The sequence below is a fragment of the Cecembia calidifontis genome, from assembly GCF_004216715.1.
Taxonomy (GTDB): domain Bacteria; phylum Bacteroidota; class Bacteroidia; order Cytophagales; family Cyclobacteriaceae; genus Cecembia_A; species Cecembia_A calidifontis.
Genome location: NZ_SGXG01000001.1, coordinates 1,671,615 through 1,786,957, shown reverse-complemented (window position 1 = coordinate 1,786,957; position 115,343 = coordinate 1,671,615). Strand labels below are relative to the sequence as shown.

Here is a 115,343-nt window from a genome sequence, read left to right as displayed (position 1 = left end):
TACCCTGTTCTACATCATAAAAGTCCAGAGAAAAGTTAATGTAATTCAGGTTGGCCAATAATTCTTTACCATGAACCGAAACAATTTTTGCATTATAAAATTCAAATGTAGAAAACTCATCTAAAGCAAAAGTTATTTCCCCAACCCTCTCCAAAAAACCTTCTGTTTCGTTTTTAAAGTCATCAGATAGATTTTTGCATGAAAACATGAAGGAAAATATAATCAGCAAAATCGAAAAGGTAATTTTTTGATATTCCATCTTGAATAGAATTAAAATAAATCGGAGAGATGAAAAGTTTAATCATTTCATCTACCCTCTAAAATTACTCATAACTACAAATTCTGAGAAAACAATCTACTCCACTACCCATACATGCAGTCGGGTTTCGATCAACAATTTTAAATTGAAACTCCATGCAATCAGCTTTTCCTTCAATGCCTGATCCTAAGAAGAAAGCTCCAACAAAATAAAGCAAATAACTTTTTCATTTTTTTATTATTTAAAGATTTAACATATTTTTAATCAGGACAATAATAATAATAATATAAGTCAAGCTTAGTTGAAAGAAACCTCAGGTCTGGTATTGATTAATTAAACAACAAATTCAATATATTCTTTACATCCAACCCCCTGTAGTCCTCTATGTAAAGGTCACATACAGGTAATTCCTTCTTGGTATGGGAAGAAAGTACGCCTATCACTTTCATTCCTGCATTTTTAGCTGCTGTTACTCCAGAAAACGAATCCTCAAAAACCACACAGCACTCTGGGAACATCTCCAGGTTTTTGGCAGACTTTAAGTATATTTCAGGATCGGGTTTATGCTTTTTCACATCCTCACTGGCCAAGGTGGATTCCATTTTTTCTACAATCCCAAGCTTGCCGATAATCAATTCCAAATTTGCCCTAGGTGCAGAAGTGGCTACTCCTGTAAGTAATCCATTTTCTTTTAGGGATTCAAAAAACTCCAAAAACCCATTGATGGGATTAACTTTATCTTGATAAATCTCTCTGAACAAGCTTTCCTTTTCATCTTCCAGTTCCAACAATTCCTGTCCTTCAATTTTCCTTCCCAGAAAATGACTCATGATATAGGAGTTGCTTTTCCCATACATGTGCAAGGAAAACTCCTCTTCGGTAGGGTAAAGTCCCCTTTTAGCAAAAAATTCCTGAAAAGCTACAGAGTGAAATGGATTGGTGTGACAGATAACACCGTCCATGTCGAAAATAATGGCTTTTTTCATTGGTTTAATAGGCATTTTGGTTTGGTAAAGCTAACGATAAAAGAAAACAAGACTTATAGTACAGAGAGTTATAGTTCTTCCATAATATGCATATTAAAATGCTGTTTACTTATTATGGAAATCCCTCCAAGATCTTAAATATCCTGGAGGGATCCTTTTTCAGAAATATTTACATTTCAATCTTAGAAAGTATCCATGAATATGCGATATCCTTAAATATCTGTTAATAATATTTCAACTTTATTTCAATCGTATTTCCACGATATTTCATGATTTCACCTCTCAAATTCCTTCACCACCTTCTCGATGATATCACAGCAATCATGCAGTTGCTCTTCAGTCATGACCAAAGGAGGAGCAAATCGGATGATATTACCGTGTGTGGGTTTTGCAAGAAGGCCATGCTCAGCCAATTTTATACACATATCCCAGGCGGTACTGCTCTGAGGTGAATCATTGACAACCACAGCATTGAGCAAACCCTTACCTCTCACCAATTTTAAAATACTGTATTTGTCCACTAATACCTGCATACGCTCACGGAAAACCTTACCCAATTTCCTGGCATTTTGGGCCAGTTTTTCGTCCCTCACAACTTCCAAGGCTGTCATGGCGACTTTTGCGCCCAAGGGATTGCCGCCAAAAGTGGATCCATGGGTGCCCGGCTTGATCACTTCCATGACCGCTTCATCTGCCAAAACAGCCGAAACGGGATAGAATCCTCCGGAAATGGCCTTGCCCAAAATCAGGATGTCCGGCTTGGTATAGGTACTTTGCCTTTCGCAATGCCCTTCGCAGGTACAGTTGCCGCAAACAGCCAAAAGAGAACCCGTCCTTGCAATTCCCGTCTGAATTTCATCAGCTATAAGGAGCACGTTCTTTGCCTTACAGATCGCCGCACAATTACGGATATAATCCTCAGCGGGCGTGTACACCCCTGCCTCTCCCTGAATCGGTTCGACTAAGAATCCCACTACCGTTTCATCTTCCAGGGCTGCCTTGAGGGCATCTATATCATTGTAAGGTATGCGGATAAAGCCTGGCATGTAGGGGCCAAAGTTTTTCCTGGCATTGGCATCTGACGAAAATGAAATGATGGTAGAGGTCCTGCCGTGAAAATTATTTTCTGCCACTACAATTTTAGCCTGTCCTTCAGCCACTCCCTTTTTCTCATAGCCCCATTTCCTCGCAATTTTGATGGCTGTCTCCACTCCTTCTGCTCCTGTATTCATGGGCAGCACTTTATCAAAACCAAAATATTCGGTAATGTATTTCTCAAAGGGACCCAAAACATCATTGTAAAACGCCCTTGAAGTCAGTGTCAAGGTTCCGGCTTGCTCAATCAATGCCCCCTTGATCCTGGGATGACAGTGTCCTTGGTTGACCGCAGAATAGGCAGATAAAAAATCATAGTATTTTTTCCCTTCCACATCCCAGAGAAAAACCCCCTCACCTTTGGACAATACCACCGGCAAAGGATGGTAATTATGGGCTCCATACTTATCTTCCAATGCAATGGCCTGCTTACTTGAGTTTATTGTTTCCATCATAAAATTTGTAGTTTTGTACCCTGAAGGGGAAATTTCACCAATTGTTCCTTTTGGACAAATATAAGAAAAGGCGGTAGGATAAAGAATGAATTCCAAAAAGAAGCCAACTTCTCCAATGGAGTTGAGGCCAGGTGATTATTATTTTAACGAACAGGGACTGATGGTCTTTACAGCACAGTACCATTTGAGAAGAGGCTATTGTTGTGGAAGCGGATGCAGGCATTGTCCCTATAAGGAGAAGGGAGTTGAGTGAAGGGTGATTAGTGATTAATTATTAGTTGTTTAGTGATTGGTTGATTGGTTAGTTAAACTGTGAATAGGGACTATGACACAAACTGTGTAAGTTGGTTTCACTACTTACGAAGTTAAAGTTAAACCTCGAAATTCTCTGTGTGATTTAGAAGAAATCGCACAGGGAATTTGAGGAACCCGCGGTAGGCGCCCCCCGGTCTGTGTGTGGACAATTTCTTACCTTTATAACACACAGATTACAAAAATGAAAAAAGAAGATCTCCTAAATGATGACTTCCTCAAGCAGTTCAGGACTGCCGGGGAGCTTAATTCCTTCCTTCAACAGCTTCAGAAAAGAGCCGTTGAGAAAATGCTTGAAGGCGAGCTGGATGCCCATCTTGGCTATGAAAAGCATCAGAATTCCGATAATCCCAATTCAAGGAACGGCTATTCCACCAAAACAATAAAAAACACATTTGGGGAAGCTGAAATCAAAGTTCCAAGAGACAGGGAGGGTAGCTTTGAGCCTGCTCTCGTGCCCAAACGCAGAAGCATGGCGGAGGGCGTTGAAAACGTGATCATATCCATGTATGCCAAGGGAATGTCAAACCAGGACATCGAAGAGCAGATCCGCGAGCTTTATGACATCAATGTATCCACTTCCACCATCTCAAGGGTTACCGGTGCCGTAGCGGAGGATATTGTTGCATGGAGAAACAGGCCGCTTGACCCTGTATACCTGATCGTTTGGATGGACGGTATATCCTTCAAAGTCAGGGAGAACTCCAAAGTGGTCAACAAGACCGTTTACATTGCCGTTGGCCTCAGAACTAACGGCCTTAAAGAGATCCTAGGCCTTTGGCTTGGCAAGAATGAATCTTCGGCTTTCTGGATGGGGGTACTTACTGATCTGAAAGCCAGAGGGGTTGAAGATATTCTCATAACGGCAACTGACAACCTGAACGGGTTTACTGATACGATAAAAGCTTCATTCCCCCAATCAGTCACTCAGATATGTGTCGTCCACCAGATCAGAAACGCATGTAGATATGTCGCATGGAAAGACCGCAGGGCGTTTACAAGGGATATGAAGGAAATTTATACCGCCCCTACAAAAGATGCTGCTTGGGCTGCCCTGAACGATTTTGCCAAAAAATGGGAATCCAAATACGCTTATGCCATCAAAAGCTGGAGGGACAACTGGGATGAACTCACCGTTTTCTTCGATTACCCGGCTGAAATCCGTAAAATCATCTATACCACCAACCTGATTGAAAATCTCAATGGAAAGATCAGAAAATACACCAAAAACAAGCTCTCTTTCCCGACAGATGATGCCGTAATGAAGTCTGTTTTTCTCGCTGCAAGAGAAGCATCGAAAAAATGGACTATGCCTATCAGAGACTGGGGAGCTATTCTTAACAGTTTCCTGCTTATATTTGGTGATAGGGTCAGGCTTCTTGATACCTGACAATAAAATCATAATTTAAAGTTTACACACTTATCGGGATAGTGTCTGTGAATAGTTCATTATTTCCCTAACCTAGGTCTTATGTCTAAAATCTTGAGTCTTTTGTCTCTTACTCAATCCCGCACATTTTTAAAACTTTACAGAATATTTTTGAAACCTGCTTTTGGTAATTCGGCTAAAAGTCCGATATTTGCAGACTCAATTGAAAAAACGTCTCTAATCATACGATAATATATCATGGCAAAAGTTTGTGACATCACCGGTAAAAGACCTCGAGTAGGTAATAATGTATCGCACGCGAACAACAAGACCAAGCGTAAGTTCTATCCAAACTTGCACAAAAAAAACTTCTACATCCCTGAAGAAGATGCTTGGATCACGTTGAAAGTTTGTACTAAAGCCTTGAGAACCATCAATAAGAAAGGTGTAAGCGCTGTATTGAAGGAAGCTCAGGACAAAGGTATGATCATCATTAAATAATATAGATCAGGTTTTATCCATTTAAAAATATAGAGCGATGGCTAAGAAAGGTAATAGAGTTCAGGTAGTGTTGGAATGTACTGAGCACAAAAACTCAGGTGTTCCAGGAACATCCAGGTACATCACCACCAAAAACCGTAAAAACACCACTGAAAGATTGGAGTTGAAAAAATACAACCCTATCTTGAAGAAAGTGACGGTTCACAAAGAAATTAAATAATTTAGGATCATTGTTGCACCAAGCGGCATTAAACCCTCAAAGATATGGCTAAGAAAGTAGTAGCAACCCTGAAAAAAGAAGGTGGTATCACTTACGCTAAGGTAATCAAGGCTGTGAAGTCAGAAAAAACCGGTGCTTATACCTTCAAAGAAGAAATGGTTCCTACCCCTATGGTACAGGACGTTTTGAAAAAATAATTTGCCTTACATCGTAATGCAGTAAAAGTCCCTTCAGGCAAAAGCTATGAAGGGACTTTTTTTCATTATATTCGGACTCTAAATTCAAAAAACATGGGAATTTTCGGTTTCTTTTCGAAGGAAAAAAAAGAAAGTCTGGATCAGGGACTTCAAAAATCCAGCGAGAATATTTTTTCAAAACTCAGTAAAGCAGTAGTCGGCAAATCCAAGGTCGATGATGAGATATTGGATGAACTGGAAGAAATCCTCATCACCTCTGATGTAGGGGTAGATACTACTATCAAGATCATCCGAAGGATAGAAGAACGGGTAGCCAAAGACAAATACCTGAACACTTCTGAGCTGGACCAAATTCTAAGAGAAGAAATCATGGGGCTTTTGGAAGAAAACCAAAGCCAGGACCTTTCAGATTTTGACCTTCATGCTGACAAAAAACCTTATGTGATTATGGTCGTGGGTGTGAATGGCGTGGGAAAAACCACTACCATCGGCAAATTGGCCCATCAGTTCAAGCAAGCAGGAAAGTCCGTGGTTTTGGGTGCTGCAGACACCTTTAGAGCTGCCGCAGTAGATCAGCTCATCCTCTGGGGAGAAAGGGTTGGAGTTCCGGTAGTTTCTCATGGCATGAATACAGATCCCGCTTCTGTTGCTTTTGATGCGGTAAAACAAGGGGTAGAGACCAATTCCGATGTAGTGATTGTAGATACAGCAGGCCGTCTGCACACCAAAGTCAACCTCATGAATGAACTGACCAAAATCAAAAGGGTCATGCAGAAATTCATCGAAGATGCTCCCCATGAGATCCTCTTGGTATTGGATGGCTCAACCGGCCAAAACGCCTTTATACAGGCCAAGGAATTTACTAAAGCCACAGAAGTAACCGCGCTCGCTATCACCAAACTGGATGGTACAGCCAAAGGGGGAGTAGTGATCGGTATTTCCGATCAGTTCAAAATCCCCGTGAAATATATCGGTGTGGGCGAAAAAATGACAGATTTGCAGGTTTTTAACAGAAAAGAATTTGTGGATTCGCTTTTCAAAAAGAAATAAGAAAAACTTATTCAGTTCGCCCGATTTTTTATCGGGCATTTTTTTTCAAATATTGCCAGCTGTTTTAAGATCAGTATATTGATTTTCATTTACAATTGGACCTGTATGAAATGGATGTTTTCCCTAGCTATACATATTGATAGGAGAAAAACCGAATATTTGAAAGCTTTGCTTAAGATTCATTCTTAAAAACGCACTTTATATTTTACTAAAATCGGATCTTCCTGATCCACCAATTTCTCCATTGCATTTTCCAAATCAACTGTAAATTTTCCAAAGAAACCACTTTCGAGGTAGGCCATAAAATATTCAGCATAAAGCCACTCATAAAAATAGTCGTCTTTAGCGAAGCCTTTTCCACCGAAATTGCCAAACGCCCGCGACACTTTGACTTCGGTATTGGGATAGTTGACATAGACATCATATATGGGAAAACTACCTACATTATCGGGATCAAAATCCTGCACTTTTTTTAACCCAAAAACAGATATCCTGATAGTGTTTCCCGCTGCAAGGATTGCCCCTGTATTGAAATTATACCGCTGCTCCATTAAAAGATTCTCAATAGTTTCTTCAGGCTGGTGTTTATAATTTTCAGGAAGGTTATTGTTATCAAGATTGAGCTTGACCCAAGGCATGACCTTCCCATTTTTGAATCTAAACAATGTATCGGAGGCTCCAAAATTCAGAAGGTATGATTCCCCTTCTATTTTGGCAATCATCCCTTCGGTAAGCTCACTCGTCAATGCAGGAGCTTTAATGGATAAGGGCTGCACACTATTGGTAGCAAAATCATAAAGATGGAATACAGGATAATATCCTTCTTGGTCCAAATCTTCAATATCATATACCAAAATCCATTTATTATCGTCCAATTTTTGATAATCGGGTATATACTTCCTTTCTGAAACCTTACTTGTCTTGACAAAAGAGAAATCCTCTAAACCATATTGGTAAAAAGTTCCAAATCCATCCCAAACCACCAAGTCATCGCCCCATACCTCTAAAGCGGATAGTTCCTTGTATTCTCCTGGGCCTCCTCCTTGTTTGTTAAAACTTCTTTGATATTGACCATCAAGATCAAAAACATGTACAGAAGCATCATTATAATCACCTGTAGAAAAATAAATCTTATCACTGATGAACAAAACAGGATCAAATGGAAGCAACTTCAATGGTGATTCTTTCGGGATAATCATAGGAATAAATTCCACTTCCGAAGCAATTTGGTCGAAAGTAAGGATATCTTTTGGAGTGATTTTCAGTTCAGGCAGCTGTTGGGTAGCTGTATTTTCACCGCATGAGTTTAAGCCTAAAAAGCAAGTGCCCACAGCTGTAATCAAAATTAACTTTTTGAAATTCATAAACAGTCAGATTCGATTTGGATAACTAAAAATAAACGCATCACAACATAACTCCAACTAAAATTTAATTTAAAAAAATTATGGCATTGATAAATTCATCCTATGGTAAGACTCAAAAATTCAAACCCACCTTGATATAAGCTTCACTGTCATCTGAATCCGGGTTGAGTAGCTTGAAAAAATACCCGTTCGGAGTTGCAAATCCTGAGGGCGCGATCTGTCGGTTGTCAAAAAACAATTCGCCAATTGTTTCAAAATCAAGATTATGCAAGATAAAACTGCTTCTGTTGACAATTTCCCCTTCCTCAAGAACCTTGGTTTGAATGTCCACATACCGAAATAGTAATTGGGAATTTGGTTCCAAAAAAGTCCATTTGTACCTGCTCGTCTCCATGCTGGGTGAAAAAACCATGTATTCACCCTGCTGAATGGTTGTTCCTTTTTGAAAGATCAATGGTGTTGCACTTTTAGAACCTACCCATTTGGCACTTTTCCTGTCAATTACCAATAAGGAATCCGTCACAGGAAAGCTGACCACATGGAGATTTTTGAAATCAAGGAATGTGTGGGAATAGATCCCCAGTTCGGGATCGTCATAATGCTGCCTATATATTTCCGGGTATTTGAAAGGGATAGGTTCTGCACTTCTTTTACCCAAGTCATACCTCCAAACCCAATTTTCATAGCCCATATTCGGCTCTTTCAGCACAAAAGGAACATCAGCCAAAATCAACTGCTTCTTTTCCTTATCATAGCTCATCTTATTTCCATTGACCGCACTGAAGTTGACTGCTAATCTTTCCTCAGGAACCTCAGGCAATGGATATCTTCCCAAGACTTTCCCATCAAAACCAGTGTGAACGATATGTTTTTGGTCGGAAATAAAAAATATCCCGTCCTCAGTTATCAGACTCCCCGAAACAAAGGACCCAATCCCATCAGGCCCTTCCCTGTCAAAATAAACAGTTTTTAGCAATTTTCCTGTGGTGTACTCATACTGGTATAACCTTAATCGGGAGTAGCCGAACAAATACCTTTTACCGTTTTGTTCCAAGTAGGTAAACTCATCGGGAAGACTTCTGGTGAGGGTATCCTTTTCCAGATATAAAGTATCTACGATGAAATCGGCCAGATCCCTTTCAATAAAAGTGGCTGCCTTCTTGGAATCTGTACAAGAGAACAAAAGGATTAATCCCAATAAAAATGTGCTTGTAATTTTTATGATTTTAAAATAGTAAGGTAAAATATTCATCCTTGTAAAATTAAAGCGAGACTTTAAAATTGCAAGGTTGGATAGCTGAATTTAGATCCGATCACCTGAAAAAAAAAGACCTTCAGGGTTTTTGTAACCCCGAAGGCCCAACCGACAAACTTGCCAGCATATCAGATATTTTTGTCTTTATAGGTAAGACTTAAGACTCAAGACAAGAGAAGCAATACTTTAAACAAAAGAGCAGTTTAATCTCTTGACCTATACTGCCCCATAAAGTCCCACGGCCAAACGGGTCTTACCTCTTGATTCCTGCTTCTTGGCTCTTGATTCTTGATTCTTGTCTCTATTAAAGAAATCTCCCTTCTAAGAAGAATCAAGTCTAATCTCTCGCTTCTCGACTCTTTATACTTAGTACATTGTATTTGGTACCTGGTTCAATGAATACGCTCAATCTTTCCCCAAAAACGGATACCTGTAATCCAATGGGGACACAAAGGTTTCTTTGATCGTCCTTGGAGATACCCAACGGAGCAGGTTGATCATAGAACCGGCCTTGTCATTGGTACCTGAAGCTCTGGCTCCACCAAAAGGCTGCTGACCTACAACCGCACCGGTGGGCTTGTCATTGATGTAGAAATTACCTGCTGCATTTCTCAATTTTTTGGTAGCCAACTCTATGGCATAACGGTCTGTTGAGAACACAGCACCTGTCAAGGCATAGGGAGAAGTCTGATCCACCAGCTCAAGCGCTTCCTCAAAATGGTTCTCGTGGTACACATAAATGGTCAAGACCGGACCAAAAATCTCTTCACACATGGTCGTGTACATCGGATCTTTAGTCACTATTACTGTTGGCTCGATAAAATAGCCTTTGGATTTGTCATAATTACCTCCAGCAATGATTTCAACCCCTTCTGCTTTCTTGGCATTGTCAATGTACCTGGAGATTTTATCGAATGCCTTCTCATCGATTACGGCATTGATGAAATTGGTGAAATCTTCGGTCCCGCCCATCTTCATGGAAGCAAGATCTTCCAAAAGGTATTTCTTCACATCCTCCCAAAGGTTGCTTGGGATGTAAGCTCGGGAAGCAGCTGAACATTTTTGGCCCTGGTATTCGAAAGCTCCTCTCGAAAGTCCAACGGCTACAGCTTTAGGATTGGCCGACTTGTGGGCAATTACAAAGTCCTTGCCTCCTGTTTCCCCTACAATTCTTGGATAGGACTTGTACTTGTAAATATTTTCTCCAATAGTTTTCCAAATATGTTGGAACACCCCCGTGGACCCTGTGAAATGGATTCCGGCAAAATCAGGATGATTGAAAATGATATTTCCTGCAGTTGGTCCATCTACATAGACCAAGTTGATCACGCCATCCGGCACCCCGGCTTCTTTAAATATCTCCATCAGGACATTCGCAGAATAGATTTGGGTGTAGGCGGGCTTCCATACTACCGTGTTGCCCATCATCGCAGCAGAAGTAGGCAAGTTACCGGCTATGGCTGTAAAATTGAAGGGTGTCAAAGCAAAAACAAAACCTTCCAAAGGTCTTTGTTCGACCCTGTTCCAGACACCATTACCTGATACAGGTGGCTGCTGCTGGTAAATTTCTGTCATGTACTTCACATTGAAGCGAAGGAAATCTATGATTTCACAGGCAGAATCAATCTCGGCCTGAAAAGCATTTTTTGACTGCCCCAGCATGGTGGCGGCATTTAATTTCGCCCTGTACGGACCGGCAATCAGGTCAGCAGCTTTCAGGAAAATGGCAGCCCTTTGTTCCCACTCCATATTTTCCCAGGCATGCTTGGCTCCTAATGCGGCATTGATGGCCTGCTCGACATGGGAGGCGTCTCCCTCATGAAAATAGCCAAGGATATGTTGGTGGTCATGCGGAGGGGACATGGGCTTTTTATTGCCTGTCCTTACCTCTTCCGAACCGATATACATAGGCACATCTATCTGCTGTGCTCTGAGCTCTTGAATTTTGGCCTGCAACTCTTTCCTTTCCGGTGAGCCGGGCGCATAACTTTTTACGGGTTCATTGTGCGGGGTAGGCACATTGAAAAATCCTTTCAACATAAGTATTTGAGTTTATTTGGTTCTGACAAACAAATATAAGGACTATGGTTTGGAAATGCAGAGACTTGGATTGATTCCCTAACCGCCTATTTTCATAACTTGATTTTTGCTTACAATAGTCCCTCCAATTCTTTCAGATGTCTGATGGTATAAGTGGGTTGATGTTCTATCCCTTTCTGATGGGGGTCAAAATAGACATTATCAATATTGGCCCTGATAGCACCCAGAATGTCTGAATTGGGATTATCCCCTATCATGATCGTCTCTGTGTTTTTTATTCCCAACTTGTCCAGGGCATATTGGAAAATTCTCGGATCAGGCTTTTTATGCCCCGTAGTCTCCGAGGTAATGACCAGATCAAAATAAGGAGTAAGACCTGAAGCCTCCATTTTTTTGGCCTGACTTTCATTGAAACCATTGGAAATGATATGTAAGCCATAATTGGGCCGGAGATACTCCAAAATTTCAAATGTATAGGGCAATACATGTGGCTTGGAAGAAGTCCGGTGCATAAAATCCTCTTCCATAAGCTTGGGAACTAAATCGGGGTCCGCTCCGGCATTTTCAAAAACCAGCTTGAACCTTTTCTCTCTGAGGGAATCCTTGTCTATTTTACCAATATCGTATAAAGCCCAAAGTTTAAAATTGACATTATAAAAAGACTCGATAAATTTTTCTGGACTGTCAATCCCTCTGTTCACCAATTGATAAACATCATGTAACTCTGTGAGGGATTCCTGTACGTTCCTGTCATAATCCCACAAGGTATGGTCCAGGTCAAAGAAAAGGTGTTGGTAAGTTTTCAAAGGTAATTTATTTGCGATAAGGATTGTTCTCTATTTTATTTTTTGCCAATTCCCTGTTGGAATGCAATATATTGTAAACCTCTTGGTCGCGAATGAGGTTCACATCTTTTTGGATAAACTTAAAAATCTGCTGTATTATCTCCTGTGCCTCATCGAGGATATAATAAAAAATCCACTGGTCCACTCTCCTGCTGCCCACCAAACCGGCATTTTTCAGATAACCCAAATGCCGGCTTGTCTTGGTCTGGGTAAAATCCAAGATATGCTCCAGGTCTGAGATAGAAAGCTCCTTATTTTGTAACAAAAGATGTAAAATGCGGACTCTTGGCTCTTCTGACAAGGCCTTGAAGATGCGCATCCCATAACTTAAGCTTATATTTTTGAGCCTCATTTAGTAATTTTAACGAATAAAAACGGCTTGAAATTAAGCAAATCACAGCAAAATAGGCTAATATTATAGCGAAATTAGAAAGACTAATTCCAAGGGCTGAAAGCCATACCCGTGACTTATAATTCGATTGCTTTGAAATTAAGATTACCTTATATACTCCTTTTGCTTATTGCTTTTTTCCTTTTCATGGGGAAACAGGAAGTTTTTGCCCAGGATAAAGAAAGAAAAGTAATCCAACTCTCCGGAATCATCCTCAATGCAGATAGCACCGATGCTGTCCCTGGTGTAAACATCTATGTTCCGAAAAAGGGAAGGGGAACTACCTCTGGAAGGTATGGATATTTTTCTATGCCTGTCCTTGAGGGTGATTCCGTCGTATTCAGTTTTATCGGTCTCAAAAGACAGACTTTTAAAGTTCCGGATAACACCACGGGCGACATCAGCCTTATTGTGACCATGCAGTTGGATGAAATTGCCCTGTCTGAAATCGAAGTCATGCCTTTCCCTTCAGAAGAAGAGTTAAAAAGACAGTTACTGGCGATGAACTATGAAGCTCCCATGGCCATCGATACAAGAGGCAACCTAAGTCCTGAGACCTTATTGCGCTATGCGGAAGCCATGCCCGCCTCAGGTAATGAAAACTGGCGCTATTTCCAGCAAGGCAGGGTAATGCAAATCCAGGACCGATATGGCCCAAGACCATTCACCCTTCTTGACCCATTTGCCTGGTCCAGATTTATCCAATCCATTAAGCGGGGAGACCTGAAGAAAAAAGATTAACTAAAAAGAGGCTGTCTGCATTGATGAGACAGCCTCTTTTTCTTTGAAAATTTTCAGGATAATGGCTCCCAAATCAATCCAAACCCAACTTTTGAAGAATCCCTTCCTCTTTCATCACTGTTTCAATTTCCTCTACAGTCTTGGGGACAAAAGCACTCAGATTTTCATGACCAGCTTCTGTAATTAAAATATTATCCTCAATCCGGACTCCAATGCCCCACCACTTGGAATCAACAGGACTTCCTTCGGGAATATAAATTCCGGGCTCTACGGTCAGGACCATTCCGGGCTCCAATTTTCCATATCCCCCTCTATCATGAACATCCAGGCCCAAATGATGCCCAATACCATGTGGAAAGTAGGGATGCCGCTCCCCAGGCTTGACCAAACCAAGCTCAACCAAACCTTCATCTATTACTTTGCGGGATGCCGCATTAACTTTTTGAAAATCAGACCCCGGCTGACAGGCAGCAATTCCTGCTTCCAAAGCTTCCAGAACAATTTCATAAATAGCCTTTTCTTCTGGTGAAAACTTTCCTTTCACAGGCACTGTCCTTGTAATATCGCCGGAGTAGCCTCTGAATTCAGCCCCAACGTCCATCAGAATCAAACCATCCTGAAGACCGGTCCTATAATTGTCCACATAATGAAGAATGGTAGAGTTGTTCCTCGCGCCTACAATTGAACTGTAGCCCACACTTTCAGCACCCAACGCTTTGTGAACAAACTCATGCACTCCTTGTATAGCTCTTTCTGAAACTCCAGGTTGCACAGATTTGAATGCCTCTATATGTGCCTTACCCGAAATTTCCACTGCCCTCCTCAATACGACCAACTCCTCCGCGGTCTTTTTTACCCGGAGTTGATTCATCAGCTGGTCAAGGCTAGGGGAACTTGGGGCTTCTTTATTTAAACTGAAGGCTCTTAAGCTGGCAACCATCTCCTTCAAAGGAGCATTGTAAGCGCCGCCTTCTATCTCACCCAGATTGAAAGAAAGCAGAGGATGGACTTTGGACCAGTCAACTCCCGGCTTCTTCAAAAAGTCTGAATTTAGAAAAACCATTTCAAAACCCAACTTCTCTTTTACCCCTTCAATACCCAACCTTTCTCCGTCCCATTGTTCTTTCCTGGGATCTCTGGGCTGTACGTAGATAATTTCATTGACCTGTTTACCCTCCACAAGCTGTGGATTTTTAAAAATAATCAAGGCAGCATTAGGCTCCCTGAAACCTGTAAGGTAGTAAAAGTCAGAGTTGGGCCTATATTGAAATTCGGTATCATTTGACCTGTTTTTCATCGGGTTGTTGAAAAATACAGCCGCACTGTTTTCAGGCATAGTTTTTCTCAGGGCTTCCCTTCTATCTTTGTGAAAATCCGCACTTAATCCGTCTGCAAAATAAGATTGAGCATGAATAACAAGGCTTAGGGGAAGAAGAAATAAAATCAATAATAACTGAACACAATTTCTCATAGGATTTAATTTTCGACGATGAAATATACTATCTGCAGGGGAAAAACATGCACCAAACAAATAATTGTAAGTCAGGTAATGTACGGATTAACGACATTTATCCCATAAATGGCCATAGAGGCTTACCGTTTCTCTATATTTGTAAGATTTCGATTTTAAAAAGTCATGATAAAACACATCTCCATCATTTTCCTCTTATTTATTTCTCTGCCTTCTATAGCTCAAAATCCTCCTGCCAAAAAACCAAAATTGGTGGTGGGTATTGTGGTAGACCAAATGAGACAGGAATATTTTTACAAATTTGAAGAAAGATATTCCGATGGAGGCTTCAAGAGACTCATGAAAGAAGGTTTCATGATGAAAAACGCCCATTACAATTACATTCCAACCTATACTGGTCCAGGTCATGCCTCTGTGTACACAGGAACTACACCTGCAACACATGGCATCATTGCCAACAACTGGTATGTCCGCAATCTGGGAAGAATGATCTACTGTGCAGAGGACAGTACTGTGCAGGCTGTGGGAGGCTCGGAAGAAAATGGGAAAATTTCTCCACGGAACATGTATTCCACGACCATTTCAGACGAACTGAGATTCTCCAGCAATAAAAGATCTAAAGTCGTTGGAATTGCCATAAAAGACAGAGGAGCTTCTTTACCTGCAGGCCATATGGGTGATGCCTATTGGTTTGACAGCAAAACCGGGGAATTTATGACCTCAACCTATTATTACCAAGAACTTCCACAATGGGTAAAGGATTTCAACAAAAGAAATTTAGCCAAAAAATACCTTTCGGGTAAATGGGAAACGCTCTTCCCCATAGAAACTTATGTGCAAAGTATAGCAGATGACAATGATTTTGAAGGGCCGTTTATTGGTATGGAAACCACTACGTTCCCTTATGACCTTCCTTCCTTAATGGAAAACAATGACAATTTTGGATTAATTGCCTCAACCCCTTTTGGCAATTCCCTCACTTTGGACATGGCCTACGCAGCCATTGAAGGAGAAAAATTGGGGAAAAGAGGGGAAACAGACCTACTTGCCATCAGTTTTTCCTCACCTGATTATATTGGCCACCGTTTTGGACCTACCTCTGTCGAATTGGAAGATAACTACCTGAGGCTGGACCGGGAACTGGAGCAATTTTTCAATTATCTGGACAAAGAATATGGAAAAGGAGAGTATCTCATTTTTCTGACTGCCGATCATGCCGTAGCAGATATTGTGGAATATATGCTGAGCGAAAATGTACCGGCGGGCAACTTCAATTCCCGCTTTATCCTTACCCAAATGAGGGGCTTCTGTGTGTTGAATTATGGAGAGGGAAACTGGATCAGCAATTTCTCCAATGAGCAGGTTTTCATCAATCATGAGCTTGCAAAAGAAAAAGGCATCAGCATAGAAAAAATCCAAAGGGAATTGGCAGACTTTCTACTCCGTTTTGATGGCATTAAAGAGGTCTATACTGCTACGGATATGAGGAGAATGGATTACCAAACAGGTAAGAAGCACCTCTTACAAATGGGATACAACCATAAGGCTTCGGGAGACCTACTTTTAATTTTGGAACCGGCCTGGTTGACAAGCTCCTGGAGGGGAACTACCCACGGCACGGGCTATACTTACGACACCCATGTCCCCATTATTTTTATGGGCTGGCATATTCCAAAGGGAGAAAGTTCAAGATATGTAACCATCACAGATATAGCACCTACCTTATCCATGTTGCTGAATATTCGCCTTCCTAATGGCGCAACTGGTCAACCGATATTGGAAGTGCTCCAATAAAAATACCCCAAATTGAATCCTTCAATCGTATCGAAATTAAAGGATTCTTTTTTTGGTATAATATTTCAAACTTGTTTTTTGCGTAGCTTGAATTTTATGATTCGAAATTTTCAAATAACCTAGCGATGAATTTTCAGAAAATATTTTTTATTTCTATTTTTAAGCAGATGATTTACGGAAATGAAACACTCACATTCTGAAATATGGATGCATTTGGTCTTAAGCACCAAAAACCAAATTCCTATATTTGGTAATCCTGAAGCCAAATGCATAGGTGAAGCCATAGAAGAATTTGCAAGTGAGCACAGTAATAACGCTGTCAGCTTTGCCGTATTACCAGAGCATATCCATATACTTTTAAAACTACCTGAAGACATGTCACTTAATGGATTGGTATCACACCTTCAGACTTTTATCCAATCGAAAATGAGAAAAAATGAGCTGGTCAACAGTAACTTTCAATGGGAAAAAGACTATCATGCCCATTCTGTCAGTATCAATAGACTGACTACAGAAAGATCTGTTATCCAAAGACAAAACCTGAAACATAAGGAAATGAGCTTTAAAGAAGAATTGAAGTTTTTAGGCCTTTGACTTCAATTGATGCAAGGAAAAAACCTGATATCCCATCTTAAAAAAATAAGCCTTTGGAATCCAGTACCCAATTCCAAGAATCTTTACACCGTACTCCAAAGACCTACCCATAACATCTTTAAAGTTGAAATTATTCCTTCCAGCTCATCGGATAATCCGGATCGACAAAATCCAATCCTTGGGTGGTTACATATAGCGGCCGGAAGGTATCAAGCATCACTGCCAATTCATGTGTTTCCTTTGCCCCTATGGATTTCTCAACAGTTCCTGGGTGTGGTCCATGCGGAAGCCCTCCCATATGGATGGTAAATGACCCCCTATCAATTCCTTTTCTGGACATAAATTCTCCCTCAGCATAATAAAGGACCTCATCGGAATCGATATTGCTGTGGTTATAAGGCGCAGGTATGGCCAATGGATGGTAGTCAAACAACCTCGGAACAAAGGAACAAATGACAAATCCCCAGGCCTGGAAAGTCTGATGTACCGGAGGTGGCTGATGAATACGTCCTGTGATTGGTTCAAAATCATGGATGGACAAAGCATAAGGATAAAGAAAACCATCCCAACCTACGATATCCAAAGGACTGTGGCCATAAATATAAGGATGTAGCATACCTCCCTTTTTAATCTGAACGAGGTATTCTCCTTTTTCAGCCTCTGTCACCAATTCCCCTGGAGGACGGATGTCACGTTCGCAGTAAGGAGAATGCTCCAATAACTGCCCCAATTCATTTCTATACCTTTTTACAGTTTCAATAGGTCCATGGGATTCTATGATCAACAACCTCAAAGGGCCTTCCTCTTTCCACTCAAAACGGTAAATGGTAGTCCTCGGAATGACGATATAATCTCCCTGTCGCACTTCCAATTTGCCAAATTGGGAATACATTACGCCCTCACCATCATGCACATAGATCAGTTCGTCACCATCAGCATTCTTAAAATAATAATCCATCTTCCGCTGCTCAGGGGAACAAATGCCCATCATGACATCATTGTTCATCATCAGCATTTTTCTGGCGCTGAGGTAGTCTTTCCCGGTGGTGGTAACTCCAGCTGTTTTTAAATGGGTCTGTTTTAATCCATGTTCTTTGGCAGGCTCCCAATGATATGGTGTTGGTTTGCCTATCGACAATACATTATTTGGATTATGAATATGGTAGAGGTTGGAATAGATGCCGGAGAATCCCTTTGAACTCACCAACTCCTCCTTATAAAGGCTACCATCCGGTTGACGGAATTGGATATGCCTTTTCGGTGGGATATTTCCTAATCTGAAATAATAAGCCATGCTTTAATTATTTGGGTTTATATCCACAAATGTAATCAATTGTGCCTTTCTTTTGAACCAACTGGATAAATACATACAATTTAGCTCTGTTAAAGCTCTAAGATCCAACTCTCCAAAGGATTCAGATCCACCCTCACTTTAGCTTTTCCCCCAGCAACCTGGAGTATGGGCTGTTTATATCCGTAAAGTTTTTCCAAAAGCCTGAATTCACCCTCTGACAGTCCCCATATTTTCACCAGTTCGGCTGGCAATTCCAGATCGAAGCCAAAACTCTGCTGACTATCAAAATTAGTAACGATCAAAAGCCGCTGTCCATCAGACCAACGGACAAATGAGAATACTTTATCATTGTACCACTCGGTATGCAGACGGTTGTAATGATGGATTTCTTGGTACTTCCCTGCCAAAGCTGGACTGGTTTTGGCCAAATTAAGGAGCCTTTTGTAAAAGTCCCTCAATTCCTTCTCTTCGGCAGTAAGTTGCCCTCCATCAAATTTCCCCCCGTTCATCCAGCGTTGGTGGTGCGGAACCCCGACATAATCGAAAATGGAAGTTCGGGATGGCTTGCCAAAACCGGCATCCTCAGCCCCAGGTTCTCCTACTTCCTGCCCAAAGTAAATCATCATAGGCCCAGAATCTATGGTAGCTGACAGGACTGCTGCAGGCTTTGCCTTCTCTGCTTTACCTGCAAACTCAGGACTCGCGATTCTTTGTTCATCATGATTTTCCAAAAAATGCAACATGTGCTTACCGATATCTGCCAAACCTATTTGAATAGGGGCAATATGGTCAGTGGACCCTTTGCCCTGTATGATATTTTTCAGGGTATCATAAAGTTCCACTTTGTCATAGAGGTAATCCATTTTGCCTAAGTGGATATAATCCCGGTAGGCTTTTGGATTGTATATTTCTGCCAACAAGAAAGCTTCGGGGTTCTTCATCTTTATGGAAGAGTTCATGTAGGACCAAAACTCCACAGGCACCATCTCAGCCATATCATACCTGAATCCATCCACTCCCTTTCCGATCCAAAAAAGGGCTATATCTTTGAACTTTTTCCAAGAATTGGGAACATCCTTATCCTTCCAAAAATCAAAATGGGCTTGGTAACCCTTTTTATCAAAACCTTCCGGTAATTCTGGAAAATCCTTACTTCCATCCGGCCTTACACCATAATTTACTTTTACGGTTTCGTACCAATCGTAAAAATGAGGTTGTGGGTTGCGGCTACCATTTCCTGTCCATTTTGCAGGAAATTCTTCAAACTTACCATCAGAAAGGGGATGTTGCTCACCTCCTAGAGGCCTGTATCCGTCCAAGGGGGTAGGCACTTTGAAAGGCTCCCCTGGTATGTAGTAAAAATTATTGTCCCTATGGTACTCAATTGTCGCATCATCATCGGCCCCAAAATCCCTTACCCCAACCGGATTATTGAGCCCCTCATACCTTCTTGCCACATGGTTGGGGACAATATCAATGATGACTTTCAGCCCATGCCGATGGGTCCTTGCAATCAAGGCTTCGAATTCTTCCAACCTCTTTGCCGGGTTCACTGCCAGATCTGGATTGACCTGATAATAATCCTTAACCGCATACGGAGAACCAGCCCTACCTTTTACCACATCCGGATCATCATTGCTTATTCCGTATTCAGTATAATCCCGGATGACAGCATGATGGGGAACACCGGTATACCAGATATGCGTAACTCCCAAATCCCTGATCTCCTGTAGCGCCTTGTCGGAAAAATCATTGAATTTGCCTACTCCGTTTTCTTCCAAGGTACCCCAAGGTTTATTTGTGGTGTTTGTATTGCCAAAAAGTCGGGTGAAAACTTGGTAAACTACTATTTTCTGAGATGGTGACATGGTTTCTGTTGCTGTTTTTCCTACTTTTTCTTCATTGCATGCGGCTACTATGAAGATCATAGCCAATAGACAAACTGCATGAATCAAATTCTTTTTCATAAGCCTAAAATAATCAAATACTGATTAGCCAAGTAAAATCCCAGCTTGCTCTACAATTGCAGTGACTTGTTTACATATTTAACAAGCGGTAAACAAAAAGCGTACTCCTCTTGATCAGGTCAGGATACTCCTTCATATTGATAGTTTCTGCAGGTGAATGAGCCCCTGTCCCTGATGCACCCAAACCATCAATACAATCAAGGTAATCAGCCACATAAGAAATATCTCCCGCCCCCCTGGATCCAGGATCTCCGGCTTTTACTTCCCCAAAACCCATATCCATGCTGACTTTGTTAAGGATATCCACCAGGGCATGGTTACCAGAGGTTGGAGGCATGGAAGGAATCCCGTCCTCAAATTCAATCTCAGCTGCTGTACCGTGGAGATTTTGGGAAACGATCTTTCTCATCCTTTCCCTTGCTGATTCTTTTTGTGCCTCTCCCAAAAACCTCAAATCCCCTGTAACGAAAGTTTCTCTTGCTACTATGTTGGTTTTTCCCAATGCTTTCCCCTCACCACTTATCTCATCATACTCAATATCCGACCCACCAATGATCTGCCCTGGATTGAAGGTCAGGTATTGTTCTCCCGCCAATTCTTCTCTAAAAGCGTTAAGAATTCTGGCGGCCTCATAAATTGCCCCATAGCCGACAGATTCCCTAAATACACCCGAAGAATGCAACTGCCTACCTGTTGTTTTTAAAGTCCAGCCACTTGCTCCCCTACGGGCTACAGTTGCTATATTAAAACCCTGTGCCGTTTCATACCCCAACGCATAATCATGCTGCTTGGCCCTTTCTACAAAATCCAATCTGCTGACCCAGCTTGGATTTCCGGCATTCTCCTCATCACCTGTGAAATAGACAGTGATTGTTTTGTCTTCCAAAAGACCCAGTTCATGAAGTGCCTTCAACGTAGCAAAAATCATCACATTACCGCCTTTCATATCATTTACGCCTTGTCCTTTCGCTGTATTGTCATCTATCATGGTGAAAGGATAAAATGGCATATCCTTTTCAAACACTGTATCCAAGTGTCCAATAAAAAATAGTTTTTTACCGCTTTTCCCTTTTCTGGTGGCCACGAAGTGCCCCGCTCTCCTCAATGAATCAGGCAAGATTATCCATTCAGTCTGGAATCCAATTTTTGCAAATTCCCTCTCAAACACCTTACCCACTTCCCGGACTCCTTCCAGGTTAAAAGTTCCTGAATTGATATTGACAGTTTCTTCTAATAAAGCTACCGTTTCCTGATAATTCTTATCAATAGTTTCCAACAAGCGCTTTTCAGTTTTACTTAATTGTTGGGCAAACAAGCTGTGGGCAAGCAAAATGAAGAAAGCAATAAAACTATTTCTCTTGATCATAAATTCTTTTTATTTTCATTTTAAACTTTTTGAATATTTTTTTGCAATCCAATTGCTCAAGAACAATTCTTGGAAGTTTGCTTCTTTTTGGGAAAATTCCAAAAAAGATTTCACCCCAAAAACAAAAGATAATTGTTGCCTTGATTCCAAAAAGGTCCCACTTGGCCTCCAATAATTTGAAACTTGGAAGCTGTAAACCGAACATATAGTTTCTGAGTTAAACTTAATGAAAGCGTCTAATCAATGACCAAGTGCTTGTGTCCCAAAATGGCATCAATGAATCCTCAAACTTATTATTAACGTACCTTAAATCAACAAACAGATTATGAAATATAGTATACCAACTTATTTAATTGCCTTTTTTACCGCTTTTTGGCTGGTTTCCTGTTCCGGAGAAACTGAAACTATCCGTGTAGCATCCCCGGAACTTTACTTGACGGCAGAAGGTCCCCTTTTTGAGGGTGCCAATACAGCGACCGCTTCTTGGGAATTCAATCTGAATGATATCCTAGGAAAGGGAGCTGATGAAAAAGTCAGCCTGAAAAACGCAAAAATCACCAAAGTGGAATTTTTATTGGAAGAAGCTGATGAATTGCCTGAGTTGGAAAATATGGTCTTTGAAGTGACCTCCAAAAATACCTCCATGACCAGAATTGGACTGTACGAAGGGAAAATTGAGGCAGGTACCCCTTTTCAGCTTTCCCTTGCCGCCAAACAGGAAAATTTATCCTCTGCCTTTGAGGATGGGAAAATCACTTTTGTCGGAGATTTTGATCTGAAAGAAGAGGAATTTTGGGAAGATTTGAATTTCAGCTTAAATATCGTGTTTGAATTAGAAGTCAAAAAATAAACCTAAATCAAAATATCTATGAAAAAGTTGATCTTAATCTTAAGTTTATCGTTTCTGGGGACTTATGCTTGGGCACAAAATGCGGACGACATCGTGGGTGTTTGGGAGCCTGGACATGGCAAAGCCAGGGTGAAAATCGATAATATTGACGGGAAATATTATGGCAGGATTGTATGGTTGAAAGAACCCAATGATCCCGAAACTGGAAAACCAAAAACAGATGTCAACAACCCGGATGCAAGCATGAAAAATGTTCCTTTGAGAGGGTACAGGATTTTAAAAGATTTTGAATACAAAGGTAAAGGTGAATGGGCTGATGGCACCATTTATGATCCTGAAACAGGCAACACTTACAGCTCAGTCATTACATGGAAGGATGAGAATACCTTGGATATCCGTGGCTACGTAGGTGTAAAAACTTTTGGAAGGTCTGATACTTGGAGAAGACTCAAAGTTAAATAATGGTTCTCGATAAAAAGATGAAGCATATTTATTGGTTACTGTTCCTAGCTGTTTTGGCATCTCCACAATGGGCCATTGCCCAGGATGAGGATGATGAGGAGGATTGGAGTATGTATGAAGAGCTTGAACTCGTGGATGACAGCAATGTAAAACGGTATGCAAAACCCACTATTGTGGGATTAAGCCCAACCCGTTTTCTGAGTGTCTCTTGGGACATGCAAATGCCTTATGATATGAGCCTTTCTGCAGCCAGGTTTCCTGCAAGTCAGGGGACAGGCTGGGGTGTGGATGAATCCGCCCCTATAAGCGAAACAGGCACGGTAAATTTTACAGGTGGCTTCCGTTTCAATTCCAGTATCCCGATTATTTCAAAAAGTAATATTGTCTGGCAAAGTGGACTGAATTACATGAGGGTAGGATATAACATCAGTGATATCCAGGCTGATGGCAATGCTTCCGGTTTGGCAAGTATTCTTAACGAGACTGGCCTGAATAACCTCAATTGGACCAATACTTTCTATGTTCCGATGACCGAGGAAAATTTCTTTATTTTCCAGGGTTTACTGGATATGAGTGGTAATTATGGTTTTTCTTTACAGCCTTTCAATACCATTCGATGGAGTTTGGCAGCTGTGTATGGAAAGCGGGTCAACGAAAGAAAAAGATGGGGCTTAGGTCTGGCCAGGACCTATCGTGTGGGAAACCTGAATTATGTCCCTGTAGTCATGTATGACGTAACCAGTGCTGATAGAAAATGGGGGACTGAAATCCTCTTCCCCGCTAGAGCTCATGGGCGTTACAACTTCAACAAAAACTCACTTCTGTTATTTGGCTATGAACTGGAAGGACAAAGCTATAGGATTGATGAGTTTTCTTTTGGAAACAACAGTTTTGAAATCAGGAGAGGGGAACTACGCCCAAGATTAGAGTTTCAGAAGCAAATCCCAGGACCTTTTTGGGCCCACTTCCAGGCGGGCTATAGAATAGATTGGACATTCAATGCCGATGAATTATCCGGAAGCAGGGAATTTTTCCGTGGCTTCTTTGGAACACAAGACTTTGGGATGATCAATAGTCTTGGTAATGCGGCTTACTTTAATGTAGGTATCAGCTTTGTAACCTTCTAAAAGGCTAAAAAGCACTAAAAAGCCCTTGCAGTTCAAGTATTGCAAGGGCTTTTTTTAACCTCAATCTACCTGAATATCTGTAAACCAGATAAAGCGTTTTCCCTCTGCATTTTTATGCTCAGTTGCAAATTTCACTCCCTTGAATTCTTTTTCATTTTCCCATGTAAATGCCCTGCCCTCAGGACCGTTACCTCTTCTAAACACCCATTCTTTGATAAAAAACTGATCATCCAAGTATAAATCATAGGCATCTCCTGGGGTATAACCGTCTTCATTGTTATACACCACAACCATTTTGGTACTTGGATTCCCTGAAATGGGTGCAGGAATATTTTCTTCCACTTCGTAGGTATACCCTGAATCCCATACCAATTGGAAGGGATACATGAGCCAATATTTATCATTGATAAATCCCTTGTCAGCCTGAGGCTTTTGGTCTTGGGGAAGATCAAGGCTGTAGGTGTAGCTGGTATCTGCATCTGCATAATATACTGTCCTTTCTCTGATATTCCATTTCCAATCCCTGGTAACAATCCTAACGGAATCTACCTGAACATTCCAAGTATAGGCAATGGTATGGAGCTTTGAAAAATTATCAAAGCCGTAGGCTTTTGCCACTTTCATTGGGAGCGTTGCTTCCTCTGTCTTGCTGCTACAGGCCGCTAATAGAACTAAAGTAAGGAATAATACTACAAATGATATTTTCATCTTGGATTGGGGTTTAGTGGGTTTGATGCATTCTCAATTTCAAATCTACCAAATAACATTTATTTGTTGGGAGAACCCATCCATTTTTGGAATTTCCTGCTTTCCAAAAACTGATATATGGGTCTGATAAAAGGGAAAATCCTATTGACCAAAAGAACCGTCCGAAAAATAAAAGAAGGATAAATTCTCCTTTTCCCTTTTTGAGCACCTCTGATCATAGCTATTGCCACGCTTTCAGCTTTCTGAACAGGAATTGCCTTCGGAATGTTTTTGCCGGCTTTTGAGAAAAAGGCGGTATCTGTTGAAGCAGGATAAACCAGAGTCAGCCAATCGGCTTTTTCTTCTGCCCTTATGGCCTCCGCCAATTGATGCATGGCGGCTTTGCTGGCAGAGTAGGCACTGTAACCAGGAATAGCCCAATAAGCCACTGCTGAAGCAGTGACCACCAGCCTAAATGGTTTTCTCTGGGATTTTTTTAAGATTTGGGCGGTCTCCAAGGGTATCCATGTATTGATCCGAAAAATGGATTCAACCGTATTTTGATCTTGGTCTTTCCAGCTCCCGTATTTTGCAAATCCTGCATTGGCAAAATAATAATCAATGCCTTCCCAAACTGTATAAACATGGTCAAAAACCTGTTGGACAGCTCCGTTGGTAAGCAAATCCACCTGAAAAACTTCGATTCCGGGCAATTCATCTTTGAGTGCTTTTAATCCAGATTCGTCAATATCCACAGCAAGAACATTGTTTTTACCATAAAGCAAGCGAACCAGTTCTCTGCCAATACCGGAGGCTGCACCTGTAATGACGATTTTTTTACCTGTCAACATCCTTTATGACAGACTCAGGGAAATGCATGCGGAAAGAATTGACTTTGAAACACAAGAGGGGTTTCTGCCCACTGAAGTCCGGAAACCATGCACCATCCACTTTTAAGGTTTCAATTTTTGCCAATTTGCCCCAGCCCGAACCTTGGGGATTGGTCAGAAAAATTTTGCCTCCCAATTCCTGAAATAGTTTGATGGGGACCAATTTGGTGGTGGCTGGAAATGGTAATCCATAAGATTTTAGCCTGCAAAAAAGGATAGGGTCATCCTCTTTTCCTATTCCTATGGTATCTACACCATTTTCTGACAGCCAGATCATAGGTGTAGTTTCCTTGGGAATACCCCAGTTGTATCTTCCATTTTCTGTACTTAATTCAGAATCCACAAAAATTCTGGCAATAGATTGGCGCTTATGGGGCCTGAATTTCCCGGGAATAATCAAAAGTTCTTTGTATGGGCCTACCGGTGAATCATGGTAATTGACCAGCATGACATATCCAAGCCCTCCCATAAAGTTACTTTTTTGCTCCTCGCTCAAAAAAGCACTGTTCAAAACCCAATTCTTTTTAAAATTGAAGACCATGATGATACCCTCCCCCTTTAGGTTCCAGGGAGCAGGGTAATGTATGTCCGGCTTTTCTACCTGCATTAAAAATTATTTCCTTTTCCAATAAATATAATCTGTGGACTCGACCTCTATGCCATCCTCTTTCATTTGAGCGATCACTTGTCCTCTATGGTAAGTACTGTGATTGACCATATGAAAAAGGATCTCCTGGAAAGTATTGGTATAGGGATTCCCTTTGGTATCGTGATAGCTGATGACCTGTGAAAGAGGGATTTTTTGGAGCAGCACCAAAGTCTGTTGATACAACTCTTTGTTCATCTCACCCATATTCTCTACCTGCAAAAGATCCCAAAGTCCTAAATTATTGGATTTACCCTCCAATCTTCGGTTCCACAATTGCTGGGCAATCAAGATATGGCTTGCTGTATTCAAAGCTTTTGTAGAAACTTTCTTTTCGTTTTTTTCCAGCAGAAGAATCATGGTATGGTTACTTCTGTAGGTATATTCCAAAATATCTTCAAAAAAAGCCTTCATAGTGGTTTTAAATTGGGTTGACTGTTGATTGAATGATACATTTCCCAAAACCTCAATAGGGTGATGGACTTATACTGGTCCAGCCCCCGTCAATGATCAGGTTTTGACCTGTAATATGTCTTGCTTCATCCGAAACAAGAAATATGGCTGCATGGGCTACATCCTTTACTGAAGCAGGTCTACCCATAGGCGTAATTCTGGACCATGTTTTTTCATAATCTTTATCCATGGCTGTGCGGTTGGTCAGTGTGGCCCCTGGCGCAATTGAATTTACATTGATGCCGTACTCCGAAAGTTCAATGACAAGATTTTTGGCCAACATTTCAATCCCTGCCTTGCTCATGGCATAGGCTGCCAGGTTTTTATGTGCTTGATGGGCGGTCACCGAAGAAGTAAAAAGCAGAGAACCGCCTTCTTTCTGCTTTTTCATCATCTGGGCGGCAGCTTGGGCAAGGAAGAAAGTCCCGGCCATATTGACCCGCATGACTTCCATAAAATCCTCAAAAGAATATTCCAGAAAATCTCCGTATAGCGTAACTCCGGCATTGGCAATAGCTATGTCCAAATTGCCAAATTCACTGGCCGCCACTCCAGTCATTTCAAAAATGGTATCCGGGTTTCCTGAATCGCCGGATACCCCAATAACTTTTCCTTGAGCAGTTTTCAACAAATCCGCCACAGCTTCATCTGTCAGGCTTTTTTCAATATCATTGATTATGACATGATGGGAATTTGAAGAGAGCTGTCTGGCTATTTCCAGGCCGATCCCCTGTCCGGCTCCGGTAATCAATGCAACTTTCCGATGATTTTTCATATTGATCAGTGAGAATCTCTTTTCACTTCTGGACCAGAGGACCCTTTGAGAAAATCAAAATCAACTCCTTCATGGGCCTGTGTCACATTTTGGATAAACAAATTCACATAACCTCTATCATACCCTAAGTCCAAGGGTTTGAAAGAAGCCCTTCTCTTTTCCAATTCTTCATAGGAAACTTCAAGTGTCAAAGTCCTGTTGGGCACATCCAAGGTAATCCAATCTCCGTCTTTGACAAGTGCCAGATTGCCACCCACCGCAGATTCAGGAGAGACATGGAGTACAACGGTACCAAAGCCCGTACCACTCATCCTGCCATCTGAAATCCTTACCATATCGGAAACACCCTGGGCCAGGATTTTAGCAGGCAGGGCCATATTTCCTACCTCTGGCATACCCGGATAGCCTTTTGGTCCAACATTTTTAAGGACCAAAACAGAGTCCGGGGTCACATCAAGATCCGGGTCATCTACCCTTTTCTTGTAATCGTCGATATCTTCAAAAACCACTGCCTTGCCCCTGTGCTGCAACAAGGACGGAGTAGCTGCAGAAGGCTTCAACACAGCCCCATGGGGACAAAGATTCCCCTTAAGTACTGCAATGCCGGATTCAGGTTTAAAAGGCTTCTCCATGGTCCCAATAAGGTCACGGTTATAGCATTCCGCATTGGCTATATTTTCACCTATAGTCTTACCATTGACAGTTATCAAATCGGTATGCAAAATGCTCTGAATTTCCTTCATGACCGCAGGCATACCCCCGGCGTAGAAAAGGTCCTCCACAAAATGCTCCCCGGAAGGTTGTATGTTGGCAATCAAAGGAATATTGGCAGAGAATTTATCAAAATCCTCAATATCCAATTCTACTCCTATCCTACCTGCTATTGCCAGGAGATGGAGAATAAAGTTAGTCGATCCCCCAATAGCTGCATTGACCATGATGGCATTTTCAAAGGCCTTTCTGGTAAGAATGTCAGTCATTTTGAGGTCTTCCTTTACCATTTCCACTATCCTCATCCCTGCCATATGGGCAAGGACTTTTCTCCTGGAATCAGCGGCAGGTATGGTTGCATTGTCAGGCAAAGCAAGGCCCAAAGCCTCTACCATAGCTGCCATAGAAGAGGCTGTGCCCATGGGTGCACAGTGTCCTCTCGAGCGGGACATGGCGGCCTCAGCAGCGACAAATTCTTCTTCAGATAGTTCCCCTTTTTTATATTGCTCGGCAAACCTCCAAACATCTGAGGTGCCGATTTTCTTGCCTTTGAACCAACCTGCCAGCATAGGGCCTCCGGAAACCACCAAAGTAGGCAGGTTAACACTTGCCGCCCCCATGACCAGGGAAGGGGTTGTTTTATCGCAGCCACAAAGCAAAATCACCCCGTCCATTGGATTGGCACGGATACTTTCCTCCACATCCATACTGGCGAGATTTCTAAATAACATGGCTGTTGGCTTGATGGAACACTCTCCCAATGACATCACGGGAAACTCTAATGGAAAACCACCAGCCTCCCAGACACCCCTTTTGACTGCATCTGCCAATTCTCTGAAATGCGCGTTGCAGGGAGTAAGTTCTGAATAGGTGTTGCAGATGCCTATTACGGGTTTTTTACCTTCAAACAAATGATGGGGCAGTCCCTGGTTTTTCATCCAAGATCTATAAATAAAACCATCTTTGCCTTTACGGCCGTACCATTCCTGGCTTCTCAATTTTTTATTTTTCATGTCAATAGGTTTGTCCGGGATTAAAATTTGATGAGAATTTAGTAAATCTTTCGGAGATTAGTCAAGCCTCAAAAGTAAAATATCAACAGATGCTAAATTTCTATCAACAATCGATGTTAAAAGACCATTTCAGTATTGTCAATTGAAATAAAAAAAGAGAAATTCTGGCCTGGCTAATACAGGATGACAAAAAACCTTCGAAATTATTCTCATTATAAAAGCATTTTATTTCCTACCTTTAGGTCCTGTTTCAAATGGAATTTGCCTCAAATTCCGGATTTGAAATAATGGACAGAAAAGCAATTGGCCATGTTTGTTTTATCAAAAGATAACAGTATCGCACTTCAATTCCTGTCGGAGGTCCGTGACATGCATTTACAGCATGACCGGTGGAGATTCAGAAAAAATCTTGAACGCTTAGGCGAAATCATGGCTTATGAAATCTCCAAGGACCTGGATTATGAGGAAATCCACATCAAAACCCCTCTGGCGGAGACCCAGGTCAAAAAACTGAAAGAGAAACCTGTCCTCATCAGTGTTCTCCGTGCCGCCATCCCCTTTTATCAGGGATTCCTAAACTATTTTGACCAGGCCGACAGTGGTTTTGTGGGAGCATACCGCAAACCTGAAAAAGAGGGAGATAAAGAAGTTGAAATTGAGTTTCTTTACCAAGCAGCTCCCAACCTGGAAGGAAGGGAGGTAATCTTGGTGGACCCCATGCTGGCAACGGGAAAATCCTTCGTGAAAACAATTCAAAACCTACTTCATAACGGAACCCCAAAAATCATCCATATTGCCTGTTTGATTGCTGCACCGGAAGGGGTTGCATACCTCCAAAACAACATCAATGTCCCTTACAAGCTTTGGTTGGGGGCCCTGGATGAAAAATTGAACGATAAGTTTTATATCGTGCCCGGATTAGGTGATGCCGGAGATCTTTGTTTTGGAGATAAAATTTAATCGGATATGGTTTATGTGATGTTGTTGGTCGGCCTGGCCATCCTTCTTGCTGGAGGTAAATATTTGGTAGACGGCGCTTCTGCACTTGCCAGCAAATTTGGTATCAGTGCCGGACTTATAGGACTTACGGTGGTAGCCTTCGGAACCTCGGCCCCAGAGTTATTGGTAAGCGTCAATGCAGCACTTAAGGGCAACAGTGACATTGCCATGGGTAATGTTATCGGTTCCAATATCTCCAATATTTCCTTGGTGTTGGGAATTTCCGCACTTATATATCCCATTCATATCATCCGGTCATTGCTCAAACTGGATTACCTGGCGACACTGCTCAGTGCCATTTTATTTTATGTCTTATCACTGAATGGCTTGATCTCCAGAATAGAAGGAATATGCTTATTTATTCTGCTAATCGCTTTCAATTGGTATTTTTTTAGAAAACTGGGCAAAGTAGATGAAGAAATTTCTGAAAATGGTGAAGACCAAAAGGATTCCCCCTTATGGAAGTCCCTATTATTATTAGTAATTGGCGTGTTTGGTCTTTATTATGGATCTGACCTTTTGGTGGATAATGCAGTCAAGATATCAAAAGTTTTCGGAGTAAGTGAAAGGGTAATCGGAGTCACAATAATAGCCATAGGCACTAGCTTACCGGAATTGGTCACCTCCATAATAGCGGGAATTAAGAAAGAAACTGACATCGCGATCGGCAATATTCTCGGAAGCAACATCATGAATATCCTGGCTATCATAGGAATTACATCAATTATTAAACCAATACCTGTGTCAGATGCTTTTTTAGGACAGGACTTTTTATGGATGCTCGGCTTGACCTTGGTGCTATACCCTATTCTGAGAACAAGACTTAGAATTTCAAGAATGGAAGGTTTCTTCCTTTTGGCTATTTATGGCGCTTATCTCTACAGTATTTTATGATACCCTATATCCTGAAATTCTTAGCGATTTGGTTTGCCAGCCTATTTAAATTTATTGCGGGACCTGTTTTGGGTGCGGCAGCAAACTATTCCCTGCTTGAAATCATCGCAGTCACTGTCTCGGGCATGATGACCTCTGTGCTTTTGGTGACATTTTTGGGGGAATGGTTTAAATCCCATTGGAATTTCAGGTTGACATCCAAAAGATTCAGCAAAAAAAGCAGAGCAATAGTCAAAACCTGGAAAAAATTTGGCCCCATTGGAATAGCATCCATCACCCCCCTCTTACTGACACCTATTGGAGGCACTATTATCCTGACGGCATTCAATGTTGCTAAGCGTAAGATTTTCACTTATATGTTGGTAAGCGCCCTCATCTGGTCTACCATCCTGGGCGCTTCCATACATTGGTTTTTATCTATTCCATTTTTTGAATTCTTACTCCGGTAAAATTTCATCGGGAAGGATTTCAATATCCTGTATGAGCACCCTTTTTGAGATTTCCTGACCTGTCAAAGTAGCAGCCAGTCCTCCCATGGCTGTTTCTTTGTACCTGGACTCCATACTGGCCCCAATTTCGCCCATGGCTTCTACACATTCATCCACAGGGATGACTGCGCTTACATTTGCAAGGGCAATCTGTGCCGAACTGTTGGCAATAGCAGCTGCACTGGCATTCCTTACTACACAAGGTACTTCCACCAGGCCTGCAACAGGATCACATACCAATCCAAGCATACACTGTATAGTAATCGCAACAGCATTGAAAATCTGGTCTACACTTCCTCCCAAACAATGGACTATGGCTCCTGCCGCCATAGCGGCTGCAGAACCTGTTTCAGCCTGACAGCCACCTACTGCACCGGCCAAACTGGCCTTTTCCTCTATGATCAAAGCAATTCCTGCACCGACCAATAGACCTTCCAAAATTTTCCTGTCTGGAAATCCATGAATTTCCTGCAGTGTATATAAGGTGCCTGGAAGAATACCGGATGCGCCGGCGGTAGGGGCTGCAACTACCCTCCCCATACAGGAATTAACTTCCTTGGCAGCCAATGCTCTGGAAATCAATTTTTGAAACTCCGGAGACAAAACGGCAACAGGATGATGGAAAACTTTTTTAGCACCATTGTTGATCATGCCGGAGCGGGAACTCATTTCTTCTGTCAGGCCCGTTTCCACTGCCTCCTTCATGACGGTATAGGCCTTTAAAAGGCCATCCCAAATGCGCTCTTCCGTATTTCCTTTTTGTACAACCTCATACTCTATCACAGAGTCAAAAAGACTCATTTTCTTTTCTTCACAATAGGCTTTCCAGCCACTGAAACTTTCAAAAAGATAACTCATGGCAAAATTTGGGTTTAATTCTTGTGCAATTTGCTTAAAACCTGATGTGAAAACAAAAAAATCAATCGCTCCCCAAGAAAAAAGCCTCCCTGTTAGTCAGAAGAGGCTTTTTTCCGGAAAAATTATCACCTGATGTCTACAATCTTCGCCTTTAGGTAAACCGGCTCAAATGGCCTGGCAACCTGGGGAATTAAATTTCTTTGGAAAAGATCCCTTCTGATCTGAAAAGGAATGACTTGGGTGGTTTTCCCAAAAGCCAAATGGGAAGGTGAAAACACTTCTATTTCAGCATTCAGCCTCAAGCCCCGAAAAGCCAGATTTAAAAATTGTAGGTTGGAAGCATTTCCCAAAGAAATCTGGATAGGATTCATGGAATTGGAGTTTTCAGCCAAAGCCTGACTTTCTCCCATTTGGAACAAACCATAAGTAAACCCAATAATATTTCCTGTAGCGGTAACCGATCCGGTTGTATTTCCTTCCGAAACAATTTTGAGGTAAAGGCCTTCCGGTGTTTTTTGAAAGCCTTCCATGGCATTATCAGCAATATAATTCTGTATGGCCAGGTCTTCCAAAGCTTTAATTTCAGCTTCGGAGTAGATTTTTGCATATTTTACCCTTATCTGCAAATTAGAATGAGGAAGTATCAATTGCTGGAAAAAATAATCCTGATAAGCCATATAGGAAGGAACATACAACATTAACGTTTCCCCTTCTTTGGCCAATCCGGCTGCGAAATTTATTGCCCTAGGGACAAGGCCACCTTCTGAATGTGCAAAAATTCTGGGAGGTTTGGCCTCATCAAAATAATTTTCAATCAATTGCCCATCAAGAGTCCTTATTTCATAGTAAATGCCGACGATATCGTTATTCACAATCTGATTTCCTGTAGCCGCATTGACTTCTCTCACATAATAATACCCGAGCGGGGTTTCTACGGCATTAATATTATTCCTTTGTAAAAATTCCTTAATCAGCCTGTCATCCCTCTCGATGATTCTATCAAGATCAGATTCTAAATCCTTGACACAACTGCTCAGCACAAGAATTGCCCCGAGCATCAATACGCTTAATCGCATCCACATAAATTTTTATCGCTATTTTTTCAGTTGAAAGTTCATTCTTAGGTTCAATCCCCCAATGGAAAGCTGTTGCCCCAAAAAAGTCTGGCCTCCCAACGAGGTCTTGTAAAAAGGCTCTACGGAGATAAAGGTTCCATTGTTCAGGCTATGCTCATAACCAAATCCAAAATTAATCAACTGCCCTACATTACCACTGTCAGATCCCGGTTCGGGTCTTAAGGTTTGGGTAAAGGTCTGCACCGAATGCTGCCCTATGGCGAGCCCTGCAGTATTCATATTGACAGCACTGAAGGTAGAAACAGTCCTTTGATTCAGGAAAAACATATTGGACAGACCGGAAATAACATAAAGTCCGGCAGATTTCTTGTCCATAATCATATATTTCAGATTGAGCGGGATTTCCAATTGACCAAATCTTAATTCTGTTGTAGCGTTTACCACATTAGTATTTAATGCTGACAACCTGGAGCCATCATCCTGAACGGAAGACTGCATCATCAAGCTGTTGAAGTTTGAGTTGCTGGGATTCAGATTCTGACTCGCATATACCATCCCAACATCCAATTTGAGTCTCTTGGAAAATGAAAACTCGGAAGCCAACCCTCCTCCCAAATTCAAGGATTGATTGGAATTGGCAACTGCCTGAGGTGCTACCACCACACCCAATTTCACTGGAGCAGCATAAGGTTTTTCTTTCTCTTCATCAGTTTCTTTACCTTCTTGAAGCCAGGCAGATATCGCGGCTTTAGCGTCCTGCTCTTCCTGTTCCTTTAACTGGGCAACAAAAGGACTAACTACTTCACTTTTTATGGGAATATTGTCTTCCAATATTTCCGGTTTTTGATCTTTTCCATTTTGGGTGATAATTGGTTCTTTAGCTGGCTCCAAAGCTATAGTTTTTTCAACCTTAGGGATATTGGTGATCAGGTCATACAAATAAGTACGCTGTTCTGATCCAGTTAAAGTGTTAAACTTTTCTTCCGAAATTTTTTCTTTCTCTTTCTTTTCGGCGGTATCGGATTCTATAATAGGCTCAATAGATGGTGTGGGTATTGCTGAACTTTCAGGTGTAATAACATTGGTAGTAGCAAGCTCATCGCTTGAAGAAATTTCCGAATTTTTGTTGAGATTGAAGAAAAGCAAACCAAGCCCTAAAACAGCAACCATGGATGCTGCCCACACTAACCAAGGCGCTTTGGCCAAGCCTTTTTTGGGCTTGAAATAAGCAGTAGAAAGTTTTTCCCATTCCTTGGGATCAAAGGTTTCCTCGTGATGTTCAAAGGAGGCCTTGATCTTCTCTGCCAGTTTTTTATCGAACTGCTCCTTCATCCCTAATTTGATTGATTTCCAATACTTTTTCTCTTAATTTTTGTTTTGCTCTGGCCAGGTAGGTTCTAGAAGTGCTTGCAGGAATCCCCAGCTGCTCTGCGATTTCATTGTGCGCATAGCCTTCAATCTCATACATATTGAATACCATGCGCAGCATTTCAGGCAAGCTTCTCAACATGTCAAGGATATCATCTTTGGAAAGCTGGCTGATGATCTCGGGTTCGTAACTTTCAGCATCGGCTTTTTCGATATCCATAGCCGCATAGTGCTTCACATTTTTCCTGTAATAATCAATCGAAGTATTTACAAGAATCCTTCTAAACCAGGCTTTGAAGGAGCTGTTCTCCTCATGTTGGGCAATTTTATCGAACACCTTCATGAAACTGTCATTGACGATTTCACAGGCTTCATCCCTTGAATTGGAATAACGCAAGGCAATACTCATGGCATAACCATAGAAATGCCTGTAAAGCATTTCCAGAGACTTTGGGTCCCCATTTTTTGCTTTTTGAATAAGTTGTTGTTCCAAAGGAGCCTTGTTAAAGGTGCGCCATATACAACAAAGACGTCATCCAAAGGATTAACGCTACATTGGTCAGAGAAAAATTTTAGAAATTAAACATTACAGTCTGCTTGATGTCCGGATGAAGACTCAAAGCCACGGGACAGGTCCTGGCTGCATTTTTTAATTTCTGATGAAAGGATGGAGTTCCCTGAGGATTTTCCCAATGAAAAGTCACAATTACTTCTGCGATTTTTCTGGGATCGGACTGCATGATTTTTGTAATCTCCCAGGATAAGCCTTGCAGGTCTATTCCATCTCTATTGGCAACAATACCCATAATGGTCACCATACAGCTACCCAGTGCGGCTGCAACCAAATCCGTAGGTGAAAAGGCTTCACCTTTACCGTTATTGTCCAAAGGAGCATCTGTGATGACCTCATTTCCCGATTGCAAATGGACCATTTTGGTTCGGAGATTTCCCTCGTAGGAACTTTTAATAGTTGGCATAAACTCTTACTTTTAATTTTGGTTTAGTAACTTAGAGACGAAATTAGCGTTAATTTTCTGAGCAATTGAAAATGAGAAGCCTAAAATATATACTGATAGTTTTTTTTGTCCTTTTTATCTTTTCGGCGAATGCCCAAAGAGATGATGTAGGGGATTATGATTACGATACCGAAGTATTGTTTGGCATTAATAAGAATACAAATGGAGGACTGATCGGAGGTTTTTCATTCAAATACGGCATGAGGATAGACGATGCTTCGTTCCAGTTTTTCGGATTGGACCTTGTCAATGTCAAAAATCCAAAGGAAGTCCGGTACAATACGGTTCTGGGCAATTCATTTATTTTTGGCAAATCGAATTATCTTTATTCTATCCGTCCTTATTATGGCAGGGAATTGATCCTGTTCAAAAAAGCCCCTCAACAAGGAGTCCAAGTTTCAGTATTGGGGGCAGTAGGTCCATCCTTAGGTTTGATTGCGCCTTACATCATAGAATATCAGGTTAGCCGCTTGGAAACTGTCAGGGAACAGTACAATCCAGAAGTGCATCAGAGTCTTCTGAATATTCTTGGTCCGGGCAGAATTTTTGAGGGAATTGGAAGATCTGAACTTGCTATCGGTGCCAATGCTAAAGCAGCTGTATATTTTGAATTCGGTGTATTCAGGTCAAATGTCACAGGCTTGGAACTTGGTTACCAATTTGAAGGTTTTACCAAAGAAATTCCCTTAATGCCCACCGTGGAAAACAGACAGTTATTTCAGTCTGTCTATTTCACCTTTTATTATGGTTTCAGAAAATAGATTGGGTTTATTGGGAGCAAGGAAGTAATTTCGCAACAGAAAAATTTTAAAATAATGATCGAACTACCTGTGATATCCGAGGAGGCAACCAAAAGGAAAAAACCGGATTGGTTAAGGGTTAAGTTGCCTGTGGGTAAAGAATATGCGAAAGTTAGAAAGCTAGTAGACGAACATAAACTCCATACAATTTGTGAAAGCGGCAATTGTCCCAATATGGGCGAATGCTGGGGTGCCGGAACGGCCACTTTCATGATTCTGGGAAATGTCTGTACACGCTCCTGTTCATTCTGTGCCGTGGCCACAGGAAGACCGCCGGAGTATGACACAGACGAACCCCGAAGGGTAGCTGAAGCGATCAAGCTGATGGGTGTAAAGCATGCGGTCATTACCTCTGTCAACAGGGATGAGCTGAAAGACCGCGGTGCTGAAATATGGTACCAAACGGTAAGCTTAACCAAGCAGCTTTCTCCCGAAACGACCATTGAAACTTTGATTCCAGATGTAAAGGGAAACTGGGAAGCATTGTACAGGATGATTTCCGCAGGCCAAGAGGTAGTCTCCCATAACATGGAAACAGTGGAAAGGCTGTATAGGAGGGTAAGGCCTCAGGCTAAATACTCCCGTTCTCTTGAGCAGATCAAACTGACCAAAGAATACGGTAAAAGGACCAAGACAGGGATTATGCTAGGATTGGGAGAAACCAAAGAGGAGGTTTATAAGGCCATGGATGATCTTGCCGCCCACGGTTGCGACATCCTGACCTTGGGACAATACTTACAACCTACAAAAATGCATATTGAAGTTGCTGAATTTATCCATCCGGATCTTTTTGCCCATTATCGGGAAGAAGGACTGAAGAGAGGTTTGAAATATGTGGAATCAGGGCCTTTGGTCAGGTCTTCCTACCATGCAGAAAGACACGTTAACGTATAAAAAAAAGGATGGATTTGACTCCATCCTTTTTTTTTAATCACTTTTTTTTATTTCAGGTATGCCGAAAGCATCCACACTGTTTTTTCCTTGGCACTGATGTAGTCACTGATCAAGGTGACGGTACCTTCATCCCCTTGTTCGGCTGCAGTTTCCAGGGTTTCTCTTTCCAGTTTCAATAAGATATTGAGGTTGTCCCTAACAATTTCGACCATTTTTTTGGCATCATCCACATGCTTCGCTTCTTTGATAGCGGCATGGGATATGTATTCCTCAAACGAAGAGTAAGGCCTGGCGCCGAGGGTAAGGATCCTTTCTGCTACTTCATCTATGCCAAGATTGGCCTGGTTATACAACTCTTCAAACTTTGCATGCAGTTCAAAGAAGTTGGGGCCGGTCACATTCCAATGAAAGTTCCTCAGATTTTGATAGTAAATTTCATAATTTGCCAAAAGGCTGTTCAGTTTTTCCACCAAAATCTTGCTGTCTTTTATTTTCAATCCTATTTCGTTTGTGCTCATAATATTTTTATTTATGTTCGTTTTCAATCTTAAAGAAGCAAAAACAGGACCATTGCAGCCGAAAAAGATATTATTCCACATTGATAATATCTATGGATAAAAGGAGTTTTCTATTAGCTTAAAAGGTTCAAGCCCCAAAATCGATGAAAAACAGACTGCAGGACATTGCCACAATGAACTTATACCAAAACCAGGGTCGTATCAAATGGTTGGTAGTGATTTGTGCAATAATTATAAGTTTTGGATCTATTTTTTACACCAATCAACTCGTCGATGAACTCAAGGAAAGAGAAAAAAGGCAGATCGAACTTTTGGCCAAAGCTTGGGAATATGCTGCCATGTACACTGACAATCTGACATTCATCAATCAGGAAATCATTCAGCAAAACACTTCCATCCCTGTGATAGTCGTGGATGCCAATCAAAACCCCATTGATTACAGGAATATAAACTTCAAAAACAAAAGCACCGAAGAAGAAAAAACCAAAATTCTTCAAAAGGAGCTTGCCAAAATGAAAGCCGCTTATGAGCCCATACCAACTGAAGAAGCATTGGTGTATTACAGAAACTCGGAACTTTTGACTTCTTTGAGGTTTTACCCCTATGTTCAGCTTTCTGTGATTTTATTTTTTGGCATTTTGGCCTATGCTGTTTTTAATCAATCCAAAGTCGCAGAACAAAACCGGGTATGGGCAGGCCTTACCAAGGAAACAGCCCATCAGTTAGGAACCCCTATCGCTTCCCTGATGGCCTGGATAGATTATTTAAAAAATTCTCCGGTCTGGGAAGAAAATAAAGAAGTCATCCAGGAAATGGATAAAGATGTGGTAAAGTTAAGAATGGTCACAGAACGCTTCAGTTCCATCGGAAGCAAACCATCCATCCAACCTGAAAATGTTTTCTCCGTCATCGATGACACGATCAATTATTTAAGGCCTAGAATTTCCTCCAAAGTGGAAATCAAAATCAATGGCTATGCCAATCATATAGAAGCCATGATGAACCGGCCGCTTTTTGAATGGGTCATTGAAAACATCTGTAAAAATGCCGTGGATGCCATGAAGGGCCAGGGGACCATTTCCATAGATATCATTAAGGAAAGTGAAAAGTATGTCTTTGTGGACATCAGCGATACCGGGAAAGGAATGGACAAAAGCATGTACAAAAAAGTTTTTAATCCTGGCTTCACTACCCGACAGAGGGGTTGGGGGCTTGGATTGACCCTTGCCAAAAGAATTATCGAAGGTTATCATAAAGGAAAGATTTTTGTCAAACAATCCGAATTGGGAAAGGGAACAACTTTCCGCATTGTCCTTCAGGGAAGTTTGGACGGCATCAGCAAATTCCAAAGGGAAGACTTTGTGGGGCAAAGAGTATAGTTCTAAATTTTCATTTTAGCTTGGCTATCCTAATAATGCTTAACTGGAATTTTCAAAGCATTAAAACTGGAACCGATAACGTAACTTTTCTTTTAAAAAAGAGTATACTATTAAAATTGTCTGTTGCATCAAACTCAAAAATAATGGGGCCAAGAATATTATTTTTCACAATTTTTATTTTAGGAACACCCTTGTTTACTGTTGCTCAAAAATTCAACAAACAGGCTCATTTGATTGATTTACATGAAATTAAGGAAATCACTGTTTTTTACCCAAGCTCCCGGATTGAAGTAGTAGGAAAAGGAATGGGGCAGGTTCATTATGACTCTGCTTCGGCTATTTCCGCCCAGATAAATGCGGACTTGATAAAAGAAAGATTACACCTCTTTGAAAAGGCACACTTTTTTCCTTTAGAGGAAATCCCACATATGGAGTTGTATTCTTTAGGCCTGATGGAATTAGCCGATAAAGCTTCTAAAAATGCTCCATTAGAGGATTTGAGGGTGACTCCTACGCTATTCAGTATGTTGAGTAAAACAGATACCCCATACAGCATGCTGATCTACCATGATGGATTTGTCAGAAAAAGAGGAAATATGACAGGGGAAATGTTTAAATCTATAGGAATTGGTTTGGCAACTTTGGGAAATTATGCACCTATTCCTGTCTCTAACGCTTCAAATATTTTTATATTCATAATTGACAAAGAGCAAGGGCATGCGGTTTTTGCCAAAAAATATGAAGGAGAAGAAATCCATCCTTTAAAGAAAAAGACCCTGGCCAAACAATACAAATACCTATTCAAAGACTTTCATTAAAATCAGTTTGAAGCAATTAATTTTCATAAAACAAGCTTCAATCAGCCGCCATCTTATACCAATCTGACTATTGCTAAAGCTTTTAAGTATTTACTCCACCTATTTCCATCCCAAAGGAATAAGCCTTACCTTTGCAGGCTGAAAAATAGAGAATCAGGAGTTTAAATGAGTTTAGCAGAAGAAATCAAAAAGCGCAAAACCTTTGCGATCATTGCCCACCCGGATGCCGGTAAGACCACTTTGACTGAGAAGCTCTTGCTTTTTGGTGGTGCGATCCAGACTGCGGGAGCTGTGAAATCCAACAAAATCGACGTCGCGACAAAGTCCGACTGGATGGAAATAGAGAAGCAAAGAGGTATCTCTGTGGCCACTTCCGTGATGGGTTTTGAATATAAGGGAACAAAAATCAACCTTTTGGATACTCCGGGTCACCAGGACTTTGCAGAGGATACCTACAGGACCTTGACAGCGGTGGATTCGGTTATCATGGTCATCGACTGCGTAAAAGGGGTGGAAATACAGACAGAAAAACTGATGGAAGTCTGCCGCATGCGCAATACACCTGTGATCTGTTTTATCAACAAGCTTGACCGTGAGGGCAGGGATCCTTATGACCTGCTGGATGAGGTGGAGGAAAAACTCAATATCAAAGTCCGACCACTATCTTGGCCTATAGGAATGGGCAAGGGCTTCAAGGGAGTGTATAACCTGTACGAAAAGAAACTCAATCTCTTTACGCCCAGTCAGCGCAAGCTCAGTGATGACAGGGTGGTAATCGAGGACCTTCATGATGGACAATTAGATAAGCTCATAGGCGAAAGTGCTGCGAACCAACTGAGAGAAGATGTTGAACTGATCGAAGGCGTGTACCCTGATTTTGATGTTCAGGAATACCTGGAAGGTAAAGTGGCTCCTGTGTTTTTTGGCTCTGCAGTCAATAATTTCGGGGTCAACGAAATGTTGGACACCTTTATCCGTATTGCTCCCTCACCAAAAAGCAGGTTTACTGAGGAGCGTGAAGTGAAACCGGAAGAGCCAAAATTTTCTGGTTTTATCTTTAAGATCCATGCCAATATGGATCCTAACCACCGCAACAGAATTGCCTTCTTAAGGATAGTTTCAGGTAAATTTGAAAGAAACAAACCCTACAATCATGTACGTGGCCCTAAGCCTTTGAGATTCTCCAACGTGACCCAGTTTATGGCACAGGACAGGGAAATCGTGGATGAAGCCTTCCCAGGGGATATTGTTGGTCTTTATGATACCGGCAACCTGAAAATCGGGGATACCCTGACAGATGGGGAAAACATGACCTTCAAGGGCATCCCAAGTTTCTCGCCCGAGATCTTCAAAGAAGTCATCAACAAAGATGCCATGAAGACCAAGCAGCTGGAAAAAGGGCTGAAACAGCTGATGGAAGAAGGGGTGGCCCAGTATTTCACTTATGAAATGGGTAACAGAAAAGTGGTAGGCACTGTGGGACAGCTGCAGTTTGAGGTGATCCAGTTCCGTCTCAAGCATGAATACAATGCTTCCGTAGAATTTGCACCCATGAACCTGTACAAAGCCTGCTGGATAAGCAGTAACGATAAGAAACAACTGGATGAGTTTGTGCGCTCCAAGAGCCGTCACATTGCCCGCGACAAGGATGGGAAACTTGTCTTTATGGCCGAGTCCAAAGCCTGGTTACAGATGGTACAGGACAACTATCCAGAGATTGAATTCCATTTTACTTCGGAGTTTTAATTAGTACAAATAACTCAACACCAACCACTTGTCCGCAAATACTTCAGGGTGCTTGGTGTTTTTTATTATATTTGACAATCATGAAAAGAAAACCATTTACCGTCGTATATGAAGACAACCACCTTTTGGTGGTCAATAAAGCAGCAGGAATACTCGTTCAGGGTGACAGGACCAAAGACAAGACCCTGACAGATTACTGTAAGGAATATATTGCGGAAAAGTACCATAAACCGGGAGCAGTATTCCTACATCCTGTACACAGGCTGGATAGACCTGTAAGTGGTTTGGTGGTTTTTGCGCGCACCTCTAAAGGGCTGGAGCGCATGATGGAAGTTTTCCGAAAGAGGGATATCCACAAGGTTTACTGGGCAGTGGTTAAAAACAAGCCCAAGGAAGAATCGGGAAAACTTACGCATTGGTTGGTCAAAGATGAGCAGAAGAATTTCGTGACTGCTTACGATAAAGAAGTTCCGGGTTCACAAAAAGCCGAACTCAATTACAAAACCTTGGGCAAGTTGAACGACCATTGGCTCTTGGAAGTAAGGCCCGTATCGGGTAGGCCACATCAGATCAGGGTGCAGTTGGCTTCTATGGGTTGCCCCATCCGAGGAGATGTCAAGTATGGTTTCCATAAGCCGAATCCAGATGGCAATATCAACCTTCATGCCTTTCATTTGGTCTTTGTCCACCCGATAAAAAAAGAAAAACTCTACCTACGTGCCGCCCTTCCTGAAGAGGCTTTCTGGGAGCAGTACCTGGAATTTGAACCCGTAAAAGCCAAAGATCAGCATTTGGACAATACGTTCAGTGGGTAAGTAAGTGAGGCCTTTAGAATATGAAAATAAGCTTGGTGGGAAAAATTTTGGTCTTAAGAAAAAAGGATTCAATTTATGTACCCGCTTTTACTTTCTTTTTTTCAGACAATAGTTAGAGAATCAACACGGCCGATCATTTGTTTGAAAGGCAAGGATGTTTTTAAGCCAATTCTTAAAAAGCGAAAAGCTAAGACTGCTGATTTGTTTGGTTTATATTTGTTTTTATGCAACCAAATCCCTTGATCTTTTGTATATTAGTAAAGTGTTTATCTAAAAGTGGCAATGAAAACAATCAAAATAAAGGGGTCAGAAAAAGAGTTTGCCAAGCTGAACTTGTCCCATGTTTCGGAATTGGAATTGACACAATTTGTAGAAAAGATTGAACAAGAGTTGGCCAAAAATGCGCTTTTGGCCTGCCAAAAATATGCCAAGGAAGCAGGTCTTGACAATTTAAGTCTAGATGAAATCAACAAAGAGATTGATGCGGCCAGGAATAAAAATCGTTCTTGATACCAATGTGCTCATCTCAGCTCTGCTTTCTTCGGGCTATCCTTCAGATATTCTTTTTTTAATCTTAGAAAGAAAAGTCCTTTTGTGTCTTTCATCTGAGGTTTTGGATGAATACAAAGATGTGGTCAATAGGAATAAATTCGCTAAAATCAAGAATTTTCAGTTAAATGCAACCCTAGTTCTCAATAGGCTAGAATCATGTGCAAATTATTTTTCCCCAAAGAGAAAAGTCGAAATACTTAGAGACTTGTCTGACAATAAGTTCCTAGAGTTAGCCCTTTCATCAGGTGCCGACTTTTTGGTTACAGGAAACAGTAATGATTTTACAATCAAGGAGTTTGGAGTAACAAAAGTCCTCAACCCAAAAGAATTTGTTGACTATATTAGTTACCCTATTTAAAAAAGGGTAGAGCCATGTTCAAGTCATAAATGCAACGCCTAATTTTTTCATTAGACATTCGATAGGACTAAGATAATTAAACTTTCTTATTGGCCTGTTATTGATTTTGGTTTCTATATTTTGGATCTGTTCCCGAGAGATTTGATTGAGGTCAGTACCCTTTGGCAGGAAAGCCCTGATAAGTCCGATTCTGTTTTCCACTGTTCCTTTATCCTGTGAAGTGTATGGTCTTGTAAAGAATGTTGGGATATTGAATTTATCTCTGATTTTATAATGGTTTGCGAATGCCATATCATTATCGAAAGTGATTGATTTGAAGAACGAAGCACCAATTCTCTGTATTCTCTTTGCTATTTTCTGTTCAATGATATCTGCATTTTTACCATCAAGTTTCTCTATGGTAGTAACCAAGGTTGCCCTGTCCACCAGTACCAAAAGAGCTGATTTGTGGTTTTTCCCCATCATAAGGTCTACTTCAATATCTCCTATCCTTTGTCTTTTTTCAACTACAGGAGGCCTTTGGTCAATTGGAACTCTCTCCCTGATAATTCCTCTGGTATGCCTGTAATTACCTCTCTTACGCTTTCTTTTACCATGCCGGAGATTCTTGTAAAGCTCCCTGTCCCTTCGGTATCTCCAATGGCTACTTTTTTTGGCAGTAAATATCCAGTTGTAGAGTGTCTCATGACAAACCCCTTCTTTACCTTGTTTCTTCCAGGTGACCGATATTAGCTCTGGGCTCAATTTGTCAACAACAAGGAATTTGCGGGCCTCTTCTTTAAGGGACTCGGTAAATTTGATTCGCTTTCTCTTGAGTCTATGTCTTTCGTCTGTACGGTTCTGGGCAACTGCAGCCTTATATTCACCGCTATAACGGCCCCTCTTGCCGGTATTTCTTTGAAGTTCTCTGGATACAGTACTTTTGTTGACACCGATAATCGCAGCGATTTTGGTCTGGGAAGTTCCGTTTCTAAATAAAGCCTCTATTTGGTACCTTTGTTCCTGGCTGAGATGTTTAAATTTATTCATGACAACACAAAATTAATATTTTCAGCCTAAGGGAAGGAACCCAGGTTCCTTCCCTTAAACCCTTAGTGTTGCATTTATGACTTGAATATAGGAGATATTATTGCCTTTGATTTTTATTTTTAAGCCATCAAATCCAAATCTCAGCTATACGGTCCCGATGATAAAACCAAACAGATTATGATGAATATGATTAAGATATTGAAGCGTTTCAATCAGCCGATTACGGCGCTTCTACTTATTGTTTCCTTCCAGTTTTGTTCCCCAAAACAGGAACCCAAAACCATTTTCCTGGTCCGCCATGCGGAAAAGCAATTGGTGGGAGATGATCCGCAACTCAGTGTGGCCGGCACTGTGAGGGCAAAGAAACTGGCACAGATCCTGGCTGATCAAAAAATCCAACACATTTTCAGTACTGACTTTATACGGACAAAGGCTACTGCCCAACCCTTAATTGAAGCCCAGTCTGGTCTTAGCATTGAAATTTACGATGTGAAAAAACACGATGATCTGGTCAAAGAACTCCGCCAAAGAAAGGGAAATGCCTTGGTGATTGGCCATAGCAACACCATTCACCATGTAGCCAATTATTTTGTTCAGGAAGGGGATAAATTCCCGGAACTCGAGGATATTGAATACGATTTTATTTTTGTGGTGACCTTGGAAAAAGACGGGAGTTCCAAGGTGGAAAGGAGAGTCTACAAAGACTTCAATTAGTATATCTGTTAATTGGTGACCAGGTTATTGGATTCATAGCTCCTGAAATAAAAAAATTATCCCCAACTTTTAGCAGTTGGGGATAGATTTTATTGTTAATACCCTGGGTTTTGATCCGACAAGCTGATTCCCGGATTCAGGTCTATTTCTCTCTGTGGAATAGGGAACAGCATATGATGGTCCCTGACATTCCCTGTCAAGGTTGGATAAAATCTTTGGAAATGGCTTCTTGTAACTTCCAATAGAGTACCCCATCTGACCAGATCATACCGTCGTATACCTTCGAAGGCCAATTCCACCCTTCTTTCCTTCCTTACAGCCTCCCTAAATTGAGCCTGGCTCATCCCAGGGGCTAAATCCGGTAACCCAGCCCGGTTTCTCACCTGATTGATGGCAGCATACGCAGCGGAAGATGGACCGCCTTCTGCTTCATTGGCAGCCTCTGCGTACATCAGTAGGACATCAGAATACCTTATGATGGGATAATTCAGATTTCCTCTAGGAGGAGTAAGTTCAAGATACTTACCTATATAAGGCTGGGGAATACAAGGGGATGGGATTCCCTGGCAATTCCCGGTCGGGCTGTAATTATTCACCGTTCCATTCGCCAAAGGCAGTTGCAAAAGAAAAGCAGTATTGAACCTGAGATCATTGGGCTCAAAAGCCTGAACGATATCAGGAGTAGGCTCATTTACCCCATTACCATTACCAGTAGTTGAATTAATCCCCCGGGGCATAAAGAATTCTTGGAAAGTACTTCCAACTCCTTGCATAGCACTAAATTGGATGGAGAAAAGGTGCTCTGCGCTATTTTGATTTACCAGCTGAAATACATCACTGTATGAACTTAGAAGTCTGTGCTGACCGGAATTCATAACTTCCAATGCCTTGTCCCTGGCCAAAGCCCAAAAAGGAGAATTCGGGTTATTACCGGCCCTCGTCAAGTAAACCCTGGCGAGCATGGCTTTGGCGGAAGTATTGGTCACCTGTCCCTGCAATCTTTGTGTAGCGGGTAAATTCTCTGCGGCTTGCAAATCGGGGATGATGACTTCATCATAAATCCTGTTGGCATCTACCCTTGGACTTGCCACATTGTTTACATTTAAAGTTTCTTCGATTTTTAATGGAACAGCGCCAAATAACTGGACAAGATCAAAGTAAAGAAACGCCCTTAAAAAACGTGCTTGGTTTACAATATTATCCCTTAATTGTGGGTTCATATCGATTGAAGGAACCCTACTGATCACTGCATTTGCCCTGTTAATAGTAATATAGGCATTTTCAAATCTATCCCTTAGTATTCCGTTATTTGGATCCACTGTAAATTCATCAATCTGAATCCTATCCTGATTGCCCCTGAATTCACCTGTAAAGGTATCGTCAGAACCCATATCTCCTATCATATACTGTCTGTCATACATGTGGATCAACCTGAATCCGGCATACACGCCGACCAAAGCGGCTTCTGCATCAGTTGAAGTCCTGTAGAAATTCTCAGGTGCAATAAAACTGAATACCTGCTCTTGTAAGGGATCCTCGCAAGAATTGAACAGCATTCCTGCCAACACTATCCCTGATAAATATATATTTCTGATTTTCATTTTCTTATGTTTTAAATTTTGACTTAGACGGATGGATACTATAAACCAAAATTAACACCCATGATAAATGATCTGGCCATCGGGAACGTACCTCTATCGATACCAATGCCTATAGGATTCTGTCCTAAAGAGTTTACCTCTGGATCAAATCCGGAATAATTGGTAAATGTCAGGATATTTTGACCCTGTAGATAAACCCTGCATGACCTTAGCCAAGTCACATTACCAACCGGTAAATTATAACCTAAAGTAACATTTCTGACCCTCAGGAATGATGCGTTTTCAATATGCCTATCAGATAGCACAAATGGTCTGGTTCTTGAACTCGGCCATTCATTGCTTGGGTTTTCAGGAGTCCAACGGTTGAGAACCCCTCTCACGTTATTTGTAGCACCATCATTTCTGTACAATTCGTGGCTATTGACATTCCAAACATCGTTTCCATAAGTTCCATTGATAAATATGGAAAGGTCAAAGTTTTTATAGGTGAAGTTATTGTTCATCCCGTAAAAGAACTTAGGTTGTGGATTGCCAATGATAGTCCTGTCGTTGTTATCAATTCTTCCATCCCCATTGACATCCACATAGCGGATATCACCAGGACCTACAGAACCGAAAGAACTGCTACCCGGGATAACTTGCTCACCTGATTGGATGATTCCGTTGGTTACCATCCCAAAAAAGCTTCCCACTGGAGCACCTACCTGCAAAATACTGGAATTGGCAATCTGTAAGTGTCCATCACCAGTCCCTGGCGCTAACCTGAAAGTTTCTCCAGGACCAAGTGCCAAAACGGTATTCCTGTTAAAAGTAATGTTGGCATTGGTGACCCATTTCAATTTTCCGGTTAAGTTGTTGCTGTTGACTGACAACTCAAGACCTTTATTTTCAACACTTCCAATATTAGTAAGAATAGTAGCAAATCCTGTAGACCTTGGCAGATCAAGCGGTAATAATAAGTCTTGAGTTCTTTTGTAGTAACCTGCTGCTTCAAAGAATATCCTGTCCTCAATTAAACCAACCTCTAAACCCACATTGACCTGATTGGTCTTCTCCCATCTCAAATCCGGATTAGGGATTCTTCCAGGGGCTAAGCCGATAGCTATCACATTACCAAAAGCATTCCTTTCCGTATTCAGTTGGGAAAGTGATTGATACAAGCCAATTTCCTGATTACCGGTCAAGCCCCAGCTTGTAGTAACTTTCAAAGTGCTTAGCCACTTGATATTATTCACAAAAGGCTCATTGCTCATGTTATACCCAACAGCGGCAGAAGGGAAATACCCCCATTTGTTGCCTGCGCCAAATCTAGAAGAGCCGTCGGCCCTGAAAGTTCCTGTGAAAAGGAATTTTTCAAAGAGGGTATAATTGACCCTTCCAAACCAGGAATCCAATCTCCATAAGCTTCTTCCAGAAAAGGGGGTTCCTACTATTTGGCCCAAACCCAAATTGTCCGATCCCAAAGCATCTGTTGGGAAATTGGTGGCTTGTGCACCCACAAAGTCCACCATTTGGGACTGACTTTCATAACCGGCTAAAAGAATTAAGTAACTGTTCTTATCAAATTTTTTGTCGTAATTCAGGGTAAAAGTTCCTACCGGGCTGAATACATTTTTGGTTTCCACCAATGCCGAACCAAAGGCATTTCTTCCCCTGTTGTTGGTGCTGGGCGCATAAAAATCCCTTCTTCCTGTTTGGAAGTCCACACCTCCTGAGGCACGGAACAATAAATTATCGATTACTTTCCATTCCATAAAAACGTTGCCCAATACCCTGTTGGTAACGGTTTTATTCAATGTTTCCAAAGCATCCTGAACCGGATTGCCTACCTGCTGTGATCCGGGAATTGAACTGTTGTCAAAAGTGAAATTTCCATCTGCATCAAAGACAGGAAGGGTTGGGGAAAACACCAATGCTGCATTGACCACACCACCTCTGGTTATATCGGTCACCTGTTGGTTATTGGTAGCTCTGGAAATGGTGAGGGAGTTACCTACAGTAACTTTATTGTTAATGGTTTTATCCAAATTAACCCTTACCGATCCTCTTGAAAATCCTGAATTGAGTATCACCCCTTCCTGATTGAAGTAGTTTCCTGAAATGGCAAATCTGGTTTTGGCATCCCCTCCGGAAACAGTAACCTGATGATTTTGAATGGGAGCATCCCGGAAAACTTCACTTTGCCAATCCGTACTGTTATTTCTGAAACTTGCAATTTGCTCTGCTGAAAAAATGGGGGATTGACCTCTTCCCACCCTTGCTTCATTTGCTATAATGGCAAACTCTTCTGCATTCAATAATGGGATGGTTCTCGATACTTGCTGTACCCCATAGTAACTTTCAAAATCTACATTCGTGGCACCTGCCTTGCCCCGCTTGGTAGTAATAATTACTACACCATTTGCACCCCTTGAACCATAAATAGCTGTTGCGGAAGCATCTTTCAAAATTTCCATGGATTCAATATCTCCCGGGTTGATATTGGCCAAGGCATTTTGAGGCTGGCCTCCACCGGATGTTCCTGGCGCCACAGTTGCATTGTTAGGGAAAAAAGGAATACCGTCAATGACATACAAAGGTTCATTTGAGGCATTGATGGAGTTGCCTCCACGGATCCTGATCGAAACTCCACCACCTGGAGCTGCTGAAGCCTGTGTTACCTGAACACCAGCAGCCCTACCCTGTAAGGCTTGGTCTAATGATGCTACTGCCACCTGTTTGATTTCACGTTCTCCGACAGATGAAACAGAACCTGTAAGGTCAGACTTTCTTTGTACACCATAGCCCACCACCACTACTTCACCTAAATCGGAAACTTGTTGGGCCAGCTGAACGTTAATGGTAGTTTGATTGCCAATGGTAATTTCCCTGGTCTGAAAACCAATGAAGGAAAAAACCAGCACCCCTGCATCCGGTGCATTGATAGAATAATTACCATCCATATCGGCTACAGTTCCGATGGAGGTTCCTTTTACTGCCACAGTGGTGCCGGGGATGGGCTCCCCTTTGTCATCTGTAACGGTACCTCTTATGATCCTTCCCTGCCCATTGGCCTGCATAGCAAGTGTCAGGAAAAGAACAAAAAGACCCAATTTCTTGTAGATCATTTTTCTCATGGTTAATGGGTTTTGTTGTAGATAGATTGGTTGTTGTAGTATTTCAGAACCTAATGAAAGCTAAACCAGAAAAGAAAAACTGATGATTACCTGTTTCTGATTTCCTTGTTTTAACTTCCAATAAATTCTGTAACTGCATTAAATTTAAGGGTAATAGTAGGCGCATTTACCCATCAGCAACATGAATTTACGAAATCGATTTCGGGAGCTTTAAACCACGATTTATGATTTAATGAATAGAAAATATGAATATCCGCCTACATACAAGTGGGCAAATTTTATACTTTGACAATAAGTGTCAATAACTTTCAGGGCTGAATTGTAAGTGTTTAATTGGCTGTAAATAAATAAGAAGGCCATGAATATTCTACAATTCAATGAAAGATATCCTGATGAGGCAAGTTGCATCCATTACTTGAAGGAACAAAGAGAAAGAGAAGGTGTCATTTGCAAGAATTGTAATTCCAAGGATCACTACTGGCTTAATTCTCTCAATATGTTCCAATGTAAACATTGTAAATTTAGGACAGGACTGAAAAATGGTACTATTATGGAAAACAGCAAGTTACCATTGAGGACTTGGTTGCTTGCAATGACTCTTGTAAGCGCAACCAAGAAGGGATTTAGCTGCCTTGAACTACAGAGGCAGATGGGTCATAGCAGATACGAGACTGTTTTCAGACTGTATCACAAGCTCCGGGAAGCAATGGGTAAACGTGACAACCAATATAAACTAGAAGATATGGTTGAATATGATGAGGCTTTTGTAAGCAAGGCAACAAAATCTTCGGAAAAGACGAAGCTGAAGAAAGGCCGTGGAAGCCAAAAACAAGCTACTGTCGCTGTTATGGCTGAATCATCTATTCTTGAAGACCTAATTACTGGAGAAAAGGACAAAAGCTGCAGATATTTCAAGATGGTCAAAATAGATAACTTGAAGGCAAAAACAGCCGAAAAACTGATAAAAGGACTGATTGACAAAAAAGCCGTGCTCCAAACTGATGAAAGTACGACTTATGCTAACCTAGAAGATTGTATCGATGTTCACGTGAGCGAATTATCTTCCACAAAAGAGGGCAAGTTCAACCTCAAATGGGCACATATAGCAATAAGCAACCTTAAAAGGGATTTACAGAAGTACCATATGGTTTCAGAAAAGATGCTTCAAAACTATCTCAATGAATTCTGTTATAAACTAAACCGAAGATACTTTGGTAAAAAACTCTTTGATAGACTTGTTATTGCGAGCATTTGCCCCTACTTGTATACAAGCGGATAATCATAATAGAAAATAGAGGTATTTAAAAAAATCCATTCCATACATGAAAGCAGGAAACAGCGAAAATTAGGAGTATCGAAGGCAAAAAAATTTACCCTTAAAAATAACTTTAAACTATCCTAACCTCAATCCCCATCTCTTCCAGCCTTTCCTTGTAGAGTTCAGGAATGCCCGAATCCGTGATGATCATATCAATGTCCTCCAGGTTACAGATTTTACCGAAACCTTTTTTTCCAAATTTACTGGAATCCGCCAGAACAATAGTCTTTTGGGCGGTCCTGATCATTTGGGCATTCAAATGCGCTTCCATTATATGGGAAGTAGTCAATCCGTAATCCAAACTGATGCCATCTACACTTAAAAATAATTTTGAGCAGGCAAACTGTTTCAGCATCTCTTCTGCATAGTGTCCTACTACTGAACTGCTGCTTTTTCTGACCACCCCTCCCAATTGGACAATCTCCACCTCGGGGGCGTCTATCAAAGCAAGAGTAACATTCATTGCTGCGGTCAATACAGTCAATTTTTTGTTTTTTGGAATAGCCTGTGCAAATGCCACAACCGTTGTACCAGAACCTATGATGATGGCATCATTCTCATCCACCAGGTCTTTGGCAAACAATGCAATTTTTGTCTTTTCCTCAACACGAACCAATTTCTTTTCACTAACGGACCTATCATTGACATAAGGGGAAACAGGGGTTGCGGAACCATGAGAACGGTAAAGAAGACCCTTGTCTTCCAATATCTTTAGATCCTTACGGATAGTCACCATGGTAACATCCAAATCCCTACTAAGCTCAGCCACGCTGACAAAACCATTTTTGTTCAGCTCATTTAAAATATACTTATGCCGTTCTGCAATTGTCATGGAAGTTTCCTTTTTCCACAAAACTACATCAAATAATCAGGAAAAGAAACTCTAAAGACTCCTTTTTATTATCTTTTATTTCTTTTTGTTTCTCTTTTTGTTACTTTTGAAAAAAAATGAAGCAAGAATGGATAGGAAAACAAACCTAAAGCAAATCAATGAGAAAGGAAAAGTGTGGGACATCGCTGTTATAGGCGGTGGGGCTTCAGGATTAGGAGTTGCCTTGGATGCTTTGTCAAGAGGACTGTCCGTAGTATTGGTGGAAAAGGCAGATTTTGCCAAAGGCACATCAAGCCGCAGTACCAAATTGGTGCATGGAGGAGTGAGGTACCTGGCCCAAGGAGATATTGCGTTGGTTTTTGAAGCGCTGAAGGAAAGGGGAAGGTTATTACAAAATGCCCCGCACCTCACCTACAATCAGCCTTTTATTATCCCTATATATACATTCTTCGACAGACTCCAATACAGTATCGGTTTGAAAATTTACGATTGGATGGCAGGCCGTCTTAGGCTTGGTAAATCCAAATTTATCTCCAGGGAAGAAACCATTCAAAGGTTGCCACAAATTAAGCAAGAGGGACTGAAAGGCGGGGTGGTTTACCATGATGGCCAATTTGATGATGCCCGATTGGCCTTGAGTATCGCCCTGACCTGTCATGATTTGGGAGGCTGCCTGGTGAACTACATGCAGGTGATTGACCTTCTCAAGGACCAAAATGGCCAAATCAAGGGAATACTCGTTCGTGATGAGCTCGATAAAAGTAAATACAAAATTGAGGCAAAAATGGTCGTCAATGCTACAGGTGTTTTTGCTGACAAAATTCTGCAGATGGACCAGCCGGATGCCCCCAAGAGCATCCAACCTTCCCAGGGAATCCATTTGGTTTTAGAGCAGAGTTTCCTTGGAGGTAATGATGCGCTGATGATCCCCAAGACCTCTGACGGGAGGGTCTTATTTGCTGTTCCGTGGCTGGGAAAACTTGTTGTGGGCACTACCGACACCTTGAGGGAAAAAGCCAAACTGGAACCGGAAGCCCTGAGTAAAGAAGTGGATTTCATTTTGGAAACTGCCGGAGCCTATCTCACCAAATCCCCAAACAGAAAAGATGTGAAGTCTGTTTTTGCAGGCTTACGCCCTTTGGCCGCACCAAAAGAAGGGAGTACCAAAACCAAGGAAATTTCACGTTCTCATAAAGTGATCATTTCTAAAAGCAAATTGGTCTCTATCACAGGAGGCAAATGGACAACTTTCAGGAAAATGGGGGAAGATACGGTTAAAGAGTTCACAAATATCACAGGAGAATCCCTTGCCCCTTCTACCTCCGCAGAAATCCGTTTCCACGGATTTACAACAGCACCAGAAAACGGACACTGGAAAGGCTATGGCTCAGATGCCCTATTCATCCAAAAAATGATTCGGGACAATCCCGAATTAGGCCACAAACTACATCCCGACTACCCCTATACTCAGGCAGAAGTGGTCTGGAGCACAAGACATGAAATGGCCATGAAAGTGGAAGACATCCTCAGCCGAAGAATGCGGGTTTTGCTTCTAGATGCCCGGGCAGCACTGGAAATGGCCCCAAAAGTGGCCGAATTGATGGCCCAAGAACTAAGGAAAGATGAAAAATGGATGGCCGCGGAACTGGAAGATTTTCAAAAATTGGCAAATAAATATATCTTGAAATAGATAGAAATATATCTTCATCGAAACACTTAGAAATATGCACTAAATCAATATTTCAATTGTATTTCAAGCATATTTCTACAATATTTCCATAGGAGAACCAAAAACCCATTTAACCAATCACTGAATTAACCAATTAACCAATGTCCCAATATATCTTGTCCCTTGACCAGGGCACTACCAGTTCCAGAGCTATAGTTTTTGATAAAACAGGTCAGATTGTTTCTGTGGAACAAAAGGATTTCAAGCAACATTTCCCCAAATCAGGATGGGTGGAACATGATCCTCAGGAAATCTGGTCCAGCCAATCATCTGTAATGATAGAAGCCCTGGCCAATCATGGGATCAAAGCCGGGGATTTAGCAGCCATAGGAATTACCAACCAACGGGAAACCACCATAGTCTGGGACAGGAAAACAGGAAAAGCCATCTACAATGCCATTGTATGGCAAGACAGAAGGACCTCATCTTATTGTGACCAACTGAAATCTGAAGGGAAGTCAACCATGATAGCTGAAAAAACCGGATTGGTATTGGATGCCTACTTCTCAGCCACCAAAATCAAATGGATCCTGGACCATGTGGAAGGTGCACGGGAAAAAGCGCAAAATGGGGACTTGGCCTTTGGTACCGTTGACAGCTGGTTGGTCTGGAAACTCAGTGCCGGTCAAATCCACGTCACTGACATCAGCAATGCCAGCAGGACCATGCTGTACAATATCCATGAAAAACAATGGGACCAAGAGTTATTGGAGCTTTTTGATATACCTTCATCCATTCTACCCGAAGTAAAATCCTCCTCAGAAATATATGGAAGTACTGCCGGAGATATCCTGTCCCACAGAATCCCTATTGCGGGAATTGCAGGAGATCAGCAAGCCGCATTATTTGGCCAACTCTGTACCCAGCCCGGAATGGCCAAAACCACTTATGGGACAGGTTGCTTTTTGGTAATGAACACAGGTGAAAAACCCGTCAAGTCCAATAACCAGTTATTGACTACCATCGCCTGGGAAATTAATGGAAAAGTGCATTATGCGCTGGAAGGTTCGGTATTTATTGGAGGAGCTGCGATCCAGTGGTTGCGGGACGGAATTGAATTTTTTAGCCATGCCAAGGAAAGCGAAAAACTGGCCGTAAGCCTGGAAGACAACGACGGGGTTTACTTTGTTCCGGCTTTGGCTGGATTGGGAGCACCGCATTGGGACCAAAATGCCAGGGGAGCTTTTTTTGGGATCACCAGAGGCACTACGATAGCCCACATGACCAGGGCAGCGCTTGAATCCATAGCCTATCAGGTCTATGATGTGATCAAAGCCATGGAAAAGGACAGTGGAGAACCTACCAAGGAACTCAGGGTGGATGGCGGGGCTACAGCCAATAATTTTCTCATGCAGTTCCAGGCCGATATCCTGGGCTGCAGGATCCAACGACCAAAAATCATAGAGACCACCGCCTTGGGAGCGGCATTCTTAGCAGGCCTTGCCGTGGGATTCTGGAAAGATGAAGGAGAGCTGAAGACCCTTTGGCAAGCGGATAAAAGCTTTGAGCCACAAATGGATGCTGAAAAAGCAGAAAAATTTTTACATTTTTGGCATAAGGCAGTTGAACGTTCTAAAAACTGGGTAGAATAATGGATGTATTTGTAGCAGAATTTGTGGGTACCTCTCTTCTCTTGGCAATGGGTTCGGGAGTGGTGGCAAATGTTGTCTTAAACGGAACCAAAGGAAATGGCAGTGGATGGATCGTGATCACTACAGCTTGGGCCTTGGGTGTGTTTATTGGTGTAGTGGTAGCCGATCCATATAGTGGAGCACACCTGAATCCTGCAGTCAGCATCGCTTTGGCCATTACGGGAGATTTCCCTTGGGCCGATGTCCCCAGTTATGTATTCGCCCAGATTTTAGGTGCTATGTTCGGTTCAGGAATCGCCTGGTTGGTGTATAAAGATCATTTTGATGCCACGGATGATAAAGAATTGAAGTTTGCTCCATTTGGAACTGCTCCGGCGATCCGTAATTTACCCTCCAACCTTATTTCAGAGATTGTAGGTACTTCTGTATTAATCATTGTAATTTTATATTCAACAGAACCTGTCATACAGGACGGAAATGATACCCCGATTGGCTTGGGTTCCCTTGGCGCTCTGCCGGTGGCATTTTTGGTCTGGGTGATCGGTCTTAGCATGGGTGGTACTACCGGCTATGCCATCAACCCTGCAAGGGACTTTGGACCAAGACTGATGCACCAAATCCTACCCATCAAAGGCAAGGGCAGCAGTGACTGGGGCTACAGCTGGGTGCCGGTATTGGGGCCCATTCTTGGTGCTGCCATAGCTGCGGGCATTTATTTGCTTTTGGGAGTTGGGGGGATGGTCTGAAAGGTGGATTTCGAGAAGCCCTTTCCGAAATCCGACTTCCTCACTCCGAAATTCTTGCTTCTTGTCTCTCGTCTCTTAGTCTAACCTCTCACTTCACTCATTTGACTCTCATTTCCTGTTTCTCCCGTCTTGTGTCTTATGTCTAATTTCTAGCCTCTCGCTTCACAGCATCACCTTTTCCCCTCCCAAGGCACATACACCACTTTTTTGGTATCAAAAAATTCTTCCTTGAAGTAATCGTCCAAATGGTAGGTCACATAACTTACAGGCCTCTCTTCCATTTCCTCGTCCACATCCCCTCCCTTCAATAAAAAGATGCCATTGGGGAATTCATTGAAGTCCTCTTTCCTGAATTTTCCTTTGACCCAGGGATAAAAATTGGCAAATCGGGTCACCGCCCTGCTTACGATAAAATCATATTTACGGACCAAATCTTCTGCCCTTGTCTGCTGGGCTTCTACATTGGATAGCTTCAAAGCTTTGGCTACTTCCTTAACAACTGTGATCTTTTTCCCAATAGAATCCACCAAATGAAAATGGCAATCAGGAAACAGGATGGCCAAAGGAATCCCGGGGAATCCACCACCGGTTCCGATATCCAGGACCTTGGTGCCCGGCTGAAACTCCATCACCTTGGCAATACCCAGGGAATGCAGCACATGCCTTTCATAAAAATGCTCCATATCCTTCCTACTGATCACGTTGATCTTCTCGTTCCACTCCTCATAGAGGGGCTTGAGTCTGGCAAATTTATTTTTTTGGTCTTCAGTTAGATCCGGAAAGTACTTCAGTATAATATCCATGGAATCTGTTTCTTTCTCGCAAAAATAGGGAAATAAATGAAAAGACCTGCCAGCTTAAGTTTCGTTGGCAGGTCTTTAAAACAGGTAAAAATAAGTCTTTACTCTTTTTTATGGGCTATGTTATCCCCTCTGGTATTGATTTTTTCATTTAGATATTGCCCCAGTCTTTTGCCCTTCTCGGACCCATAAACTATAGCTGGCATAAAATGAATCCCTCCATATAACCTACTTATAGCTGCCTCGTCTGCAGCTTCCCTAAAGGAATTAAATTCCCTGATCGGAAGTCCATAAGCCACTTCAGTGGAATCATAAATGTAAAAGGGTTCTCCAAACAACTTCGTAAGTGCTTCTGAGGCCGCATTGGAAGCCACACTATGTCCACTAGTATGCTCAGGAAAAGGCGGAGTTTGAAGCAGGGGCAACCACTCCTCATCGATATATTTGTTGATGTAGGTTTCAGGCCTGATCAATCGGCTCCTATACTTTTCGTCCCAACAGGCAATAAAGGCATCAAATATGGAAATACTGGTGTAGGCGAGGGTTTCAGCCGTTCCTTTCCAGTCCTGATCTGCTGCTTTTGAAGCAATCGCTGCAATTCCCATCCAATGTCCGCCTGGGGTAATTTTCTTTTCCGCAAACATCACATGGCCTTTAACATTGACTTTATAAGGATTGCAGTCCCAAAAATAAGCTATATCCTTCTGCTCTTTGGTCAAGTTTTTCACCGTGTTGAAAACTTGCTCAGCTTCTTTGTAGAACTGACTATTCACATCCGTAGAAAATTCCGTCGGTGGGGGAGATTGGAACTGATTGGCACGTTCCAAAACAAAAGGCCTGATTTTATTCCAATGAGGCTCTATTCCTTCCATGTAGGCCGGAGGTGTAGGCTGCCAGGAAAAAGGCTCATTGGTCACAGTATATTTTTCAAATGACCTGCTTTCGTGGTAATTGTCTTTTCTGGCATAGGCGATCACATGGGCAGCTACTTCCTCACCCAAAGCTACTGACCTTTCAAACACTTTTTTAGGAACTCCCTTTTTCCTGATTTCCTGAAAAGCCCTTTCCTTGTGCTCCTGCACCAATGCTTCCGAAAAAATCATGGCAGTACCCACTTTGTAGTAGGCCGCCAATGCCGCAAGTGGATAATAAATCTCACCTTCAGTGTCGAAGTCCTTTTTCTCAAAACCATTCAATTGCCCCATTAATGAGGTGTAAGAAGGGTCTGCCAAAGCAACTACTTCAAAAGCTGCAATAGATGGATAGGCATAAATCCTACTGGCTACAGGGGGCGAAAAGATGTCATGGATGATGACATCTGTCAATTTCAATTGGGCGGCTATCTGGTAATCCCCATTGGTGATTATATCTTGATAGTCCTGGTTTTCCTGGCAGGCAAATCCTACCAACAACACTATGGCCAGGATTAAACTTCTAATGGTACGCATCATTCTCGGCAATTACTCAGCTTAACTTCTTCAAATTTAACAAATTCCTGACATTAAGTAGAATCTGGATGTTCGGGTGTGGTTTTTTCCATATCAAAACTATGAAAAATCAAACAATTATTGATTTTTCCGGGAGTTTAATTCTATGATTTTTGACATAATTTAACCTTACCTCTTCATGATTTTACTTTAAAAAAAACAGGCTTGTGATTGTTCCTAACAGCGACCAAATACTCATTCCCATTAATCACAATTTGCCTAATGCCTCTGTATTCCCCCCAGAAATCTTTGGCGTCAAAACCCAATGGCTCATGAATAAATCCATCCTCTGCCCATCTGAACAATACAATTGGCTGGGCCATTTTCTTTCCGTAATCTGTCCTGAAACCGGAAAAATTCCCCACTCCCAATACATAGGTACTGCCTCCTGAGGAAAACACCACAAAATCCCTGAGAGGACTGAACTGTCCTTCAATCGGCAAAGGTATATATTGGTTTTTCCCAAAAGGGATAAAAAAGGAACGGAATTCCTCTGCCTTTTTGATGTTAGCCTGAGCTATTTGCTCTTTTTCCAACAAGCCCAAAGGCTCTTTTACTTGAGCATACCGGACATAACTTTCATGCCTCCTTTTTAGGCCAGGAATCTGACGAATCAGGTCATCCCTTGAAGCAAATGGCACCAAATATCCCTCCATATAATGAAAGACCAAAGGATCCTCCTGCCCATTGCCATCAAAATCCCCATGATAAAGTTGAACAGACTCTTTTTCAGAAGCTTTCAATTTAGTATTCAGGCCCAAATTCCCTAAAAGAATTCCTTTATCCTCTCCCCCATGGCTAAAAACCTCCATTCCATAATACCACCCTGATGGAGCCAAAGGCATTATTTCTTTAAAAGATCCATCAGATTGCTTTTGGAAAGCCCTCACTGGCATCCACTCTCCAGCTATGAGCAGTTCTTTCTCTTCATCCCCAGTGATATCATGCCATAGGGATTTCTGTACCATCCCCGGCCTGAAATCCTCCCCAAAGTACTGAGAAGTCATGTCTTTGAACCTTCCATTCCCGTCATTGATCAACAAATAAGACTTTGGCACCGCACCATAGTTCCCGGTAACCACAGAACTGCCAACGAAAATATCCATGGCCCCATCCCCGTTCACATCATGGAAAGCGACCGTAGAAGTATTTTCTCCAATCGGTGGAAGGGAATTCATGGAGAACCTAAGATTCCCCTTTCCATCGTTTAAAAATACCCTGTCAAAATTGAAAATCTCTCCAGATAGAAATTCATTTCCACCACTTCCCACATACAGATCCAAATAACCATCTCCATTTAGGTCAACAAATTCGGCTACCACATCCTCGGCCATTTTGAGCTGCTCAAACATTGGATTTTCCAACCGGAGAAAGCTTCCCCCTTGCTGCTGCAAATAAATGGCCGCTGCCTGCCCTTTGGCCCCGCCAAGGTAGATATCATCCAAGCCATCCCCATTGATATCCCCAACTGCCAAAGCAGGCCCTTCCATCCCGTAACGTCTCGGCATGAGGTATTCCCTCCTGAATTCATCAATCTCCAGGTTTTCTTCATGTTCCCAATCCAGTCCCAAATCAACAATTTCTAAAACATGGGAAACTTTTCCTTTTGGCAACTCCGACTTTTCACCTTGTCCTTTGACCAGTTGATGCCTTTGGTTGATGCCAAGCGATCCATAATTTTCCACTTCTTCTGCGCCCCAGTCCACATATACCACCTCAATCTCCTCCGCCTTACCCAAGCCAAAAGTCAAAACAGTAGAGGTCCCTGACTGAAACCCCCTAGATGTACTCAATACTTGATGGTAAGTTTCTCCGGCGGCCATTACCCAAACTTGCGCCCCAATGCCATTCAGATTGGCCCGATCACCTTTAAGCTCAAACTGCACAAAGTGATGGCCCAATCTCTCGGAATTATTCCTGTAAATAAATGCAGGCTGATCGGTATTGTTGATCACTAAATCCAAGTCACCATCATTGTCCAGGTCGGCATAGGCAGAACCATTGGAATAACTCAGTTGATCCAAACCCCAATGTTTGGCCACCTGTTCAAATTCAAGGTTGCCCTTATTTTGAAAAACAACATTGGACAGCTTGACCGTGGGAAGCATATCTATCTGCCTTTTTTGGATCTCTTTTTCGGTCAAACCCGGCGTTGGTTCCTGACTGTATTGAATAAAATCCAGGTCATTGGGTCTTTTGACAATGCCATTGGTCACATGGATATCCTTGAAGCCATCATTGTCCATGTCAAAAATCAAAGGGGACCAACTCCAATCAGTCGCATAGGTTCTAGTCAGTAAGCCAATTTCGCTGAACTTACCATCACCCCTGTTGAGTTGTAAATGATTCCTCACATACTGGTCTCCATAACCCAGCCTCTTTTTGACATCAAAAACTTCTTGTTTGTCCTCCCCCACTGACTTCATCCATATCTCAGGATCCTGAGGCAACATATCCGTGGTAAAAATGTCCGTCAGGCCATCATTGTTAATGTCCGCCAGGTCATTGCCCATGCTGTACCGACTTGTGTTTTCTATATACTCCCTAAGTGACTCTTTAAAAGTCCCATCCCCTTGGTTGATATACAGGTAGTCATCTTCCGTAAAATCATTGGAGACATAAAGATCCATCCATCCGTCCCTATTCACATCCGCAATTCCAACTCCCAATCCAAAACCCAAACTGGAAGAAAGGATGCCCGCTTCCTGGGTCACCTCCACCATACGAAGTTCCCCTTGGGATACCAAGCTTTTGAAGAGCTTATCCCCTCCTTTCTCATCTTGGTTGGTAAACTTGGAGTCTGCGTGGGAAAAAACCTCTGGCTTTTTGATGGAATGGTTCAATAAATACAGGTCCAAATCCCCGTCATTGTCATAATCAAAGAAAACTGCATGGGTAGAAAAACCTACAAAATCTATCCCATAATCCGCTGCCTGCTCAGAAAAAGTGAGGTCCCCATTATTGATATAAAGCTTGTTTTTCCCTGTAAGTCCTTTATAATCGCCTACTTGACAGACATAAATATCCAAAAAACCATCTCCATTTACGTCTGCCATGGTCACCCCAGTGGACCAGCCTCCCTCTCCTGATACACCTGCTGAAGCAGTAATGTCCTCAAACTGGAAATTACCTTTATTCAAATACAGTTTATTCTCCCCTTGATTGGAGGAGAAATAAATATCCACCAATCCATCATTATTGATGTCACCCAGGGCAACCCCTCCCCCATTGTAAAAATAGAGGTATTCCAGGATGTTCATTTCTTCGGAAGAAATCAGGTTATTGCTAAAATCTATCCCTGTCACTTCCGAAGAGAGCAATGTAAAAAGGCTTTCCTTCTTGGGTTTGGAACAAGCTACCCCTCCAATAAATACCAATAGAAAAATGTAAAAACCCCTCATTCCTTAACTTTCCAAAACTCAAGCGGCGCATTGTTCTTTACCACCATCAGCATTTTGACTCCTTTCAATTTTACGATTTGCAAATCCCTTATATCACCATGGAGCTGAAGCCCATGTTCCCTATTGGGGATATAAGTGAAATTTCCTTTACCATCCCCTATCAGAACCTCCCCGTAGCTACCATCATATTGTCCGACTTCCGGCTTGGCACCACTTAGATTACCTGCCAAAATCAAGTCCTCAGCCCCATCACCATTGAGGTCTGTGACCAATATCGCGTACATCCAGCTCCGCTGCACCTCTCTTGGCAAAGCTTTTACCTCAAACTGCCCTTCTCCCTGATTGATCAAAACTGCAGAAGAAAGGAAATTTACTTCCTGCATTACAGCATTTTTGAGTTCCTGAGGTGTGAAAATATCCTCCATGTACTTGTCATTGTAAGCGCTGTATTTCAAAAACCGTTTTTTGATAGATGGCACTTGCTGTTCCAATTGGTGCTTCAGGGTAAAGGGCACATGCCTCCCACCTTCTTTTTGAACATATAGATGCTCTACTGAACCATTTTGGTCAAAATCATTGACGAACATCCTGATGGGTCTTTCCAGACTGGCTTTGAAGCGTGTATTCAAACCATGATTTCCCAGGACGAAATCAGGTTTACCGTCTCCATTGAAATCTCCTGTATTTATTGCCTGGTACCAACCTTTGAAGGCTTCCATTTCCGGCATGGCTATTTTCTCAAGACCCTTCCCTGTATTTCTCAGGAAAGTCGGCGCCATCCATTCGCCTACCAAAATCAAATCCTCCTTTCCATCACCATCATAATCTGCCACTGCGGCATCTGTGACCATTCCTATTTCTTTCAGGGAGGGGGCATATTCAGCTGTCCCGTCCCTAAATGTTCCTTTCCCGTCTGAAATCAGAATTTGGGAACTTGGATTGACTCCATATAAAAAGGGTACAAGCCTAGAACCAACAAAAAGATCCATGATACCATCCCCATTGACATCGATTAGCCGGACTACCGAACTGCTGTTTTTAAAATTCAAAAGCCCGCTGTTTTCGGACTTGGTAAAATTGCCTTTACCATCATTCAAATAAAGGCGATCCGAAAGATCCAAAGCCCCGAATCCGGATTCATTCCCTCCTGAGGTCACAAACAGGTCCAGGTGACCATCCCCATTGAAATCATGGAAAACCCCATGGGTATCCTCTGAAAAACGGTCCGCAACAAAAGCTTCCTGTTCTGATTTTTTCATGGTTCCATTGGACTGCTGTAGAAAAAGCTGACCGGGAAAGCCTTTGGCTCCACCTAGGTAAACATCCTCCAAACCATCACCATTGACATCCCCAAAAATTGCTTTCGGCCCTTCCGTGGATAGCATATGATAGGTCAGTCTATCTCTGTCAAAGTCTATGAATTGGTTTTCCCTATGCACAAAATCCAAGATCCCTTTGGATGCCGCTTTTTGAAAAATCTGAGCTTCAGGTTCCTTGAAAAAAACAAAACCAGACGGAGCTTCTTGAGCTTCTTCCCAGCTCAAAACCAATGACTGATTGGCTTCAACGTCCTCCAAAATGGTCACCTTCCCATCAGGCCACCTTACCTGGATTTCATCAATTCTTTGAGCTTTTCCCAAACCAAAATTCAAACGTGGATCGATGGAGGACTGAAAGCCCCTGTTGGGTATTTGCTCCTGATACAATTGCTGATCCCCAATCAATAAACGAACCTGTGTGCCAATAGCGAAAGTATTTTTCCCTTTCCCCTTCAATTGGATTTTCAGGTAATGATTTTCAGGCTGAAGCTCCGGGCTTTTGTTTTTGAAGATAAGTGCTTCGCTGTTTACATTGTTGATCACCAGGTCCATAGCCCCATCATTGTTCAGATCCCCATAGGCTGAACCATTGGAATGTACCGGGTCTCCCATGCCCCATTGGTGTATGACATTTTCAAATTCCAGGTTACCTTTGTTTTTGAAGGCATAATTGGAAATAGGATTGACAGGCATAGGATCTACCAATTTCCTGTAATCCACTCCATCTTGGGAAATGATGGCCCTTTTGGTCTGCTCATTATCGATAAAATTCAGATAATCCAGATCTGTCAGATCTTGATAGATACCGTTGGCCACAAAAATATCTTTCAGCCCATCATTGTCCATATCGAACATCAGCGCCGCCCAACTCCAATCCGTGGCCTCCACATTGGCCAAGCGGCCCATATCCGTAAATGTACCATCCCCGTTATTGATATGGAGCATATTGCGTGTGTACTGATAATGGTAACCATGCTGTACATTGAACTGGAATTTGTCCCAGCTTTCAAAAGTGGTAATCTGCTTCAGTCTTTGGGGAGGCTCCGGCAGCATTTCCGTTACAAAAATATCCAAATATCCATTGTTGTCGATATCCGCAATATCTGCCCCCATAGAGGCAGCAGAAGTGGAACGCATATAATCAGTCAGACTCTCCGTAAAAGTACCGTCCTGATTGTTGATGTACAGGTAATCTCTTTCAAAGAAATCATTGGAAATAAAAATATCCATCCAACCGTCCCGGTTGACATCACCGATGGTGATACCCAAACCAAAACCAATTACAGAACCATAAATACCCGCTTCCTCAGATACATCTGTAAATTTGTCCCCATCATTCCTGAACAACTTATCCCCGCCCACAGGATCCCTTCTAGGCCTTTCATTCTGCATTTTATTGAAGCTGCCGATGGCCTGATAGCTATTGTTCAGTAAATACACATCCAGGTCACCGTCATTGTCATAATCAAAAAAAACAGCGTGGGTAGAAAATCCCTGATCAGCCAATCCATAGGCCTCGGCCATTTCTGTAAAAGTCCCATCGCCATTGTTGATAAATAATTCATTTTGTTTGTTGTCACCTTTGATATCTCCTGAATTGCAGACATAAATATCCAGCCAACCATCTCCATTGACATCGGCCATAGCTACCCCCGTACTCCAGGCCCTTGTGCCTGCGACTCCGGCTTCAGCAGTTACATCCCTGAATTTAAAATCCCCTTCATTCAGGTAGAGTTTGTTTTCTCCCTGATTTGAAGTAAAGTAAATGTCGATCAATCCGTCGTTGTTGACATCGCCAAGGGCAACTCCACCACCATTATAAAAATTCCTGTAGGTGAAAATATTGAACTTCTCATCAAATTCCAGGTCATTGCGGAAGTCAACCCCAGAATGGGAAGAGCTTACTTTCTCGAATAAAAAATCATTGTCAGGTTTTCCTTTTTTTGTACAGGAAACCAGAAGTGCGGAAAGCAAGCTTCCCAGAAATATATATTTATTAAGCTGCTTCATCTTTTTTGTTCATTTCTGAAATATCCCTGACCCTAAGGTCAAGCATTTCAACTCTTACCGAGGTGAGATCTTTTTTGAAAACCCTGATCAGGCGGTTACCATCTATTTTTACAAATGCAGTAATGGTTTTTTCCTTATTGCTTACCTCAAAAAAGCCTTCGCCATACCATCCTGTTAACAAGCCCAAAACATCCTCCAACAACTTGTCATTGGAATATTCTTCATTGCCTGGAAACCAACTTGGATAATTGAACTCCATAGGCATAAAAAACAGCTGATTATCCTCAAATTGAGGATAAAAATGCATCAATGCTTCTTTTCCTGATGGCATGGAGGGCTTATACTGAACCTGTAAATGATGCGCACCGTTAGTTAAAATACCTTTTTTGTTGAGCTCCCAACAGGTGCCATAAAACTGTTTTCTGCCCATACCAAACCTTAAATCCAGAAAAAGATCCTCTACCACTTTTCCAGAAGCAAGTTCTCTTTCTTTCACTTTTTGGTACTCCGATTTAGGTTGACAAGCAAGCAGCATCAGACTCATGAACCCCATCATCAACATACCGCCTTTCATCTTTTCAATTCTAATCTTACGCATCCTTTCTTTTATCAATTTTTGTACTTCAATCATTTATCGCCAAAGCCATTCGGCTTCCAATTCGATCAATGAAACTTTTTTCAATCAAGATTTCAGGTCAGTGAAATCAGGAATGAATCTACTGGAATTTGGTAAGGTCAACAATCCTTTTCATTTATTACAAAAAGAAAGCTAAACACTTTCCAAACTTAATCCCTTTGATCTGGCATTTCAAATAATTCTACCTCATCATTATTTTTTGCTACCATCAGGGCTGTGCCCTTAGCTGTTTGAATAAGTTGTATATCTCTGATTTCTCCTTTTATATAAAAACCGGATTGATCAGCCGGGACTACCTGGAGTGAATGCACGTCTTCTCCTGTCAGATGCCAGCCATAACTCCCCATATTGACACCCAATTCCGGTTTAATCCTGGATTGGTTTCCGCCTAGAAATAAGTGAAGTTTTCCTTTTTCATCTTTCCATGTGTTTATGGCATAGACAGGACTGCTTTGTACCAGTTGTGGCAATGAGCCTTTGACAAATTTTCCATCCCCCTGATTTAGAAAAACTGCAGTCTCCAAAGTTTGAACCTGCAATACCTTACTTTGACCAAGTATTTCCGGAGGAAAAAGATCCTCCATTTTTTTGTCCTTATAAATATCGTAAGACAACAGTTGTTTTCTTAAACCGGGCAATTGCTTCAACAAAGCATTTTTAAGAACCATGGGATAAGACATCCCTGATTCATATTGTGTCAATATCTGCTCGATACTCCCATTGCGGTCAAAATCATTGACATATAAGCGCATGGGTTCAGTTGCATTCGCTCTCAATCGGGTATTAGTTCCCATATTCCCCAGCAATACATCAGGTATTCCGTCCCCATTTAAATCTGCTACATGAATGGTATTCCATAATCCACTGGTATTTTCAAATCCAAACTCCACAGATATATCCCGATAATTTCCGTCCTTCTTTTTAAAAACCTTTATTGGCATCCACTCCCCCACAATGACCAATTCTTCCATCCCATCCCCATTCAGGTCTCCGACCCAAGCATCCCGGGTCATGCCCAACCCCCTTAAGCCCGGCGCTATCTCATTGGTCTTATCCACGAATTTACCATCTCCTTGGTTTTCCAATATCACTACGTCTCCCGCGATACCATAAGCAAATGGAATTGTCCTGGTACCTACCAATAAATCAGGAGCCTTATCCCCATTATGATCAAACACCCGGACAAAGGAAGAACTCTCAAAACGCATGGGTAAGTAATCCACCTTCCTCTCAAATTTCCCTCTGCCATTGTTGATATACAACCTGTCCTGGTAATTGGGATTGCTGCTTCCAAACTCCAAACTTCCACTTAGGACATACAAATCCAATAACCCATCACCATTAGCATCAAAAAACACCCCACCCACATCTTCGGACAATTGGTCTTCCTCAAAAATTTGATGGACAATAAAATCACCATTAGCATGCTGCATGAGAATAACAGAGGCTTGTCCCTTTGCCCCGGGTAAAAAGACATCATCCAATCCATCACCATTGATGTCCGCAATAGCCAGCTTGGGGCCTTCATTCGAAATCATATGGAAGCGCAACCTGTCCCTGTCAAAATCTACAAAATCACTTTCCTGATGTCTCCAGGGAATACGGGCCTGCGATTTCTTTAATACTGATGGAAAGAAAGGTACTTTTAATATACCCTTGTTTTCTGTAGCAGACTCTTGATCCAAAACCAAAATTTGGTCAGCCACAACATCTTTGATCACAGTAAGTTTACCGTTGGGCCAAAGAATATGGACTGAGTCCAGCCGGTCAATTTTCCCCAAACCGAAATGTAATCGATGATCCACAGAGGACATGTATCCTTTTACAGGATTATGTTCGGCAAAAAACAAGCGCTCATCCTTAAATAGGGTTACCTGAGCACCAAATTGACCGGAGAGATCCAATTGCAGAAAGTGATATCCATTAATCTCACGGCTATTATTTTTAAACAAAAAAACTTCCCCATTGAGGTTATTGACCACCAAGTCCAGATCCCCATCATTGTCGAGGTCAGCGTAGGCTGCGCCTGTAGAAAATGTGAGTTGGTCCATTCCGGCAGTTCCCGCGATGTCTTCAAACCGAAAATCCCCCAAGTTTTTGAAGAGGTAGTTCCTCAAAGGATTGGAAGGAAACTCGTCGATCATCTTGGTGAGTAATACAGAATCTCTTTTAAACTGGGCAATGAGATTTTGATTGTTGACATAATAATCGACATAATCAAAGTCTGTTAGGTCTTTTACAATTCCATTGGCCACAAAAATATCCTTCCATCCATCATTATCTGCATCGAAAATCAAAGCTCCCCAAGACCAATCTGTGGCATGTACCCCTGATTGTCTGGATACATCTATAAAGTATGGAAGATTAGAACCGGGTTGAAATCCCAGGTTTCTCTGCAGGGTATTTCGGGTAAACTGATGGAAATACCCTGCCTTGACATTGGCCTGGTATTTATCCCAATCTTCAAAAGGTGTTTTGGTTTTTACCCTGTCCAAAGTAGCAGGCAACATCTCCGTGACAAAAATATCTTGCCATCCATTGTTGTTCAGGTCTGCAATATCGGCACCCATGGAACCCATGCTGATCTCTGTGATCATTTCTTCCAAAGCCTCTGTAAAAGTCCCATCCCCATTGTTAATGTACAGGTAATCTTTTTCAAAAAAATCATTGGAAACGTAAAGATCCGGCCAACCATCTCTATTGAGATCTGCGACGGTAACACCAAGTCCATAGCCTATGGCTGATCCATATATTCCGGCTTCCTCACTGACATCGACAAATCGACCTCCCTCATTTCTGTACAGTTTATTTCCTCCAAATGGGTCCCTGATATCCCTTTGCCCAATTCTTAAATCATTGATTCCGATGGATCTGGCAGAGTTGTTCAACAAATACATATCCAGATCCCCGTCTTTGTCAAAATCAAAAAAAACTGCATGTTGGGAAAGGCCTTCATCAGCAATGCCAAATTCCTTTGCCATTTCAGTAAAGGTCAGGTCACCATTATTGATGTAAAGTGAATTATGACGCTCCGGCCCTCCCAATGGACCTGATTTGCAGATATATATGTCCAAAAGTCCATCCCCATTAACATCCGCCATGGAAACACCCGTTGACCAGATACCTGGAACAGCCAAACCAGCCTTTTCGGTAATGTCTTCAAATTGGAAATTTCCTTTGTTGAGGAAAAGCTTGTTGGAGGTCTGATTCCCTGCCAAAAAAATATCCACCAGACCATCATTATTGATATCTCCCAAAGCTACCCCTGCTCCGTTGTAAAAGTTTCTGAAAGTATATGGATTAAATTTTTCATTGTATTCCAGATCATTCCTAAAATCAACGCCCGTCCAAGATTTGTCCATCAGCTCAAAAAGCATAGGGTTTTTCTCCTTCTTGGAACAAGAAGATATTGTAAGTAGAAAAAGAATTATGGAAATCGGGCGAATCAAAGTTTCTTTTGAATTAAGCGTATGCAATTTGGGAATACTAAAATACTTCGGGAAAGCCAATTTCATAAACCTGCCAGGTTTGTGTCAATTTTATTCATTTATTTATGAATGCCCCAAAATTAAAAAGAAGCGCACGGTGGTGCACTTCTTTTTGAAATTATATAGACCAAAGGATTAATAACCTGGGTTTTGTCTCAAGTTAGGATTGGCCTGCAACTGGTTCTCAGGAATTGGAAACAGATTTCTGAAAGGTTGAGAAGCTGCCTTTTCCCACCAAGGAGCATTGAACCTGCCAAATCGGATCAAGTCGGATCTTCTATGACCCTCGGCAAATAACTCTCTCCCCCTTTCTGCCAACAATACGTCAGCATTGATGGTAGTAAGCGGAGGTACATTTGCTCGGTCCCTTAATTGATTGACAAATTGTAAGGCAACAGCATTGTTTCCTTGTCTCCAGGCGGCCTCTGCTTTCATCAATAACACATCCGCATACCTATAGATTGGGAAGTCATTGTTTAAGCTTGGCGCAGAGCCCAATGGGATCTCAAATTTGTTGATCCTTGTTCCTGCCTGTCTCCAAGCATTTGGAGCTAATTGGTTAATAAACGGAGTAAAGTTGATTTCAGGGCCATCCGGGTCAGTCGCTTCAACAGCGTCATCAATAATAGGTGTAACCCCATCAGATCTGAACTGTGGTCCTTCTCTCAAGCTGGCTTTGCGAACATCTCCATCTTCATAACTGTTGTAAAACTCTTCCAACGCTACATATCCATTCCAAGGCTGTTCCTGCAACTCGAACGTCTGCTGGGAGCTGTAATGGAAAGTCATTTGATGAATGTTGAAACCTTCAGCATTGTTTGCATCATAAGGAATCGTAAACATATTCTCAGGAGAGTTGGAGTTGTTGGAAGCAAAATTACTGAAGAAATTAGGCGATAAAGAATATGGCCCTTCATTGATAATTACATCCAATACCCTCTCTGCATCTGCCCACCTGGCAGTTCCCGTATAGACTTCAGCGTTGAGGTACAATTTTGCCAAAATCATGTGGGCTGTCCAATAATTCAGGTTATTCCTGGTATTGTTTTTAGTAAGTTTGTCCACATTCTCAAGGACAGAACTTTCTATGAAAGCAAAGACTTCTTGTCTGGTATTCTGGGCAGGAGCACCTCCTCTGTCAGTTTCTCTTATGATAGGAACGTTACCAAAATTGTCTATCAACAACAGATAACCAAATGCCCTCAATACCCTGAGTTCAGCTCCCAACTCTTCCAAATCAGGATACTGAGACAAGAGTAGGTTACATTCGCCAACAATCCTGAATGCCTGTTGCCATGAACCGTTATATGGACCATCTACAGAAAGCCAGGTATGTCTGTGTGCTCTCAGCCAAATCCCTCCGTCTTCCCAGTCAGCACCTTTTTGAGGAATCGCTATTTGATCTGAAGAAACCTCATTGATACTGTAAAGGCCTCCGTGCGACCCATATCCAGCAGCTACAACCGCCCCGTAGGCAGACTGCTTTAATACCTCGATCAGCTCAGGGGTAACATTTGCATTCAACTGCTCTTGCGTAAGCCCCGTAAGCACCTCCTGCTCCAATTCCCAACAAGACCCCATGGTCATAGCCACCAGGCCTCCCACACATAAAGTTTTAATCGATCGTAACATATATTTTTTGAGTTTATGTTATTTAAATGTAAGTGTTAATCCCATAGTCCAAATTCTCGGTAAGAAGTAAGTGTTTCTTCTTTCCAGACCCGGAGCTAATGGATCTCTCGTAAATGCATCAGGAGTATCTTCCCATCTCACCTCAGGATCTACACCAGAGAACTGAGTAATGGTAAAGAGATTTTGCACACCACCATAAACCCTTAAATTGTTTAGGTTAGCTGACCTTGTAGGAAAGTTGTAACCTATTTGAAGGTTATCCAACCTAATAAAATCCCCACGTTCCAAATACAAATCAGAGAAAGTTGGTGTAGATGTAACCAATGGATTGGTTGGAGTGTTTCGTGTTAAGACGGAATTCCAAGTATTGGATGCCCCATCCGCATTTTCATAGAAGCCCCTAAAAGAATTGTAAATCAGGTGACCAAAGCTACCCCTTGCCAGGAAGTTCAAATCCCAATTACCATAGGTGAATGAGTTCGAAAATCCAAAGTCCCCTGTTGGTAAACCGTTACCCAACCTTTCAAATTCATCAGGGTTTTCACCTGAAAGGATATATTCCCCTCCTTCTGTTAGGCCCAATAACCTTGGACCCCAAAAGTCACCTACCCTTTGGCCTTCTTTGTTCCAAACAATTGGGTTATTGTTCTGGCCCGGAGCTCCGGGGGTAGCTCTCCTGATTTCAGGAAGACCGATTGAACCAACTCCAATATTTCCAATTCTTGCTCTTTGGTAAATTGTGAAATTCAAGCTAGGTGTCCAATTGATACCATTCCCCAGATTGATGTTGTTCACGCTTGTCAAAAATTCAAAACCTCCAGAAGTCAAGTCAGCCAAATTGGCCCAAATAGTAGGCGCTGTGTAGAAGTTGCCAGGGAAGAATTCGTTAGGAGCTCCAATGGGCACCTCAACATTGAAAATCAAATCCGCAATTCTCCTTCTGTAATAGTCCATCTGACCGGTTACCTTACCGTTCCAAAGGCCAAAGTCCAATCCTACAGTAAATTCACGGGTAGTCTCCCATTTCAACTGAGGGTTGGGGTTTGACAATTGATTGATACCCACAAAGACAGAGTTAACCGGATCATCAGGGTTCAAAGGGATTCTGTTCCCATTTCCAAACACACCCAAAGCCAAAGTTGGGGATGGAGGCAACTGACCTACCACACCAAATGAAGCTCTTGGTTTGAACTGGTTAAAAATACCCATATCAAAAATTTGGGTAAAGTCAGCACCGGCACTTAATGCTGGGAAAAGACCTGTTTGATTTTCTCTACCGAAGCCGGAGAATGTTTCAGCCCTTAAGGATGCAGAGAAGAAATAAGTATTATTGTAATTGAAGTTTGCCCTACCAAACAATGAATTCAATACGGATCTCTGGGCCTCAGACCTTAAATCTGTACCTGGACCAAATCTTAAACCACCGGCACCTAAGTTGTTCGGCCCTTGGTCAAACAGGAACCTGGTAGATGCTGCCCATAGCCTGCTTTCTTCAAAAATCTGGGTCTCACCACCCAATAAGAAGGTGAAGTTCAACCTATCAGCAATTTCATCTTCGAAACGTACAGTTCCGTTCCAAACTGTAGTATTTCTGCTTTCTACATTTTGACCGGCCTGTCCAAACCTACCAAAACCAGTCTGGAAATCCTGTCTGGAGAAGAAGCTGGTATTTTTTCTAGTCCATCTGTCCTGAGAAAACTGGGAAGCAATCGTAATTTTATCTGTTAAATCAAACTCTAACCTATAAGAATAAAGCGCATTCTGGAAATTGTCAGTAAACCTTTGCTGATTGATCAAAGCCACTGGGTTGAAAAAGTCAAACAGCGATCTTTGGAAATAGCCTCCAAAATTTCTGTTTGCATTGGTCAATCTGGCTTCCCTTTGGGCAGCAGTCTCACCGGCAGGATTGAAATCTCTTTCAAAAATCGGAGCAGTTGGGTTATAAATGGTCGCATAGCGCACTGCTTCCTCATTCACATTGGTTCCATCAGTGTTTGTAAACGCCAAATTAAGATTCATTCTCAACCTGTTGTTCAAAGCACCGTGATTCAAATTGAACCTGGTATTCAAAGTTTCTCTGTTGGTTCCAATCACCACACCGTCATTGTTACGGTAGTTGACAGAGGCTAGGAAAGAAGTGTTTTCAAATCCTCCTGTTACAGAAGCGTTAACAGTACCATTGTAGGCAGTTTGAAGTATTTCATCTCTCCAGTTGGTATTGTGTCCAAAGTCAACACCACCCCTTTCAACAAACTCTCTTGCGGAAAGAACCGGAATAAGATTGGTAGCCTGTTCTGCAGAACCGAAGCTATTGATGGTCACTGAAGAAATACCTTTTTTGGTCGCTCCTTTTTTGGTGGTGATCAAGATTACACCCGCAGCACCTCTAGTACCATAGATCGCAGCTGCAGAAGCATCTTTCAATACGTCAAAAGATTCAATGTCATTTGGATCGACCGCGTCGATAGAGGCACCGATGACACCATCCAAAACAATCAGGGGAGATTGTGTGGCACCAAAAGAAGAGATACCTCTCAAACGAAGTGTTGGGGCAGCGTTAGGGTTACCTCCTGGACGGGTTACAGAAAGACCGGCTACTTTTCCTTGCAACAACTGCGTAGGGTTGGGAAAGTTACCTCTGTTGAACTGCTCTGCTCCAACAGAAGCGACTGCAGAGGTGATTTCCTTCTTATCCTGTGTACCATAACCGATTACCACTGCCTCCTGAAGACTTTGAATATCCTCCTGCAACTCTACATTGAATGTGCTTTGGTTACCAATGGCAAACTCCTGCGTAGTAAAGCCCACAAATGAAAAAACCAAGACCTGATCTCCAGGCTGGACTGTAAGCCTAAACCTACCATCAAGATCCGTAGTAGTACCTCTTGTCGTACCTTTTATAAGGACCGTTACCCCAGGCAGGGGATCCTTCAAGGTCGCATCCAGGACAGTTCCTGAAATCTCCCGACCTTGTGCAAATGCCGCCGCCATACTGAATACCATCAGCAAGGTAATCAGCGACAATGCTTTTAATTTTTGTAAATAATTTCTCATAGGGTTTGTTGTTTTGAAAAAAACGAATTGGTTTTTATAGTTAATTTCAAATCTAAAATCATGGTTTAAATTTTATTTTGCAAAATTTAACAAAGGCCACAGGGCCGTTTTGGATAAAGGCCTGTTAACAGAACAAAGGTATTTTTCATTAATCGTTAAAAATTCCTGATTTTCTTTAAAGTATTTCCAACCGAAAACGTTTGAACTTTTTGAATAGTTAAAATTTTTGGGTTTTATTAAAAAAGTGAAAATCGAGGTCATAAAAAACATCCTCAAACTTCAATTCTAAAATTACAGTATGATCGGCCAAAATGGGGGATGTTCGGAAAATTGCTATTTCATACTCTTTAATCCGGCAGATTTACTTGATTTTATTACATTCTTCTAAACCCTCCCCTGTATTGCCGGTTTAAAATCAAAAGAGCTTTAATATTCTGGATTTTAAAACATTTTTGTGCTTAATTTTAAGGTGCTAAACCAATACTATGCGTAACTTCACGGTCATTTTTATCCTTGGTGGAATTTTACTTTTTCCGTCCATTGTAAAAGCCCAAGGAATCAGGGGCAAGGTAATCAATGAAAAAGGAGAAGCCCTACCTTTTGCTTCTGTTTATGTTCGGAATCTGGGAGAGGGAATACCCACCAATCTCAATGGAGAATATGAGCTCAGGCTAAAAAAGGGAGTTTATGATGTGGTCGCCCAATACCTGGGCTTTGCTACCCAAGTGCAGACTGCTGTGGTCTTAGAGGATTGGGTCAATCTTGATTTCACCCTAAAGGAACAGGTTTATGCGCTGCAAGAGGTTACCGTCAAAACCAATCAGGAAGATCCTGCCCTGACCATCATGCGCAAGGCCATCTCCAAGGCCAAATTCCATAGATTGCAGGTGCAGGAGTACAGCATGATGGTTTACCTGAAAGGAACAGGTAAACTTACCAATGCACCTTTTTTCCTAAAGAAAGAACTAGAAAAAGACGGCTTCAAACTCAATGAAGCTTATACCAGCGAGTCGGTTTCTCAGGTTACTTTCCGCCAACCCAATACGGTTGAGGAAAAAGTCATCAGCATCCGAACAAGTGGAGACGACAACAACATCTCGCCTGCCCCTTATCTGGCCACGAGTTTTTACAACCCAAAAATCAATGAGGCCATCTCCCCTCTGTCACCCTCTGCCTTTGCCTATTACCGCTTTAAATATGAGGGCTCCTTTATCGAAAATGATGTAATGGTCAATAAAATCAGGGTTACTCCCAGATCAAAAGGGGAACGGGTTTTTGAAGGGCATATTTACATCATCGAAAATCTTTGGGCCATCCATAGCCTTGACTTGACTACCTCTCTGTTGGGATTCCAGATAGGTATCAAACAACTCTACCAACCGGTAGCTGAAAATGTCTGGATGCCCTCTACTCATACTTATACCTTTGGAGGGAAAATTTTCGGCTTTGCAGGAGAGTACCAATATCTGGCTTCCACAAGGGATTACAAAGTCACCCTCAATCCTGACCTGATCGTGGACACCAAAATCATTGATGAAAAGGTCGATGAAATCCCTAAGGATGTAATCAAACTGGACAAAAGCCTCAGCAGCCTGGAGCAAATGGCCCAAGCGGACAAAATGACCAGAAAAGATTTCCGAAAGTTGGTCAATACCTATGAAAAGGAAGCGCTCAAGGAAAGAGAAAATGTTGAAGTGATATCCGAACGGAAATACAGTATTGACTCCCTTGCCACCAAAAGAAGCCTTTCCTATTGGGACAGCATCCGGCCGGTCAAACTCACAGAAGCGGAAATCAAAGGATACAGGAGAGATGATAGTCTTGCAGTAGTAGAAGCTGCCAAAAAATCAGAAGTGGATTCTGTGGCCAAGCAATCCAGAAGAAAATTCCAGCCCATGGAAATCCTTACCGGCGGCAGGTATTACTTTGGTAAGGGCAGGTCTGCAGGCTTCCATTCCAATATGAACCGTCTTTCCTTCAATACAGTGGAAGGCTTTAAATTTGGATTGGCAGGATTTTATAGAATAGAAAAGTCCACCAAAATGGCCGATTCGGTCACTAACCATGTGCGTTCCTGGAATTTCAGACCGGAATTCAGGTATGGATTCTCCAGCCAGCAGCCCTATGGCATGCTTGAAATACGGAGATCAATCACCAAAGGAGAAAAGGCACATAGTTTTGGACTGGGCGGTGGGAAATTCATTTATCAGTTCAATGCGGACAACCCCATCTCAGAGCAGGTCAACGCCTTTTACTCCCTGCTGCTCAGACAAAACTACATGAAGCTCTATGAACAGGATTTTGTAAAGGGATATTTTTACAAAAGGTTCAATGATGCGCTGACTTACAGGGGAAGTGTTACTTACGCCAATAGAAGCAGTTTAGAAAACAATTCAGATTTCAGTTGGTACAGACGTCCTGAACGGGTCTATACTCCCAATCAACCCGAAAATATCGAGGCTGATGTTAATGCTTTTCAAAACCACAGGGCATTGATCTGGCAAAACTCACTGGAATGGAGACCGGGATTGAAATACAGTGTTAGAAACGGAAGGAAAAGACCCGTCTACAGTTCTGCCCCATTGGTCAATGTGCATTACACCAAAGCCCTTCCTGGTTTTTTGAATGATCCTATGGCTGCAGACTTTGATTGGGTAGAAGCAGGAATCGAGCATTTCTTCAATTTTGGGGTAAGCTGTAAACTGGATTTCAACCTAAAAGCAGGCAGCTTCCTCAACAACAACCGGGTGTATTTCATGGATTTCAAACACTTTGGTGGAAACAGGACTATATTTGCCAATATGGGAGTGGCTTCGAATTACCGCTTCCTGGATTATTACCAATACAGCACCCAGACCGAATATGTGAGTGCCATTGTGCATTATCAGTTTAGAAAGTTTTTATTGACCCAGTTGCCGATGCTGCGTTTTTCCGGGGTTAGGGAAAATATCTTTTTCAATTACCTGAAAACACAGAACTCACCAGATTATTGGGAACTGGGCTATTCTTTGGATAACCTTTTCCGCATTTTCCGCCTGGAAGTGGGTGCAGGGTTTGAAAACGGCAATTACCAAAGGAGTGGTGTTCGCTTCGGTATTGCCAGCTTTATCAATATCAGCATTGATGACTGATTGAATCTTAGCCCCTTAAAATCTTTGTGGTATTTAGGCAGCAAAAACCGATTTGCAAATTCAAAAAACCTGTGCTACCTTAGCATTTGTAAGGTTTAATATCAATAAAGACAGTCAGCTCTTGGCTGGACTTTCTTTCACTGGGGCTTCTTTGAAGCCTTTTTTGGTTTTTAGACTTTCATATTTCTCCCTATTTTAGCCCCATAATTTGAAAGCATGTCCTTAGAAGTTATCCGACTGACCAAGATTTACGGCCAACAAAAAGCACTGGATGAGGTATCATTTACCGCAGAAAAAGGGCAGGTTCTGGGATTTTTGGGACCCAACGGTGCCGGAAAATCCACCACCATGAAAATTGCCACCGGCTATTTGCTGCCAGATTCAGGCGAAGTTAAAATCAATGGCATTTCTGTATTGGAAAAGCCAAAGGAAGTCAGCAAGTTGGTGGGCTACCTTCCCGAGCACAACCCCCTATACCTGGACATGTATGTGAGGGAATTCCTTTACTTCATTGGGGGCTTATACGGTCTTTCTAAACAAGCTTTGGATAGTAGGATAACTGAACTCCTTTCACTTTGTGGACTGGAAAATGAATCCCACAAAAAAATCGGACAGCTCTCCAAAGGCTACCGTCAAAGGGTCGGACTGGCAAAAGCTCTGGTCCATGACCCGGAAGTCATCATCCTGGATGAACCTACCACTGGTCTGGATCCCAATCAGTTGGTGGAAATCAGAAAACTGATCAAAGATGTAAGCCAAAACAAAACCCTCATTCTCAGCACCCACATCATGCAGGAAGTGGAAGCCCTATGTGATAAGGTGGTCATCATCAATAAAGGAAAAATTGTGGCCTCTGATCTGCTCAAAAACCTGAAAAAGGAAGCAGGAAAATCCACACTTTTAATTGAAGTGGAAGAAAAACTCGAACTGGAATGGTTTTCTAGTTTAGGAGAAGTATCATTTATAGAGGGAAACAATTCTTGTATGGCCATTGAAGTGGAAGACAGCGCTGTAGCCAGAAAAGAGGCCCTACAACTTTTACAGGAAAGAAACCTCAGCCTGGTGAGCATTCAATTGAAGGAGCGCAACCTGGAAAGTATTTTTCACCAAATCACCCAAAATAGCTGATATGCTTGCATTGTACTGGAAGGAAGTGAATGGATTTTTCAGTAACCTCAGTGGTTATCTGATCCTATCCGTTTTCTTGGTCTCCATAGGTTTGATTGTATGGGTATTCCCTGACACCTCTGTTTTGGAATATGGATTTGCAGACCTTGAACCCCTTTTCTTTTACACACCTTACGTTTTCATTTTTCTCATTCCGGCCATCACGATGAAAATGATTGCTGAAGAAAAGAAATCAGGAACCTGGGAACTACTCATGACATCCCCATTAAGCATCCGAAAAATTATCCTTGCAAAGTATTTGGCGGCCCTGACTTTGATCGTCATTGCCCTTTTGCCTACATTGATTTATTATTTCAGCATGGTAGAATTGGGAAATCCTCCTGGAAATATAGACCACGCTGGTTTTTTTGGTTCTTGGGTAGGCCTTGTCCTGATCAGTGCCGTATTTGCTTCCATTGGAATATTGGGCTCAGCCCTCACCTCTCACCAAATGGTAGCCTTTATCTGGGGGGTGTTTATTTCCTTCCTGATGTATTTTGGACTTACTGCTTTGGTGCAACTCAATGTCATGAGCCCTCTTGCTTTGTTCCTGGAAGAATTGAGTTTAAGCTTTCACTATCAAAGTATGGCCAGGGGAGTGATTGACGGACAAAATCTCGGCTACTTTATCAGTATCATCGTGCTGATGTTGGGATTAACGGGAATAATTATCGGAAAAAAATGAAAAAGGGCAAATTTTCATCCATTGGCAAAAGCCTTGCACTGATCTTTACGGTTATTGTGCTGATAGGAATATTGGTAAGGATTTTCCCGTTCAGGTTAGACCTAACAGAAGAAAAAAAGTACAGCCTGCACCCATCCAGCATCGAGGTTTTGAAATCACTGCAAGAACCGATCGAGGTAGAAATCCTCTTGACTGGAAAGCTGCCCGGAGGCATGCGCAGGCTTCAGCGGGCTATAGAGGAAACAGTCCGAACCTTTAATGCTTACAGCAAACAAAAGATCACCTTTTTCTATGAAGATCCCCTGACCCTACCCGAAGATATCAGGGAAGATTATATCGTAGGTTTGGCTGAATATGGGATCAACCCCACCAATCTGTTCATCACTGAAGATGGGGGACAGAAAAGCAAACTGATTTTTCCAGGGGTAATAGTCAGGACTGAGGAATTTGAGACAGGTGCTCTCCTTTTAAAGGGGGAAAAAGGAATGGGGCCTGATGAAATCCTGAACCAATCCATAGAAAACCTTGAATTTGAACTGATCCAGGCTATAAGGAAAGTGAGCATTGGTCAGGAAAAATCCATCGGAATGACCATCAGCCATGGAGAAATGACCGAGGATGATGGGTTTGGGATAGTCGAAGCTTTGGTAGACCAGCATGAGGTCTTTAAAGTTCCTTTGGCGGAGGCTACCAAAGCAGAAGACTTGGATCCTTTTGATGTGATTATTGTGGCAGGGCTTAAGGAGGCTTTCTCCGAAAAAGAAATTTATTTCTTAGACCAATACCTCATGCAGGGAGGCAATCTGATTTTCTTGGTGGATGCCATGGAATACAACCTGGCAGAGGCTGGAGGAGAAGGAACCATTGCCATGCCAAGAGAACATGGTTTGGACCAGCTACTATTCCGCTATGGAATCCGTGTCAACAAAGACCTGATCCAGGACCTGGATTTTGGCTACCATCCGGTCATTGCGGGAAATTTTGGGGACCAAGAGCAAATCATTCCCCTTCCTTGGCCATTTTATGTGGCCGCAGGAAGAATGGCAAAGCACCCAATTACCAAAGGATTGGATCAGGTGATGTTCAGGTTTGTCTCAAGTTTAGATACCGTAAAAGCAGATGGGATTAAAAAAACGCCATTGATTTTCGGTTCCGATTTCAGCCGCAAAATGCCAGCCCCTGTCAGAATAGCTTTTGAAGATATGTCCCGGGAGCCAAATCTCAATGAATTTGGTTCCAAAAACCTTCCTCTGCTTTATTTGTTGGAAGGAGAATTTACCTCCTTATTCAAAAATAGGTTTCTACCGGATGGAATCAATAAAACTTCTTTCCGGGAAAACTCCAGTGAAGGAAGGGTATTGGTAGCAGGAACCGGTCTTTTGTTTAAAAGTCAAAAGTCATTTATGGACGGAAATCCTTTACCCTTGGGAGAGGATCCCTTTAACAATACCCAATATGCCAACCGCCAACTGCTCCAAAATGCAGTAAACTACCTTTTGGAACCGGATGGTATCATGGCTACCAGGACAAAAGTCTTACAAATCAGACCATTGAACAAAATCAAGGTGCGGGAAGAAAAAACCAAATGGCAGGCTATCAATGTCTTGGCACCGGTTCTTTTCTTCATTGTCCTTGGACTAATTTGGACAGGGTTGCGAAAAAGAAAGTTCAGCAAATAGGGGATAAAGACACCAGCTTCATTTCAAATCATGTGCTTTATGCAATATTTCAAGGTTTTTTAACCCCATAAGGCTGCTTTTATAATTTTATTTATAAATTTACCCTGTTCAAAAAACAGCTAAAACATAAGCCCTTTCTATATGAAATTTATTGTTTCTTCTTCTGCCCTTTTGAAGCAGCTTTCAGCAATCAACGGCGTAGTCACCACCAATCCGGTTGTTCCTATACTGGAAAACTTTCTCTTTGAAATTAAGGACGGAAAACTGACTATTACTGCCTCTGATTTGCAGACTTCCATGATGACAGAAATTGACGTGGAAGCAAAAGAAGACGGAAACATTGCAGTTCCTGCAAAGATCCTGATCGAAACATTAAAAAACCTTCCGGAACAGCCCGTTACCTTCAGTATTGATCATGACACCTACAGTATTGAAATCAGTTCTGACAACGGCCGATACAAACTCGCTGGAGAAAATGCTACCGATTTCCCAAAAATCCCTACGGTGACCAATGCGACAGCAGTAGATATGTCTACGGAAGTCTTGAGCTCTGCCATCAGCAATACCATCTTTGCGACCAGCAATGATGAATTGAGACCTGCTATGACAGGGGTGTATATCAACCTGAGCAGCACCAATGCTACATTTGTGGCTACTGATGGCCACAGATTGGTAAGGTATAGAAGGGTGGACGTCGCTTCTGCAGATCCAGCGAGCCTGATAATCCCAAGGAAGGCGCTTAATCTTTTGAAGTCAACCCTGCCATCAGAAAACGTACCGGTATCTCTTGAATTCAATAACTCTAACGCTTATTTCAAATTCAACAGCATAAAAATGATCTGTAGGCTGATTGATGAGCGCTTCCCGGATTATGAAAATGTAATCCCTGTGGACAATCCTAACCACATGACCATTGACCGATTGGATTTCTTAGGTTCATTGAGAAGGATAGCCATCTATGCCAACAAAACCACCCATCAGGTAAGGTTGAAGTTGACAGGAAGTGAGTTGCAAATCTCTGCCGAAGACCTGGATTTCTCCAACGAAGCCAACGAAAGGCTTTCCTGTGAACATGACGGTGAGGATATCGAAATCGGCTTCAATGCCAAATTCTTGGTTGAAATGCTGAATAACCTGGACTCCAAACAGGTTACCTTGCAATTCTCTGCGCCAAACCGTGCCGGATTAATCGTGCCTTCAGAAACTTCAGAAAACGAAGACATCCTGATGCTGGTAATGCCGGTCATGTTGAACAATTACGTATAAAACCAACCAACCTAATAAGCAAAGCCCCTTGGCAAACCCGCCAAGGGGTTTTGCTTTTCCCCAGGGATTAATTTCACAATTAACCTATTGAATTCAGCTTGGTAAGAAATTATGCAAAATTACCTCAAATACTGAAATTTATTCGTCCAGTAGCTAGTTCCCGTTCAACCTGAGCTTGACAAAACGGATATTCTCCCTGTTCCAAGTGTAGCATAACACCAGATACCCTTCCTCAAAAATCAAGGAAGGATAAGAAAACTCATTGTCTTCGCTTCCATTTTCTATTACTTTCCTTATTGGCCAGGTCAATCCATTATCTTGAGAAATGGCCAATTCCATGGGATACCTTGCCCCCCAGTTCTTTCCGACAGGGTTAAATGCCAAAGCCAAGGTTTCTCCCTGAATTTGTGCCACATCTATCCCCGAATTGTTATTGGGCAAATCAATCAATTCCACCGGAGTCCAGGTACGGCCATAATCCTTGGAATCACTTCTGCCTATTTTACCTGTAGAGGTTCTCAGAAGCATGTGCACATTTCCAGGGGAAGATTCCCAAAGAGCAGGTTGGATGACCCCTTCCCCAGTAATTAGTTTTCTGTCCAAAATCAGGGTTTCAGAATTCAACCAACTTTCCCCCCTGTCATCAGATCTGTCTACAAAAGCATTCCAAACCCTTTTCTTTTCTATGGAAGCCGGAGCCAGCCAAGCACCATTGGATAATACCAAGATATGATTACGTACTGGTCCTCTCCCTCCTTTATCACCTGCTACCAATTCCTCAGGATCGGACCAAGTAACTCCCAAATCTTCTGAAAACATAACCCAGGTTTCCCAATCATCGATTTCTTTTCCCACCTTAAAATACAAATACAGTCTATTGTCCGGAGAAAGAAACAGCACAGGATTCCAATGGGGATCATTGCGGACTTTGATCAAAAGAGAAGGTACAGACCAGTTTCCAGGGCTTCCTTTGGACATCCAAATCCCTACATCATCATTCTTTTCATGGGATCCCGCAAACCAAACGATCATATATTTTCCAAATCCAAGCTTTTCGATGGAAGAGGCATGGCATTGGGCAAAAGGTTTATTTTCTTCAAAGACAAATTCGATAGTTTCGACATAAGGCTCTATATTCTCAAAAATCATGAACTGCGCATGGCAAAGGCCAGTACCAAGCAGAAAGACTAAAAGACTTAGCCGCAAAATTGCCATGTTTGAAAACTGTTTTATTAAAAATAACAAACTTGGTCTTCAAAAACAATGCCTTTCTTACCAAATGCTTAGGCTCAATGCCTTGAATGCTTCAGATTGGCAGTACCCCCACCAATTTTCCAAAAGCTCCTTACCATACTCTGTCAAATAAGCCTCAGGATGGAATTGCAGTCCCAAAATGGGCAGATTTCTGTGCGCTATGGCCATAATTTCACCAGCCTCTGTCTCCAAAAGTATCTCCAATTCTTGTGGTAAATCCCTCAGTTCCAAAGAATGGTATCTTGTCACTTTAAAGTTTTCGGGAATCCCCTGAAAATAGGGATGGGCGTTTTTCTGAAATACCAGGTGTACCTTTCCATGAACCGGTTGCCTGCCTTTCACCAAATTGGCCCCAAAATATTGACCTATTGCCTGATGACCCAGACAGATTCCTAAAACCGGAAGTTTACCAACAAACAGATCCAATATGGCCATCAGGTTTCCCGCCTTCTCAGGAGTTTCCGGACCAGGAGAAAGGATCAATGCCTCCCAATCCCGATCCATCAAAAGGGATGGATCTACATCATTTCTCACAATGTACAGGTCCATGCCAATTTGCCTAAGGTAATCGGCAAGCATATGGGAAAAAGAATCAAAATTATCAATCAACAGTACCATCTGCCGTGATTTTAACCATGGATTGAACTTTACTGATGGTCTGACTGATGATCGGGGTAAAATTGTCCAGCGCCCTGACCGCAACCGGAGCCATCGGTTGAATAAAAGCATAGGTTTTGGACTCTTTGGTCCATTCCTCCGTCACCTTAACTTCAAAGGCATTGGCAATCCAAATGAAAAAACTCAAAATAAAAGCAGTTTTGACAACACCCAAAATACCTCCGGCCAAACTGTCCACAGAGCCCAAAATGGTAAAATCCAATGTTTTTTTCACCAAATAGGCCAAACCCCTAATGATCAGAATGACGCCTAAAAAAATCATGATAAAAGCCACAAAGGGAAGCGCAAAAGTCAGTTCGGTAACATGCCCTGCCAGCTTTTGTGCCCCCCAGTCCATCAAATGGAAAGCCAAAATCAAGGCCAATACAAATGCCACAATAGACAGGATACTGATAAACAATCCCTGCCTATAGCCGCTGTAGGCCCCCAAGGCCAAAAAGATCAATATGACAAAATCCAGTATGGCCAAGTCATCAACCCAATAATGTTTTTACTTTTTGGGAAATCAGTTTTCCGTCTGCCTTGCCGGCCAAAGCCTTGGTGGCTGCCCCCATGACTTTTCCCATATCTTTCGGCCCTTCAGCTCCCACTTCGGCAATGATCTTTCTTAATTCTGCCTCTAACTCTTCTTCGGTGAGTTGCTTAGGTAAAAATTCATTGATTATTTCCAATTCCGCCATTTCCACCGCATAGAGATCCTCACGGTTTTGCTGCTTGTAGATATCCGCGGAGTCCTTGCGCTGTTTGGCTGCTTTGGTCAATAACTTAATTTCATCCTCCTGGGAAATTTCGCCGGACGTTCCTCCTTTGGTCTCTTCCAATAAAATCAGGGACTTGATTGCACGCAATGCCCTCAACCTGTCCTTGTCCTTGGCCAGCATGGCCTTTTTAATTTCACTTTCTACACTTGCCTTTAAACTCATTGTCTTGTTCTTTGTGTTATAGGTGTAAATTTGTACAAAATTACCTTTTAATTTAGGAAAATGACCAAACTCAGTGTAAATATTAACAAAATCGCCACCCTGAGAAATGCCCGTGGCGGCAACAATCCGGATGTAGTTAAGGTAGCCCTGGATTGTGAGCGATTCGGCGCAGAAGGCATTACCGTACACCCAAGGCCGGATGAAAGGCATATCCGCTATCAGGATGTCCTCGACCTGGCCCCTGTTCTGAGTACTGAATTCAATATTGAAGGCTATCCGGACAAACGCTACATGGAGCTCGTCCGAATGGTTAAACCGGCACAGGCAACCCTGGTTCCAGATCCCCCTAATGCCATCACCTCCAATAGCGGTTGGGACACCATTACCCATCAGGAAATGCTCAAAGATATTGTTGCCGAACTGAAAGAAATCGGAACAAGAGTTTCCATTTTTATCAATCCCGAAGCCAAATATTTTGAACCTGCCAAAACTACTGGCACGGACAGGGTTGAGTTGTACACTGAACCTTATGCCTCTCATTACCATCTGAACCGTGAAAAAGCAGTAAAGCCCTATGTGGAAGTGGCCCAAATTGCGAAAGAATTGGGTCTAGGCCTTAATGCCGGGCATGACCTGGACCTGCACAACCTAAAGTTTTTGAAGCAAAGTATTCCCTTCTTAGATGAAGTATCTATTGGCCATGCCTTGATCTGTGATGCCTTGTACTATGGCTTGGAAAATACCATTCAAATGTACAGGAGACAGCTTGAGGGCTGAGTGGGCGAAAGACTTTTGAAACAAAAGGATGGAGGAACTGGGAGACAGAGGGATAGGGAGACTGAGAGACTAAGGGGTTAAGAGTTTAAGGTTTTAATATTTGCAATGGGTAGCTGCTAATCGACAACTATCCATTTTCCTTAAACCAAAAACTGATTTTTAAACCTATAAAACTTGCTATTCAGGCATTTTAATTAATTTTGCGGGCTATGGCAAAAACTGAACAAACTGCGGAAAACGCGCAACTGAAAGATATTATTGCACACGCCAAAGAGTATGGCTTTGTGTACCCCTCTTCTGAAATTTACGATGGCCTTCAAGCTGTATATGATTACGGAGCTTATGGGGTGGAATTGAAAAACAACCTAAAGCGACTATGGTGGGAAACCATGACCCGTCTCAATGACAATATTGTTGGGATTGATGCAGCAATTTTTATGCATCCTACTACCTGGAAGGCTTCAGGCCACGTGGACAGTTTCAATGACCCCATGATAGACAATAAGGACAGCAAGAAGCGTTACCGTGCAGATGTCCTTATTGAAGAAAAAGCTGCCCAGTACGAACAGTCAGGAGACAAGGCAAGGGCACAGGAATTGTTGAGCGCCATGGCCAGGTTACTGGAAGCAGAGGACTTCGCCGGGGTACGCGACCTGATCATCAATGAAGGCATCGTATGTCCGATCAGCGGAACTGCCAACTGGACCGAGGTAAGGCAATTTAACCTGATGTTTTCTACCCAAGTGGGTTCCGTAGCCGAAGATGCTTCTACCATCTACCTGAGACCGGAAACAGCCCAGGGTATTTTTGTGAACTTCCTCAATGTGCAGAAGACGGCCAGAATGAAAGTGCCTTTTGGCATTGCCCAGATCGGTAAGGCCTTCAGAAATGAAATTGTCGCCAGACAGTTCATCTTCAGGATGAGGGAATTCGAGCAGATGGAAATGCAGTTTTTTGTCCGTCCTGGTTCAGAACTGGAATGGTATAAGGAATGGGCAGAAGCCCGAATGAAATGGCACAAAGCTTTGGGCATTCCCGAGGAGAAATTGAGAAGACATGACCATGAAAAATTGGCACACTATGCCAATGCGGCCATGGACATTGAGTATGAGTTCCCATTCGGATTCAAAGAAGTGGAAGGTATCCATTCCAGAACAGACTTTGACCTAAAGAGCCATCAGGAATATTCCAAAAAGAAACAGCAATACTTCGATCCGGAGATCAACCAAAATTACATCCCTTATGTGATTGAGACCTCTATTGGTGCTGACCGTCTGTTCCTGATGACCTTGTGCAATGCCTTTGTAGAAGAGGAAGTAGAAGGCAAACAAAGAACCTATCTAAAATTCCATCCTGCCATTGCCCCTGTTAAAGCAGCTATCCTGCCATTGGTGAAGAAAGATGGCCTTCCTGAAAAAGCAAAGGAGATTGTGGAAGCTCTGAAGTACGATTTCAATATCATCTATGAAGAAGCTGCTTCCATCGGAAAGCGTTATACCCGTCAGGATTTGATCGGTACGCCTTTCTGTATCGCAGTGGACCATCAGACTTTGGAAGACAATACCGTCACCATCCGACATAGGGATACCACCGAACAGGAAAGGATTGCAATCGCTGACCTACATGCCCGATTGACGGAAGCATGCAGCTTTAGAAGGATTTTTGAGAAGATTTGAAAAAAAAAGCCCTGAAAAACCAGGGCTTTTTACTTTCACTAGGGCTTATCAAAAAATATTATCTGAAAGATTTTAAGATATTTTGAAGATCAGATTTCTTGGACTCTCCATTGACAGTGAAATCTGTCCAAAGGTCGGCCCTTACTTGCCCTTCACCTTTTCCATCAGGCTCCAAAAACAGGGTCCAGGAATAAGTAGCCATGGCATGAAGATTTAAAGTTTTTTGCCTTGTCGCGCCGTTAATTGACCAGTCTCCCAATCCATCGACTTCCACGCCCTGCGCAAAGGTGAAGACCAACCGGGCATTTTCTAGGTTAACTTTAGGGACAAACGTAAAGGTTAAACTGCCGTCTTCATTTTCAATGAAACTAAAGGAATGATCAGCATAAATTCTGGCATTTTCCATTCCAAATCCTGAAGAGCTGAAACTGCTGCCTGCATTCATCTCCTCTGCTTCCGTACCTTTTTCTACCTGCGTGAAAGATTCAGTCATTTCACAGGAAAACATCATCATGCCTGCTACTCCTATCACGAGTACATTTTTGAATTTTGTGATTAAATTTTTCATGGTCTATTTGTAAAAAATGATAATTGATGGAACTAAGTTACGACAATTTTTTTTAAAAGCAAATTTTTGTATTTAAAATACGTTTTTTTGTTTTTCAATTTTCATTGGAACAGTGAAATCACAGTAGTAGTCAGAACCTAAAAAAGAAACAAGCTCCTTCTAGGCAAAATGGAGTAACTTTAAACTCTCTTAATGCTTATTTGTTAATACTTCATGTCCAAAAAAGCCATCGTCATCGGTGCGGGCATTGCAGGGCTTGCCGCTGCTGTCCGCCTTGCCAATAAAGGTTTTCAGGTTCAGGTTTTTGAAGCCAATGCCTATCCTGGAGGAAAACTTTCCGAAATTGAAATTAAAGGTTACCGATTTGATGCGGGACCTTCACTCTTTACCCTTCCCGATCAGGTTGAGGAACTCTTCCGAATTTCAGGAAAAAACCCATCTGATCATTTCCAGTATATCAAGCTTCCGGTAGCTTGTCATTACTTTTGGGAAGACGGAAATCAGGTTAAGGCTTGGGCGGATATCAATCAATTTGCCGATGAGGTGGAAACCAAATTGGGAGAACCTGCTGACAATGTCCGAAAGGCTTTGAAATCTTCAGCGTTTATTTATGATCACCTTTCTCCCCTATTTATGCACCGCTCTTTGCATAAACTGAATACCTGGACAAACAAGGAAGCCCTGAAATCCTATCTGAAAATGGGCAAACTGGGGATTTTCAGCACCATGAACAAAGCCAATGAAAAAAGATTTGTCCAGCCAAAAATGGTGCAGCTGTTCAACCGCTACGCCACTTACAATGGCTCCAATCCTTACCAAACTCCTGCCACGCTGAATATCATCCCCCACCTGGAGTTCAATATAGGTGCCTTTTTCCCAAAAAATGGAATGCATGACATTACCTTGTCCATTTATAGGCTTGCCCTGGAACTGGGCGTTGACTTTACTTTCAATGCCAAAGTGGATGAGGTTCTGGTAGATAACCATAAAGCCAGCGGGGTACTGGTCAATGGCCAAAAATACCTGGCCGATATCATTGTAAACAACATGGATATGGTCAATGCCTACAAATCTATTTTACGAAAGCAAAAACAACCCAAACTGTTGCTCAATCAGCCCAAATCCAGTTCTGCGCTGATTTTTTACTGGGGTATCAAAAAGAATTTTGCCGAATTAGACCTGCATAATATCCTTTTTTCTGACAACTACAGGGAGGAGTTTGAGCATATCTTCCATAAAAAAACCATCTACCATGACCCCACGGTCTATATCAACATCACTTCGGTCTACAAACCTGATGATGCCCCAAAAGGCTGCATGAACTGGTTCACCATGATCAATGTGCCCAATAACCAAGGACAGGAATGGGACAAAATGATCATTGAAGCAAGGAAAAACATCATTGCCAAAATCAACCGCATCCTGAAAACGGATATAGAATCCCTGATCGAAGTTGAAGATGTCCTCGAACCAAGGACCATAGAAAGCCGCACATCCAGTGCCAACGGGGCACTTTATGGCAATAGTTCGAATAATATGTACGCGGCTTTCCTCCGCCATGCCAATTATTCCTCAACGATCAAAAACCTCTATTTCTGTGGCGGCAGTGTGCATCCCGGAGGAGGGATTCCGCTTTGTCTGCTTTCAGCGAAGATCATGACAGAGATGGTGGAGGAGAATTTAGAAGCGAAATAGTAGGCTTACCAAATACTAAGTACCAGGTAATTTCGGATTTCGGAAGGCAGATTTCGGAAAAGATTAGGGAGTTTAGGAAAACAAGGGGCTCATTAAAATGGATCCCTCTTAGACAATTACTTCAGCAATCCCAATTCCGAAATTTGGAATCCTTTATCTTTTCCGTAAAACAAACACACCCATACTCCTTTGACCTTGGACAAGGACACTTTTGGCCGGCTCTATATACTCCAGTGCATAGCGGTCCATTATTTCATTTTCAAGTTTTGAAGTCAGCACAAAACGCTCTGAACCATCTGGAAGCAGGTAAACCCCCTCTCCCAAATGGGGAGAATTGGCCAATATATTCCCAGCATCTGTACACATCCGTAGAAAAAATATTCCTCCCGGTTTCAATATCCGCATCATCTCATCCATCATTTGGAAAAAATGGGTTTCCGAACGTGCAAAATGTAAAACTGCTGAGCTGATCAATGCGTCAAAAGCTCCCGAATGAAAGGGCATATCCTCCACAGATGCCTTTTGGAAGCGGTGCACATCATAATCCTTCTGTATGGTCTGGGCATATATCCTGGCCATCTGAATGGCAATGGGACTGGCATCGCATCCAAAAATCTGATACCCCTGATGGAGGAAATAAATGCAGTTCCTACCCTCCCCACATCCGGCATCCAATATTTTCATTTGCTTGTCGAACCTTCCTTTTAAAATTTGATCCAAAAGGTAAATATCAAGGTTACCCAATAGGGCGTTGAGTTCATTGACTTCCATCTTCAAATTCTTCTATGGCTTCCATCATTTTTTCCTTACCCACCTGTATCAATTCTTCTGCCCTATGGAATTCCAGTGTCCCTGCCTGTTCCCTGGATATCTCAATCAGAATATCCGTTCTATGCTTCTCGATGACCAATTCTGACAGTTTATCCTGAAGAAGGTCAAAAGAATAGTTGAGCAGCTCAACGGAACTCATCCCTTTATGCTTTACCTCCTTCTGTTCCTTTTCCCCACTGGAAAAATAGCTCGAAAATTTCTTTTGGTATTCTTTGAGCCAGGAAGGCAATTTGAGCGCAGGTTCTTTCTTACTTTGGTTATTTACTTTTACCAATGCATCCTTCGGCCCGTTTAGATCCACAGCAGCAATCAGTTCACCTAAATATTTATCTTCCAAAAGGTTAAACGGGATCGGGTTTAAAATTCCTCCATCTATATATTCATTTCTGCCAATACGTGCCGGCATAAGGACAGTGGGAATGGAAACAGAAGCCCGGATAGCTTCATAAAGACTTCCGGATTTAAAAACCTTCTCCTTTCCAGAAGGAATCTCGACGGCATTGCATCGGAAAGGAACGGCAAGGTCTTCTATATCACAATCCGCAATCAGTTTCTTCAATTCCCCAAATACCTTTTCCCCTTTGATGAACCCTTTACTGGACAAAGTAAAATCCATAAGGGAAAAAACATCAATCCTGTCAAGGTTACAGATCCAATCTTTGAATTTAGGCAGATGACCTGTAGCATAAATGCCTCCAATAAGTGCTCCGGCCGAACATCCTGCAATGGATACTATTTCAAACCCTTTCTCCTCCAGGGCCTCAATAGCACCGATATGGGCCATACCCCGAGCTCCACCACTTGAAAGTACCAATGAAACAGTTTTCTTACCCATAGTTAATTATCACTTTTAAAAAAAAAGAAAATACATACAATTTTGCAGGACGAATTTAAAGAAATATGAGCCAATTCAAACCTTTTCACCTTGCATTTCCTATTCGGGATATAGAAGAAACACGCGCCTTTTACGGAGACCTTCTTGGCTGCGAGATAGGCAGAAGTACAGATAAATGGATTGATTTCAACTTTTTTGGCCATCAATTATCAGCGCATGTCAGGCCGGAAGAACTTTCCCTGGCCAAAGCCAATGAAGTGGATGGTAAAAATGTTCCAGTCAGGCATTTTGGCGCAATTCTACCTTGGGATGAATGGCATGAGCTAGCAGATAAATTAACCAAGCACGGAATCGAATTTGTGATAGAACCCTATATCAGGTTCAAAGGTGAAGTGGGGGAACAGGCCACCATGTTTTTCCTTGACCCGGCAGGCAATGCTTTAGAATTCAAATCTTTTCAGGATGAGAGTCAGATTTTTGCAAAGTAATGCTTGCCAAAAACAGTGGTCATAAGATAAAATAAAAGAGAATGAGTTACAGCAATTGCTGTATCCGCCAGTTCTTTACTTGGCGGAGATTAAGCAGAAATTCATCATTATGTAAGAATTACACAAACCTACTTTTTTTGCTTAAATCATTCCCAGCAATTGACCATTAATAGACCTTTAAAGCCACCTATGTTTATTTCATTTCTTAGGCGAACGAAAGGCAGTAGCTTTCGGTTGAATAACTATCTGCTGAAGTTTGGGTTATATGCTAGGTAAACAAAAAAAAGGCATGTTGTACTATAAAACGTACCATCATCCTTCCAGTTCGGAATGGGTAGTATTCATCCATGGAGCTGGGGGATCGTCCGCTATCTGGCATAAACAGATCAGGGAGTTCAGAGAAGAATTCAATTTATTATTGATCGACCTCAGAGGTCATGGAAAGTCTGCCGGTTCATTCAAAAACATTTGGAATGAGAAATACACTTTTCAGGCAGTAACCAAGGATATCATTGAAGTATTGGACCATCTGTCCTTACCTCCTGCCCATTTTATGGGAGTCTCACTGGGAACCATCCTGACCCGTCAACTTGCAGAAATGGAACCCCAAAGGGTAAAGTCCATGGTAATGGCCGGTGCGGTCACCCAATTGAACATTACTTCGAGGATGTTGGTATTTCTCGGCAATACCTTCAAGTCTGTAGTGCCTTACATGTGGCTGTATAGTCTGTTTGCCTGGATCATTATGCCCAGGAAGCATCATGCCGAATCGAGGAACCTTTTCATCAGAGAAGCTAAAAGGCTCTGCCAAAAGGAATTCATCCGCTGGTTCAAACTGACCAAAGATGTCAACCCGCTTTTGAAATATTTCAAACAAAAAGACATCCATATTCCCACCTTATATGTCATGGGAGAAGAAGACATCATGTTTTTGGAACCGGTCAAGAAAATTGTTCAGGAGCATAAACTTTCAATCTTGAAAATTGTCAAAGCCTGTGGACATGTGGTCAATGTTGAGCAACCTGAGGTATTCAATCAGGTCTCTCTTCAATTCCTTAGAAATCAAAATCAAACTCTATACATTAATTCTTTGGATTCATAAAGAATGAAAAAACAAACCAAAATCATTTTAGTAGTGGTAATCGTTGCGGTGATCGCAGTGATTTTTATTTACCCAAGAAGGGACACAATCATGGGAGGAGGTAAAAACGCTCCTTCACCGGCCAGTACCCAAGGACCAGGAGGACCAGGACAAGGCCAGCCCCTTCCAGTCAATGTGGTAGAATTGAGACCTGAAAGATTGGAGAACAACCTGAGTGTAACCGGAACCATCATTCCTAACGAAACAGTTAACCTTAGACCAGAGATTGCAGGACTGGTAAAAAAGATTACTTTCAGAGAAGGTGAATTTGTCAGAAAAGGAACCCCACTGGTTTATCTCAACGATGATGAACTGAGGGCACAATACCAAAGATTGGAGTATACCAAAAAGCTATTCGAAAGCCAGGAAAACAGGCAAAAGCAATTATTGGAAAAAGAAGCCATTTCTCAGGAGGAATATGATATTGTCTTGAACCAGTTCAATACCAATTTGGCTGACCTGAGATTAGTAGAAGCACAGCTGAACAAAACCATCATCAGAGCACCATTTGATGGGGTTTTGGGTCTGAGGCAGATCTCAGAAGGAAGTGTAATCGGTACAGGTGACATTATTGCCAGCATCGTCAACATTGACCCCATCAAAATTGAATTTTCCATCCCGGAAAGGTATGCCAATCAGGTACAGTTGGGCTCAAAAGTATTCTTCTCCAATGAAGCGGGAGGTCAGGAAGTGGAAGGTACCGTATATGCCTATGAACCTAATATTGATGCGGGTACCAGGACTTTGAAACTAAGGGCAACCAGCCCCAACAAGGAAAGAAGATTCCTTCCGGGCATGTTCGTAAGGATCAAATATATCCTTGGTGTGGAAGAGAATGCCCTCATGGTACCATCTGAAGCCATCATACCTGAACTTAGCGGATATAAAGTTTTCGTGGTAAACGCAGAAGGAAAAGTCGAAGAAAGGCAGGTCTCCATTGGCACCCGTACGGATAGATACGTACAATTGGTCAATGGAGTAAAAGAAGGTGATCTTGTACTGACCACCGGAGTATTGCAAGTACGTGCAGGCATGCCTGTCAACTACAATAAAATCAATTAAATATGGCGAGTCTTTCAACCATAAGTATCAGGAGGCCGGTCTTGGCCATTGTGATGTCCTTGACCATAGTGCTTTTTGGGTCCATAGGTATTTCCTTATTAGGTGTAAGAGAATTTCCAAGCGTTGACCCTCCTATCATTAACGTAAGGACTACTTATGTAGGGGCCAATGCAGACGTGATCGAGGCCCAGATCACTGAGCCTTTGGAAGAGGCTATCAATGGCATTGCAGGTATCAAATCCCTAACTTCCGTCAGTAACGACGGTACTAGTAATATCACCGTGGAGTTTGATGTAGGCGCCGATCTCGAAGCCGCAGCCAATGACGTGAGGGACAAGGTCTCCGGTGCCCAAAGGAACCTTCCTCCTGACACAGAACCTCCCGTTGTATCCAAAGCGGATTCCGACTCCCAGCCCATTCTATTTTTGAATGTTCAAAGTGACAGGAGAAATCTCCTTGAAATCTCCGACCTCGCCAACAATATTTTCAAAGAGCGGTTACAGACCATCCCTGGAGTAAGTACGGTTCAGATTTGGGGAGAAAAGCGATATGCCATCCGTTTGAGAATGGATCCTTTGAAAATGGCTTCCTATGGCATCACCCCACTTGATGTACTTAATAAGGTTCAAAGTGAAAACGTAGAACTTCCATCTGGAAGGATTGAGGGTTCTGCCATTGAGCTTTCCGTTAGGACCAAAAGCCGCCTGAGCACTCCACAGGAATTTAACCAGCTGATCATTAAAGAAGATCAGAACAATATTGTAAGATTCCAGGATATAGGACGTGCCGAATTGGCTGCCCTTAACGAGAGAACGGTGTTGAAAAGGGACGGCATCCCTATGGTGGGCGTGGTATTGGTCCCCCTTCCCGGCTCCAATAACATTGAAATTGTCGATGAATTCTACAGGAGGCTCGAAATCATCAAAAAAGACCTTCCTGAAGACATCAAACTGGATATTGGATTCGATGCCACCAAATTTATCCGTAACTCCATCAAGGAAGTACAAGAAACCATCTTCATTGCATTTATCCTGGTAGTGAGCATTATTTTCCTCTTTTTGAGGGATTGGAGGACTACCTTTATTCCGGTATTGACCATTCCAATTTCCTTGATTGGGGTTTTCTTTGTGATGTACCTTATGGATTTCTCCATCAACGTACTCACCTTGCTCGGAATCGTACTCTCTATTGGTCTGGTGGTGGATGATGCCATTGTGGTATTGGAAAACATCTATACGAGGATAGAAAAAGGAGAAAACCCTGATAAAGCTGCAGAAAAAGGGGCAGAAGAAATTTTCTTTGCGGTAATCGCCACTACGGTTGCTCTGGCAGCGGTTTTCCTTCCCGTAATATTCCTCACCGGCACAACCGGTAGGTTATTTAGGGAATTTGGTATTGTGGTAGCTGGTGCAGTGATCATCTCCTCCTTTGTGGCCTTGACCATGACCCCCATGCTGAGTTCCAAACTGTTGAAAAGAAGGGAAAAACAAAATGCCTTCTACAATCTGACAGAGCCGTTCTTTGTGTGGCTGAATGAGAAATATAATGTAGCCCTTGAGAAATTCATGAAGGTACGATGGTCGGCTTTTGTGATCATTGCTCTCATGGGCTTTGGCATATACCAGCTATTCAACGTAATTCCAACCGAATTATCTCCCATTGAAGACCGGGGCGAGATGAGGGTCAACCTAACGGGTCCAGAAGGAGCTACTTTCAGCTACATGGACAATGTGTTGGACGAAATGTTGTGGGATTTCATGGAAAAGATCCCTCCGGAGGAAAGGGAAGGTATCATTACGGTAACTTCACCGGGATTTGGTACGGCAAGTACAAACTCCGGTTTCTTGAGGTTGATTCTAAAAGATGCCTCAGAAAGAGAAAGAAGCCAACAGCAAATTTTCGATCAGGTACAGGGAATGCTGAGAAATTACACCTCAGTTAGGGCATTTGCTACACAGCCTCCATCCATTGGGGACAGAAGGGGCGGATTGCCGGTACAGTATGTCATCCAGGCACCTACATTGGACAAACTCAAGGAAGTCATACCACCTTTCCTTGAAAAAGCCAATCAAAGCCCTGTATTCAGTTTTGCTGACGTTAATTTGAAATTCACCAAGCCGGAAATTGAAGTAGAAATCGATAGGGAAAAAGCCCGAAACGTTGGGGTATCCGTACAGGAAATTGCCAGAACTTTACAGCTTTCTTATTCCGGTCAGCGATTTGCATATTTCATTATGAACGGCAAACAGTATCAGGTAGTGGGTGAAATGCAATTGGCGGACCGAAATGAACCTGTCAACCTGAGGATGTTGTATGTAAGGGCTGACAATGGTCAATTGATCCAATTGGACAACTTGGTGACGATCAAGGAAAAAAGCACCCCTCCACAATTGTACCGTTTCAACCGATTTGTAAGTGCAACCATTTCAGCAGGATTGGCCCCGGGCTATACCCTCGGCACAGGCTTGGATGAAATGGACAGGATTGCAGAAGAAGTGCTGGACGATACTTACAGCACAGACTTAGCCGGTCTTTCCAAAGAGTTCCGCGACAGTTCAAACAGCTTGATCTTTGCATTCTTGTTTGCCCTGATTCTGATTTATTTGGTATTGTCAGCACAATTTGAAAGCTTCAAAGACCCCTTGACCATCATGTTTACGGTTCCTTTGGCCTTGTTTGGCGCATTGCTTTCCTTATGGGCATTTGACTTTACCCTGAATATCTTCAGTCAAATCGGTATTATCATGCTCATAGGCTTGGTTACCAAAAACGGTATCTTGATAGTGGAATTTGCCAACCAAAGAAAAGCACAGGGTATGTCGGTAGATGAAGCCATCTTAGGTGCAGCCCAAGCCAGGTTCAGGCCTATCCTGATGACCAGCTTGTCCACTATTTTGGGTATCCTGCCCATTGCTCTTGCCCTTGGTGCCGGTGCAGAAAGCCGGGTGCCAATGGGTGTTGCAGTAGTAGGTGGTCTTGCCTTTTCAACCATCCTGACATTATTTGTCATCCCAGCGGTGTATACATATTTAACTTCTAAAAAAGGAAGATTAGCGAGAGTCTGATGAAAAGAATATTTTGTATGCTGGCCTTGGTCCTTCTAGGCCAGCCTTTTGTTTTTGCACAGGAAGAAGATAAAATCGACCTGGAGAAAGCCATTTTAATGGGTTTGGACAGAAATTTTGGGGTAAAAATTGCCGCCAATAACCAGATCATTGCCGAAAGGGAGGTGAAGATCACGACCGGTAGTTTTTTGATGCCTGTGATCGATGCAAATTTTGTGCGCGCCTTTTCCGATGAGGACGTTACCCAGCAATTTGTCAATTCCCCTGAACCCAACAGAATCAATGATGCAAAAACCAATAATGAAAACTACTCCTTGGTAGGTGTTTTTGGCTTAAGACCGGAAGCCATTTATACCATGAAAGTAGTAGGCAAATTAGCCGAATTGAGTGAATTGCAGGCCAAGGTTACTGTTGAGAATACCGTCGCAGCCATTGCCTCCGCTTATTATAGGCTGGTCTTGGAACTTCAGCGGCAAAAAGTATTGGAAACAACCCTGGAACTTTCTCAATCCCGATTGGACATTGCAAAGGCGCGCTATGAATTGGGAGGTGCAGGTAAAAGGGACTTTCTTACAGCCCAAGTAGACTACAATGCCGACCGTTCTTTATTGGTCAATCAGGAATTGGCTATCAAAAATGCCCAGATCAACTTAAACGAACTGCTGGCGCTGCCCCCTGATACCAAATTAACAGTACGGGATACCATTGTCGTGGAAAACAACCTGATCTTGAATGATCTCCTGGAAAATGCATACCTCCACAATAAGGATTTCCTGATTGCCCAAAGAAATGAAAACGTGGCATTCTTGAGTTTAAAGGAAATTCAGGCTTCAAGACTGCCCTCTGTCAACCTTAACGCTGCTTACAATAACAATACCCTGAAATCCGATGCAGGTTTCTTACTTTTCAACCAAAGAGAAGGTTTCAATTATGGTTTTACAGCCTCATTCAATGTATTCAATGGCTTTGCACTGAACAGAAGGATACAAAATGCCAAGATCCAAAAGATCAATGCAGAATATGCTGTGCAGCAATTTGAAATCCAGCTTGCGTCTGATATCCAAAGGGCATACAATACCTATAATACCAACATGCAGTTATTAGATATTGAATTTGCCAACTATAAAGTTGCCATGGAAAGTGCAGATATAGCATTGGAAAGATTCAGGCTGGGTATTGCTGATTACCTACAGTTCCGGGATGCCCAGGTTAACCTGCTTACTGCGGAGAACAGGTTGATAACAGCCCTGTTCAACATCAAAGAAATGGAGATCGAACTGATGCGCCTATCAGGAAGGATATTCTATCAGGGGGCGGAAAACAGATTTTCTCTTGTTTTGAAATAAGTCAAATTGTCAGCCTACGAAAAGCCATCCTGATTATCAGAAGGATGGCTTTTTTGGTATAAATGCATTTTTGTCAGCCTCGGAATATTATTTGGTATAAAATTTGTTATTTTTACCTATTGTGTTCACCATGTCCGGATTTTCGGACCTTAAATGAATGAAAAAAGCCCTAGTTGGAGTTTTAGTTTTTTTTGTGATTTCACTTTTTGGGTTTCAATGTACTTTCATTGATAAAAAAGAAACCCAGGAAAACTACTGGGAAAACCCAGTTGAAATTGACCTTGATGAAATCGTCAAAAGGGGATACCTGCGTGCCATCGTGGACAATTCATCTACCAGTTATTATATCTACAGAGGTAGAAGGATGGGCTATGAATTTGAATTACTCAAAAACCTGGCAAATGAGCTGGGTGTCCGGTTACACCTGATCATCAAAACTGATATCCAAGAGGCTTTTTACCTGCTCAACAAAGGAAAAGCAGATATCATTGCGATGAACCTGGAAATCACAGAACCAAGGATGAAACTGGCCAAATTCTCCGAACCTCTCGGTCAAATGGGCACTGTCCTTGTCCAAAGAAAGGATAAGAATCCTGTGAAAGACTTTTGGGAACTGCAGGATAGGGTTATCCATATCCGCAAAGATGCGGTCTACAAAGCCCAATTGGATAACATCCAAGAAGCCTTTGGTATCAACTTCTCCATTCAGGAAGGAAAGGGAGACAATGAAAGCTTCATCCAGAAAGTCATCAAAAAAGAAATTGATTTTACGGTAGTTGACCGGGTTGAGGCCATGGTCAGCAGTACTTATTATGATAATTTGGATATCAGCCTTGAAATTAGCCCTAAGTCTGACGTGGCCTGGGCGGTTAGAAAAAATGCCCCTCAACTGGAAGAAGCCATAAATGCCTGGATAGCCAAGAAAAACCAAAGCGGCTATATCAACACCCTTTACGCCAAATACTTTCAGGATTCTAAAAACAGTTATTTTAGGAACAACAGTCCCTTTTCCTCTGTAGCAGGGAATACCATCTCCCCTTATGACAATATCATCAAAAAAGGAGCTGAAGCACTGGGTTGGGATTGGCGCCTGTTGGCATCTTTGGTTTACAAAGAATCGGGTTTTGATACCACTGCCACATCCTATGCCGGTGCTGTAGGACTCTTACAATTAATGCCCGTCACCCTGGAGCGTTTTGGCGTGGAAAACCCAAATGATCCTCTGGAGAGTCTAATGGGCGGTGTAAATTACCTCAAATACCTGGATAAATTCTGGAGAGAAAGAATCCCTGAAGCCAACGAGCGAATCAAGGTCATACTGGCTTCTTATAATATTGGCCATGGCCATGTGGAAGACGCCTGGAAACTAGCCCTCAAATATGGAGGAAATCCCCAAAGCTGGGAAAGCATCGCCAAATTCCTACAGCTTAAAAATGACCCTAAGTACTTCCGTGACCCTGTGGTCAAAAGTGGCTATGCAAAAGGGCATTTAGCGGTCAATTACGTAGATGACATCATGATCCTCTATGATTCCTACAGGGTGCTGATCGATCCTTAAAACTTTAAAAAGCCCTTCAAGACCATACTTTGAAGGGCTTTCTTCTTTTATCCTACTGACAAAACAAAGACAACCGGAACTTTATGAAGGTCTATTGGGATCTTTTTCCACTCCATGACCCGCTTGGTCTGTATAAACGCATCCTTTCCCGTAAGATTTTTGGCAATACAAAGGAGGGTATTGGGATGAAGATGTTGCAATAAATCTTCCAGCAACTGATTGTTCCTGAAGGGCGTTTCCATAAAAATCTGGGTCCTTTTCTGTCTCAAAGATTCAGCTTCCAGGTTTTTAATGGCCTGAATCCTTTCTTTTTTGTCTATCGGTAAATAACCATGGAAAGCGAAAGACTGCCCATTGAAACCGGATCCCATCAATGCCAAAAACATGGAACTTGGCCCACTTAGTGGCACGACTTCTATTGCCTTTTGGTGGGCAAATGCCACTGCCGCCGATCCAGGATCGGCAATTCCCGGACAACCTGCCTCCGACATGACCCCAATATCATTCCCCTCAAATAAAGGCTGCATCATTCTGGATAAATCTGTTTCTTTTGTTTTCTTATCCAGCACTTCAAAGTGCAGCTCCTCAATGTTTATCCCCAACTTTAGGCTGCTGATATACCTTCTTGCAGTCCTGATATTTTCCACCAAGTAATACCTTACGTTTCGGACCACATCCCTCACTTCTTGATTAATGACCTTCTCCGCAGTATCCTCTGCCAAAACAGTAGGTATTAAAAACAGCTTTCCTTTTTTCATGATCACCTTTGAAATGTACATTCTTTGAGGGTACAAGGTAAGGAATAAAGTGTTTTTTTAAACTTATAAGCGGTAGCAAAAGAGGTTAAAAATCGATATCTTTAATGGAACTTTACCCCCCAAAAAAAATGAAAACAGCTTTTCTTTTTCCGATCCTCACGGTCTTTTTTGTGGCTACGGCTTTTGCACAGACGGGTAAACAGATGATAGATGTAGAATATGATTTTTTTGGCTCTGTAAACCAATATAGTGTTGGAAACAAAAATCTTTTCCATAAGGATTTGAAAATTATTTTTGAAAATTATCCTGAACCAAAGGTACATTTTGACAAAGCAACCAAAAGAAAGAAGGTGGCAACCCCATTACTTTCAATAGGCGGGGCGGGTGTGATCACAAGTTTCTTCTTAAGGACTACCGATGCAGGGGGACCGATGTTTTGGTCATCCTTTGGGGTATTTATGCTTGGTACAGGTTATTACCAGGGATATCGGGTCAATGTACAGCGTGCGGTAAATACCTACAACCAAGAGATATTCCGCTCTGAAAGATCAAGAGGTAGCCTTGACCTGAAAATCAGTCCCCTACAATCAGGACTTATTTATAGCTTTTAACCTTAAAGCACCGTTCATGAACAGATCAATCATCATTATTTGGGTATTATTTCTAGGAACATTAAGTTCTATGGCACAGGCCCAAGAAATCCGGGCATTGGTTGGGGGCACTTTGATAGATGGATTTGGAGGCCCCCCTTTAAGAAATTCTGTGATCATCATCGAAGGAGAACGCATCAAAGAAATTGGCCAGGTGGGTTCTCTGCCCATTCCTGAGGGTGCTGAAATCATTTCTACCGAAGGCATGTCTGTCATGCCCGGCTTGTGGGACATGCATGTACATTTGATGATCAACGGACACAGCAATTATACCCATTGGGACAGTACCTATATCGGCCTTTTCGAATCGGTCATCATGCCTTCTTCCGCCCACCAACTCCTTATGGCAGGGGTAACCTCGGCAAGGGATCTCGGCGCTCCCCTAGAGGCGAGTATCCATGTGAGGGATAGAATAAAAAGAGGAGAAATCCCTGGACCAACCCTTTACGTTTCAGGCCCATTTATCCAAAAAGAACCTTATCCGGGGACCAAAGCCTTCCGCTGGGGAGTCAATGGACCGGCCGATGCACGGGCAAAAGTCAAAAAACTGGTGGACGCGGGTGTGGATGTAATCAAGCTGATCGATCATGATGAAATGACATTTGAAGAAGCCAAGGCGGTGGTGGATGAGGCCCATAAATACGGCAAACCAGTAATAGCCCATTCCCATAGGCCGGACGAGATAAGAATAGGGCTGAAAATTGGTATCGATTGCTTTGAGCACACAGGTCTCGCCTCAGCTCCTGAATACCCTGCTGATATCATAGACATGATCAAAGAGCGCACGGCCAAAATGAATATGGGTCCTCTCTACTGGACACCTACGGTAGAAGGTCTTTACAATTATGAGTATACCCGAAACAACCCCGAAAAACTGGATGATCCTTCATGGCATCTCGGGCTTCCTGACTCCATCATCAGGGATATCAGAGCTTCTCTACGTTTTCCGGGAAGAATGCCTTATTTCCAATTGACACCTGTTAGAAAACCTACCTTGGAGCGGAAAATCAACCAGTTAAAAGATGCCGGTGTCGTCATGCTTATCGGAACTGACAGCGGAATCCCTATGAAATTCCACAGCCAAAGCACCTGGAATGAACTGGATGTCTGGGTTAATGAATTTGGTTTTGACCCTATGCTGACCATCAAAGCAGCAACTTACTGGCCTGCTGTGGCAATGCGGGCAGATCATGACTATGGCACAGTAAGTGAAGGAAAATACGCCGATATCATCGCGGTCAAAGGAGATGTTCTGCGCTATATCAGCCTCCTGCAGAACGTGGACATGGTCATCAAGCACGGAAAAAGGGTGAAGTAATTGCTGCTAATGATTGTCTAAGTGCACTGATGATCTGAAAATCAAACAGCTTAGACAAGCATCTAAACAGTGCCTTTATGTATTTAAAAAGGCCCTTACCGTCTCTATCACCGCAGCAGGCTGCTCCGCATGCAACCAATGCCCAGCGTTTTTGATATAAATCAGGTGGCTATTGGGAAATAAACGTGTGATGTCCTCCTTATCTTTTTCCTGACTTCGACACTGGGACACCCAAAATCAAAAACCGAACATTTTTGCGAGTTTTTGTTGACTTTCGTTCAAAAATAGGGTCTTTCTCAGCTTTTTACCTGAAGATTTGAGCTGTATTTCAACAGTGTAAATCCCTTTTGCTATTTCTATGGCTTTCTGAGGAGAAAGTTTTGGTCCTTTTTCCAATTACTGCCTTTCCAGTTCCTTAAACACTTTGTAAGCGACGAATGCGATGCTTATATGTGCTTCGATCCTGCGTTGTTTATAATGGAAAACAGGCCTGACTTTGATTTCATTTTTGGTTATCCTGAAGGCCTTTTCTATTTTCCAAAGGTTGTTGTAATTCTCAATGACCTCGTCTTTGTCAAGGTTTGTGTTGGTAATATACCCTTTGAGACCGTCCCATTTCCCATCCTGTTCAAACTTTTCAATATCAAGGGCAATCTTTACCTCCCCTTCCATTTTAAGATACTTGTTATAGCCCCTGTTGTTGATGTGGCTTTTGTTGAGCTTTCCTGATTTTAACTGTTTCTCGAGCTTTTTAAGACCTTTCTCCCTGTTGATCCTGTCTTTTTTGGCTCTTCTGTCTGAATAACTGACAACCATTCTGAGCCCGTCCTCCCAATCCAGCAGCCTGCTCTCGCCGTTTTCAAGTTCAAAAGCCAATATCCTCTCTTTACTTTTATCAGGGGAAGCTTTCAGCCTTGCTCCCAGAATAAACTCGTAACCGTTGTCCCGTAACTCTTTTACATTGCTTTTTGACAGTAAACCTGAATCGGCAACAACAATCGGAGCAGGTAAGCTATACTTCTTTCTAAAAGCTTCTATCACAGGGATCATCGTATGCCCTTCAAACTTGTTTCCCTCAAAAATCTCATAAGCCAGAGGATATCCCTCTAGTCCAACCAGCAGACCCAAAACAATCTGTGGATTTTGATGCTTTCCCTCCTTGGAAAAACCACTCTTTCTAAGATCATCTTCATGATCCACTTCAAAATAAAGCGTAGTAACATCATAGAAAACGATATTGATACTCCCTCCGAGTATTCTCTTGGTATTTTCAAAGCTGATCAGCTGGACCGTTTCCTTATAGTTGTTGTAAAGCTTGTCCATGTACCTGTAAAGGTCCTGAACCTGGAATTCGAGGCCGTGGTAGGTGAGCAGGTAATCACAGGTTTTAAGCTTGCTGGCAGGAAAACAGATCCTGGAATATACCAGCCACCTGAAGATATCATCTTGGATTGCGCTGAACCCAATATCATTGAAAATCCTGTCCAAAAGCAGCTCGGTACCTGAAACAGTGATGTTTTCAACACTTTCCAGAACAGAATCGGCAATCCGTTCTTCATCACTGAAGGGGATTTCAAGTGCTCCTTTATGGTTTTTTATCCATTCCTCCCCAAGAATAAAAAGTCTTTCAACCTCAGATCGATCAGAACTGCTTCCGATCGTTTTTACAACCTTGCTTTTACCTTTGATCTTCTCAATTACCTGAACACTGATCTTGCCACTTTTATTGGGTTTTCTCCGAACAAACATGCCTAAAAGTACAAAAAACCACCCCGGGACACCCAAATTGAGAATCTGAAAATTATAATGATCTATATTTCAATACTTTATGTAAAAATGGGACTGACGACTGTCGAAGTCAGGAGGGTGAAGTAATTGCTGCTAATGATTGTCTAAGTGCACTGATGATCTGAAAATCAAACAGCTTAGACAAGCATCTAAACAGTGCCTTTATGTATTTAAAAAGGCCCTTACCGTCTCTATCACCGCAGCAGGCTGCTCCGCATGCAACCAATGCCCAGCGTTTTTGATATAAATCAGGTGGCTATTGGGAAATAAACGTGTGATGTCCTCCTTATCTTTTTCTGTAATATAATCTGAGTTTTCCCCTCCGATAAAAAGCGTAGGTTTTTCAAATGGCTTTTCAGATTCTATGGCTTCTCCAACATTAGCTATCTTCTCTGTGATCACGGGGAGGTTGATTTTCCAGATAAACTTTCCGTTTTCATCCCTTCCCAAACTCTTCAGCAAAAACTGCCTGATTCCGGGATTATTGATGTATTTGGCAAGAATTTCATCCGCCTCTTTTCTGGATTTCAGTTGCCCTAAAGGTATGGCATTCAATCCTTCCAAAATTTGTTGATGGTGTAAGGGGTAAAAACGGGGTGCAATGTCCGCCACTATCAACTTTTCCACCAATTCAGGGTACTCCAAAGCCAGCCTCATGACGGTTTTTCCTCCCATGGAATGGCCCATAAAATAAGCAGATGATAGTCCTTCATCCTGCATCAGCTCTTTTAGGTCCTCAGCCATTACGGAATAATCCCAATCCTCACTGTGGGGGGAATCCCCGTGATTTCTCTGATCCACCAAATAAAGGGTAAAGTCCTTTTCAAGTTCCCTTGCGATACTGAACCAGTTGTCTGCTGAACCAAAAAGGCCATGTACAATAATAAGGGGCTTTCCAGCCCCCGTTTTTTTGAAATTAAGTTTCATCGATTCTATTTATTTTCAAAATATCTCCAATCATTCTATCGGGAAACCTTTAGCCGCATACCATATCCCTCCATAAATATGCTGAAGGAAATTTTCGCTCACAAATGCCCAATCTGTATGGCCCAAAGCGGTGTAGAAAATCCTTCCCCCATCGTACTCGTGTGTCCAGGCCATGGGATGAAATTCACCCATTCCTTCTGTTGGTTGCCAGGAAAAATTGGTATCATAAGAGGTTTCATCCGCGGTAATAAGAACACGGACATCCGGGTTAAAGTTCTTGAAAGCATAGAGCTCATCTGTCCATAGCCATTTCTCTGGTAAGTGATAGGTAGCTGGATGGTTTTTATCCACGACATTGAGCCTTACGGACTGTATATAAGGATGGTTTTTGAACTGTGCACCGATCAGTTTGGTGTACCAAGGCCATTCGTATTCTGTATCTGTCGCACTGTGTATGCCCACTACCCCTTTGCCACTTTGGACAAATCTCTGAAAAGCCGCTTTTTGCTCTTCATTGAAAATGGTTCCTGTGGTGCTCATCATAATGATGACATCAAAACGCTTCAATCGCTCATCTGTGAAAATGTCTGCGTCTTCTGTTGAAAATACTTCAAACTGATGGTCTCTACCAAGTTTTTTGATAGCAACCACCCCATCAGGAATGGACTGATGGCGAAAACCCTTGGTTTTGCTGAAGACCAATGCCCTGAACTGGTAATTTTGGGCCTCAGCGAAATTTGAAACCCCCATGGTAACTGCTAAAAACAGAATGATGAGGGGCAAACTTGTCATTGATTTCATATGCTTTTGTTTAGGTTGTTATTTGTTGATAAGGTGACGCTTGTTTATTCCACCAGCCCGAACTTCTCGGCTGCTTCCTTCCTGGAAAAGGCATTGAAATGCCACCATTCGGAACCAATTCCTGAAAACCCGCCGTGCTTCATGACTTTTCGGAGGATTTCACGGTTGGCAATATGCTGTTTGCTGATCTTTCCTTCCCTGAGCATTTGCGGTTCTCTGTCCGGATAAGCAGGATAGCCGAAATAGTCATAGGGAGTTCCCATATCCAAGGCTTCACCGGTCTCTGCATAGGCCAAAGTCAGGTCAACCGCTACACCATAATTATGGAGCCCCCCAATCTTGGGATCTGCTACATATAGGGGTTTGATGCTGTCAGGTTTGTCCAGGTTATCCCAAAGGATCTGTTGGACGCTCAGGGGCCGTACCCCATCAAAGACCAGAAAGGTGAGTTCTGGGTGTTCCTGTCGAAGTTTTTCATGGGCCTTTTTGAGCATCTGCACCACTTCGGGCTGTAGGTAACACCTTGTTAGGTCTCCGTAAACATCTTTTCCAAAAAAATTATCAGTAGTTGAATATTTCAGATCCACAAAAATCCCCGGGATCAGGTCTTCAATATCGACCAGACCTGCATCAATAAGGCTTTGCTCCAGTTCACTGATTTCCTCTACGATCTCAAATTCCTCATCATCTATCACCCATTCTTCTGTGGCATCCCAAATAGCTTCTGGTATTTCCTTCACCTTGGTCTCTTTAGATTGGCAAGCAAAGCAAATGGCTGTTAGAAGTAATAAGAGAGGTTTAGATTTGTGGACCATGGTTTAGAGGTTTTTTTTCACTAAGGTGGCCGAAGCTTGGGCAGTAGGCAACATCACAATATCCGCTAATACTACATGGGCAGGTCTGCTCACCGCAAAGGCAATTGTTTCTGCAATATCCTCTGCGGTTAGGGGCTGAAATCCCTTGTAAACAGATTTGGATCGTTCCTCATCCCCTTTAAATCGGACCAATGAGAATTCTGTTTCCACTAGACCGGGATGTACGCCAATGACCCTGATTCCATAAGGGTTAAGGTCCATCCGCATACCTTTGGTCAAGGCATCTACGGCATGCTTGGAAGCACAATAGACATTCCCCATTGGATAAACTTCTTTGCCCGCAATAGATCCGATATTGACAATGGTACCCGAATTTCTTGCAACCATACCTGGAATGACTTCATTCGAAACGTATAACAGGCCTTTGACATTGATATCAATCATGGCGTCCCAATCCTCCAAACTACCTGTTTGGATAGGGTCCAGGCCATGGGCATTCCCTGCATTGTTGATCAATACATCAATCTTTCTCCAGCTGTCCGGTAATGTGCTGAAGGCATCTTTTACTGCTACTTGATCCCTAACATCAAAATTCAAAGTCAGAACATCCACCCCCTCTTTTGAAATTTCCTTCTGCAGGTCCTGAAGCCTTTTCTGTCTTCTTCCGGTAGCAATGATATGATAACCCAATTGGGCAAGAGCCACTGATGTCGCCCAACCTATACCTGAAGTGGCACCTGTCACAAGCGCAATTTTCTTTTCCATGTGCTGAATTTAATTATTAAGTCCCGCTAAATAAAATATTTATTGAAGGCGATAGGAAAAATCAAGGGGATCGGAAAATTTGAACCTAAATCCGGTAGCAAGGATTTTATCAGCGGCGATTTCTTTCCACAGACCATCCTCGGAAGAATAGCTTTTGGGTGGGGGAAAACCCATGTCCACTGCATTTTTTTCGAATACTTCTCTTCTGCTTGGATGGAAAGGGGCGACACCATTGAAAGTTTCATTCCATAAATCCTTTTCAATGATCCAAGAGGCAAGACTTACTGCATCTTCCTGATGGATATAATTCACAGGGGCATTGCCATCCACATTTTCCTTGCCTGAAAAATACCGGCCCGGAATCCTGTCCACTCCCAATAACCCCCCATACCTGATGATGGTCAAGTCGAAGACCTTGTCCTTTGCCAGAAGCTTTTCCGCAGTCAATAAAGCCTTATTACCTGTATTCTCCTCATCCAAGAAATCTTCCTCTTTGGCTATCTGGCAAAGATCGGGATAAACAGACGTGGAGGACACATAAATGACTTTTTTCACCCCTGCCTGTGCTATCATTTCCTTTAAGAATTTTATCTGTTCGGGATGATATGTTTCAGGCATGCTCCTCGATCTGGGAGGAATATTGATAAAAATAATATCCGATTCAAACAAGGAATGATAAGCCAAGCCCTGAGGATATGGCTGCAATCGAAACTGAAATGCCGGGATACCTTCCTTTTTCAATCTCTCGGCTTTTTCAGCAGAAGTGGTACTTCCTTTGACTTCAAAACCCTTTTTCAATAGAAATTCAGCTAAGGGTTTACCCAGCCAACCCAAGCCGATAATGCTAACTCTTGGCATATTTGAAGAAATTATTGGAAATTTGAGTAAATTGATAGTTGAAAGCTCCTAATTTTGGAACAGATTTGGTTTTTATCATCAATTGGTTGAAGCTTTGTTATGAGGACAAAAATTTTCGGAATATTGTTCATTTTTTTCCTGCTCGTTTCATGTAAAAAAGAAGAAAGCAGCAACGGGCTTATCGGAAACTGGTACGGGTTTGACCCTGACTCTTTGTATTACGAGCTGTATATTTCTGATACCCTTATCATACTCAACCATGAAAATATGGGGCTTGTCGAGTACACCTATGAGAGAGATGGCCAGCGCCTTATTACCACTACCCCTTTATTTTTTGAAAGAGTCTGGAATTTGGAGACCCTGAATGACTCTATTTTTATCATTCGGGATACCTTGGAAACCCATCTTTACAGGCGATTGGACATCTCCCCTGGCTTTTTTGAAAGTATGAATGACAGTGCAGGCTATTATTCTTTCAAAGAAGGGTTTATGGAAAGAATTCAGCGCAAAAGGCAATAAAAAAGTCCTTCCTTGAATTAGGGTTTTAGCCTGCCAAGGAAGGATTTATAATCCAATTGTAAGTATTACTTTTCTTTATTGGGCATGGTTCCCAGTAAGTAATCCCACAAAGGTGAGCTAACACCAAATGCCGCATCAGGGTCTTTGTAATGGTGTACCGCATGGTTAACCCACAAAATTTTTAAGAAATTTTTAGGGGGTTGATAAGCATGCACTGCATAATGTACTCCCAAGTAAGCAGCATATCCAATAAGAAAGCCCGGCAGGAAATAAAGGGCATAATCACCCATCACCAGCGTAAATACACCATAGAATATCAAGGCATAAGCAGCACTGACAAATGGGGGCATGGCCAGCCTGTCTTTGTCTTTTGGATAATCATGGTGAACACCATGTACTGTATATTGTAATTTGTCTTTTAGAGGCGTATCAGGCTCCATGTGGAAAAAATGCTTATGCATCATATATTCCACAAAAGTAAATGCCAGTATCCCTATCAACATCACCGGAATACCTACAAGCAATCCAATAGAGGTAGCAGTGATGGCATAGTATAAGGAAATCCCTGAAATGGTAAAAAACAAAATTATAGGCACGCTGATATGGGTCCTGGACAATCTTTCCAAAACTGGATTTTCAAACATTTTCGCAGAACCATTATTATCCGGCCTATCCAATCTACCAATTTTTTTCAAAGTGGTCGTTGTCATAATTATCCTTTACTTGTTTAAATAATGAAGTTGGTTTTCAAAATATAGCAATGGCTTTCAAGGAAAAATCCTTTGAACTTGGTGCAAAATTAAAGTCAAGACATTGAAATGCAATATTTTCCCTTGAAATTCCTATATGATTTTTGTCATACACCCATTAATTTTTGCTGGGCTTTTTGTACAGTATCCCTGTAAAACTCTTCGTATTTGGGCAAAATATTGGTAACATCAAATTCCTTGGCCCTGGCCAATGCATTGGCCTTGAACCTGGGAAGGTTATGCTCATCCAGTATTTCAAGTGCTTTTTGGGTCATGGTGGTAACATCTCCGATATTGCAAACGTATCCAGTGACCCCGTCCAGATTCAATTCAGGAATCCCTCCTGCATTGGAAGAAAGTACCGGAACTTCACAGGCCATGGCTTCCAGGGCTGCGAGACCAAAACTTTCCTTCTCTGAAGGCATCATAAACAAATCCGCCACGGACAAGACTTCTTCCACCGCCTCAAGCTTACCCAAAAACCGGATATCATCACAGGTACCAAGATCCCTGCACAAGCGCTCCATCTTGTCTCTCTCCGGACCGTCACCTACTAAAAGCAATTTAGCAGGAATTTGTTTTCTCAATTCATAAAATACTTTGATAACGTCTTCAACGCGCTTGACTTTCCTAAAGTTGGAAGTGTGTACCAATAATTTTTCTCCGTGAGGACAAATGGCCAATTTGAAGTGTTCTTTTTTCTGTTTTTTGAACCTCTCCAGATCAATGAAATTAGGAATGACTTCAATATGGTTTTTGATGTCGAAATGCTCAAAGGTATCTTTCTTGAGATCTTCCGATACAGCCGTTACCCCATCAGACTGATTGATACTGAAAGTCACAACAGGTTCATAGCTTGGGTCTTTCCCTACCAGGGTTATATCCGTACCGTGCAAGGTTGTCACTACCGGAATATAGATCCCATCTTCTTTCAAAATCTGCTTGGCCATGTAAGCCGCAGAAGCATGAGGGATGGCATAATGTACATGTAAGAGATCAAGCCCTTCATATTTCACCACATTCACCATCTTACTGGCCAAAGCCAACTCATAGGGTGCAAATTCAAAAAGGGGATAGCTCTTGATATCCACTTCATGATAGTAGAGGTTTTCACTGAAAAAATCCAAACGGGTAGGTTGCCTGTATGTAATAAAATGAACCTGATGCCCTTTTTTTGCCAGTGCTTTACCCAGCTCTGTCGCTACTACACCACTTCCTCCGAAGGTTGGATAGCAGACTATGCCTATTTTCATATTTTACCTTTCTGGTTTTGCCTTTTGTAATTTTGTATTAACATGAAATTGGCAGAAAATTGTTCAAATTTTCTGCCAATTTCATCTATACTTCCTCAGCCTTTCCTCATTGCCTGATAAATGATATCATGAATCTGAGTCCTGACACCATCTTTCAAGAGGGTATTGTTATTGGCATCGGGATGGACCCTATTGGATAAGAACACGTAAATCAGGTTATTTTCAGGATCTGCCCAGACACAGGTTCCTGTAAACCCGGTATGCCCAAAAGTGCTTTTAGGCGCCAATGCCCCGGCGCTACCTCCTTTTCCACGTTCTGGTTCTGGCTTATCCCAGCCCCAGCCCCTGCGGCTTTGATGAGACTGCCTTTTGGTAAAATCCTTTATGGTATCATGATCAAGAATTTCCACATCAGCATATTTTCCTCCATTGAGCATCAGTTGCATCATCACCGCCAAATCATTGGCAGTGCCAAACAGCCCGGCATGCCCTGCCACGCCTCCATACATTGCCGCCCCTTGGTCGTGAACATATCCATGAACTGTCCTTTTGCGGAAAGTAATATCGTCTTCCGTGGGTGCGATCCTATCCAATGGCATTTTCAAAGCAGGATTGAAAGTCAGGGTATGCAGCCCCAAGGGCTCGTAAAAGTTTTGGCTAACAAACTCATCCAATGGCTGATTGGTGACCTTTTCAACCAGCTCCTGCAAAAGATACATGGTGAGGTCAGAATAAACATAGCCATGTTTTCTTCTTCCGGGCTCCAATTTCCGGAGTTCTGATTTTACTGTCCAGGTCCAAAGGCTATCCTTCAGGGAATTGAGCCCATACATGTCATTGGAAACAGGCAGTGTAAATCCAGGTTCAGGTCTATCACGATAATACTCCTTTTTCCAACTTCCTGCCTCCACTGTTTTGGCATAATGTGGAATAAAAGCCACGAGCCCCGCCTCATGGGCCAGAATATCTTTCAAAATAAGATCTCCTTTGTTGGTTCTCCTTAACTCGGGCAGATAGTGACCGATAGGTTTATCCACATCAATCAATTTCCTGCTTACCAAAAACATGACGGCTTGTGTGGTGGCCATTACTTTGGTGATGGATGCCAGGTCGTAAACGGTTTGGGTGCTTACAGGCTTGGTCTTATTGTAATCCAGATGCCCATAAGCTTTCTCAAAAACAACCTTACCATCCTTGGCAATCAAAACCACCCCCCCCGGAAAAGCCCTTTTGGAAATGCTTATCTCCATGATCTTGTCAATTTCAGACAATTTCCTGCTATCTAAACCCTGGCTTTCAGGAATCGAATAGGCCAATCTTCCCAGGCCTTCCAAATAGCCTCCTGTGCCTATTCTCAGGTCCTCACTGACTGATACCGGCAGCATTCCGTAAGCATCCCTTGCCCCAAAAATGATTTCAGGCACCAGGCTTTGGGTGAATTCATTGTTTTCAAAGGCCATGATATGATTTGGGAAATCTGTCATATTCTTGGCCCCGTAAGCATTACCAAACAGTACAGTGATGACAGTTTTACTCTGGCTCAATTTCCTTATAAAATTAATGTCAGTGCCATTGATACCAAATCCCCTGGATGGGTTGTTGGTTACCCCCATGATTCCAACCACTATGGTATTGTGGCCTGCCAATTTCTTTTCCAAATTGGCCTGGGAGACTGCATCTGCATTCTTTGGGATTTCAAAATGATCAAACTTGGCGTACTTGGACAATTTTTCCTGGAAAAGCTTCCCTTCTCCTCCAATGGTCAGGGAGGCAAAGCTTTTTAAATCCAGGTGCTTGAGAGGCAGGACATTGTTCTTATTGGAAGTGACCGTAATAGCCTCTGCATAAAGGTTTTCTACCAACAACCTGGCTTCGGGACTGTTAAGCCTATCCACCAAGCGGGCGGTTTCTATTTTTTTCTTTTTATGCAAGCCTGCCCAATATTTTGCCTTTAGTACTTTCCTGATGCGCTCATCCACTTCTTGTCTGCTGATTTTCCCTTCCTCGATTGCCTGCATGATCATGGCCTTGGCCCTTGGCACATCCTGGGAATATAACAGTATATCATTTCCCGCTAACAGGGCCATCAGGTCCACTTCCCCTGGTTTGTAATAATTGGCGACCCCTTTCATATTCAAGGCATCGGTAAACACCAGGCCATTGAAGTTCATTTGGGTTTTGAGCAGATCGGAAACGATGTATTTGGAAAGCGTGCTGGCTTTGTTTCGCTCGGAATCCATACTCGGAATATGCAGGTGGGCCACCATCACACTCATCAGGTCCTGATCAATCAGTTCCCTATAAGGATACAGGTCTATATCCTTGATCCTGTTTTCTGAATGCTTGATGACAGGAAGGGCATAATGCGAGTCAGTTTCGGTATCTCCATGTCCAGGAAAATGCTTGGCATTGGCAATGACACCATGATCCTGAAGGCCTTTCATGTAGGCAAGTGATTTCTTTGCCACCAATCTTTTTTCTTCACCGAATGCCCTAAAACCGATTACCGGATTATTGGGATTGGAATTGACATCCACCACTGGAGCAAAGTTGATATGCATGCCCAGCTCTTTAAACTGCCTAGCTATTTCTTTGCCCATATCATATATCAGGTCTTCTCTATGAAGCGCCCCCAAAGTCATCGCCCTTGGAAAGGTAATCACAGAATCCAAGCGCATATTCACTCCCCACTCTGCGTCCATGGCAATGAAAAGGGGTATTTTGGAAATCGACTGGTAATAATTGGTCAAATTTGCCTGCCTGACCGGACCTCCCTGAAAAAAAATCAATCCGCCCAGGTGTTGTTCCTGTATCAAACGGGCAATTTCATCCCTGTGCCTGACATCTTTGTTGGAATAAGCCGCCACCATAAATAGCTGCCCCAGCCTCTCTTCAAAGCTACTGGCGCTAAAAATACTGTCCACCCAGTCCTGCTGTCCGCGTTGGTCTTTGACAGATAAAGGATCCCGGTCTTCACGCTTCCTGTCTTCATTGGCCTTTTCCCAACCCAATACAGCATCAGCCTGAAAAATGACCACAGCTGCCAACAAAATCGCCCAAAGTTTGATCCGCATATCCCAGTTAAATTTTTATTGCTTGATTTTTAAAATAACTTTGTATGAATATACATCGTTTTGTACAAACATACACGAATTTCATTTCCCAAAAGATCAATTTTGATCAACGGGCAAGTTTTGTACTTAACGTCAGGAGTACCATTTGAATTGAGCATAACCATGAAATTTCCTCAGATTTTCCGAACAACACAGCCCATGAGGTTTGATATCAAGCCGAGGTATTATGACCCGGTAAAGGAAGAAATCGAACAAAGGACTGCTCGCATCAAAAGAGAGCTTCAGGCAGAAGGGAAAATCCCCTATGACGGGAATGAACCCCTTGAGGCTTCTGGTTATCATGGATCTTCTATCAGAGGAGCATTTACATCAGGAGGTAGCATCAAGGGAAGACATACATCGCCTCTTCAAAGTGCCGGAATGCTCAGATTGGTCATTTTTGTGCTCTTGATCGGCAGTTTGTTCGGGTACATTTACTATGGCCCGGAAGCCATTTACACCATCCTTTACATAGTAGCTGGCATTTCCCTACTGGTCGTATTTTTTAGATTAAGAAGACAACGACGCAAATGAGTGATATCATCCAACTTCTTCCTGATGCCATCGCCAATCAGATTGCGGCAGGGGAAGTAGTACAACGCCCCGCTTCGGCCCTGAAGGAATTAATGGAAAATGCCATCGATGCCGGAGCCAGTCAGGTTCAGGTATTGGTAAAAGAAGCGGGAAAAATGTTGATCCAAGTTATCGATAATGGCAAAGGCATGAGCATGACCGATGCCAGAATGAGCTTTGAAAGACATGCCACATCCAAAATCAGGACTTCTGCCGACCTTTTTGCGATCCGTACTTTTGGGTTTAGGGGTGAGGCTTTGGCTTCCATAGCCGCTGTAGCCCAGGTGGAAATGAAGACCAGAGAAAAAGGGGCAGAACTGGGCACCCTGATTCAGATTGAGGGTTCTGAAGTCAAAAAACAGGAACC

99 protein-coding genes and 2 pseudogenes (2 of these 101 cut by a window edge) are annotated in these 115,343 nt (G+C 42.3%); 47 read left to right on the top strand and 54 right to left on the bottom strand.

From position 1 onward, the window contains the following. The 3 genes from BC751_RS07760 to rocD form a co-directional block, all read right to left on the bottom strand. Positions 1-259 carry the 5' end (the start) of a DUF4221 family protein gene (locus tag BC751_RS07760; RefSeq protein ID WP_130275050.1) on the bottom strand. It extends 914 nt beyond the left edge of the window, so the window shows 259 of its 1,173 coding nt (coding positions 1-259); it begins with the start codon at positions 257-259; its stop codon lies off the left edge, out of view. A 329-nt stretch (positions 260-588) separates the two neighbouring features. Next, entirely contained in the window at positions 589-1,245 is a 657-nt protein-coding gene (locus BC751_RS07755) for an HAD family hydrolase (RefSeq protein WP_130277532.1), read from the bottom strand. Positions 1,246-1,520: 275 nt separating this feature from the next. Next, on the bottom strand, positions 1,521-2,795 hold the full coding sequence (rocD, locus tag BC751_RS07750) for an ornithine--oxo-acid transaminase (RefSeq protein WP_130275049.1): 1,275 nt from the start codon (positions 2,793-2,795) through the stop codon (positions 1,521-1,523). Between the two features lie 85 nt (positions 2,796-2,880). On the opposite strand from rocD, the gene BC751_RS21885 reads away from it, so the two are divergent. The 6 genes from BC751_RS21885 to ftsY all read left to right on the top strand — a co-directional run bounded on the left by BC751_RS21885 (position 2,881) and on the right by ftsY (position 6,444). Continuing rightward, positions 2,881-3,048, top strand: a complete 168-nt coding sequence (locus BC751_RS21885) for a C1orf53 family protein (protein ID WP_165389813.1) — start codon at positions 2,881-2,883, stop codon at positions 3,046-3,048. A gap of 243 nt (positions 3,049-3,291) precedes the next feature. After that, positions 3,292-4,497, top strand: a complete 1,206-nt coding sequence (locus tag BC751_RS07745; RefSeq protein WP_130274857.1) for an IS256 family transposase — start codon at positions 3,292-3,294, stop codon at positions 4,495-4,497. 237 nt (positions 4,498-4,734) lie between these two features. Continuing rightward, positions 4,735-4,977, top strand: a complete 243-nt coding sequence (gene rpmB, locus BC751_RS07740; protein ID WP_130275048.1) for a 50S ribosomal protein L28 — start codon at positions 4,735-4,737, stop codon at positions 4,975-4,977. A 37-nt stretch (positions 4,978-5,014) separates the two neighbouring features. Then, positions 5,015-5,197 (top strand): 50S ribosomal protein L33, encoded by a 183-nt coding sequence (rpmG, locus tag BC751_RS07735; protein WP_106568478.1) that lies wholly within the window; start codon positions 5,015-5,017, stop codon positions 5,195-5,197. 44 nt (positions 5,198-5,241) lie between these two features. Then, positions 5,242-5,394 (top strand): DUF4295 domain-containing protein, encoded by a 153-nt coding sequence (locus BC751_RS07730; RefSeq protein WP_130275047.1) that lies wholly within the window; start codon positions 5,242-5,244, stop codon positions 5,392-5,394. 93 nt (positions 5,395-5,487) lie between these two features. Further along, positions 5,488-6,444 (top strand): signal recognition particle-docking protein FtsY, encoded by a 957-nt coding sequence (gene ftsY / locus BC751_RS07725; protein ID WP_130275046.1) that lies wholly within the window; start codon positions 5,488-5,490, stop codon positions 6,442-6,444. Positions 6,445-6,629: 185 nt separating this feature from the next. On the opposite strand, the gene BC751_RS07720 is transcribed toward ftsY, so the two are convergent. The 5 genes from BC751_RS07720 to BC751_RS07700 form a co-directional block, all read right to left on the bottom strand. After that, on the bottom strand, positions 6,630-7,808 hold the full coding sequence (locus BC751_RS07720; protein ID WP_130275045.1) for a 6-bladed beta-propeller: 1,179 nt from the start codon (positions 7,806-7,808) through the stop codon (positions 6,630-6,632). Between the two features lie 112 nt (positions 7,809-7,920). Then, entirely contained in the window at positions 7,921-9,060 is a 1,140-nt protein-coding gene (locus BC751_RS07715) for a DUF4221 family protein (protein ID WP_165389812.1), read from the bottom strand. Positions 9,061-9,468: 408 nt separating this feature from the next. Further along, positions 9,469-11,103, bottom strand: a complete 1,635-nt coding sequence (gene pruA / locus BC751_RS07710; RefSeq protein WP_130275044.1) for an L-glutamate gamma-semialdehyde dehydrogenase — start codon at positions 11,101-11,103, stop codon at positions 9,469-9,471. 110 nt (positions 11,104-11,213) lie between these two features. Further along, a complete protein-coding gene (locus BC751_RS07705; RefSeq protein ID WP_130275043.1) occupies positions 11,214-11,909 on the bottom strand; it encodes a YjjG family noncanonical pyrimidine nucleotidase in 696 nt (231 codons plus the stop codon). Positions 11,910-11,916: 7 nt separating this feature from the next. Next, positions 11,917-12,300 (bottom strand): ArsR/SmtB family transcription factor, encoded by a 384-nt coding sequence (locus BC751_RS07700; protein WP_130275042.1) that lies wholly within the window; start codon positions 12,298-12,300, stop codon positions 11,917-11,919. Positions 12,301-12,486: 186 nt separating this feature from the next. Between BC751_RS07700 and BC751_RS07695 the strand changes: the two genes are divergently transcribed. After that, positions 12,487-13,080, top strand: a complete 594-nt coding sequence (locus BC751_RS07695) for a carboxypeptidase-like regulatory domain-containing protein (protein WP_207226951.1) — start codon at positions 12,487-12,489, stop codon at positions 13,078-13,080. A 73-nt stretch (positions 13,081-13,153) separates the two neighbouring features. Here BC751_RS07695 and BC751_RS07690 read toward each other — a convergent pair whose 3' ends face one another. After that, positions 13,154-14,551: an aminopeptidase P N-terminal domain-containing protein gene (locus tag BC751_RS07690; protein WP_130275040.1), complete on the bottom strand. Its 1,398-nt coding sequence runs from the start codon at positions 14,549-14,551 to the stop codon at positions 13,154-13,156. Between the two features lie 165 nt (positions 14,552-14,716). On the opposite strand from BC751_RS07690, the gene pafA reads away from it, so the two are divergent. After that, the gene (gene pafA / locus BC751_RS07685; RefSeq protein WP_130275039.1) at positions 14,717-16,345 is read left to right on the top strand and encodes an alkaline phosphatase PafA; all 1,629 of its coding nucleotides are present in this window, start codon (positions 14,717-14,719) and stop codon (positions 16,343-16,345) included. A gap of 180 nt (positions 16,346-16,525) precedes the next feature. Then, a complete protein-coding gene (locus tag BC751_RS07680; RefSeq protein ID WP_130275038.1) occupies positions 16,526-16,939 on the top strand; it encodes a transposase in 414 nt (137 codons plus the stop codon). Between the two features lie 130 nt (positions 16,940-17,069). Here the strand turns inward: BC751_RS07680 and BC751_RS07675 are convergent, their stop codons facing one another. From BC751_RS07675 to BC751_RS07665, 3 genes are all read right to left on the bottom strand, one after another. After that, entirely contained in the window at positions 17,070-18,233 is a 1,164-nt protein-coding gene (locus BC751_RS07675; protein ID WP_130275037.1) for a homogentisate 1,2-dioxygenase, read from the bottom strand. Between the two features lie 89 nt (positions 18,234-18,322). Then, the gene (locus BC751_RS07670; RefSeq protein ID WP_207226950.1) at positions 18,323-20,101 is read right to left on the bottom strand and encodes an alpha-amylase family protein; all 1,779 of its coding nucleotides are present in this window, start codon (positions 20,099-20,101) and stop codon (positions 18,323-18,325) included. Between the two features lie 169 nt (positions 20,102-20,270). After that, positions 20,271-21,566, bottom strand: a complete 1,296-nt coding sequence (locus BC751_RS07665) for a M20/M25/M40 family metallo-hydrolase (protein ID WP_130275035.1) — start codon at positions 21,564-21,566, stop codon at positions 20,271-20,273. 325 nt (positions 21,567-21,891) lie between these two features. On the opposite strand from BC751_RS07665, the gene BC751_RS07660 reads away from it, so the two are divergent. From BC751_RS07660 to BC751_RS07650, 3 genes are read left to right on the top strand one after another with little or no spacing between them, the layout of a single operon-like run. Beyond that, positions 21,892-22,416: a hypothetical protein gene (locus tag BC751_RS07660; RefSeq protein WP_130275034.1), complete on the top strand. Its 525-nt coding sequence runs from the start codon at positions 21,892-21,894 to the stop codon at positions 22,414-22,416. 18 nt (positions 22,417-22,434) lie between these two features. Then, positions 22,435-22,878, top strand: a complete 444-nt coding sequence (locus BC751_RS07655) for a DUF2147 domain-containing protein (protein ID WP_130275033.1) — start codon at positions 22,435-22,437, stop codon at positions 22,876-22,878. 17 nt (positions 22,879-22,895) lie between these two features. Next, positions 22,896-24,005: a hypothetical protein gene (locus BC751_RS07650; protein ID WP_130275032.1), complete on the top strand. Its 1,110-nt coding sequence runs from the start codon at positions 22,896-22,898 to the stop codon at positions 24,003-24,005. A 60-nt stretch (positions 24,006-24,065) separates the two neighbouring features. On the opposite strand, the gene BC751_RS07645 is transcribed toward BC751_RS07650, so the two are convergent. The 6 genes from BC751_RS07645 to BC751_RS07620 are packed head-to-tail and all read right to left on the bottom strand — an operon-like array spanning position 24,066 to position 29,180. Then, positions 24,066-24,713, bottom strand: a complete 648-nt coding sequence (locus BC751_RS07645) for a hypothetical protein (protein ID WP_130275031.1) — start codon at positions 24,711-24,713, stop codon at positions 24,066-24,068. Positions 24,714-24,772: 59 nt separating this feature from the next. Next, entirely contained in the window at positions 24,773-25,543 is a 771-nt protein-coding gene (locus BC751_RS07640) for an SDR family NAD(P)-dependent oxidoreductase (RefSeq protein WP_130275030.1), read from the bottom strand. Next, positions 25,530-26,189, bottom strand: a complete 660-nt coding sequence (locus tag BC751_RS07635; protein ID WP_130275029.1) for an acetoacetate decarboxylase family protein — start codon at positions 26,187-26,189, stop codon at positions 25,530-25,532. Before BC751_RS07635 ends, BC751_RS07640 begins: the two co-directional genes overlap by 14 nt. 6 nt (positions 26,190-26,195) lie before the next feature. Then, positions 26,196-26,642: a DinB family protein gene (locus tag BC751_RS07630; RefSeq protein ID WP_130275028.1), complete on the bottom strand. Its 447-nt coding sequence runs from the start codon at positions 26,640-26,642 to the stop codon at positions 26,196-26,198. A gap of 52 nt (positions 26,643-26,694) precedes the next feature. Beyond that, a complete protein-coding gene (locus BC751_RS07625) occupies positions 26,695-27,456 on the bottom strand; it encodes an SDR family NAD(P)-dependent oxidoreductase (protein WP_130275027.1) in 762 nt (253 codons plus the stop codon). A 5-nt stretch (positions 27,457-27,461) separates the two neighbouring features. Next, entirely contained in the window at positions 27,462-29,180 is a 1,719-nt protein-coding gene (locus BC751_RS07620; protein ID WP_130275026.1) for an IlvD/Edd family dehydratase, read from the bottom strand. Between the two features lie 309 nt (positions 29,181-29,489). Between BC751_RS07620 and upp the strand changes: the two genes are divergently transcribed. Genes upp through BC751_RS07605 form a run of 3 tightly spaced genes read left to right on the top strand, consistent with a single transcriptional unit; the run spans position 29,490 to position 31,522 of the window. Further along, complete coding sequence (upp, locus tag BC751_RS07615) at positions 29,490-30,140, top strand: uracil phosphoribosyltransferase (protein ID WP_130275025.1); 651 nt, start codon at positions 29,490-29,492, stop codon at positions 30,138-30,140. 6 nt (positions 30,141-30,146) lie between these two features. Beyond that, positions 30,147-31,073, top strand: coding sequence for a calcium/sodium antiporter (locus tag BC751_RS07610; protein WP_130275024.1), 927 nt, complete (start codon positions 30,147-30,149; stop codon positions 31,071-31,073). After that, positions 31,070-31,522: a hypothetical protein gene (locus tag BC751_RS07605; protein ID WP_207226852.1), complete on the top strand. Its 453-nt coding sequence runs from the start codon at positions 31,070-31,072 to the stop codon at positions 31,520-31,522. Before BC751_RS07610 ends, BC751_RS07605 begins: the two co-directional genes overlap by 4 nt. On the opposite strand, the gene sdaAA is transcribed toward BC751_RS07605, so the two are convergent. The 5 genes from sdaAA to BC751_RS07580 all read right to left on the bottom strand — a co-directional run bounded on the left by sdaAA (position 31,511) and on the right by BC751_RS07580 (position 35,840). Beyond that, complete coding sequence (gene sdaAA, locus BC751_RS07600; RefSeq protein WP_130275023.1) at positions 31,511-32,419, bottom strand: L-serine ammonia-lyase, iron-sulfur-dependent, subunit alpha; 909 nt, start codon at positions 32,417-32,419, stop codon at positions 31,511-31,513. The genes BC751_RS07605 and sdaAA overlap by 12 nt on opposite strands. 125 nt (positions 32,420-32,544) lie before the next feature. Then, on the bottom strand, positions 32,545-33,495 hold the full coding sequence (locus BC751_RS07595) for an FKBP-type peptidyl-prolyl cis-trans isomerase (protein WP_207226851.1): 951 nt from the start codon (positions 33,493-33,495) through the stop codon (positions 32,545-32,547). Positions 33,496-33,513: 18 nt separating this feature from the next. Then, positions 33,514-34,827 carry an outer membrane beta-barrel protein gene (locus tag BC751_RS07590; RefSeq protein WP_130275021.1) on the bottom strand — a complete coding sequence of 438 codons (1,314 nt, stop codon included), beginning with the start codon at positions 34,825-34,827 and terminating at the stop codon, positions 33,514-33,516. Beyond that, positions 34,808-35,356: an RNA polymerase sigma factor gene (locus BC751_RS07585; RefSeq protein ID WP_130275020.1), complete on the bottom strand. Its 549-nt coding sequence runs from the start codon at positions 35,354-35,356 to the stop codon at positions 34,808-34,810. Before BC751_RS07585 ends, BC751_RS07590 begins: the two co-directional genes overlap by 20 nt. A 79-nt stretch (positions 35,357-35,435) precedes the next feature. After that, positions 35,436-35,840 (bottom strand): OsmC family protein, encoded by a 405-nt coding sequence (locus BC751_RS07580; protein ID WP_130275019.1) that lies wholly within the window; start codon positions 35,838-35,840, stop codon positions 35,436-35,438. Positions 35,841-35,911: 71 nt separating this feature from the next. Here BC751_RS07580 and BC751_RS07575 point away from each other — a divergent pair, with 71 nt between their 5' ends. Together BC751_RS07575 and lipA are read left to right on the top strand one after the other, a co-directional pair. After that, the gene (locus BC751_RS07575; RefSeq protein ID WP_130275018.1) at positions 35,912-36,640 is read left to right on the top strand and encodes a hypothetical protein; all 729 of its coding nucleotides are present in this window, start codon (positions 35,912-35,914) and stop codon (positions 36,638-36,640) included. 54 nt (positions 36,641-36,694) lie between these two features. Further along, positions 36,695-37,573, top strand: a complete 879-nt coding sequence (gene lipA, locus BC751_RS07570) for a lipoyl synthase (protein WP_130275017.1) — start codon at positions 36,695-36,697, stop codon at positions 37,571-37,573. A gap of 47 nt (positions 37,574-37,620) precedes the next feature. On the opposite strand, the gene BC751_RS07565 is transcribed toward lipA, so the two are convergent. Further along, positions 37,621-38,091 carry a Dps family protein gene (locus BC751_RS07565; RefSeq protein WP_130275016.1) on the bottom strand — a complete coding sequence of 157 codons (471 nt, stop codon included), beginning with the start codon at positions 38,089-38,091 and terminating at the stop codon, positions 37,621-37,623. 143 nt (positions 38,092-38,234) lie between these two features. Between BC751_RS07565 and BC751_RS07560 the strand changes: the two genes are divergently transcribed. The 6 genes from BC751_RS07560 (at position 38,235) to BC751_RS07535 (ending at position 43,759) form a co-directional block, all read left to right on the top strand. Then, on the top strand, positions 38,235-39,470 hold the full coding sequence (locus tag BC751_RS07560; protein ID WP_130275015.1) for a sensor histidine kinase: 1,236 nt from the start codon (positions 38,235-38,237) through the stop codon (positions 39,468-39,470). A 143-nt stretch (positions 39,471-39,613) separates the two neighbouring features. Next, the gene (locus BC751_RS07555; RefSeq protein WP_130275014.1) at positions 39,614-40,288 is read left to right on the top strand and encodes a hypothetical protein; all 675 of its coding nucleotides are present in this window, start codon (positions 39,614-39,616) and stop codon (positions 40,286-40,288) included. A gap of 165 nt (positions 40,289-40,453) precedes the next feature. Further along, positions 40,454-42,034, top strand: a complete 1,581-nt coding sequence (locus tag BC751_RS07550; protein WP_130275013.1) for a peptide chain release factor 3 — start codon at positions 40,454-40,456, stop codon at positions 42,032-42,034. 80 nt (positions 42,035-42,114) lie between these two features. After that, the gene (locus BC751_RS07545) at positions 42,115-42,849 is read left to right on the top strand and encodes an RluA family pseudouridine synthase (protein WP_130275012.1); all 735 of its coding nucleotides are present in this window, start codon (positions 42,115-42,117) and stop codon (positions 42,847-42,849) included. Positions 42,850-43,131: 282 nt separating this feature from the next. Continuing rightward, complete coding sequence (locus tag BC751_RS07540) at positions 43,132-43,359, top strand: hypothetical protein (RefSeq protein ID WP_130275011.1); 228 nt, start codon at positions 43,132-43,134, stop codon at positions 43,357-43,359. After that, positions 43,310-43,759, top strand: coding sequence for a putative toxin-antitoxin system toxin component, PIN family (locus BC751_RS07535; protein WP_130275010.1), 450 nt, complete (start codon positions 43,310-43,312; stop codon positions 43,757-43,759). Before BC751_RS07540 ends, BC751_RS07535 begins: the two co-directional genes overlap by 50 nt. 18 nt (positions 43,760-43,777) lie before the next feature. Here the strand turns inward: BC751_RS07535 and BC751_RS07530 are convergent, their stop codons facing one another. Then, a complete protein-coding gene (locus BC751_RS07530) occupies positions 43,778-44,788 on the bottom strand; it encodes an IS30 family transposase (protein ID WP_130273814.1) in 1,011 nt (336 codons plus the stop codon). A 177-nt stretch (positions 44,789-44,965) separates the two neighbouring features. Here BC751_RS07530 and BC751_RS07525 point away from each other — a divergent pair, with 177 nt between their 5' ends. After that, the gene (locus BC751_RS07525; protein WP_242617402.1) at positions 44,966-45,502 is read left to right on the top strand and encodes a phosphoglycerate mutase family protein; all 537 of its coding nucleotides are present in this window, start codon (positions 44,966-44,968) and stop codon (positions 45,500-45,502) included. A gap of 95 nt (positions 45,503-45,597) precedes the next feature. Here BC751_RS07525 and BC751_RS07520 read toward each other — a convergent pair whose 3' ends face one another. Together BC751_RS07520 and BC751_RS07515 are read right to left on the bottom strand one after the other, a co-directional pair. Continuing rightward, complete coding sequence (locus tag BC751_RS07520; RefSeq protein WP_130275009.1) at positions 45,598-47,103, bottom strand: RagB/SusD family nutrient uptake outer membrane protein; 1,506 nt, start codon at positions 47,101-47,103, stop codon at positions 45,598-45,600. Between the two features lie 38 nt (positions 47,104-47,141). Further along, positions 47,142-50,219 (bottom strand): SusC/RagA family TonB-linked outer membrane protein, encoded by a 3,078-nt coding sequence (locus BC751_RS07515; protein WP_130275008.1) that lies wholly within the window; start codon positions 50,217-50,219, stop codon positions 47,142-47,144. A gap of 358 nt (positions 50,220-50,577) precedes the next feature. Between BC751_RS07515 and BC751_RS07510 the strand changes: the two genes are divergently transcribed. Further along, positions 50,578-51,498, top strand: coding sequence for an IS1595 family transposase (locus BC751_RS07510; protein ID WP_130275007.1), 921 nt, complete (start codon positions 50,578-50,580; stop codon positions 51,496-51,498). A 109-nt stretch (positions 51,499-51,607) separates the two neighbouring features. Here the strand turns inward: BC751_RS07510 and BC751_RS07505 are convergent, their stop codons facing one another. After that, positions 51,608-52,369, bottom strand: a complete 762-nt coding sequence (locus BC751_RS07505; protein WP_130275006.1) for a DeoR/GlpR family DNA-binding transcription regulator — start codon at positions 52,367-52,369, stop codon at positions 51,608-51,610. A gap of 127 nt (positions 52,370-52,496) precedes the next feature. Between BC751_RS07505 and BC751_RS07500 the strand changes: the two genes are divergently transcribed. The 3 genes from BC751_RS07500 (at position 52,497) to BC751_RS07490 (ending at position 56,436) form a co-directional block, all read left to right on the top strand. Beyond that, positions 52,497-54,059, top strand: a complete 1,563-nt coding sequence (locus BC751_RS07500; protein ID WP_130275005.1) for a glycerol-3-phosphate dehydrogenase/oxidase — start codon at positions 52,497-52,499, stop codon at positions 54,057-54,059. A gap of 140 nt (positions 54,060-54,199) precedes the next feature. Further along, a complete protein-coding gene (gene glpK / locus BC751_RS07495; RefSeq protein WP_130275004.1) occupies positions 54,200-55,690 on the top strand; it encodes a glycerol kinase GlpK in 1,491 nt (496 codons plus the stop codon). Continuing rightward, positions 55,690-56,436: an MIP/aquaporin family protein gene (locus tag BC751_RS07490; protein WP_130275003.1), complete on the top strand. Its 747-nt coding sequence runs from the start codon at positions 55,690-55,692 to the stop codon at positions 56,434-56,436. Before glpK ends, BC751_RS07490 begins: the two co-directional genes overlap by 1 nt. Before the next feature lie 170 nt (positions 56,437-56,606). Here the strand turns inward: BC751_RS07490 and rsmG are convergent, their stop codons facing one another. From rsmG to BC751_RS07450, 8 genes are all read right to left on the bottom strand, one after another. Then, the gene (gene rsmG, locus BC751_RS07485; protein WP_130275002.1) at positions 56,607-57,239 is read right to left on the bottom strand and encodes a 16S rRNA (guanine(527)-N(7))-methyltransferase RsmG; all 633 of its coding nucleotides are present in this window, start codon (positions 57,237-57,239) and stop codon (positions 56,607-56,609) included. 98 nt (positions 57,240-57,337) lie between these two features. Beyond that, the gene (locus tag BC751_RS07480; RefSeq protein WP_130277528.1) at positions 57,338-58,684 is read right to left on the bottom strand and encodes a vanadium-dependent haloperoxidase; all 1,347 of its coding nucleotides are present in this window, start codon (positions 58,682-58,684) and stop codon (positions 57,338-57,340) included. Between the two features lie 176 nt (positions 58,685-58,860). Then, positions 58,861-62,124, bottom strand: coding sequence for a VCBS repeat-containing protein (locus tag BC751_RS07475; protein WP_130275001.1), 3,264 nt, complete (start codon positions 62,122-62,124; stop codon positions 58,861-58,863). After that, on the bottom strand, positions 62,121-65,453 hold the full coding sequence (locus BC751_RS07470) for a VCBS repeat-containing protein (RefSeq protein WP_130275000.1): 3,333 nt from the start codon (positions 65,451-65,453) through the stop codon (positions 62,121-62,123). Before BC751_RS07470 ends, BC751_RS07475 begins: the two co-directional genes overlap by 4 nt. Then, positions 65,440-66,051, bottom strand: a complete 612-nt coding sequence (locus BC751_RS07465; protein WP_130274999.1) for a hypothetical protein — start codon at positions 66,049-66,051, stop codon at positions 65,440-65,442. Before BC751_RS07465 ends, BC751_RS07470 begins: the two co-directional genes overlap by 14 nt. 188 nt (positions 66,052-66,239) lie before the next feature. Further along, positions 66,240-69,605, bottom strand: coding sequence for a VCBS repeat-containing protein (locus BC751_RS07460; RefSeq protein WP_130274998.1), 3,366 nt, complete (start codon positions 69,603-69,605; stop codon positions 66,240-66,242). A 108-nt stretch (positions 69,606-69,713) separates the two neighbouring features. Beyond that, positions 69,714-71,210: a RagB/SusD family nutrient uptake outer membrane protein gene (locus BC751_RS07455; protein ID WP_130274997.1), complete on the bottom strand. Its 1,497-nt coding sequence runs from the start codon at positions 71,208-71,210 to the stop codon at positions 69,714-69,716. A gap of 18 nt (positions 71,211-71,228) precedes the next feature. Then, a complete protein-coding gene (locus BC751_RS07450) occupies positions 71,229-74,264 on the bottom strand; it encodes a SusC/RagA family TonB-linked outer membrane protein (RefSeq protein ID WP_130274996.1) in 3,036 nt (1,011 codons plus the stop codon). 485 nt (positions 74,265-74,749) lie between these two features. Here BC751_RS07450 and BC751_RS07445 point away from each other — a divergent pair, with 485 nt between their 5' ends. The 5 genes from BC751_RS07445 to dnaN all read left to right on the top strand — a co-directional run bounded on the left by BC751_RS07445 (position 74,750) and on the right by dnaN (position 82,192). Next, a complete protein-coding gene (locus tag BC751_RS07445) occupies positions 74,750-77,395 on the top strand; it encodes a DUF5686 and carboxypeptidase regulatory-like domain-containing protein (RefSeq protein ID WP_130274995.1) in 2,646 nt (881 codons plus the stop codon). Between the two features lie 216 nt (positions 77,396-77,611). Next, on the top strand, positions 77,612-78,523 hold the full coding sequence (gene gldA, locus BC751_RS07440; RefSeq protein WP_130274994.1) for a gliding motility-associated ABC transporter ATP-binding subunit GldA: 912 nt from the start codon (positions 77,612-77,614) through the stop codon (positions 78,521-78,523). A gap of 1 nt (position 78,524) precedes the next feature. Then, entirely contained in the window at positions 78,525-79,247 is a 723-nt protein-coding gene (gene gldF, locus BC751_RS07435) for a gliding motility-associated ABC transporter permease subunit GldF (protein ID WP_130274993.1), read from the top strand. Continuing rightward, positions 79,244-80,926 carry a gliding motility-associated ABC transporter substrate-binding protein GldG gene (gldG, locus tag BC751_RS07430; RefSeq protein ID WP_130274992.1) on the top strand — a complete coding sequence of 561 codons (1,683 nt, stop codon included), beginning with the start codon at positions 79,244-79,246 and terminating at the stop codon, positions 80,924-80,926. The genes gldF and gldG overlap by 4 nt, the downstream gene beginning before the upstream one ends. Before the next feature lie 141 nt (positions 80,927-81,067). Next, on the top strand, positions 81,068-82,192 hold the full coding sequence (gene dnaN / locus BC751_RS07425; protein WP_130274991.1) for a DNA polymerase III subunit beta: 1,125 nt from the start codon (positions 81,068-81,070) through the stop codon (positions 82,190-82,192). A gap of 153 nt (positions 82,193-82,345) precedes the next feature. Here the strand turns inward: dnaN and BC751_RS07420 are convergent, their stop codons facing one another. The 4 genes from BC751_RS07420 to BC751_RS07405 are packed head-to-tail and all read right to left on the bottom strand — an operon-like array spanning position 82,346 to position 85,047. Beyond that, positions 82,346-83,407, bottom strand: a complete 1,062-nt coding sequence (locus tag BC751_RS07420; protein WP_130274990.1) for a sialidase family protein — start codon at positions 83,405-83,407, stop codon at positions 82,346-82,348. Positions 83,408-83,464: 57 nt separating this feature from the next. Continuing rightward, positions 83,465-84,064, bottom strand: coding sequence for an anthranilate synthase component II (locus BC751_RS07415; protein ID WP_130274989.1), 600 nt, complete (start codon positions 84,062-84,064; stop codon positions 83,465-83,467). Beyond that, positions 84,048-84,593 carry a CvpA family protein gene (locus BC751_RS07410; RefSeq protein ID WP_130274988.1) on the bottom strand — a complete coding sequence of 182 codons (546 nt, stop codon included), beginning with the start codon at positions 84,591-84,593 and terminating at the stop codon, positions 84,048-84,050. The genes BC751_RS07415 and BC751_RS07410 overlap by 17 nt, the downstream gene beginning before the upstream one ends. Before the next feature lie 4 nt (positions 84,594-84,597). Next, positions 84,598-85,047, bottom strand: coding sequence for a GatB/YqeY domain-containing protein (locus tag BC751_RS07405; protein ID WP_130274987.1), 450 nt, complete (start codon positions 85,045-85,047; stop codon positions 84,598-84,600). Between the two features lie 60 nt (positions 85,048-85,107). Between BC751_RS07405 and BC751_RS07400 the strand changes: the two genes are divergently transcribed. Both BC751_RS07400 and BC751_RS07395 read left to right on the top strand, forming a co-directional pair. Then, on the top strand, positions 85,108-85,824 hold the full coding sequence (locus tag BC751_RS07400; protein WP_130274986.1) for a pyridoxine 5'-phosphate synthase: 717 nt from the start codon (positions 85,108-85,110) through the stop codon (positions 85,822-85,824). Between the two features lie 209 nt (positions 85,825-86,033). After that, positions 86,034-87,500 carry a glycine--tRNA ligase gene (locus tag BC751_RS07395; RefSeq protein WP_130274985.1) on the top strand — a complete coding sequence of 489 codons (1,467 nt, stop codon included), beginning with the start codon at positions 86,034-86,036 and terminating at the stop codon, positions 87,498-87,500. 58 nt (positions 87,501-87,558) lie between these two features. Here BC751_RS07395 and BC751_RS07390 read toward each other — a convergent pair whose 3' ends face one another. Further along, a complete protein-coding gene (locus tag BC751_RS07390) occupies positions 87,559-88,068 on the bottom strand; it encodes a hypothetical protein (RefSeq protein WP_130274984.1) in 510 nt (169 codons plus the stop codon). Between the two features lie 213 nt (positions 88,069-88,281). Here BC751_RS07390 and crtD point away from each other — a divergent pair, with 213 nt between their 5' ends. Next, positions 88,282-89,763: a 1-hydroxycarotenoid 3,4-desaturase CrtD gene (gene crtD / locus BC751_RS07385; protein ID WP_130274983.1), complete on the top strand. Its 1,482-nt coding sequence runs from the start codon at positions 88,282-88,284 to the stop codon at positions 89,761-89,763. Positions 89,764-89,916: 153 nt separating this feature from the next. Here the strand turns inward: crtD and BC751_RS07380 are convergent, their stop codons facing one another. Further along, positions 89,917-90,534 (bottom strand): methyltransferase domain-containing protein, encoded by a 618-nt coding sequence (locus BC751_RS07380; RefSeq protein WP_130274982.1) that lies wholly within the window; start codon positions 90,532-90,534, stop codon positions 89,917-89,919. Further along, on the bottom strand, positions 90,521-91,429 hold the full coding sequence (locus BC751_RS07375) for a patatin-like phospholipase family protein (RefSeq protein WP_130274981.1): 909 nt from the start codon (positions 91,427-91,429) through the stop codon (positions 90,521-90,523). Before BC751_RS07375 ends, BC751_RS07380 begins: the two co-directional genes overlap by 14 nt. Before the next feature lie 65 nt (positions 91,430-91,494). Here BC751_RS07375 and BC751_RS07370 point away from each other — a divergent pair, with 65 nt between their 5' ends. From BC751_RS07370 to BC751_RS07345, 6 genes are all read left to right on the top strand, one after another. Further along, positions 91,495-91,917: a VOC family protein gene (locus BC751_RS07370; RefSeq protein WP_130274980.1), complete on the top strand. Its 423-nt coding sequence runs from the start codon at positions 91,495-91,497 to the stop codon at positions 91,915-91,917. A gap of 289 nt (positions 91,918-92,206) precedes the next feature. Then, the gene (locus tag BC751_RS07365) at positions 92,207-93,019 is read left to right on the top strand and encodes an alpha/beta fold hydrolase (protein WP_130274979.1); all 813 of its coding nucleotides are present in this window, start codon (positions 92,207-92,209) and stop codon (positions 93,017-93,019) included. A 3-nt stretch (positions 93,020-93,022) separates the two neighbouring features. Beyond that, on the top strand, positions 93,023-94,120 hold the full coding sequence (locus BC751_RS07360; protein ID WP_130274978.1) for an efflux RND transporter periplasmic adaptor subunit: 1,098 nt from the start codon (positions 93,023-93,025) through the stop codon (positions 94,118-94,120). 2 nt (positions 94,121-94,122) lie between these two features. Next, complete coding sequence (locus BC751_RS07355) at positions 94,123-97,185, top strand: efflux RND transporter permease subunit (RefSeq protein WP_130274977.1); 3,063 nt, start codon at positions 94,123-94,125, stop codon at positions 97,183-97,185. Then, positions 97,185-98,531, top strand: a complete 1,347-nt coding sequence (locus BC751_RS07350) for a TolC family protein (RefSeq protein ID WP_130274976.1) — start codon at positions 97,185-97,187, stop codon at positions 98,529-98,531. Before BC751_RS07355 ends, BC751_RS07350 begins: the two co-directional genes overlap by 1 nt. A 157-nt stretch (positions 98,532-98,688) precedes the next feature. After that, complete coding sequence (locus BC751_RS07345) at positions 98,689-100,089, top strand: MltF family protein (protein WP_130274975.1); 1,401 nt, start codon at positions 98,689-98,691, stop codon at positions 100,087-100,089. Between the two features lie 47 nt (positions 100,090-100,136). On the opposite strand, the gene BC751_RS07340 is transcribed toward BC751_RS07345, so the two are convergent. Continuing rightward, positions 100,137-100,847 carry an SAM-dependent methyltransferase gene (locus tag BC751_RS07340; protein ID WP_130274974.1) on the bottom strand — a complete coding sequence of 237 codons (711 nt, stop codon included), beginning with the start codon at positions 100,845-100,847 and terminating at the stop codon, positions 100,137-100,139. 128 nt (positions 100,848-100,975) lie between these two features. Between BC751_RS07340 and BC751_RS07335 the strand changes: the two genes are divergently transcribed. Both BC751_RS07335 and BC751_RS07330 read left to right on the top strand, forming a co-directional pair. Beyond that, positions 100,976-101,458 (top strand): hypothetical protein, encoded by a 483-nt coding sequence (locus tag BC751_RS07335; protein ID WP_130274973.1) that lies wholly within the window; start codon positions 100,976-100,978, stop codon positions 101,456-101,458. Positions 101,459-101,474: 16 nt separating this feature from the next. Then, on the top strand, positions 101,475-102,815 hold the full coding sequence (locus BC751_RS07330; protein WP_130274972.1) for an amidohydrolase family protein: 1,341 nt from the start codon (positions 101,475-101,477) through the stop codon (positions 102,813-102,815). A 75-nt stretch (positions 102,816-102,890) separates the two neighbouring features. On the opposite strand, the pseudogene BC751_RS22345 reads toward BC751_RS07330, so the two are convergent. The 7 genes and pseudogenes from BC751_RS22345 to BC751_RS07295 form a co-directional block, all read right to left on the bottom strand. Beyond that, positions 102,891-103,028: pseudogene (locus tag BC751_RS22345) on the bottom strand (alpha/beta fold hydrolase); the annotation flags it as partial. Between the two features lie 24 nt (positions 103,029-103,052). After that, a pseudogene (locus tag BC751_RS07320) lies at positions 103,053-104,564 on the bottom strand (IS1634 family transposase). A 201-nt stretch (positions 104,565-104,765) separates the two neighbouring features. Beyond that, entirely contained in the window at positions 104,766-105,530 is a 765-nt protein-coding gene (locus BC751_RS07315; RefSeq protein WP_130274971.1) for an alpha/beta fold hydrolase, read from the bottom strand. Between the two features lie 30 nt (positions 105,531-105,560). Continuing rightward, on the bottom strand, positions 105,561-106,331 hold the full coding sequence (locus BC751_RS07310) for a ThuA domain-containing protein (protein WP_130274970.1): 771 nt from the start codon (positions 106,329-106,331) through the stop codon (positions 105,561-105,563). 44 nt (positions 106,332-106,375) lie between these two features. After that, positions 106,376-107,071: a M15 family metallopeptidase gene (locus tag BC751_RS07305; protein ID WP_242617401.1), complete on the bottom strand. Its 696-nt coding sequence runs from the start codon at positions 107,069-107,071 to the stop codon at positions 106,376-106,378. A gap of 78 nt (positions 107,072-107,149) precedes the next feature. After that, complete coding sequence (locus BC751_RS07300) at positions 107,150-107,911, bottom strand: SDR family NAD(P)-dependent oxidoreductase (RefSeq protein WP_130274968.1); 762 nt, start codon at positions 107,909-107,911, stop codon at positions 107,150-107,152. Between the two features lie 39 nt (positions 107,912-107,950). Beyond that, positions 107,951-108,769 carry an NAD(P)-binding domain-containing protein gene (locus BC751_RS07295; RefSeq protein ID WP_130274967.1) on the bottom strand — a complete coding sequence of 273 codons (819 nt, stop codon included), beginning with the start codon at positions 108,767-108,769 and terminating at the stop codon, positions 107,951-107,953. Between the two features lie 99 nt (positions 108,770-108,868). Here BC751_RS07295 and BC751_RS07290 point away from each other — a divergent pair, with 99 nt between their 5' ends. Beyond that, a complete protein-coding gene (locus tag BC751_RS07290) occupies positions 108,869-109,288 on the top strand; it encodes a hypothetical protein (RefSeq protein WP_130274966.1) in 420 nt (139 codons plus the stop codon). Between the two features lie 65 nt (positions 109,289-109,353). Here BC751_RS07290 and BC751_RS07285 read toward each other — a convergent pair whose 3' ends face one another. The 3 genes from BC751_RS07285 to BC751_RS07275 all read right to left on the bottom strand — a co-directional run bounded on the left by BC751_RS07285 (position 109,354) and on the right by BC751_RS07275 (position 114,364). Next, a complete protein-coding gene (locus tag BC751_RS07285; RefSeq protein WP_130274965.1) occupies positions 109,354-109,998 on the bottom strand; it encodes a sterol desaturase family protein in 645 nt (214 codons plus the stop codon). Positions 109,999-110,144: 146 nt separating this feature from the next. Next, positions 110,145-111,290 (bottom strand): N-acetyl-alpha-D-glucosaminyl L-malate synthase BshA, encoded by a 1,146-nt coding sequence (gene bshA / locus BC751_RS07280; protein ID WP_130274964.1) that lies wholly within the window; start codon positions 111,288-111,290, stop codon positions 110,145-110,147. Between the two features lie 95 nt (positions 111,291-111,385). Next, positions 111,386-114,364 carry a serine hydrolase domain-containing protein gene (locus BC751_RS07275; RefSeq protein ID WP_130274963.1) on the bottom strand — a complete coding sequence of 993 codons (2,979 nt, stop codon included), beginning with the start codon at positions 114,362-114,364 and terminating at the stop codon, positions 111,386-111,388. 162 nt (positions 114,365-114,526) lie between these two features. Here BC751_RS07275 and BC751_RS07270 point away from each other — a divergent pair, with 162 nt between their 5' ends. Together BC751_RS07270 and mutL are read left to right on the top strand one after the other, a co-directional pair. Continuing rightward, positions 114,527-114,937, top strand: a complete 411-nt coding sequence (locus tag BC751_RS07270; protein ID WP_130274962.1) for a hypothetical protein — start codon at positions 114,527-114,529, stop codon at positions 114,935-114,937. Further along, positions 114,934-115,343, top strand: the beginning of a protein-coding gene (gene mutL / locus BC751_RS07265) for a DNA mismatch repair endonuclease MutL (protein WP_130274961.1). Its footprint extends 1,471 nt past the window's final position; the window shows 410 of its 1,881 coding nt (coding positions 1-410); its start codon is at positions 114,934-114,936; its stop codon lies off the right edge, out of view. The genes BC751_RS07270 and mutL overlap by 4 nt, the downstream gene beginning before the upstream one ends.

Coding starts and splice junctions, on each gene's coding strand:
- BC751_RS07755 (WP_130277532.1), bottom strand. CDS start 1,245: ATGAAAAAAGCCATTATTTTCGACATGGACGGTGTTATCTGTCACACC.
- rocD (WP_130275049.1), bottom strand. CDS start 2,795: ATGATGGAAACAATAAACTCAAGTAAGCAGGCCATTGCATTGGAAGAT.
- BC751_RS21885 (WP_165389813.1), top strand. CDS start 2,881: ATGAATTCCAAAAAGAAGCCAACTTCTCCAATGGAGTTGAGGCCAGGT.
- BC751_RS07745 (WP_130274857.1), top strand. CDS start 3,292: ATGAAAAAAGAAGATCTCCTAAATGATGACTTCCTCAAGCAGTTCAGG.
- rpmB (WP_130275048.1), top strand. CDS start 4,735: ATGGCAAAAGTTTGTGACATCACCGGTAAAAGACCTCGAGTAGGTAAT.
- rpmG (WP_106568478.1), top strand. CDS start 5,015: ATGGCTAAGAAAGGTAATAGAGTTCAGGTAGTGTTGGAATGTACTGAG.
- BC751_RS07730 (WP_130275047.1), top strand. CDS start 5,242: ATGGCTAAGAAAGTAGTAGCAACCCTGAAAAAAGAAGGTGGTATCACT.
- ftsY (WP_130275046.1), top strand. CDS start 5,488: ATGGGAATTTTCGGTTTCTTTTCGAAGGAAAAAAAAGAAAGTCTGGAT.
- BC751_RS07720 (WP_130275045.1), bottom strand. CDS start 7,808: ATGAATTTCAAAAAGTTAATTTTGATTACAGCTGTGGGCACTTGCTTT.
- BC751_RS07715 (WP_165389812.1), bottom strand. CDS start 9,060: ATGAATATTTTACCTTACTATTTTAAAATCATAAAAATTACAAGCACA.
- pruA (WP_130275044.1), bottom strand. CDS start 11,103: ATGTTGAAAGGATTTTTCAATGTGCCTACCCCGCACAATGAACCCGTA.
- BC751_RS07700 (WP_130275042.1), bottom strand. CDS start 12,300: ATGAGGCTCAAAAATATAAGCTTAAGTTATGGGATGCGCATCTTCAAG.
- BC751_RS07695 (WP_207226951.1), top strand. CDS start 12,487: ATGGGGAAACAGGAAGTTTTTGCCCAGGATAAAGAAAGAAAAGTAATC.
- BC751_RS07690 (WP_130275040.1), bottom strand. CDS start 14,551: ATGAGAAATTGTGTTCAGTTATTATTGATTTTATTTCTTCTTCCCCTA.
- pafA (WP_130275039.1), top strand. CDS start 14,717: ATGATAAAACACATCTCCATCATTTTCCTCTTATTTATTTCTCTGCCT.
- BC751_RS07680 (WP_130275038.1), top strand. CDS start 16,526: ATGAAACACTCACATTCTGAAATATGGATGCATTTGGTCTTAAGCACC.
- BC751_RS07675 (WP_130275037.1), bottom strand. CDS start 18,233: ATGGCTTATTATTTCAGATTAGGAAATATCCCACCGAAAAGGCATATC.
- BC751_RS07670 (WP_207226950.1), bottom strand. CDS start 20,101: ATGTCACCATCTCAGAAAATAGTAGTTTACCAAGTTTTCACCCGACTT.
- BC751_RS07665 (WP_130275035.1), bottom strand. CDS start 21,566: ATGATCAAGAGAAATAGTTTTATTGCTTTCTTCATTTTGCTTGCCCAC.
- BC751_RS07660 (WP_130275034.1), top strand. CDS start 21,892: ATGAAATATAGTATACCAACTTATTTAATTGCCTTTTTTACCGCTTTT.
- BC751_RS07655 (WP_130275033.1), top strand. CDS start 22,435: ATGAAAAAGTTGATCTTAATCTTAAGTTTATCGTTTCTGGGGACTTAT.
- BC751_RS07650 (WP_130275032.1), top strand. CDS start 22,896: ATGAAGCATATTTATTGGTTACTGTTCCTAGCTGTTTTGGCATCTCCA.
- BC751_RS07645 (WP_130275031.1), bottom strand. CDS start 24,713: ATGAAAATATCATTTGTAGTATTATTCCTTACTTTAGTTCTATTAGCG.
- BC751_RS07640 (WP_130275030.1), bottom strand. CDS start 25,543: ATGTTGACAGGTAAAAAAATCGTCATTACAGGTGCAGCCTCCGGTATT.
- BC751_RS07635 (WP_130275029.1), bottom strand. CDS start 26,189: ATGCAGGTAGAAAAGCCGGACATACATTACCCTGCTCCCTGGAACCTA.
- BC751_RS07630 (WP_130275028.1), bottom strand. CDS start 26,642: ATGAAGGCTTTTTTTGAAGATATTTTGGAATATACCTACAGAAGTAAC.
- BC751_RS07625 (WP_130275027.1), bottom strand. CDS start 27,456: ATGAAAAATCATCGGAAAGTTGCATTGATTACCGGAGCCGGACAGGGG.
- BC751_RS07620 (WP_130275026.1), bottom strand. CDS start 29,180: ATGAAAAATAAAAAATTGAGAAGCCAGGAATGGTACGGCCGTAAAGGC.
- upp (WP_130275025.1), top strand. CDS start 29,490: ATGTTTGTTTTATCAAAAGATAACAGTATCGCACTTCAATTCCTGTCG.
- BC751_RS07610 (WP_130275024.1), top strand. CDS start 30,147: ATGGTTTATGTGATGTTGTTGGTCGGCCTGGCCATCCTTCTTGCTGGA.
- BC751_RS07605 (WP_207226852.1), top strand. CDS start 31,070: ATGATACCCTATATCCTGAAATTCTTAGCGATTTGGTTTGCCAGCCTA.
- sdaAA (WP_130275023.1), bottom strand. CDS start 32,419: ATGAGTTATCTTTTTGAAAGTTTCAGTGGCTGGAAAGCCTATTGTGAA.
- BC751_RS07595 (WP_207226851.1), bottom strand. CDS start 33,495: ATGCGATTAAGCGTATTGATGCTCGGGGCAATTCTTGTGCTGAGCAGT.
- BC751_RS07590 (WP_130275021.1), bottom strand. CDS start 34,827: ATGAAGGAGCAGTTCGATAAAAAACTGGCAGAGAAGATCAAGGCCTCC.
- BC751_RS07580 (WP_130275019.1), bottom strand. CDS start 35,840: ATGCCAACTATTAAAAGTTCCTACGAGGGAAATCTCCGAACCAAAATG.
- BC751_RS07575 (WP_130275018.1), top strand. CDS start 35,912: ATGAGAAGCCTAAAATATATACTGATAGTTTTTTTTGTCCTTTTTATC.
- lipA (WP_130275017.1), top strand. CDS start 36,695: ATGATCGAACTACCTGTGATATCCGAGGAGGCAACCAAAAGGAAAAAA.
- BC751_RS07565 (WP_130275016.1), bottom strand. CDS start 38,091: ATGAGCACAAACGAAATAGGATTGAAAATAAAAGACAGCAAGATTTTG.
- BC751_RS07560 (WP_130275015.1), top strand. CDS start 38,235: ATGAAAAACAGACTGCAGGACATTGCCACAATGAACTTATACCAAAAC.
- BC751_RS07555 (WP_130275014.1), top strand. CDS start 39,614: ATGGGGCCAAGAATATTATTTTTCACAATTTTTATTTTAGGAACACCC.
- BC751_RS07550 (WP_130275013.1), top strand. CDS start 40,454: ATGAGTTTAGCAGAAGAAATCAAAAAGCGCAAAACCTTTGCGATCATT.
- BC751_RS07545 (WP_130275012.1), top strand. CDS start 42,115: ATGAAAAGAAAACCATTTACCGTCGTATATGAAGACAACCACCTTTTG.
- BC751_RS07540 (WP_130275011.1), top strand. CDS start 43,132: ATGAAAACAATCAAAATAAAGGGGTCAGAAAAAGAGTTTGCCAAGCTG.
- BC751_RS07535 (WP_130275010.1), top strand. CDS start 43,310: ATGAAATCAACAAAGAGATTGATGCGGCCAGGAATAAAAATCGTTCTT.
- BC751_RS07530 (WP_130273814.1), bottom strand. CDS start 44,788: ATGAATAAATTTAAACATCTCAGCCAGGAACAAAGGTACCAAATAGAG.
- BC751_RS07525 (WP_242617402.1), top strand. CDS start 44,966: ATGATGAATATGATTAAGATATTGAAGCGTTTCAATCAGCCGATTACG.
- BC751_RS07520 (WP_130275009.1), bottom strand. CDS start 47,103: ATGAAAATCAGAAATATATATTTATCAGGGATAGTGTTGGCAGGAATG.
- BC751_RS07515 (WP_130275008.1), bottom strand. CDS start 50,219: ATGAGAAAAATGATCTACAAGAAATTGGGTCTTTTTGTTCTTTTCCTG.
- BC751_RS07510 (WP_130275007.1), top strand. CDS start 50,578: ATGAATATTCTACAATTCAATGAAAGATATCCTGATGAGGCAAGTTGC.
- BC751_RS07505 (WP_130275006.1), bottom strand. CDS start 52,369: ATGACAATTGCAGAACGGCATAAGTATATTTTAAATGAGCTGAACAAA.
- BC751_RS07500 (WP_130275005.1), top strand. CDS start 52,497: ATGGATAGGAAAACAAACCTAAAGCAAATCAATGAGAAAGGAAAAGTG.
- glpK (WP_130275004.1), top strand. CDS start 54,200: ATGTCCCAATATATCTTGTCCCTTGACCAGGGCACTACCAGTTCCAGA.
- BC751_RS07490 (WP_130275003.1), top strand. CDS start 55,690: ATGGATGTATTTGTAGCAGAATTTGTGGGTACCTCTCTTCTCTTGGCA.
- rsmG (WP_130275002.1), bottom strand. CDS start 57,239: ATGGATATTATACTGAAGTACTTTCCGGATCTAACTGAAGACCAAAAA.
- BC751_RS07480 (WP_130277528.1), bottom strand. CDS start 58,684: ATGCGTACCATTAGAAGTTTAATCCTGGCCATAGTGTTGTTGGTAGGA.
- BC751_RS07475 (WP_130275001.1), bottom strand. CDS start 62,124: ATGAGGGGTTTTTACATTTTTCTATTGGTATTTATTGGAGGGGTAGCT.
- BC751_RS07470 (WP_130275000.1), bottom strand. CDS start 65,453: ATGAAGCAGCTTAATAAATATATATTTCTGGGAAGCTTGCTTTCCGCA.
- BC751_RS07465 (WP_130274999.1), bottom strand. CDS start 66,051: ATGCGTAAGATTAGAATTGAAAAGATGAAAGGCGGTATGTTGATGATG.
- BC751_RS07460 (WP_130274998.1), bottom strand. CDS start 69,605: ATGAAATTGGCTTTCCCGAAGTATTTTAGTATTCCCAAATTGCATACG.
- BC751_RS07455 (WP_130274997.1), bottom strand. CDS start 71,210: ATGTTACGATCGATTAAAACTTTATGTGTGGGAGGCCTGGTGGCTATG.
- BC751_RS07450 (WP_130274996.1), bottom strand. CDS start 74,264: ATGAGAAATTATTTACAAAAATTAAAAGCATTGTCGCTGATTACCTTG.
- BC751_RS07445 (WP_130274995.1), top strand. CDS start 74,750: ATGCGTAACTTCACGGTCATTTTTATCCTTGGTGGAATTTTACTTTTT.
- gldA (WP_130274994.1), top strand. CDS start 77,612: ATGTCCTTAGAAGTTATCCGACTGACCAAGATTTACGGCCAACAAAAA.
- gldF (WP_130274993.1), top strand. CDS start 78,525: ATGCTTGCATTGTACTGGAAGGAAGTGAATGGATTTTTCAGTAACCTC.
- gldG (WP_130274992.1), top strand. CDS start 79,244: ATGAAAAAGGGCAAATTTTCATCCATTGGCAAAAGCCTTGCACTGATC.
- dnaN (WP_130274991.1), top strand. CDS start 81,068: ATGAAATTTATTGTTTCTTCTTCTGCCCTTTTGAAGCAGCTTTCAGCA.
- BC751_RS07420 (WP_130274990.1), bottom strand. CDS start 83,407: ATGGCAATTTTGCGGCTAAGTCTTTTAGTCTTTCTGCTTGGTACTGGC.
- BC751_RS07415 (WP_130274989.1), bottom strand. CDS start 84,064: ATGGTACTGTTGATTGATAATTTTGATTCTTTTTCCCATATGCTTGCC.
- BC751_RS07405 (WP_130274987.1), bottom strand. CDS start 85,047: ATGAGTTTAAAGGCAAGTGTAGAAAGTGAAATTAAAAAGGCCATGCTG.
- BC751_RS07400 (WP_130274986.1), top strand. CDS start 85,108: ATGACCAAACTCAGTGTAAATATTAACAAAATCGCCACCCTGAGAAAT.
- BC751_RS07395 (WP_130274985.1), top strand. CDS start 86,034: ATGGCAAAAACTGAACAAACTGCGGAAAACGCGCAACTGAAAGATATT.
- BC751_RS07390 (WP_130274984.1), bottom strand. CDS start 88,068: ATGAAAAATTTAATCACAAAATTCAAAAATGTACTCGTGATAGGAGTA.
- crtD (WP_130274983.1), top strand. CDS start 88,282: ATGTCCAAAAAAGCCATCGTCATCGGTGCGGGCATTGCAGGGCTTGCC.
- BC751_RS07380 (WP_130274982.1), bottom strand. CDS start 90,534: ATGGAAGTCAATGAACTCAACGCCCTATTGGGTAACCTTGATATTTAC.
- BC751_RS07375 (WP_130274981.1), bottom strand. CDS start 91,429: ATGGGTAAGAAAACTGTTTCATTGGTACTTTCAAGTGGTGGAGCTCGG.
- BC751_RS07370 (WP_130274980.1), top strand. CDS start 91,495: ATGAGCCAATTCAAACCTTTTCACCTTGCATTTCCTATTCGGGATATA.
- BC751_RS07365 (WP_130274979.1), top strand. CDS start 92,207: ATGTTGTACTATAAAACGTACCATCATCCTTCCAGTTCGGAATGGGTA.
- BC751_RS07360 (WP_130274978.1), top strand. CDS start 93,023: ATGAAAAAACAAACCAAAATCATTTTAGTAGTGGTAATCGTTGCGGTG.
- BC751_RS07355 (WP_130274977.1), top strand. CDS start 94,123: ATGGCGAGTCTTTCAACCATAAGTATCAGGAGGCCGGTCTTGGCCATT.
- BC751_RS07350 (WP_130274976.1), top strand. CDS start 97,185: ATGAAAAGAATATTTTGTATGCTGGCCTTGGTCCTTCTAGGCCAGCCT.
- BC751_RS07345 (WP_130274975.1), top strand. CDS start 98,689: ATGAAAAAAGCCCTAGTTGGAGTTTTAGTTTTTTTTGTGATTTCACTT.
- BC751_RS07340 (WP_130274974.1), bottom strand. CDS start 100,847: ATGAAAAAAGGAAAGCTGTTTTTAATACCTACTGTTTTGGCAGAGGAT.
- BC751_RS07335 (WP_130274973.1), top strand. CDS start 100,976: ATGAAAACAGCTTTTCTTTTTCCGATCCTCACGGTCTTTTTTGTGGCT.
- BC751_RS07330 (WP_130274972.1), top strand. CDS start 101,475: ATGAACAGATCAATCATCATTATTTGGGTATTATTTCTAGGAACATTA.
- BC751_RS07315 (WP_130274971.1), bottom strand. CDS start 105,530: ATGAAACTTAATTTCAAAAAAACGGGGGCTGGAAAGCCCCTTATTATT.
- BC751_RS07310 (WP_130274970.1), bottom strand. CDS start 106,331: ATGAAATCAATGACAAGTTTGCCCCTCATCATTCTGTTTTTAGCAGTT.
- BC751_RS07300 (WP_130274968.1), bottom strand. CDS start 107,911: ATGGAAAAGAAAATTGCGCTTGTGACAGGTGCCACTTCAGGTATAGGT.
- BC751_RS07295 (WP_130274967.1), bottom strand. CDS start 108,769: ATGCCAAGAGTTAGCATTATCGGCTTGGGTTGGCTGGGTAAACCCTTA.
- BC751_RS07290 (WP_130274966.1), top strand. CDS start 108,869: ATGAGGACAAAAATTTTCGGAATATTGTTCATTTTTTTCCTGCTCGTT.
- BC751_RS07285 (WP_130274965.1), bottom strand. CDS start 109,998: ATGACAACGACCACTTTGAAAAAAATTGGTAGATTGGATAGGCCGGAT.
- bshA (WP_130274964.1), bottom strand. CDS start 111,290: ATGAAAATAGGCATAGTCTGCTATCCAACCTTCGGAGGAAGTGGTGTA.
- BC751_RS07275 (WP_130274963.1), bottom strand. CDS start 114,364: ATGCGGATCAAACTTTGGGCGATTTTGTTGGCAGCTGTGGTCATTTTT.
- BC751_RS07270 (WP_130274962.1), top strand. CDS start 114,527: ATGAAATTTCCTCAGATTTTCCGAACAACACAGCCCATGAGGTTTGAT.